Raw genomic sequence first — 115,343 nt, forward strand, 5'->3', positions numbered from 1 at the left:
TTTACGCCAATCTGGCGCTTATGTATATAACCAATTTCGATTATACAGTTTGCAAGCGCATTCAGACAAAGGGGATTTGAGGAAGAAAGGGTCCGATCATTAATAGTGTAAATAAACGATTACAAATATAGACAGAATGATTCACTGTAGTCAGGAAGCTTCTCGCTTTGTTTGTGTACTGCTTCGTTTCCATTTCCAATAGTGAAAAAGGTAGTAAGCGAGCCCGGCAAGGGAGACGGAAAAATAAAGCATAGATGGATCCTTGTCTTTCCATTGTTTCAGCCAGATACCTCCGAAAAACGCAAACATCAATGCACCTGTCCGCAAGCGCCCATTAGACTGTTGGGTGAACAGAATGATGAACATGATTAACAGGAATACGAGGGTATAAAACATGATTTTCCTCCTCTCATGTGCAGTCCGTTTTTAAATTTTTGCAACAACTAGAACGAGCTCAAAGTGAAATCTTTAATCCTTCTACGGTGATTTTCACTATATATTACCAGTCGGTATGGGTAGTGTAAATAAGAGGAGGAAAGCGGATGGAAGAATCGGCAAAGTAAAAGATATTTTGTGGTCAACGGACAATGCGGTAAAATGGAAACAGAAGTAGGAAATGCATCAAGTGTGGGGGAGGTTATCGAGAGTGGAGAAGAGATACAGTGAGTACACCGTGGGAGAACTTCGGGAGGAAGTGGCAGCTTTGAAAGAAAAAGCGCAAAAAGCAGAGCAATTGGGTAACGTAAGTGAATTCGCCATCCATGAAAGAAAAATACAGATGGCGCTGGCATATATGATGAACCCGGAGGATTATGCTGCAGGGGAAACCTATGAATTGCAGCAGGATCCGGGCCATACCTTCAAAATCAGTTATATCAATGGCAGGTTTGCCTGGGGCAACCGGATCAACCTGTTAGGTGAAATGGTGGAGAAACAGGAAGCGATCCCGATTTCGATGCTCGGAAAAAAATTGGATTAAGCAGGAAAGGGACAGTCCCCGCCATATGGCAGGGACTGCTGTATGTCAGCCTTTTTTCTTGAGCACATCCATGATGATGTCCTTTTGGCTTTTACGGGTTTCACCGTTCACTTGTTGGCTGGCACGTTTCGGGTTTGCCCGTGGTGATTGAAAAGGATCCTGGTAGAGATTTTCGGCAAATGGCTTTCTGGCCATAGCTGTTTCCTCCTCAGCGGTGTGCAGAATTTTTCATGCGTTCCTGTGGTTCGGTGTTGATCGAGCCATCCGCCCGCTTCGGACTGTATCGCCCTTTGGCGCGCGGTTTGCTGTCCATGCGCATATCAGGTAAACCGTACTTTTTATTCCGCATTCGCATCCCCTCCGTCCCGTCAATCCATTGTGCGCTGTCTGAAAGCTGCGCATTCGTAGTTTTTACGTAACCAGGGAGCTTATGTGGTACAATAATTACCGGTACGGACCGCATCACCAGATGCCGGAACTTACGCGATTCTCTTTGATAAAGGGTGAGTGACATGCAAGAACGGTTTGAGCGGCTGGCAGAACGACTTGCCGAAACTAATCAACAATTGAGCCGTGACGAAGCTAGAACATGGGTAGAACTGCTTTGGGAGGACTTTGACACCACTCGGGCGAAAGCCGGAGAAAAGTATCAGGGAAAAGACGTCACCGAGCAGATCGTACTACGCTGGATCGATCAATATGGTCCGCGACTGCACGAGTTTCTGGCCAATAATCCGAAATACGCAAGGATGTTCGAGCGCAAAAACAATAGCGAAAATAAATAAAGGCTGGTACCCGATAAAGGGATTTCCAGCCTTCCGTTTTTCTTAAGCTTTTCAGGGGTAAAAGGCCCTTTCGATTTTCTTATCACGTGAAAGGGGAGGGAGAATCCTCGATCACCAGTTTGCGCTGAAGCTTTTTCTCGGAAAATATCCAGCCCGTGTAGGAAGTCATAATCCGGTGATTGTCATCGATCTGGACAACCGCGACAAAAGGATAATGCCCTTTTGAACGATAGCGCAGGTCAATAAACCGTACTTCGGTAAAGTCATCAAAGTAGTTGATTTCCCAACGGTGTACCGGTGAGAAAGACAGGAATGCAGAAATATTTTTGTCCTGCAAGGCCATATCTGTCAATTCATCTTCCGGCAGCGGCTTTTTTTCAAACTCGTCAATGAATTCAATATGGCCGTTTTCGGCCCTGCCTACATAAAAACGGTCTTTTGCCGTTACGGCAATCCGCCAAATGTTTTGTTTCATCGTAGGCGATGTGACGATTTGTTCCACGTCCGGAATATGATGCTTCACCTTCTTGACGATTTCCCGTTTGTCGAGATACCGTTTGATATAATAGAGAAAAATCACGAAATAAATGAGCAGCCATGTATAACCAGGGTCAGCTCCTAGTATCCATGCGACAATACCAATGACGTGCATTGTAAAAATGTACGGGTCGAACGTATTGATAAATCCATAGGCGACCCACCTTCGTGTGAACGGCCGATAAGCCTGGGTGCCATACGCATTAAAGACATCGACAAGAACATGAAGGATCACCGCCAGAAAGGTCCACACCCATAAATGCAGAAAACTGACGTCCGGCATAAATACGTGAATGAGGCCTGCAACGGCAACTCCCCAAAACAGGACTGCCGGAAGTGAGTGGGTAGCCCCACGATGATGTCGTATATAAACAGCATTATTTCGCAATTTTAAAATGGTATCCGAATCGGGTGCTTGTGATCCGACTAATGTGCCGATCATGACGGCACTATACAAAGCAGGATCTTGTTGAACGGCCGGATCAAGTGTAGCCAGGCCGCCGAGCGCAACCCCCATGACGATGTGGGTTCCAGTATCCATTCAGTACGGCCCTCCTTTAATCAGTTAATAGTAGTATAAAGCAGATGAACTGCTTGTGTATATCACGTTTCAAGCAGGCATTACGCCTGCACAGGTTTGAATCTTTGGTTTTATTGTAAAGATTGTTGGTATGAGATGAAAACAATTGCAGTTTTCCGCTGATACGAATCTCTTTTTCAACCACATGACCTGAGCATGCGCTAGATCGTGCTAATGATATTGTACCACGAAGGATGAAAAACAATGAAAAACGAACAAGTTGAAGAAACGATCAATCATTTCGATACGGCTGGATTTCAAGCCGATCTGATCAATTGGTTTTATCAGGAACAGCGTCAGCTTCCCTGGCGTGAAAATAAAGACCCTTACAAAGTATGGGTATCCGAAATCATGCTTCAGCAAACCAAAGTAGATACCGTTATTCCTTATTTCCAACGCTTTATGAAAAAATTCCCGACACTTGATGATCTGGCAGAAGCAGACGAGCAGGAAGTATTGAAAGCGTGGGAAGGTCTAGGTTACTATTCCCGTGCGCGGAATCTGCAAAACGCAGTCAAGGAAGTCGCTGCGTCCTATGACAGTAAAGTGCCGGAAAATGCAAAACAGCTTGGTGCCCTAAAAGGCGTCGGACCGTACACCAAAGGGGCAATCCTCAGTATTGCCTACGATCAGCCGGAGCCGGCTGTCGACGGCAATGTCATGCGCGTGTTGTCGAGGGTGCTTTTGATTGATGAAGATATCGCCAAGCCGAAAACAAGAAAAACATTTGAATCCGCCGTTAAAGCGATCATTTCGCATGAGGATCCGTCCGCTTTTAACCAGGGGCTGATGGAGCTGGGGGCGCTTGTCTGTACGCCGACCACCCCTTCCTGTATGCTCTGTCCCGTTCAGAGCCACTGCCGGGCGTTCGCCGAAGGTATCCAGCAGGACCTCCCGGTGAAAACCAAAGCCAAAAAACAAAAACAGGTTGGTTACTTTGCGTTCCTTGTAAAGGACAAACAGGGTAATTATTTGATCGAACAAAGACCGGAAACCGGTTTGCTCGCAAGCCTTTGGCAGTTTCCGATGGCACCGTTAGCTGAAACAGATGAAGAGCATGCCGCCCAATGGTTCCGCCAGGTGTACGGTGTCGACATCGAAATTAGCGGGCAGGTTGACGAGATCAAGCATGTGTTTTCCCACTTAATTTGGGATGTCCAAGTCATGGAAGCGGAGGTCACAGGAGGAAACCTGGTCCGCGATTCAAGCCGGTTTGTTGCAGCGGAAGCGCTGGAGCAGTATCCGTTTCCGGTTTCCCACCAAAAAATGCTGAAACACACAGAATGAGCGCTCTCCACTTATTTTAGGACGTCTAGGACGTTTTTATTCCTGCTTGGAAATTACTGGTCCAATTGGATAAGTTTCTTGCCGGATTCCTCCGGATAACATCCCGCCTGTTGGAGAAATTAATGGGTGCGGAGGTGATATGAGATGGCTAAAAACAATAACCCAAGCCAAACTAACGCTCAACAAGTTAGAAAACAAAACCAAAAAGCTGCACAAGGTCAACAGTTTGGTACAGAATTTGCTTCTGAGACTGACGCTCAGCAAGTAAGAAAGCAAAACCAAAAAGCTGCCCGCGGCCAAGCAGGACAAGCAGGAGCTCAAGCAGGCCAAGCTGGCCAGTTTGGTACAGAGTTTGCTTCTGAAACTGACGCTCAGCAAGTAAGAAAGCAAAACCAACAATCTCAAGCAAAAAAGAAGTAACTTTTTAACCCCCGAATAATTCAGACAAAAAGGAGCTCTCTCACCGTGAGAGCTCCTTTTGTTTGTGCTCGAAGGGGAGTTGCGGACAAACTTCATTACTGCCTGCAGTCTATCATTTCCATTTAGATTTTTTTATCGTTATAATTGAATTAGTAAACAAAAAATACTTTTTAAAAAAAGAAAGGAAGATAGGATGGCTGGCCCGCAACCTGGTTCGAAAATGCAAATCCAAAGCTATAAGCACAATGGCCAGCTCCATCGCGTTTGGGAAAGCAGTACGGTGTTAAAGGGCACGCGAAACGTTGTGATAGGAGCTAATGATCGAACCCTGGTCAAGGAAAGCGACGGACGGACATGGATAACAAGGGAACCGGCAATTTGTTATTTTCATTCCAAGTATTGGTTCAATGTGATAGGCATGCTGCGCAATGATGGTATTTATTATTACTGCAACATCAGCTCTCCATTTGTTTTTGATGAAGAAGCGTTGAAGTACATCGATTATGACTTGGATATCAAAGTGTTCCCCGATATGACGTTTAATTTGCTGGATGAAGACGAATACGAGCAGCATAGACGGGAAATGAATTACCCAAAGGTAGTCGACCGGATTTTATGGAATCACGTAGAATATCTCATTCATTGGATCAGACAGCGCAAGGGACCGTTCGCGCCCGAATTCGTCGATCAATGGTATGAACGGTATTTAACCTACCGGTAGGCTTTCTTTTTTCTGAAAAACAGGAATAGGATCGAAAATCCTTGTCTCCAATACGGGCGGCAAGGTTTTTCTTGCGTTTTATGCTTTTACTTTTTTAGAGTTAGTCGCTCATGTTCCTGGGAGTTGATCATCTTTCGGGAAAAGTCGCTCTACTTAGTGCCGAAATCGCTCAACTGTCCAGTAAAGTCGCTCATGTTCCTGAGAGTTGATCATCTTTCGGGAAAAGTCGCTCTACTTAGTGCCGAAGTCGCTCAACTTTAAAGTAAAATCGCTCATGTTCCTGAGAGTTGATCATCTTTCGGGAAAAGTCGCTCTACTTAGTGCCGAAGTCGCTCAACTTTCCAGTAAAATCGCTCATGTTCCTGGGAGTTGATCATCTTTCGGGAAAAGTCGCTCTACTTAGTGCCGAAATCGCTCAACTTTAAAGTAAAATCGCTCATGTTCCTGAGAGTTGATCACCTTTCCGGTAAAGTCGCTCTACTTAGTGCCGAAGTCGCTCAACTTTCCAGTAAAGTCACTCATGTTCCTAGGAAGTTGATTATCCTTCAGAGAAAATTGCGCGCTTCCTAAGGCGATGTTAGCTGTGCTTCTTATATGTGTAAGCGGCACATAATAGAACCGTGCCGGCGGCCATCTGGATAAAAAGCGTTTGATTATGCCAGGGCAGGTTAAAGATAAACAAGATACAGCAACAGAGAGAGAGGTGGACACCTTGGATAGTATAAAAAGGTACATGGCGTTTGTCTGGCCTTATAAATGGAGGATTCTTTGGACGGTGCTGATCGGGATTGTCAAATTCGGCATTCCATTATTAATGCCGTTGATAGTTAAGTATGTAATCGATAATATTATTGGCGCCGACGACTTGACGAATTCGGAGAAGCTGTCCGAATTATTCTGGCTCATGGGCGGAGCCTTTGTCGTCTTTCTGGTGGCCCGGCCGCCGATTGAGTATATCCGGCAGTATCTGGCCCAGTGGACAGGAAATAAGATTTTATACGATATCAGAGATAAGCTGTTTGACCACATACAGAAATTGAGTTTGCGTTTCTATTCACAGACGAAGACAGGGGAAATTATTTCTCGCGTCATTCATGACGTCGAACAGACCAAAAACTTCGTCATGACTGGTCTGATGAATATTTGGCTGGATATGATCACGATTTTGATCGCGATTGCGATCATGCTGACGATGAATGTTTGGCTCACCCTTGTGGCAGTGGCGTTGTTCCCGTTTTATGGATTTGCCGTCAAGTTGTTTTACGGGAGACTGCGCAGCCTGACCAGAGACCGCTCCCAAGCACTTGCCCAGGTACAGGGCCACTTGCATGAACGCGTGCAGGGGATGCCGGTGACACGAAGCTTTGCGCTTGAAGATTATGAACAAGAACAGTTCGACCAGCAAAACTCGAACTTCCTGGACAAAGCACTCCAGCATACCTCGTGGAACGCAAAAACCTTCGCAGTGACCAATACGATCACCGATTTGGCACCACTTCTCGTTATTGGGTTTGCAGGATATTTTGCGATCACAGGCGGACTTACCGTAGGAACGATGGCTGCTTTCGTCGGTTACATGGACAGGGTGTACAGTCCGCTCAGGCGTTTGATCAGTTCCTCGACCGTGCTGGTACAGTCGATTGCGTCGATGGACCGCGTGTTTGAATTCTTAGATGAAGATTATGATATCATCGACAAACCGGATGCCAAGCAGTTAAAAGAAGTGCACGGCGATGTAAAATTCGATCAAGTCCAGTTTAAATACACCGACGAGGAAGCGCTCGTTCTTCACGATGTGTCCCTAGATGTGAAAAAAGGTGAAACAATAGCGTTTGTCGGAATGAGCGGCGGCGGAAAGTCGACGCTGATCAGCTTGATTCCGCGATTTTACGATGTCACCGGAGGAAGCATCAAAATAGATGGGACCGATATCCGTGATGTTGAAGCACGTTCCCTGAGGGACAAAATCGGCATGGTGCTGCAGGACAATATTTTGTTCAGCGAATCGATTTCCATGAATATTCGGATGGGCAACCCGTATGCCAGCGATGAAGAAGTCATCCGGGCAGCCAAAGCGGCCAACGCCCATGAATTCATCATGGGGCTTTCCGACGGCTATGACACCATGGTCGGGGAACGCGGGGTCAAGCTTTCCGGCGGACAAAAACAGCGGATTGCCATCGCCCGGGTATTTTTGAAAAACCCGCCGATCCTTATATTGGATGAAGCGACTTCCGCGCTCGATTTGGAAAGTGAGCATTTGATCCAGGAGGCGCTCGAAAAACTGGCATCCAACCGGACGACCTTTATCGTCGCCCACCGGCTGTCGACCATCACCCACGCCGATAGAATCGTGCTAATCGAAAACGGAGAAATCAAGGAAGAAGGATCACACCATGAGCTGATGAACCTGAAAGGTAACTACTACAATCTTTATCAGGTACAGCAGCTTGATGACTCGACGACAACCGAATATTTGGGAACATAAAAACAGAGGCCTGGACAAAAGCATGGCCACCAAAGCAAAAACCGAGCGAATTCTAACTGTCAATCAAATTCGTTCGGTTTTTATTTGGATGTTCGATAAACTTCCTTTTACCCTGTTGTTTGATGCGTGCTTCGAATCGCTACGGCAAGATACTACGCGTTCCACGGGCACGGCTTCAACTTCCTCAGAAAGCACCAACCGCTTTCTTGCGGGATTTTCAGCTCGTGCTGTTCCCGTTGGAGTCTCCGTATCTTGCCTCCGCTACGTTCCTGGGCTGATGTCCACATGAAAAAGACAAGATGGACCGTATTCTTCTATTGGTTGATAGGTATCTAAACAGTGATGAAGACGAAAAATCAGCATGGCGGTCCTTTATTCTTTAGAAATTGGACAATGGCATAAAAAAACGGTTTCCATGCAGCTCAGCTTTCTACCTGTAACGGTAATAGGCAACACGGAAATCACACAAGAAGAAAAGTAACTCATCTAACGGAGGCAAGGTACGCAGACTCCAGCGGGATGAGCGCGAGCTGAAGATCCACTTGGCAAAGCGGTATACTTTGCCAAGTTAGCTGAAGCCGTGCCCGCGGAAAGCGAAGTACCTTGCCGGAGTGGAAAGTTGCACTTTTCATAGGGTGGAACGTTTTGCTTTTTGCTCATCAAAAAAACCGAACGAATGGTGAATCGTTCGGTTTTCACTTTGGTCACGATGCTTTTGTCCCAAGCTCTATTTTTTGTATTCAGGCGTCACGTTGAATTTTTCATCCTGGTGGTATTGCTGGTAGCTTTTCAGTAGGCGCCGTAAATGTTTCAGTTCGTGATGGTATTCCATCAGCTGGGACGCGAGCGGCAAAAAGATCAGTCGTTCTTCTTCCTCCTCTTGATACACGTGGATCAATGCCTCGACAAGCCGCAGCAAATCAGGCTCGCTGATCAGCCGCAATGTTTCTTTGTGGTCCTTTCGAATACGCCCCATCGAACTTAATATCAATTTTTCATGGGAATGAATAACCTTATCAAGCTCTTGGACGAGCGCATCCTGAAAGTTCTTCGGGATGCTCTCGATTTTTTCGCCGAGACGGTTGAAGGCTTGAAGGACATCGAACGATTTCTTCGTACACGCGATCAACTGGCGGAACACAATCAGTTTACGTGCCTTGCTGTATTGGTTCTTTTTTAGATAGGTCCGTTCCTCGGTATAAAGAATGTATGTTTGATCAATGTAGCGAATTTCATCTTGGATACGTTCGATTTCCCCTTTGAGCGCCGGCTCGTCTGATAAATGCCTGGTTGTGACACGGAGCCACTGCAAAATGTCGGAAGTGGTGCGGTCAATTTTTTGAAACAGCTTTGTTTCATATTTGGGCGGCAGAAAAAACAGATTGACGACAAACGCTGCCAGAATCCCTAGCGTCAAAGAGGAAAAACGCATGAAGGCGAAAGTGATGAATTCCATTTCCGTTGATTCCATGATGGCGATTACCGCGACAACGGCTAGCATCATCGTCGTTTGGTTCATGTTCAGTTTGATGCACATCCCGATGACTAGGATGGTGGTAAAGCCAATCACGAACGGATCGTTGCCAAGGGTAAGGACGATGAGGATCGCGGTTGCTGCTCCGATGATATTGGCTTGGATTTGTTCGACAATTGATTGAAACGAGCGGTAAATCGACGGCTGTACCGCGAATACAGCGGCAATTCCGGCAAAAATCGGAGTAGGCAGGCCGGCCAGGGTGGCGATGTATAGAGAGATAGCGACTGCCAGACCTGTTTTCAGCATTCGTGCTCCGAGTTTCATATGTAGGTACCCCCTCCAATTGCTCTGTCTAGTTAAAGTATAGCGCAGCTGTTGTTTTTTTGTTATGAAAACGGCCAAAAATATACTGCTACCACCATTGTATTCTGTCACACAAGAAATATTAAGCATTGTCCCATGCCAGGGCAAACTACATAAAAAAGGAGTCTCCGCCAGTATGGCAGAGACCCAAGACTTTCATGCTTTGGAAGGGAAGTCAAACAAACTGACAAAAAGCACGAATGATTGAAAATTATAAAAATTTTCATCTTTTATTTTAGCACAAGCAAGCATTCAATTCAATTAAATATTCAAAATATTGCATAAAAATAAGTTGTGTCTGCATCGAGCACAATTTATGTTGCGTAATAGGGAAAGAAGGAAAAGGGAACCCGAATGTTACCATTGTATTTGGGTTCCCGCTGATTGTATAGCAAAAATGAACAGGCAGTTTTCCCCAGGCATCGCTTTAGTGTCTCTGGATCCTGAGATGCATGCCTAACGTTTTTCCCGTGGAGCGTTTCCGTGTTCTGTTTTCATATAATGAATCGGCAGTAATGGAAAAGCTCCCGGAAATCCGGAAGCTTTTCCATTTATTCCTCGCTCATTTGGGCAAAGGCGTTTTTCACTGCATCGAGTGTTTGATCAATATCTTCTTCGGTATGCTCGGTCGTCAGGAACCAGGCTTCATACTTGGATGGCGCCAGGTTGATTCCCTGCTCCAGCATCAGCTTGAAAAACCTGGAAAACTTGTCGCCATCGGTGTTTTCCGCGTCCACATAGTTTTCTACCTTCCTGTCGGTAAAGAAGACGGTCATGGCGCCGATCAACCGGTTGATGGTTATTTGGATATTGTATTGACGGGCGTATTCCAGGATCCCTTGCTCCAGTTTTTCGCCAAGCTTGTCCATTTTCTCATAGACACCGGGCTGGTTGAGCACTTCCAGACAGGCGATGCCCGCAGACATGGATGCCGGGTTTCCGGCCATCGTTCCGGCCTGGTAGGCGGGTCCGAGCGGGGCAACCTGTTCCATGATGTCCTTGCGTCCGCCATAAGCGCCAATCGGCAGACCGCCGCCGATGATTTTACCCATCGCCGTCATGTCCGGTTCCACATTCAACAGCTGTTGGGCACTGCCGTAGGTAAATCGGAACGCAGTGATGACTTCATCATAAATCACTAGCGCACCAGCATTATGGGTGACTTCGTTGACTTCCTCCAGGAAGCCAGGCTTCGGCTCGACAATGCCGAAGTTGCCGACAATCGGCTCGACCAGGACAGCTGCGACCTCATCGCCCCAATGGCGGATCGCTTCTTTATAGGCATCGATGTCATTGAAAGGAACTGTGATCACATCTTGGGCAATCGCCTTAGGCACTCCGGCAGAGTCCGGTGTTCCCAGTGTGGATGGTCCAGAACCGGCCTGGACAAGCACCGGATCGGAGTGGCCGTGATAACTTCCGGCAAACTTGACGATTTTGTTGCGGTTCGTATAAGCACGGGCGACACGGATCGTTGTCATGACCGCTTCCGTCCCGGAATTGACGAAGCGGACTTTTTCGAGGGAAGGAATCGCTTCTTTGAGCATTTTGGCGAATTTGTTTTCTAACGCTGTCGGTGTTCCGTATAACACGCCGTTTTCAGCTGCATGGGTGATCGCTTCGGTGATATGCGGATGGGCATGTCCGGTGATGATCGGCCCATATGCTGCCAGGTAATCGATGTACTTATTGCCGTCGACATCCCAGAAATAAGCGCCCTGTCCGCGTTCCATATAGACCGGTGTACCGCCGCCTACTCCTTTATAGGCACGGGAAGGGGAATTGACCCCCCCGACAATATGGTCCTGTGCCTCTGTATGTAATTGTTTCGACTTTTCGATATTCATTACGAAACCTCCATATGTAGATAGAATCCTCTCCATTATAGCAACAAACGAAAACAACCCCCAAACCGGAGAGTCTCTCCGCGGACAGGAGGAAGGGAGCTTGTCATAAACAACTGGCCAGAAGAATAAACAAATAAGACAGAAGCTGTACGGACGGAATCACTCATAGTCTGTGAAAAGACAGGAGGCCGAATCATGACCTGGATCATTGCCGCATTGATCGTCTGGCTGCTTGCCGGCAGTCTTTATTCCTTTATATTCCATAAGTCATATCAGCGCAGCTATTTTTCACTGGAAATTTTCTATACACTGATCGTGCTGTACTTGGCTGTCATGCTCGGTTTTGCCTTGTTGTATTTTATTTTATCGTTCAACGGTGTCGTCCTGATCGAAGGAGATTCCCTGTCCAAGGTCGCTCCATTGGAGGCATTGGCACATGCCCTCTATTTCAGCGGGGTCACGTTGATGACCGTCGGCTACGGCGATATCATCCCGATCGGAATAGGAAGGGTGCTTGCGTTAACTGAGGCCTTGATCGGGTATGTTCTGCCGGCCGCTTTTTTTCTCAAAGTTTGGCAGTCGTCGGTTGAGGACAAAGCGCAGCAGGATAAAGAAGCTTCCTTTAAAAAGCACCATCCCTTTACGTAACAGTGATCTTTCCCTTAACAGGCATAACTCCTTTTCGTGCCGGGTATAGAACCCTTATGGACGAAAGAAGGAGTTGATGCTTTGCTTTCTCAAGTCATTCTTGCGTTGATCATCATTTTTATCGTAGGAAATCTTTATTATTTCTTCACCAATAAATCATTTAAAAAAAGTTATTTCAACAGATCATTGTTTTTTAAATTGTTTTTTGTACTGACCGGAATCACTTTCGGTTTTGCGTTGTTGTATTATGTACTTTCCCTGAACGGTCCCGTGCTTGTATACTCTGATCCTGCCGGTAGCAAGCCGGCAGACCATTCGTTCCTTACGTATCTCTATTACAGCGGCGAAACAATCCTTTCCGTTGGTTACGGAGATATCGTACCGCTCGGTGTCGCCCGGCCGCTCTCCCTTATTGAAGCTGCGATTGGTGTCTTGCTGCCGACCGCTTATTTTATGAGAGCTTTTGGAAGCAACAAGCATGAAGACGATAATGACGATTAGTTGTATCTTGCCCCAAGGTAGGCTATGCTGATGGTAGACACGGATAGCCGGGGCTGTGTGCTTCCGGCTCCGCAATATCTTGGAAAAAGGGGAGATACATACATGACCACGGAAATTGGCAAACTGGCACCAGATTTTGCCTTGAAAGCAAACACGGGTGAAACGGTTAAACTGTCGGATTTTCAAGGCAAAAACGTCGTGCTCTATTTTTATCCGAAGGACAATACGCCTGGCTGTACGACAGAAGCATGTGACTTCCGCGACAATCATCAACGCTTTGCCGACCTCGATGCCGTCATTCTCGGTGTCAGTCCGGACTCCGAAGCAAGTCATCAGAAGTTCCAGGAAAAATACGACCTTCCGTTCCAGCTGCTGGTTGACGAAGACCATAAAGTGGCCGAGTCATACGGCGTTTGGAAGCTGAAAAAGAATTTTGGCAAAGAGTATATGGGCATCGAACGCTCAACCTTCATCATCGACAAGCAGGGGACGTTGCAAAAAGAATTCCGCAAAGTCAAAGTGCAGGGACATGTGGAAGAGGCATTGGAATATATCAAAGAAAACTTGAGCTGATATGTTGGGCACTCGTCTGTGGGCGGGTGCTTTTTTACATAATTTATGTAGACGGCACCCTTTCACTCCGACCTGCGACGGAAAATGCGTCCGACTGTTGGCTGTTTGTCGGATCAAAAACAGGAATATAGATTTATATGACGAATAATGCATAGACAGCTAAACAGAAGGGAAGCGAGAACATGAAAGATTCCAGACTAACTGAGCTTGCAGAAGTATTGCTGAAGCATTCGTTGACGATTCAAGCAGGAGAAAAGGTATTGATTACCGGAAACACGAACGCAAAGCCGTTGATCAAGGAGTTGGTCAAAAAGGCATATCAATTACAGGCACTTCCATACACGGAATTGGTCGATGATGAAATCCGGCGACTGGAAATAGAAGAAGTGAAAGAGGAGCAATTGGCTTTGCAAAATAAATGGGATTTGGCACGCTTCAAAGATATCGATGCGTTTATCCAAATCGTCGGGGAAGAAAACGACGCGGAATTCAGCACGGTGCCGGCTGAAAAGTGGGAATTGGCTGGACGGGTGTTGAAGCCTGCCAACGATTACCTGATCGACAACAAAAAATGGGTGCTGCTGAACTATCCGACACCTGGGGCAGCGCAGAAAGCCAGCAAAACATTTGATGATTACTTTGATTACTTGCTGGATGTCTGCACGGTCGACTACAAACAAATGGAAGAGGCACAGCGCCCATTGAAAGAGCTGATGGATAAAACCGATAAAGTGCGAATCACCGCTGAAGGCACCGATTTAACCTTTTCTATCAAGGATATTCCTTCGGTGATGTGCTTTGGGGAACGGAACATACCAGACGGAGAAGTGTACACCGCGCCAGTAAAGGACAGCGTCAACGGGACGATCACGTATAACACGCCATGTCCATACCGAGGAGTCACGTTTCACAACGTGTCGCTGAGATTTAAAGACGGCAAAATCGTCGAAGCGACTGCCGATAAAACCGAGGAATTGAACAAGATCCTCGATACCGACGAAGGAGCACGCTTCATTGGCGAATTCGCCCTTGGGTTGAACCCGCAAATCACCGAACCGATGGGCGATATTCTGTTTGATGAAAAAATTGCCGGCAGTCTGCACTTCACCCCGGGCGAAGCGTATGATGATGCACCGAACGGCAATGAATCCTCAGTCCACTGGGACATGGTACTGATCCAGCGGCCGGAATACGGTGGAGGAGAGATTTACTTTGACGATGTGTTGATCCGGAAGGACGGCGAGTTTGTCCTCGATGCGTTGAAAGGGCTGAACCCCGAAAATCTGTCCTGATTTCCGCACTTTTTTTCAAAAAGTAGGCAAAGCCTCTATACAAGGGGAGGGGCGGCGGCATATCGTGTAATATATTCTGAAACCTCCCCTATAATATAGATGATCTTAAAAGCGCAGGGACTCGCCTTGCGCTGATTTTTTTTGTTGTCGGCACGCTTCTTTTCCCTTTCTTCCTGGATACGGAAAGGTTTATCATAGAGGTAAAACTGCTGCCAGGAGGGGACGCAATGAATATCGTATCATCCGCAGAAATTCCACAAAACATGCAAGACCACTTTACCGCTACCTATCCATCCCATCAATTCCAATTTTGCAGTGGGATGGAAGAAGCAGAGACGTACATCCAATCGGCTGATATCCTGCTTACCTATGGGGAGGATTTGACCGATGAATTGATCGAACAGGCGGCCGAGTTGAAATGGATTATGGTGCTGTCAGCCGGTATCGATGAACTACCGTTTGAAGCGATCAAGAAAAAGGGGATTATCGTCACCAATTCCAGGGGAATTCACAAAATACCGATGGCTGAATATGCAATCGGCATGCTGCTGCAGGTATGCCGTAACGCAGAGCTGTTCATCGATAGCCAGCGCAGCCATCAATGGGCACGTGGTGAACGGGCCGGCCTTCGGGAAATCTCCAACAAAACGATGGTCATCGTCGGTGCTGGCGCGATCGGACAGGAACTGGCCCGGCTCGCCAAGGCCTTCCGGATGAAAACAATCGGAGTATCGCACAGCGGAACCGAAAAAAGCTACTTTGACGAGATGTACACGCAAAAGGATTTGGCATCCGTCCTGCCTAACGCCGATTTCGTCGTATCAATCTTGCCGAGTACCAAGGAAACAAGAGGCTTTTTTCGCAAGGAGCATTTCGAAAAAATGCCGCCATCGGCCATTTTCCTGAACATGGGACGCGGCGATGCGGTGGCCAGTGAGACGATCCTTGATGCGCTTGACCGAGGCGAAATTGCCCACGCCATCCTCGATGTATTTGAACAAGAGCCGCTGCCGGCGGACCATCCACTATGGGATCATGAAAAAGTGACGATGACACCGCATGTCTCCGGTGCTTCTCCCGAATATTTGCCAAGGGCGATGGATATATTTGAAGAGAACCTGGAAAAATACGTGAGCGGTGACCAACAACTCGTCAACACCATTCAATTGGACAGGGGGTATTGAGATGCGGATTTACACACGATCGGGGGATAAAGGAAAAACGTCTTTGATTTACGGGAAACGCGTACTGAAAAATGATATCCGGGTGGAAGCATATGGCACGTGCGATGAAGCCAATTCGATGATCGGACTTGCCGTCAGTCATCTTGCAGAAGAAAGTTGGTCCGGAAAAGATGACTTTCTCAGAGTCCTCCATCGTATCCAAACGATTTTGTTCCATGTCGGAGCGGAACTTGCGACTCCACAAGGAAAAGAAGTGACCTGGAAGCTGAAGGAAAGCCATATCGATGAACTGGAAAAACAAATCGATGAATGGGATCAGCGCTTGGAACCGCTGAAGAACTTCATCCTTCCATCCGGAAAGCCCGGAGCTGCTGCTCTGCACACCGCAAGGACAGTGGTGAGACGGGCAGAAAGGCTGGCGGTCGCTCTGGAAGACGAGCTGGAAAGGCCGCTTGTCCTGTCATACCTGAACCGGCTGTCCGACTTTTTATTCGTGGCTGCCCGCTATGCTAACCAGCAGTCAGGGGGAGAAGAGCTGCCGCTGCAGGCGGACGTGTAGTATACTTTAGCTTGCTTCCTAATATACTTTTATTGACAGAACGTTTCTTATCCGGTTACACTAATTATAAGAATTATAAACTAATAATATTGATAGAATGAATCAACCATACAATCAAGCAAAGCATCTACCAGTAATGATTGACTTTACGGAAGCCATCATAAAAGAATTTAGCTTAGCGAAAGTGAGGTGCATGACGGTGTCTGAAGCACAACTTCAAGAAGCTGTCGGCCGGCTGAAAAATTCAGGCGTAAGAATCACACCACAGCGTCATGCGGTATTAGAATATTTATTGAATGCAGAGATCCATCCGACCGCTGATGACATATACAAGGCACTGGAAGGGAAATTCCCGAACATGAGTGTCGCGACTGTCTACAACAACCTTCGGGTATTCCGCGAAATCGGATTGGTTAGGGAATTAACCTACGGGGATTCCTCCAGCAGGTTCGACTGCAATACATCCGATCATTACCATGTTATTTGTGATTCCTGCGGTAAAATCGTCGACTTCCATTATCCACGTCTTGATGAAGTAGAGTCGCTTGCACAGAAAGTGACAGGATTTGACGTAAGCCACCATCGAATGGAACTCTACGGAACATGCGAAAATTGCAAAAAAGCCACCCAGCACTAATACTGCAATGCCCTTACCATGCCGGTAGGGGTTTTCCTGTGAAAAGCTGAAAAAAGAGGCTGCCCCTCCGGACAGCCTCTTTTTTTATGCGTGATTATTTGGAGTCGTTTGTTTGATGCTGGTTCTTTATCTGCTTACGATACTCTTTCGAATTGTATTTTTCGTCGAATTCTTTGCCTTCGAGATTCTTGTCGATGGTCAACGGCTGTTTGCAATGCATGCAGGCGTCGACGCGTCCAAGTATTTTAGTCGGTTTGTTGCAGGTAGGGCAGATAATCTGGCGTGCTCGTGTGGACAGCATGCCGATCCAGAAGTAGACGACCGTACTAAATACGATACATAATAAACCGAGTATGAAAAAGATCGCCATCAGCCATTCGATTTTTTTCGTCAAAATGCCGAGGTACATGACACCGAATCCGATAAAAACCAGACTTAAGGCAAACGTACGGATTTTATTGATTTTGCTGCTATAGTTTAAAGCCAACGCTTTCCCTCCTTAACTCTACAAAGGGTAGTATAGCATAAAATTCCATGGAAAACTTGTCTCCCGAAAAAGGATTTTTCGCGTATTTATCGAATAAGTTTCTATTCTCATTAATGGAGGAATATCATGAAAGACATTTTACGGCCTATATACCAGGAACGAGCAAGCCAAGCGAACACATTAGGTGTTTTGATCATAGAAAAGAATAAACCGGTCAGCCCGGTAACCGATAATTTCGATGTCATATTGCTGGTGATTGCCAGCGAAGCGGACCAACCATGGTATGTGAAACATTATGAATTTGATGATAAAAAAGCGGCGATGCATATCGTCGACGAGCAGCTGCTTACCTATTGGATCGACACGAGCACCTACAGGCGTGCCGTCGAATGGGTAATCAATGGAAGAATCGTTTTCGACCGCAACGAATATGTCGCAAGATTAAAGGAAGAACTAAGCAGCTTCCCGCAGGAAAAGCGGGAACTGAAGATGGCGATGGAATTCGCCAAGCTAACGCGCAGCTACAGTGAATCGAAGGATCTTTACCAAACCGATCAGTACTTGGACGCCTATAGCAGGGTGATCCGGTCGCTGCATTATCTGGCGCGTCTGGCGATCATCGAAAAAGGTTATCATCCGGAAGTGGTGGTTTGGAACCAAGTAAAGCGGATCGACATAGAAGTATATAAGTTATATGAAGAATTGATCAATAGTAATGAAGAAATCAAAAAGCGGGTGGAGCTGATGCTGTTGGCGCTTGAGTTCGCTATGAGCACTAGGGCGAAGAAGTGTGCAGCCCATCTGTTGGAGATTATGAACAGCAAACAGGAAGCCTGGACTTTCGGTGAATTGAAAATCCATCCGGAAATCGAACCGTATGCGCTCGATTTAAGTTCCATGCTGGAATACTTAACAGAGAAAGGTATAATTGAACCGGTGCGGGAAGAAACTAAAGGAAAAATGATTTACCATCGGAAGTATCGGGCGGTGTCTGTTTAAACGTTCGCTGTCTTTAAGGGTGAATGGTGCAGGAAGAAATAGAACGTGCAGGGCGTATAGAGCGGCGTGAGGGTTTTCTAGAAAAAGTTAAATATTTTTTGAAAAAATGTATTGACGCTCTCTCGCCTGCATGGTATATTATTAATCGTCGCTTCGACAGCGGCGCAAAACAACATAACAAGCCGAAAAAAGATATTGACTTCTTCAAAACGGCATGTTATAGTAATTAAGTCGCTGTTTTCGACCGCGACAAAACAAATTGATCTTTGAAAACTGAACAAAACAACCAGTATGTCAAGCAAGATATACAAGCTAGTTTTTTGAACGAGCAAGCAAGCTCATCATTTATGGAGAGTTTGATCTTGGCTCAGGACGAACGCTGGCGGCGTGCCTAATACATGCAAGTCGAGCGCGGGAAGCAGGCAGATCCCTTCGGGGTGAAGCCTGTGGAACGAGCGGCGGACGGGTGAGTAACACGTGGGCAACCTGCCTGTAAGATCGGGATAACTCCGGGAAACCGGGGCTAATACCGGGTAATCCCTTCCTCCGCATGGAGGAAGGTTGAAAGGCGGCCTTTTGGCTGTCACTTACAGATGGGCCCGCGGCGCATTAGCTAGTTGGTAGGGTAATGGCCTACCAAGGCAACGATGCGTAGCCGACCTGAGAGGGTGATCGGCCACACTGGGACTGAGACACGGCCCAGACTCCTACGGGAGGCAGCAGTAGGGAATCTTCCGCAATGGACGAAAGTCTGACGGAGCAACGCCGCGTGAACGATGAAGGTCTTCGGATCGTAAAGTTCTGTTGTCAGGGAAGAACAAGTACCGTTTGAACAAGGCGGTACCTTGACGGTACCTGACGAGGAAGCCCCGGCTAACTACGTGCCAGCAGCCGCGGTAATACGTAGGGGGCAAGCGTTGTCCGGAATTATTGGGCGTAAAGCGCGCGCAGGCGGTTCCTTAAGTCTGATGTGAAAGCCCACGGCTTAACCGTGGAGGGTCATTGGAAACTGGGGAACTTGAGTACAGAAGAGGAGAGCGGAATTCCACGTGTAGCGGTGAAATGCGTAGATATGTGGAGGAACACCAGTGGCGAAGGCGGCTCTCTGGTCTGTAACTGACGCTGAGGCGCGAAAGCGTGGGGAGCGAACAGGATTAGATACCCTGGTAGTCCACGCCGTAAACGATGAGTGCTAGGTGTTAGGGGGTTTCCGCCCCTTAGTGCTGAAGTTAACGCATTAAGCACTCCGCCTGGGGAGTACGGCCGCAAGGCTGAAACTCAAAAGAATTGACGGGGGCCCGCACAAGCGGTGGAGCATGTGGTTTAATTCGAAGCAACGCGAAGAACCTTACCAGGTCTTGACATCCTCTGATCCCTCTAGAGATAGAGGTTTCCCTTCGGGGACAGAGTGACAGGTGGTGCATGGTTGTCGTCAGCTCGTGTCGTGAGATGTTGGGTTAAGTCCCGCAACGAGCGCAACCCTTGACCTTAGTTGCCAGCATTCAGTTGGGCACTCTAGGGTGACTGCCGGTGACAAACCGGAGGAAGGTGGGGATGACGTCAAATCATCATGCCCCTTATGACCTGGGCTACACACGTGCTACAATGGATGGTACAAAGGGAAGCGAAACCGCGAGGTGAAGCAAATCCCATAAAACCATTCTCAGTTCGGATTGCAGGCTGCAACTCGCCTGCATGAAGCCGGAATCGCTAGTAATCGCGGATCAGCATGCCGCGGTGAATACGTTCCCGGGCCTTGTACACACCGCCCGTCACACCACGAGAGTTGGCAACACCCGAAGTCGGTGAGGTAACCTTTTGGAGCCAGCCGCCGAAGGTGGGGCCAATGATTGGGGTGAAGTCGTAACAAGGTAGCCGTATCGGAAGGTGCGGCTGGATCACCTCCTTTCTAAGGATAAATCACTCTTATGAGTGAACACAGGGCATACCTGGTTGTTTGGTTCAGTTTTGAGGGATCAATTCCCTTAATTACTACTTGTACCTTGAAAACTAGATAAGATATGCAAGACATTCAACGACATTGAAGTAACACGTCATTCACGAACGATAAGTTAAGTGAAGAAGGGCGCACGGTGGATGCCTTGGCACTAGGAGCCGATGAAGGACGGGACAAACACCGATATGTCCCGGGGAGCCGTACGTAGGCATTGATCCGGGAATTTCCGAATGGGGGAACCCCCTGCCCGTAATGGGGCAGGACGCTTATCTGAATTCATAGGATAGGTGAGGCAGACCCGGGGAACTGAAACATCTCAGTACCCGGAGGAAGAGAAAGCAAATGCGATTTCCCAAGTAGCGGCGAGCGAAACGGAAACAGCCCAAACCAGAGAGCTTGCTCTCTGGGGTTGTAGGACACTCCATCGGAGTTACCAAGAAACAGTTTAAGCGAATCGATCTGGAACGATCAGCCAAAGAAGGTAAGAGCCCTGTAGTTGAAAGATTGTTTCCTCCGGAGTGGATCCTGAGTACGGCGGAACACGAGGAATTCCGTCGGAATCCGGGAGGACCATCTCCCAAGGCTAAATACTCCCTAGTGACCGATAGTGAACCAGTACCGTGAGGGAAAGGTGAAAAGCACCCCGGAAGGGGAGTGAAAGAGAACCTGAAACCGTGTGCCTACAAGTAGTCGAAGCCCGTTAATGGGTGACGGCGTGCCTTTTGTAGAATGAACCGGCGAGTTACGATCTCCTGCAAGGTTAAGTCGGATAGACGGAGCCGCAGCGAAAGCGAGTCTGAACAGGGCGAATCGAGTAGGGGGTCGTAGACCCGAAACCGTGTGATCTACCCATGTCCAGGGTGAAGGTCAGGTAACACTGACTGGAGGCCCGAACCCACGCGTGTTGAAAAACGCGGGGATGAGGTGTGGGTAGGGGTGAAATGCCAATCGAACACGGAGATAGCTGGTTCTCTCCGAAATAGCTTTAGGGCTAGCCTCAAGAGTTGAGTACTGGAGGTAGAGCACTGATTGGACTAGGGGCCCTCATCGGGTTACCGAATTCAGTCAAACTCCGAATGCCAGCCACTCGATCTTGGGAGTCAGACTATGGGTGATAAGGTTCATAGTCGAAAGGGAAACAGCCCAGACCGCCAGCTAAGGTCCCAAAGTATACGTTAAGTGGAAAAGGATGTGGAGTTGCTTAGACAACCAGGATGTTGGCTTAGAAGCAGCCATCATTTAAAGAGTGCGTAATAGCTCACTGGTCGAGTGACTCTGCGCCGAAAATATACCGGGGCTAAACGTATCACCGAAGCTGCGGATTGTTCTTGCGAACAATGGTAGGAGAGCGTTCTAAGTGCAGCGAAGTCAGACCGTGAGGACTGGTGGAGCGCTTAGAAGTGAGAATGCCGGTATGAGTAGCGAAAAAAGAGTGAGAATCTCTTTCACCGAAAGCCTAAGGTTTCCTGAGGAAGGCTCGTCCGCTCAGGGTTAGTCGGGACCTAAGCCGAGGCCGAAAGGCGTAGGCGATGGACAACAGGTGGATATTCCTGTACCACCTCCTTTCCGTTTGAACGACGGGGGGACGCAGAAGGATAAGGAAAGCGCACTGCTGGTCATGTGCGCCCAAGCAGTAAGAGAGTCGGATAGGCAAATCCGTCCGGCAATCTCAAGCTGTGATGGGGAGGGAAATAAAGTACCGAAGTTCCTGATTTCACACTGCCAAGAAAAGCCTCTAGTGAGGAAAGAGGTGCCCGTACCGCAAACCGACACAGGTAGGCGAGGAGAGAATCCTAAGGTGATCGGGAGAACTCTCGTTAAGGAACTCGGCAAAATGACCCCGTAACTTCGGGAGAAGGGGTGCTTCTTTTGCGAGAAGCCGCAGTGAATAGGCCCAAGCGACTGTTTAGCAAAAACACAGGTCTCTGCGAAGCCGTAAGGCGAAGTATAGGGGCTGACACCTGCCCGGTGCTGGAAGGTTAAGGGGACGCGTTAGCCGCAAGGCGAAGCGTTGAACCGAAGCCCCAGTAAACGGCGGCCGTAACTATAACGGTCCTAAGGTAGCGAAATTCCTTGTCGGGTAAGTTCCGACCCGCACGAAAGGTGCAACGACTTGGGCACTGTCTCAACGAGAGACCCGGTGAAATTATACTATGCGTGAAGATGCGCATTACCCGCGACAGGACGGAAAGACCCCGTGGAGCTTTACTGTAGCCTGATATTGAATGTTGGTACAGCTTGTACAGGATAGGTGGGAGCCTTAGAAACCGGAGCGCTAGCTTCGGTGGAGGCGCCGGTGGGATACCACCCTGGCTGTACGGACCTTCTAACCCAGGACCGTGATCCGGTCCGGAGACAGTGTCAGGTGGGCAGTTTGACTGGGGCGGTCGCCTCCCAAAGAGTAACGGAGGCGCCCAAAGGTTCCCTCAGAATGGTTGGAAATCATTCGCAGAGTGTAAAGGCAGAAGGGAGCTTGACTGCGAGACCTACAAGTCGAGCAGGGACGAAAGTCGGGCTTAGTGATCCGGCGGTGCCGTATGGAAGGGCCGTCGCTCAACGGATAAAAGCTACCCCGGGGATAACAGGCTTATCTCCCCCAAGAGTCCACATCGACGGGGAGGTTTGGCACCTCGATGTCGGCTCATCGCATCCTGGGGCTGTAGTCGGTCCCAAGGGTTGGGCTGTTCGCCCATTAAAGCGGTACGCGAGCTGGGTTCAGAACGTCGTGAGACAGTTCGGTCCCTATCCGTCGTGGGCGTTGGAAGTTTGAGAGGAGCTGTCCTTAGTACGAGAGGACCGGGATGGACACACCGCTGGTGTACCAGTTGTTCCGCCAGGAGCATAGCTGGGTAGCTACGTGTGGAAGGGATAAGTGCTGAAAGCATCTAAGCATGAAGCCCACCTCTAGATGAGACTTCCCATCATTTTAAATGAGTAAGATCCCTCAGAGACGATGAGGTTGATAGGTCCGAGGTGGAAGCGTGGTGACACGTGCAGCTGACGGATACTAATCGATCGAGGACTTAACTTAAAACAAAAAGTGAAGGCGACTGGTCAACAGCGTATGGATAGATCAGCCAGATGGTAGTACGCCGCTTTGAGCGTACGAAAAGCTGGATGAACTATACACTAGCTGTTAGGAGCCGTAACTGGATTAAAACAAAAAGCGTCGCGGGCTCCGGTCCGCAGATCATCATTCAAACGTGTGAAGTTCGTTGATGTCTTCCTTCTTATCTAGTTTTGAAGGTGTAAAAGAAATTTTTAAATTTACCCTTGATTTTTCGTGAAAAACAGCTATAATAGTTGTTGTCACAAAAAAAGTACACTTGGATGTACGCTAAAATGAGTCTGGTGGCAATAGCGGAGAGGTCACACCTGTTCCCATGCCGAACACAGAAGTTAAGCTCTCCAGCGCCCATGGTAGTTGGGGCTTTGCCCCTGCGAGAGTAGGACGCCGCCAGGCATATCCGTTCCACCGTAGCTCAGTGGTAGAGCAATCGGCTGTTAACCGATCGGTCGTAGGTTCGAATCCTACCGGTGGAGCCATGGAGAGCTGTCCGAGTGGCCGAAGGAGCACGATTGGAAATCGTGTAGACCGCTACCGCGGTCTCGAGGGTTCGAATCCCTCGCTCTCCGCCATTTCTTAAATGGCCCGTTGGTCAAGTGGTTAAGACACCGCCCTTTCACGGCGGTAACACGGGTTCGAATCCCGTACGGGTCACCACTTAATTGGAGGATTAGCTCAGCTGGGAGAGCACCTGCCTTACAAGCAGGGGGTCGCAGGTTCGAGCCCTGCATCCTCCACCATTAGAAAATCTGATAGGAATACATCTCCTACATTATCGCGGGATGGAGCAGTCTGGTAGCTCGTCGGGCTCATAACCCGAAGGTCGCAGGTTCAAATCCTGCTCCCGCAACCAAATTATTTCCTTAATATGGTCCGGTAGTTCAGTTGGTTAGAATGCCTGCCTGTCACGCAGGAGGTCGCGGGTTCGAGTCCCGTCCGGACCGCCACTTACATAGCTTCATATCATTTATTGGCTCGGTAGCTCAGTCGGTAGAGCAACGGACTGAAAATCCGTGTGTCGGCGGTTCGATTCCGTCCCGAGCCACCTTTTCTTATGGAGGGATAGCGAAGTTGGCCAAACGCGGCGGACTGTAAATCCGCTCCCATCGGGTTCGTAGGTTCGAGTCCTACTCCCTCCACCATTACATAGGGGTATAGTTTAACGGTAGAACAGAGGTCTCCAAAACCTCCGGTGTGGGTTCGATTCCTACTACCCCTGCCATTATTAATATGTTGGCGGTCGTGGCGAAGTGGTTAACGCACCGGATTGTGGCTCCGGCACTCGTGGGTTCGATTCCCACCGGTCGCCCCATTTTCCAGTGTGTGGTATAGTTGGGCTATAGCCAAGCGGTAAGGCATCGGGTTTTGATCCCGTGATTCGCTGGTTCGAATCCAGCTAGCCCAGCCAAAAAATGCGGAAGTAGTTCAGTGGTAGAACACCACCTTGCCAAGGTGGGGGTCGCGGGTTCGAATCCCGTCTTCCGCTCCATTTTAAGGCGGCATAGCCAAGTGGTAAGGCAGAGGTCTGCAAAACCTTTATCACCGGTTCAAATCCGGTTGCCGCCTCCATATGAATAACGTGCCGGTGTGGCGGAATTGGCAGACGCGCACGACTCAAAATCGTGTTCCTTCGGGAGTGTCGGTTCGACCCCGACCACCGGTATCATAAAAAAAGACTTCAACCTTTTAGGTTGGAGTCTTTTTTTATCATCGTTCAGTAGTATTAGTTGTAGTCGAATAAAGAATTTAATTAAGAGTTTTAAAGTGAAATGGATAGTCAAATGGACATTATTAATTCAAAAATAATAGTGTTATTAGAAAGCTTCAAAATGATTGTTTCAGGACGATTTGATCGGTAGACCAAAGCATTTAAACAAAATTCCCTTTCGATTGTTGCTTCAGCTAAGTTTAACGTAGGCAAACTATAACTCCATCAGATGCACAAATCGCCGTAAAGGACTCCACTTAATGAGGGCTCCTTTCCTATAGATAATAATCAAGAAATACTTACCAAATAATATAAATATAGTATAATATTCATAGAGTATGAAAGGGGGATCAGATATGGTTGCTACAATTATGAAAAATGGACGAGTTGTACGAGGTGTAAAGACGGGCTTAAATATAAAGGGAAGTCGCATAGAGAAAAATATAACTTTAAAATTATCGAATTATTTTGGTGTTACCTTTTCAAGAAATGAGAGATTTAAAAACACTGATTACAATTTTTCGTTCTTACAGCCTGGAGAAGCATATATTGAGAGATTTAATATGTATAATGAAATATTGCTTTTATTTTCACCTTTTGCAGATTTTGATAGACGAGCTTTTGACTTTGTAGATAAAACATTAAGTCAATATGACAACAGATTAGATAAAGTTTGCATATTTTTAGTAAGTAGAGACGAAAGAATAGAACAAAAAATTTCGGACTTAAATAATGAAAATAAGGATTCGAAGTTAATTATTCCATTCACTTATAAAGAATTTGAAACTGGAAACGTAAATGAAATAGTAATTGAAAATAAGTTGAGAAAATATTTCTATAGTCGTGATTTATTCGCTCTTGAATCTCCAATTAACAATGACTCATATTTTTATGGAAGGAAAAAAATTGTTCAGGAGTTTTATTCTAAGTATATTAGTGGCGAACATGGAGGTTTATTCGGCCTTCGAAAAGTAGGTAAAACTTCTGTACTCTACGCTTGGACAGAACTATTCAATCCAAAAAAGGGAATAGTTTGTATATAGATTGCCAAAATCCTTCAGTTCATAGTCTGAGATGGTTTAAATTATTAGGAGATATAGCTTCCAAAGTAATTGATAAGTATAATCTGAACATTGACGTTGATAAATACCAATTTGATGAACGATATGCTTCCAAAAGTTTTGAAGAGATATTCATGAGAATTTATGAAGAACTAAATGGTGGAAGAGTGTTGTTGATTTTTGATGAAATAGAATTAATTTCTGTTGAAACCTCTAGCTCTGATCATTGGAAACACGGAAATGATTTCATTTCATTTTGGCAAACTATACGGGCTTTTTGTCAAGAACATCAACAACAGTTATCGTTTTTGGTAGCTGGTGTAAATCCGCATTGTATAGAGAAGGTTTCTATTAACGGAGTAGATAACCCGATTTTTTCAATGTTAAATCCTATGTATTTAAACTTATTTGATATAGAAGATGTTCGAAATATGGTTGAAAACATTGGGAAGTATATGGGCTTGGTATTTGATGAAGAGATTTTCACAAAATTGGTTGAAGATTACGGCGGGCACCCTTTCCTTGTTAGACACATATGTAGTTTGATTAATGAGAGTATTCCGTTAGAAAGACCTCAAAGAATAAGCAAGTATGATTATGAAAAGGAAAAAAGCAATTACGACATTAAGATTTCAAAATACATAGAACAAATCATACATGTACTCAAGCGATGGTATCCTGCTGAGTATGAACTGTTAGAAATATTAGCTGTTAGAGGGAACGATAGCTTTATTAGTAACCTCGGGAGGAATGATTATAATACTGTTGATCATCTGATGGGTTATGGAATATTAAAAAAGCATAAAGATACGTATTTTATTACGATTAAAGCTTTAGAGTTGTTCTTAAAGGATAACAGTGAGCAATATTTAACAGATACCATTGAACAAAAAAGGTCAGCGGTTAGCTTTAGAAGAAATAGGTTGGAAGAAACGCTTCGAGATTTAATTAAAACTATATTATATGCTAACTTCGGGAAATCTGACGCTAGAAGCAAATTGTTAGAAGTCAAGAAAACGACGGATAGACCTAAGTATGACGGTATTGATATAGGTGATTTTATGGAGAATAGCCTCTATTTTTCGGAATTAAAGATTTTGGTAGATAAAAATTGGCGATTATTTGAAAAGATATTTCAGGATAAGCGTAAATTTAACACTTATATGGAAATCGTCAATGATTATAGAATAGACGCACATGCTAAAGGGATAAGTGAAGATGAGTATACCATGTTTCATGTAGCTATTAAGTGGATTGAAGAAAAGCTTTAAACGGAAATGACACTATTTTAATCTCAAGGGAGGTACTCAGCCAAAATTAGTTACGGCATGACGGGTAAGTAGGTCAACTCGTTTCCCTGAGAGCGTTTCTATGTATAGGCCTTGTGTTGGCGCGACTAATGCCCTACAATAGGACGTAAGGAAACGAGGTTAACAGGTCGTACGCCTTAGATTGACTTATTTACGGATAAATGCACGTCAGTACCTACCCGTAGGAGCCTGCGTCGGACTAACCACCACGGCAACGACTCAAAATCGTGTTCATTCGGGAGTGCTGGTTCGAACCCGGCCACCGGTATCCTAAAAAGACTCCAACTTTACAGTGGAGTCTTTTTTTACGTTGAATCAAATTGGTTAAATGATAAAAGACATATGGTCTAACAACAAAGAATAGTGTATAGTATATTATATAAACATAATGTATGACGTACAGTATTAGAAAAGAGGACAAAAAATGGAGTTATCGATTCACTCATTCCTGACAGAGTTAAAAAGAGGGAACTTAACGCTGGCGGTTTTAAGTCAGTTAAGAACACCGCAGTACGGGTACTCACTTGTTCAGCTGCTTGAGAACCTGGGGATAGGCATTGAACAAAGCACGCTATACCCCTTGCTAAGGAGGCTGGAAAAACAAGAGCTTCTTAACAGCTTTTGGGATACTTCTGAAAAAAGGCCTCGAAAATATTATGAATTGAGTGAGTATGGGGAAAAGGTTTTTCAGCAATTGAGGGAGGAATGGATGAAAAATACCAAAAGGCTGTTTGATGTCCTTAACGAGGAGGATAAGGAAAATGAATCTAATTGAGGTGTATGTTCAAGAAGTGACCCGATGGTTGCCAAAGAAGAAAAAGGAGGATATCGCTTTAGAGTTAGAATCGACCATCCATGATATGTTGCCCGATGATTATGATGAAAAGGATGTGTACCAGGCTCTTGAGGAGTTGGGAGATCCTAAAGTTTTGGCGAATAAGTACAGTGAAAAACAAACCCATTTAATCGGCCCCAAATATTACGATTTGCACCTTTCCATTCTAAAATGGATTATTCCTTTTGCGGTTATTTATTCACTTTTCACCCTACTGGGGGTAAAGCTTTTAAATCTGATCAATCTAGGAGAGAGATTCGACGTATCGATCTCCAATATTGAAGAGGTGCTGATAAATGCAATCACCTGGTCGATTACGGCATATGTTTTTGTGACAGTGATTTTTGCCATTATGGAACAAGTGGATGGAAAAAATGAAGATATGCCTAAATGGATGGGGTTTACTTCGTGGGATCCAAAAAAATTATGGAAAGAATATAGTGTTCCAAAGAAAAAATCGATTCCATTATCTGAGATTAACGCAGGCTTAATATGGACAGTGGTTTGGGGAGTAGGTTATTTTTATGCCGACCGTTTCCTTGGAATATATGAAAGTGGGCAGGATGGGCTTAGAATGGTAACTCCGGCGTTTAATCAGGAAGTACTATTATCATTCTGGCCGATAGTCCTTTTGCTACTTGGAGCAGAAATTGCCTTAGCTATCTACAAATTAATCAAAAGGAAATGGTCAAGAAACATGGCTGCGTTTTTTATGATTTATAAAATAGTCTCGGTTGCTGCATTTGTGGTTATTTTAATGCAACCGAAGCTTTTCGCCGCAGAGTTCCTCATGACGTTAAGTGCCTGGTTTGACGCTGCTCCTGCTATTATGAAGGATTACATGGTGTGGGGAACGTTAACGTTAATGGTGGTTTTTGGAGCTATCGCGATTTACGAGGCTTTTAAGAAAGCTAATATGAATAACAGATCCGTGCTGTGAGAGAGCAGTTAGAAATGGCTGCGTTTTTCGGCTCATGCAGTGACAGATACAGTAGAATCCCCGGATGCGCATGAGTCTTCATCTTGTTTTTTTCCGTGTTATCCCCCATAGGTTAGATTTTCTCGTATCATAAAGCAATATCAGCTACTGTCCCAATAATTCCTCTAGTGGCGGATTTAGCAATCCGCCACCTTTTGCCAACGAAAGAGGCCTGGTTCAGTCCATCAATTCATTCAAGAAATCGGGGTTGGCAGTGATATCGACGACTTCCTCGCTAGAAAGATCTACTGCATATCGTCCGTTGGTAGAAGAATGCCCCGACACTAAGGTGGAATATCTTACGATGATATATCCCTTTATCTCCCCATCATATAGAAGAAAGTCGTTTTCACTTTCTGTCCATTCATTTCTGTCCCGCAAAAAGTCGGTGACGATAGAAATCGCCTTTTCTTGATCCTTTTCATCGGTGTCTGTTTGAATTTGGTTGTTCTCGTTGTCGTTTTGAGTGTCAGTGTCTTCTACTTCCATTTGTGCGTCTCTTTCATCCAACTCGGTTTCTTTCCCGGAATTTTCTTTTTCCCCCTCCTGTTGCGCACCACTTTGCTCGGAACTATCACTATCGGTAGACATATTGCTATCGTTTTGAGTGTTTTCTGAAGAAGTGTCTTCTGCCTCTTCCTGAGTGGATGGCTTTGCATCTCCGTTAGAGTCTGTACCAGAAACGGATTGATCCTCTGATGTGTTTGTATCTACTTCTTTACTTTTATCCTCTGCACAGCCAACCAGCAAAAGAACGAGCGAAAGCAAGGCGACAGTGCAGTAAAGCAGCTTGATTGGTTTCTTCATTCTATCTTCCCTTCCCCTTTCCACCCCACCAAGTACGTGTTATGAAAAAAACACAATAAATTCATTATAAGCCATGTTATTCCTATATAAAAGATGGAAATCGGAAAGTCCAAAGGATTTCATTTTATGGAGAAGAAAAAAGTCGGACACCGGATTACAGCGCCTCTTTAAATAATGAATCCAGGTCGCCTCTCTCTCGTTTTATGTAAACCCTAGCTCAGCTGCATCTCTATAAAAAGCCTCTGACTTTTGAAATAACAAATGCAACATCAGCAATAGCCTATTGTCTAATTGTAAAACATAATCACCAAAAAAAACCAAAATTAGTATAACATAATTAATTAATTATGTTATACTAATTTTAAAATGAAGCTGGAGGAGATGTAGATGGCAGAGAAGCGGTACATTCGCTGGTTCAAGGAGATCCGTAAAGGAGATATTCCGCTGGTGGGCGGGAAAGGGGCTAACTTAGGCGAACTCACCAATGGAGGAATCAAGGTTCCGCCTGGTTTTTGTGTAACCGCGGAAGCATATAGTGATTTTGTTAAGGAACGTAACCTGGATAAACAAATACTCGAAGAGGTAAAGCAGCTGGATATGGAGAATAACGCCCAGCTTCAAAGCGCAAGTGCTCTGATCCGGGAGTTGATCCTTCAAACGGATATCCTGAAAGCGATTGAAGAGGAAATTCGTGAAGCGTACGCAACATTTCAATCAAACCTTCAAGTGGATGACTTGTTTGTAGCGGTTAGAAGTTCCGCAACAGCGGAGGACTTGCCTGAAGCATCCTTTGCTGGACAACAGGATACGTACTTAGAAATTAAAGGGATTTCGGAAGTGATCCGGCACGTTAAAAAGTGTTGGGCATCCCTGTGGACGGCACGTGCCATTTATTATCGGGAAAAACAGCATTTCGACCACTTCGATGTATCTCTTTGCGCTGTCGTCCAGAAAATGGTGAACAGTAAAAAAGCCGGTGTGCTGTTTACTTCCAATCCTGTCACAGAAAATCATAACCAGATGATGATCAACGCCAGCTGGGGGCTGGGTGAATCCGTCGTTTCCGGCATGGTCTCCCCTGACGAATATATCGTTGATAAAAAAAATAATAGGGTCTTGGAAAAGCATATCGCCACGAAAAACTTCCTTGTCGTCAAAAACGAGAAAGCAGTCGGAACGTCAAAAGTCGCCGTCAAAGAATTTTTGGGGGAAGACCTGGTAACGCAACAATGCCTGACAGCAACAGAAATCAGCCGACTCTCTGCTGATGCACTGCGAATCGAAAAAATGTATCACTCTCCACAGGATATTGAGTGGGCGATCGATTGTGACACCAATGAATTATATATTTTACAGGCTCGGCCGATTACCACGTTAAAAAAGGAGGAAACGGTTGTGAAGGAACAAGTGGAAATAAAACGAGTGGCGCTTTTGCGGGGGCTTGCTGCATCCCCTGGAACAGGAAGTGGGAAGGTAAGGAAAATCAAAGATATCACCGAAATTTCGAAAGTGGAGGAAGGGGATATCCTGGTAACCATCATGACCAACCCGGATATGATGCCGGCCATGAAAAAAGCTGCAGCCGTTGTGACCGATGAAGGTGGCCGGACTTGCCACGCTGCCATTGTTTCCAGAGAGTTCGGCATCCCCTGTATTGTGGGGTCCAACAATGCAACCGAAGTGTTGAAGGAAGGAATGGAAGTCACCGTGGATGCCACACGAGGTGTCGTCTATCAAGGCATTTTAGAGGAACCAGCCGAAAAAAATAGAGAAAGAAACCAGACACCATCCGTTATAGACCAAATGAATCTTCATCAGCTGGCTCCGATTACCGGGACGAAGGTTTACATGAACCTTGGCGAGCCGGATTTGATCGGAAAATACAAAGACCTGCCGTTCGATGGAATAGGGCTGATGCGTACAGAATTCATTTTCACCCACCTTGTCGGCGCCCATCCTATGTATCTATTGCGAAATGGCGAAGAAAAGCAATTTATCGATAAAATGGCCGAGGGCATCACAAAGGTGGCGCAAGACGTTTACCCTAAGCCTGTCGTAGTAAGGTTGAGCGACTTCCGTTCCAACGAATTTAGAGGATTGAAAGGCGGGGAAGAAGTAGAACCGATCGAAGCCAATCCGATGATCGGGTGGAGAGGGGTTTCCCGTTATATATCTCCGGAATACGAGGAAGGTTTCCGTCTGGAATGCCGCGCCATAAAAAAAGTGCGGGAAGACTATGGACTGATAAATGTGTGGACCATGCTTCCTTTCGTCCGAACTACTTGGGAAGTAAAGAGAGTCAAAGAAATCATGGCAGAGGAAGGTCTCATACAAGATCAGCAATTCAAAATTTGGATTATGGCCGAAGTGCCGTCCGTCATATTCGAAGCGGAAGAATTCGCGAAAATGGTTGACGGATTTAGTATCGGGAGTAATGATTTGACCCAGTTAGTGCTTGGTTCCGACCGGGATTCGGGAATTCTGAACACCATGGGTTACTTTGATGAACGCAATCCTGCTGTGAAAAAAGCGATCAAAATGCTAATACAAGGTGCCCATAAACATAATAAGAGCGTCTCAATCTGTGGGCAAGGGCCATCCTTGTATCCCGAATTCACAGAATTCCTTATCCAGGAAGGAATCGACAGTGTGAGCGTGAACCCGGATACGGTAGCCGGCACAAGGAGATTGGTTGCATCCGTCGAGCAGCGGATGATTATGAACAAAATAAGAGAATTATAAATTCTTTAGCAAAGTAACCAATGAGGCGCTTCATCAGAGCTTCATTGGTTTTCTATAGATTTCATTCAAGGGTGATGTGTTACCTAGTACGGCATCTCGCAGCACTTTACACATTTAAAAAGAGAGACTCAACTAAATAAACGAGATGAAATCAAGCAAATTTAAAATCAGTCCTTTTGTGACGCGGGAAATGGGAAACACATTCTATGTGACTGTCGTTTCTTGAATGAATAGAGGGTTATGCGATCAGTGGTGAGTGGTTTGTTGAATCCGAAAGAGCTTTTCCTGTATTTACACATATATCCTAGTCTTGAAAAAAGACCTATGTTATACTTAATGAAAATCACATATGTTTACACTGGGGGTGCCTTATAAGGCTGAGACAGATAGTATTCTGGACCCTTTGAACCTGATCTGGGAAATACCAGCGTAGGGAAGTGGGATTGAAACTTTTATATTATGACTGTTTATAATATATTGACTAAAAGGCCACCCCTATATCCGGGTGGCCTTTTTGCGTCCCGCGAAGCGATGAAAATAGCACGAATATGAAGAAGGCGGCCGCAGTTCATTAAAGACAGCGCTATCCAAGAGGGGGGGAGGATTATGGGGAAGGGAGAACTGCATATCGTTTCAACCGGAAATCAACGACCAGAAAAATTAGCCGAAATCGCAGGGGACATACATCCCTACATAACGGCCCTTCATATACGTGAGAAGCATAAAACGGCTAAGGAAATCTATCAACTGATTGAATTGTTACTAGACAGTCAAGTACCCGCTTCTAAAATCATCGTAAATGACCGGTTAGACGTTGCCCATGTGATGAAGCTCTGCGGTGTTCATTTAGCGTATCATTCTTTACCGATCGGCCCAGTGAAGGAAAATTTCCCTGATTTACGCGTTGGTTGTTCCGTTCATTCCCTAGAGGAAGCAATTTCTGCTCAAAAGCAAGGTGCTGATTATGCATTCTTTGGCCATGTTTTTCCCACCCAGTCCAAACCAGGATCAGCACCACGAGGAGTGGAACAATTACGGTCAGTTTCATCGTCTGTCTCTATGCCGGTGATAGCGATAGGAGGAATCAAACCTGGCAATGTAAACGAGGTGATGGAAGCTGGTGCGAAAGGGGTAGCTGTGATGTCGGGTGTTTTGGAGGCGAACCAGCCTCTGGGGAAAGTGAAAGAATATGTTTCCCGACTTTCTATCTCAAACAAGTTTAGATAGGAAGTGCTAAGCGGAAAGGAGGACTTTGTAATGCCTGATAAGTACGATTGTATTGTGATTGGCGGAGGGGTCAATGGGGGTTCTGTAGCGTATAACCTTGCAAAAAGGGGCAAAAAAGTCCTTTTGCTGGAAAAGGACCGTCTGGCAAGCAAAGCTTCTGGAGCGGCAGCAGGGATGCTGGCGGCGCAGGCTGAACTGGAGGAAGATGGGCCCTTATTCCACTTGGCAAAGAAAAGCAGGTCGAAGTTTCCTATGCTTGCAAAGGAAATAAAAGAGTTAACTGGAATAGACATTGAATTAAGCAATAAAGGGATGTACAAAGTGGCCTTAACAGAAGAGGAGGAATATCGTTTTAAGCAAATAATCGAGAGCCAAACCAGGGCGGGAGAGCAAGCGGAATGGATGAGTCAAAAGGAAGTAAGCAGAAGAGAGCCAGGCTTATCAACAGCCATCCGGGGGGCGATGTATATAGCAAAAGATGGGCAGGTGTCAGCACCGCAAGTAACACTTGGTTTTTTGAAAGCAGCTGCAGTCCTGGGGGTGGAAATAAGGGAGTTTACGGAAGTTTCCTCTTTTCTTTTTGATAATGGAAAAATAGCAGGAGTAAGGACAAGTGAAGGGAACTTTGAGAGTGACAAGGTGATTCTGACGGGAGGGGCATGGAGTGAATCCCTATTGCCTGATTCGGAAATTCCCTTTAACACTTATCCTGTAAAAGGGGAGTGCTTTTCCGTAGTCACCCATCGACCATTACTGACTGGAACGATTTTTTCTCATAGCTGTTATCTGGTACCCAAAAAAGGCGGTCGCCTTCTGGTAGGGGCTACAGTCCAACCAAATACCTTTGATCAAACCGTAACAGTGGGTGGGATTTCTTATCTGATGGAAAAGGCGAAGAAACTGGTTCCGGACATCGTACATGCAGAGTGGGAAAAAGCCTGGGCTGGAATTCGGCCGCAAACTTCAGATGGCCTTCCCTATTTAGGGGAGCATCCAGCGTACGAAGGATTGTTTGTGGCAACAGGGCATTTCCGTAATGGCATTTTGCTTTCTCCTATTACTGGCGAACTGATCGCTAGATTAGTAGATCGAGAACCGCTGTCAGCAGACTTACGTGCTTTCCGGATTGATCGCCACCTTGAGAAAACGCTTTAACGAGGAGGATTATGGATGGAGTTAATTATCAATGGTGACATGGTAGAAGTTCCGGATACTATTGCCACTGTTTCATCATTATTAGAGTACTTCGGAATTGGGGAAAAGGTTGTGATTGTGGAACTGAATCAGAACATATTAGAAAAGAATGCACATGCAGATACGAGGCTCTCTGACCGGGACAAAATTGAAATTGTAAACTTTGTAGGAGGCGGATGATGATGCTCAAAATAGGTGATTACGAATTTTCTTCAAGACTTTTGTTAGGGACAGGTAAATACCCGGACTTTGATGTGCAAAAGAAAGCAGTAGAAGTTTCAGATGCAGATATCCTGACTTTTTCTGTCCGCAGAATGAATATTTTTGAGGCTGGCCAGCCCAATTTTCTTGAAAAAATTGATGTGGAAAAATATACACTGCTTCCAAACACCGCAGGGGCCAAGACAGCGGAAGAAGCCGTCCGTACTGCGAAACTGGCAAAGGCTTCTGGATTATGTGACATGATTAAAGTAGAAGTGATCGGTGATCAAAAAACACTCCTGCCGGATCCGATAGAAACGCTAAAAGCAGCGGAAATGTTATTAGATGAAGGCTTTATTGTACTTCCGTATACTTCGGATGATGTTCTGTTAGCGAAACGGTTAGAAGAATTAGGCTGTCATGCCATTATGCCCGGGGCATCTCCGATCGGGTCCGGGCAAGGTATTGTGAATCCATTGAATCTTCGTTTTATCATCGAACAATCCAATGTACCTGTAATTGTTGATGCTGGTATTGGGACACCTTCAGATGCGGCGATCGCAATGGAGATGGGGGCGGATGGAGTACTGTTGAATACTGCTGTTTCTGGTGCCGGAGATCCTGTGAAGATGGCAGAGGCAATGAAAATGGCGATTGAAGCTGGGAGATTGGGATATGAAGCAGGACGTATTCCGAAAAAACGATACGCCACAGCAAGCAGTCCAATGGAAGGATTGAGTGTACTTGAGTGAGCGTTATTCTCGCCAGGAATTGTTCACACCAATCGGGAAAGAAGGACAGGATAAAATTAGCAGCAAGCATGTGTTAATAATTGGTGCAGGAGCCCTGGGTACGGGAGCCGCCGAAGCACTTGTCCGCGCAGGAGTTGGAAAGCTGACGATTGCTGATCGGGATTACGTGGAATGGAGCAATCTCCAGAGACAGCAGTTATATGCGGAAGAAGACGCACAGCAACGGTTGCCAAAAGCTGTGGCAGCAGAAAAACGTCTTCAATCGATTAATTCTTCGGTTACAATTGAAGCCATGGTGCTGGATGTGTCAGTCGAGGAGATAGAGCAATTGATTGAAAAGGTTGATTTAATAATCGATGCCACTGATAATTTTGATATTCGTCTGATTGTAAACGACATAGCCCAAAAATATCGTATTCCATGGATATACGGAGCATGTGTAGGAAGCTATGGAATTAGCTATACGATTTTGCCGGGAGAGACACCTTGTTTGCACTGTCTGCTGGAGACTGTGCCAATGGGAGGGGTAACCTGCGATACGGCAGGCATCATTAGTCCGGCTGTCCAAATGGTTGTCGCGTATCAAACGACAGAGGCGTTAAAGATATTAGTAGAAGACAAGCAATCGTTGCGGAAAAAACTTGTCTCCTTTGATTTATGGAAAAACCAGCATACAGCCATTCAAGTCGATAAGTTGAAGAAGGAAGATTGTCCATCTTGCGGTCAAACGCCTTCCTATCCTTTTCTGTCGTATTCCAACCAGACGAAAACAGCTGTTTTGTGTGGCCGGGATACGGTGCAAATTCGTCCTTCAAAGCAGAAGAACAGAGACTTGAATGAGTTGGCGGAGCGATTATCAAGACAAGAAGGCAAGGTTTCACAAAATCCCTATTTACTTTCTTTTTCAATTGGAGGTTTCCGGCTTGTCATCTTTCAGGATGGACGGGTGCTGGTCCATGGTACAAAGGATATATCAGAGGCAAAGACGTTGTATCATCGATACTTGGGATAGAGGTTCAGGTACGTTACTTCAATAAAAATTTGTAAACAAAACAACAATCCCTCTATTTCCGTTATAATAAAGGAAAAATAATTTAGGATGGGGATACCTGATGAAACGTACATTAATTTTGTTTATGGTGTTACCTTTCATGATGATAGTAGGATGCCAAGAGGGGAAAAATGATGCAAATAATGCAATAGAGGGAAGAGCACTAAAAGAAGTAACTGTTTATGAAGGTAATCTTGAAACTTTTGAAGATGAAAACATTATTACAACATTAAGAAGTGGTCAAGGCGTCCAAGATTTTGCAAATATCATACAAAATGGTACAAGGGTTAAGGAAGAAAATCAGGATAGAGGAATAGTATCTAATTATACAATAGAACTTATCTATACCAATAATGAAGCTGATTCAATGAGACTGCAAATAGGTAATGAAGAAGAACAAAGTTATATTTCTTACGGAAAAGATTCCAATAGTAAAATAAAAGTATTTAAATTATCAGAAGAACAAACTTCTAAGTTAAGTGATATGATTAATAAATAATATAAAAACCGTATATAAATTGACTGATTTACTGAACGAGGAATATCCTTTGCCTTATTTTTTTGACCTTGTCCATTATGATTCTGTCTCTAACAGGAATCTAAGAAAGCTATTGATAAAGAAGGCAAAATGATTTACAAAGCTGACTGACTGGCAGTGCCTGCGACTCTTGTATGTCGAGTGCGACGTATTCAAGGAGTGGCAGGCATCTTTAAAAGATAAAATAGTATAAAATTACGATAAGGAAAACTTACTTTTGAAAAGGATTATGACCACGCCGCTTTGGGGAGATACTCGTATTCCGCGGGGGTCTTTGCAAATTATCCCTAACAAAAACATTGCAGCACACCCCTATAGCGGAGGCCGACCACGGAGACTTCTAGGGAACAGGGCGAGCTGAAGATCCACTTGATGAAGGGAGCTTCTTAATCAAGTTAGCTGGAGCAATCCCCATCAAAAGCGCAGTGGTCGACCGTAGCGATTACTTTAGCACTGCCATTAGGCTGAACCAGACTCAAAGAACTGGGAGGGCTTTCCTGGTTTTCTTAATGGGATTGACTTATTCCTTTATATCCATTAATAATTCTTCAAACCATTTAACATTCACGATATGATGGGAACGTGAATTCTCCAGTAACTTCTTGAAATGGTTCTTTTCATCGAAAGTTGTTAGCGATTGCTCTATCAAGGAGATTTTCTTTTTCGTTTGCTCGATTTGTATTTCAATAAGTTTTGCCAGTTCTTTGCTATCATACTCATCTGCAAACAACATGGCGGCATAAAATGATAAATTTATATAATCTGTCTTTGATCCATACTTGACCATCAATCTATCAAATTCTTCATCCCCTAGTTCCGTGATGATATAATTGCGTTTCTCTCGCGTGTTGTCTAATTGATCGACTTTTTCAATATAATGTTTTTCTTCCAGCTGTTGAAGATTGTAGTAGAAGGAACCCTTCGTGAAATTCACTACATATTGATAGTGTCTCTCTTTCATCAAGGCAAGCAATTCGTATCCGTATGAACCGGGATTTTGTTTCAATAAGCCTAAAATCAGTAACGGTATCAAAAAAATACCTCCTTTAAATTCCTCAGAACAATCACCATGGAATCAACGATTGTTGATTTGTGCCAAGGATGACTCGAATTCCTCATAGGATATTCTTCCCATTGCCAAATCCATACTTTTAATATATATCTTTTCCGCTTTTGTATGGGCTCTTGGCTTACGATTGATTAATCCGTTCTCATTATTTAATGGTTTTAAGACATGTTGCTCATTGCGAAAGGCTTCAAAATATCGCAGACCAAATTTTCTTTGTGAAGCTGCATCAAGATGAATACCATCGGGATTAGAAGTTAAACCGGAAGCTGTGACAAAGTAACAATTAGCTTGTTCAAAAGCAAATCGTTGCAGCTCTTCGTTGACAAGTTGATGCTCCGTGCAGTGCTTTCCAAATCCTTTTTTGCCTAAGAAATCTCCTAAGCCACCAATGATAAGGGGAATTTCCGGAGCATCCAGCTCTTTTCTAAGCGTCTCGACAATCAAAAGCAATTTATCGTAGTAGACCTTATAGTTGCCGTTTATACTATCACTTTCTCCTTGATGCCATAGAATGCCTGTTAATTCACTAGTCTCCATGGCAAATTTTGCTTCGCTTAGTGCGTGTCTGAAAAGAGTTTCATCCACAGCCCATTCATCCAGTGAGCTTCCTCCTTCGGCACAAGGTATTAAGCCGATGGCATCTTCTGGATTTTGCCGGCACCAGGCTTCTGCAAATGATCCTGCCAGACTTATGCCGGCCACAGGTCGGTCATAATTGACCGGTTCGGTCATCATCTGCCACCTTCCATTACGCAGCATACTTATTCTTTCATTATAAATGGGAGTTGTATCATGAATGAATCCTCGACCAGCCATATTGGACTGGCCTAGCATTAAAAATGATTTCATTGTTTTCAACCTTTCTTAGGATAGTTAAGATGAGATGGTTCCGCTTCTCGCTAAATAATGTCTATTTTTTAGCCCTTATATGCATGGATGTGGCAAAGAAATATTCGTGCGATGGAAAGAGTCTAATTAGACTATTATCACTTCTTCATTATAGTCTAATTAGACTCTTTGTCAAATAGATTCGTTAAAAGGATACATTAGCCCATCTATAATCAAGAGTCGTAAAAGACTACTGAATGAAAACATGCGTGTCGATAGAGAAGGAAATGTGGCTGACTGCCTGCCGCTCTTTTAGGTTGAACTCGACCTATTCAAGGAGTGGCAGGCTTTTTTGTGTGCAAAAATCTTCTTTAAATTATCCCCAGAGCATTCGCTCATATTGACTATTCCGTTCATCAACACATCCGAACATAATATACGCCCAAACGCTCATACTACCAATAGTGACTTTGCAGGAGGAATGGTATGTGAACATTGCAAACATTTTTACGGTCATCGGATTTATCGCCTGTACGTTATTTATTATTGTGCTCCTGGTTCTTGGAATCTTTTTATACAGAGTGGATAAGAGGCAAAAACAACATCCTATTCTTCGTAACTATCCATTAATCGGGAGAGTCCGATATTTTTTGGAAAGCATCGGACCCGAGCTGCGGCAATATTTATTCAATAACAACCGGGAGGGGAAGCCTTTTTCGCGGAACGACTATCAGAATGTCGTGAAAAAGGCGAAGTACAAGCGGGATGTGATCGGATTTGGATCGCAGCGTGATTTTGATGAGCCTGGCTACTATATCCGGAATTCGATGTTCCCTTACCTGACAGAAGAATTAAAGATGGATAAAGAAACGAAAGTCACGACTGAGCGTTATCTGTTGATTAACGAACCTTTGTTTGCCCAAAGGGAAGAACGATTAGAAAGAGATGAATCTCCTGTTTATTTATTGGAAGAAAATGATGCGATTGTGATCGGAGAAAATACGAGGCATCCGTTCAGGGTGAGAGGTCAGATTGGTATGTCTGCAATGAGTTATGGTTCTTTAGGCGAGCGGGCCATTACCGCCCTGTCGGAAGGATTGGGAATCGCAAAAGGTACCTGGATGAATACAGGGGAAGGCGGGATTTCTGACTATCATCTAAAGGGTGGTGTAGATATTATCATGCAAATCGGCCCCGGATTATTTGGAGTCAGGGATAGAGAAGGGAAATTCAGCTGGGATGCATTGCTGGAAAAAAGCAACATTCCGGAAGTGAAAGCGTTCGAATTGAAATTGGCCCAAGGTGCAAAAACACGAGGCGGACATGTCGACGGGGAGAAAGTGACCGAAGAAATTGCCAAGATAAGAATGGTAGAACCTTATAAGTCGATCGACAGTCCCAATCGTTTTCGAGAGTTCAGTGATTTTCCTTCCATGTTTGAATTTATGGAAAAGGTTCGCGAACATACCGGAAAGCCTATCGGCATGAAGGTGGTAATCGGGAGCCGGGAGGAGGCTGATGACCTTGCCAAAGCAATCAAGGAAACAGGTATGGGGCCGGATTTCATCACGGTGGATGGCGGGGAGGGCGGTACAGGAGCATCGTACCAGGAATTAGCGGACAGCGTGGGCTTGCCGATTCGGTCGGCGTTGCCGGTGGTTGATCATGCCCTTCGGAAATACGGGGTGCGGGACAGCCTGAAAATTATCGCTTCGGGAAAGATGTTTTCGCCAGACCGGGTTGCCATCGCGCTGGCCATGGGGGCAGATCTCGTCAATATCGCCAGAGCCTTCATGATCACAGTCGGGTGTATCCAGGCGTTGCAATGCCAATCGAATTCCTGTCCGGTCGGCGTCGCCACGACAGATCCAGAATTGCAGAAAGGGCTCGTAATCGAAGAGAAAAAGTGGCGGACGGCAAACTATGTCATCACCATGCGCAAAGGCCTTTTCAGATTGGCTGCGGCAGCAGGATTGGACACACCGACCAAGTTCATGAGAGAGCACATTGTTTATCGGGATGAACAAGGCAGGACATGGTCGTTGGAAGATATTTATCAATCGGCGATACATCCGAAAAGTGTGAATGATATTTCTTAAGCGGAAGAAGGGGCAGTATATGAAAGCAGCAGAACTATTGATAAGGTGTTTGGAGCAGGAAGGTGTCGAATATATTTTTGGCGTGCCAGGAGAAGAAAATATCGATGTGATGGATGCTCTCCATGATTCAACGATTCAATTTGTTTTGACAAGGCATGAAACGAGTGCAGCTTTTATGGCAGGAGCATACGGCCGGCTTACAGGGAAACCAGGCGTCTGTTTGGCCACGCTTGGTCCAGGGGCAACCAATTTGTTGACCGGTGTCGCCAATGCCAACATGGACCTGTGTCCGATCGTGGCGATTACAGGGCAGGCAGGGATTGACCGTCAGCACAAGGTTTCCCACCAATACTACGACATGGTTTCGGTGTATGAAAAAGTGACGAAATGGAATACACAGATAAAAACGCCCGACATTGTTCCGGAGGTTGTGCGGAAGGCCTTTCACGTTGCTACAAAGGAAAAAACCGGTGCAACGCATATCGAACTTCCGGAGGATGTTGCCGGAATGGAAGTAGACACCTCCCCGCTAAATGTGGTTCCGCACAACCTTACAGAAGCGGATGAACCAGTGATCAATGAGGCGGCCGACATGATAGAACAAGCGAAGCACCCACTAATTTTAGCAGGAAACGGGGTGACACGGGGAAAGGCCGCTGAAGCGTTAAGGTCTCTGGTAATGAAGGCAAATCTTCCGGTTGTACATACTTTCATGGGAAAGGGTGCAGTGCCATGGACCGATGAGCACAGCTTGCTGACCGCTGGAATCGGCGGTGATGATTATATTACCTGCGGATTGGGTGAAGCGGACTTGATTATTGCTGTCGGCTTTGACATGGCGGAGTATTCACCCAAAAGCTGGAATCCTGAAGGAAAAACTCCTGTCCTGCACATTGATACCCGGGAAGCGGAAATCGATGCTTGCTATCCTGTTCGATTACAGGTGGTCGGAAATATGCAAGAAAATATCACCAATATAAAAGCAGCACTTTCGGAAAAAGCAAGAGACTTAACGTGGGTCTCCCACGTTCGCAGCAAGGCCATCAGCGAACTGGAATCATTTCAAAACGATGAAGAATTTCCCGTCAAACCACAAAAAATAATTGCTGATTTACGCTCGGTTTTAGCTAAAGACAGTATTGTCATCTCTGATGTAGGTGCCCACAAAATGTGGATGGCCAGGATGTATCATAGCTATCAACCGAATACGTGTTTAATTTCGAATGGCCTGGCATCCATGGGAGTCGCTGTTCCGAGTGCCATTGCTGCAAAATTGGTGTACCCGGAACGTCAGGTGGTGGCTGTCTGCGGTGATGGTTCCTTTCAAATGACCAGCGCAGAGTTGGAGACCGCCAAACGGTTGAATGTACCAATAGTGGTCCTTTTATGGCGGGATGAAGGATACGGTTTGATTGAATGGCACCAAATGAAAGCTTTTAACCGTTCCTCTCATATTAAATTCGGCAACCCCGACTTTGGACAATTAGCCGCATCCTATGGTTTCGAACCAATGAAAGTTGAAAAGACAGACGAACTGCAAGCAATCCTTAAAAAAGCATTATCGTTGAATAAATCCGTACTAATCGATTGCCCGGTCGATTACCGGGAAAACATGAAGCTTACAGAAAAGCTGGGAAATATCATTTGCTGAACGGAGGGCATCTTATGATGAAAATTGGGTCGATTATCAATGGGCAAGAAAGAATAGAAGCTAACCGGCAGACAATGACAGTGTACAATCCTTTTGACAACGAAAAAGTTGCGGAGTTAAAGCTTGCTGCAAAGAAAGACCTCGAAGACGCGATAATCAGCAGCTTCGAGAAGTTTCATTCTGTGATGAAGGGTATGCCGGCGCATGAACGCGCGGATATTTTACGGAAAACGGCCGATTTGTTAGAGGGGAAAACGGAGGAATTTGCAACCACGATCAGCAAGGAAGCAGGAAAACCGATTAAGTATAGCCGTGGGGAAGTCGAGCGTTCTATCCAGGTTCTCCGTTTCGCTTCTGAGTTAGCCAAAAATATTACCGGAGAAGTGTTACCGATGGATGCCGCGATCGGCGGCCAGCATCGAATCGGGCTGGTAAAGCGTGAGCCGTTGGGAGTGGTGGGGGCTATCACACCGTTTAACTTTCCCTTAAACCTTTCGCTTCATAAACTCGCCCCGGCACTGGCAGCAGGCAACACAGTTGTGTTCAAGCCGGCGGAAAAAACGCCGGTTTCAGCCTATAAGCTTGTAAAGCTGTTCCAGGAAGCGGGATTGCCGGACGGAGTCATCAATTTACTCATCGGTACTGGTGAGGAAGTTGGTGCCCCTCTGGTAACGCATAACCATGTCCATAAAATCAGCTTTACCGGCAGTCTTGCAGTAGGTAAGAATATCAGGGAAACAGCAGGGTTTAAAAAAGTCACGTTAGAGCTCGGTTCCAATTCCCCGAACATCTTATTTGAGGACGCCGACATCGAAGATGCTGCTACAGAGCTGGTAAAAGGAGCTTTTGCCTTTTCCGGCCAGGTGTGCATTTCCGCCCAACGGATTTACGTGCATCAACAGATTTATGATACTTTCCTTACGTCCTATATCCAAAAAATTAATGCATTGCGCATTGGTGATCCGCTCGATGAAAATACGGACATTGGTCCGATGATCAATGAAGAAGAGGCTGAACGGGCCAAGCAGTGGATTGACGACGCAGTAGAAAAAGGAGCGAAAATCGAGGTCGGCGGTGAACAAAACGGAGCGGTTTTGGCCCCGACGCTCATGAGCAACGTGGACGAAAACATGAAAATCATCGCCCAGGAAGTATTCGCTCCCATTGTGTCGGTCATTCCATTTAAAACAGAGGAAGAAGTAATCCGCTACTCCAATAATTCCATCTATGGCCTGCAGGCCGGTGTTTTCACCAAAGATATCAACCGGGCGATGCGCGTTGCCGATCGACTAGAAATGGGCGGGGTCTGGATTAATGAAATTTCCACATACAGGCAGGATAATCATCCGTATGGCGGAGTGAAGCAAAGCGGTGTTGGAAGAGAAGGCGTAAAATATGCCATCGAAGACATGACCGAAATAAAATTCATCGGGATGAAGATCGATCAAAACAAGTAGTAAACGGTCAGGACCGACTGTATCATTAAGAGGCCGGGACAAAAGCATGGCCACCATAGCAAAAACCGAGCGAATGCTAACTGCCAATCAAATTCGTTCGGTTTTTCGTTGTATGCTCTCCTTTTATTCTGTTGTTTGATGCGTGCTTCGAATCGCTACGACTAGTTACTATGCGTTCCACGGGCACGGCTTCAACTTCCTCCGAAAGCACCAACCGCTTTCTTGCGGGATTTTCAGCTCGTGCTGTTCCCGTAGGATTCTCCGTATTTCCTTCGCTACGTTTTCGTTGTCTGATTTCCACACGATCAAGACAAGATGAACCGTATTCTTCTATTAGCTGATAAGTATCTAAACAGGGAAGAAGACGAAAGATCAGCATGGGGATTCCTTTATTCTTTAAAAATTGGACAATAGCATAAATAGGAAAAAGAAGTAATCCTGGTTTCCATACGGCTTCGCTTTCTATCCATAACGGCAATAGGCAAAACGAAAAACACACCAGAAGAGAAGGTATCTCTATCCAACGGAGAAAGGTACGCAGACTTCAGCGGGATGAGCGCGAGCTGAAGATCCACATGGCAAAGCGGTATTCTTTGCCAAGTTAACGGAAGCCGTGCCCGCGGAAAGCGAAGTACCTTGCCGGAGTGGGAAGTTGCACTTTTCATAGGATAGAACGTTTTGCTTTTTGTTCAAAAAACCGAAACGAAATGTGGAATCGTTCGGTTTTCATTTAGGTCGCGATGCTTTTGTCCCAGGCTCTTTTGAAATGAATCGATGCAGGTGCCAATCGCAATGTCGTCCTCACTGCAAGGCATGAAATTTAAGAATCAAAAATTTTCCGGGGATAGGGATTATAAGATTGAAAACTTATATTTTGCTCAGCCAATGTTTATTCGGAAAGAAAAGACGGGGATGAAATAATAATCAAATTAATTTGATTAAAAAGGTTGCGTTTTGAAATACTGAATAATACAATAGCTATATATCAAGAAAAATTGATGAAAGAAAGTGTACTATCATGATATGCAAAGATTATAAACCTATGGGCCAGAAATGTTCCTTACATACGAAGCGAAATGCCAGGGTTGGTTTGTCGCAATCAAATGCCAATCTAATGAAAAGAGAAAAGATCAAAACATGGAATTATCACCGTTTAACGGAAGAGGAAAGAAAGGGGGCAGCTGTCAGAAGAGTTATGTTTATTTTTCACCCTGAAAAAAATTTTTTAAGCAAAACATCAAATAATTTTGATTTATAAATCAATTTTTTTTGATATTAACAGAAGGAATGAGGAGGAGAAAATGGACCATTTTATGCAGTTTTTAAAAAACTTTCTTACGCTTTTTATTGAATTAACAGTGTTATTTATTTTGATTAGCTTCTTGGTGAGCTGGTTACAGCGAAAGGTTACAGAAGATAAAATTAAAAGGGTGCTCGACCGCCCAAATAAATGGAGTGGTTACCTATATGGAACAGGGCTGGGTGCTTTGACTCCTTTTTGTTCATGCTCCACGATACCAATTTTGGCGGGATTATTAACTTCTAAAGCACCATTTGGTCCGTCCATGTCATTCTTGATTGCTTCACCTCTCTTGAATCCAGTGATTATTATATTACTTTGGACATTACTTGGATGGGAATTAACACTTTATTACGCCGTAATCGTTGGGATGTTTTCCATTCTTATCGGAGTTGTTTGGAACGCTTTAGGTTTGAAAGAGTCAGTAAAGGAAGTAACAGTCAGAAAAATCAAGAGTGAAGGTGACAGTATTGCTGCATCTAAGTGGAAATTGGCTCTTCAAGATGCATGGTCATTCTTTTATCCACTATTGCCTTTCTTGCTGATTGGAGTTTTTATTGGAGCATTTATTCATAATTTCATTCCTCAAGATTTTATCGTTAAATATGCAGGTGGCGATAAACCATGGACGATTCCAATAGCTTCCGTTATCGGTATTCCGATGTACATTCGTGGAGAAGCGATTTTGCCTATTGCAGATGCTTTGGTTAGTAAGGGAATGGGAATTGGATCGGTTATCGCCCTATTAATCGGTGGAGCCGGAGCAAGTATTCCCGAGGTTGTTCTATTAAGCAAGCTGTTTAAAAAGAAATTAGTCGTTGCCTTTGTGGTATCTATATTAGTTGTTGCCATTAGTACAGGAGTTATCGTTCAAGTAATCCTTTGAGGGAGGTGATAATCATGGCGGAAAAAAAGTCCGGTCTAAAAAAGTTGTTCTCGAAGCCCAAAAAAGATTGCTGCAGTATAGAAATTGAGGAAGCAAAAGCCAATGAAAGTAACGGTTGTAAAACTGCAGAACAGAAAAGTGATACACAAAAGAAAGAAGCTTGAAGAATGAACCAACCACCGTTTTCCCTGCCGCCTAAACAAAGGACTTTTTCAGAGAGTCCTTTGTTTGTTTTCAACTAATCCACCTTACTTGCGGTATGGTTAAAAATAAACTGTAAGACAGTGATTACATCTTCTAAACGGAAAGGAGGTACATAATGGTCGTCAATCATGGAGGATCACTAACCCCAAATTATTTTAAATCGTATATAAAATTGGTTTTAAATGCAAACGAATGTTCATTAAAAGAAGCTAAAGCCATTGTTTTTAAACATTTTTTTGAAATGAAAGAAAGACGTTTTGGGGAAGAAACATATAAGAATTTTTTATTGGCTTATAAGGAACTGGAAAAGGATAGATACGATTAATTTTGTTTATCTCTTGGTTGAACAGTTTGAAGACTCTGCAAAGGCGATAGGTATATGGAAAGAAAGCTTTTTTAAATGCATCATTGCCCCGAATCGGGTTCATAAAATAAGTCATTCATTTTTGGGGGAGATTTAGAAGCCGGTTTGGATGAAGTTAGCCGGAAATTTAAATGAGATACATAAAGAATAAACTCCTCCATTAAGAGGAAAGGTAAGCGTGACTATACCTGAGGAGGTTTCAGTATGGAAGAAAACAAAGATAAGAATACATCGAAGGGGAAAGACGTGGAACGCGACACGTTGACCACGCGCCAGGGCCGTCCTGTGGTTGATAATCAAAACATCCGTACGATTGGCAATCGTGGTCCGGCTACCCTTGAAAATTACCACTTCATTGAAAAAATTTCCCATTTTGACCGGGAAGAGGTACCAGAGCGTGTCGTACACGCAAGAGGATCTGGAGCGTTTGGGTATTTTGAAACCTATGGAAAAGTCGGGGATGAGCCGGTTGAGAAATATACACGGGCGAAAGTGTTCTCAGGAGCTGGCAAGAAAACTCCGTTAATGGTTCGTTTTTCGACGGTAGCAGGGGCGAAAGACGCTCCGGAAACGGATCGCGATCCCCGCGGTTTTGCCGTGAAGATGTACACGGAAGACGGCAACTGGGATTTGGTAGGAAACAATTTAAAAATCTTTTTCATCCGCGACGCTATGAAGTTTCCAGATATGATTCACGCGTTTAAAGCAGATCCGGCTTCCAATATAAAAAGTCCCGAGCGGATGTTTGATTTCGTTTCCCGGACTCCGGAAGCAACCCATATGATTACCTTCCTGTTCTCTCCGTGGGGTATTCCAGCTACATACCGCCATATGCAGGGATCAGGGGTGAACACGTATAAATGGGTGAACGATAAAGGGGAAGCAGTGCTGGTAAAGTACCACTGGGAACCGAAACAAGGGATACGAAATTTGACCCAAGAAGAAGCGAACGAGATTCAATCGAAGAACGTTGGGCATGCGACCCAGGACTTGTATGAAGCGATTGAGCGCGGAGAATACCCGGAGTGGGAATTGTTTGTTCAAATCATGGAGGACGGGTACCACCCGGAGCTCGACTTCGATCCGCTTGACGATACCAAGCTTTGGCCGGAGGATAAATTTCCGTGGCTGCCGGTAGGGCGGATGGTGCTGGACCGTAATCCCGAGGATTTCCACGCGGAGATCGAGCAAGCGTCTTTCGGTACAGGGGTCCTGGTCGATGGGATGGATTTTTCGGATGATAAAATGCTCCAGGGTCGTACTTTCTCCTACTCTGATACCCAGCGTTACCGTGTAGGGGCAAACTATTTGAAGCTGCCTGTTAACGCCCCTAAGACAGGAATTCGGACGAACCAGCAGCGCGGCCAAATGGATACCCGTGATCCGCGGGAGTCGGGTGACAATCCGCATATTAACTATGAGCCTTCCATGGTCGGCGGTTTCCAAGAAGCGGACGGGTCAAAAACACCGCCGCATGAACCCGAGTATAATGCTGCGGCAATGAGCGCACCAATCGACCGTACCAATAATTACGGCCAGGCCGGGCACACCTATCGCAGCTTTGAAGACTGGGAGCGCGACGAGCTAATAAAAAATCTCTCAGACGCCCTCGCGATATGTGATAAACGAATTCAGGATGCGATGATCGAGCACTTTACCCAAGCCGATGAAGACTACGGGCGCCGGGTAAAGGAAGGCATTGCAGCGAAAATGAAAGAAATGAAGGAAATGCAGGGATCCAGCAACGTTCCCGGCCGTAAAGCAGGAGAATCCAAATATGGCCGAGGTTCTGTAGCGCAGCACGAAGCGACTGAAGATGCAGTGAAGAAAAGCCACGAAGCTGATCCTTATTAATTTCTTTGGAAGGATGCAAAAGACTGTACAGAACAGTGTAAACTGGTCTTGCAGTCTTTTTATTTGACTAAGTATACTATACGGGGGTATAGTATACACAAAAGATAAAGGGAAGTGATTGTTGTGGAAGATAAATTCTTGCATGATCACCCAAGTACTCCTAGAACACAAGATGAAATGGATAAAATCATCAACCGTTTAAAACGAATAGAAGGACAGGTGCGTGGTGTCCAGAAAATGGTGGAAGAGGATCGTTATTGCATGGATATTTTAGTTCAAATCAGTGCAATTCAATCTGCATTGAAGAATGTCGGTTTTTCGGTGACGGAACGGCATATCAACCATTGTGTCAGCGATGCCATTAAGAAGGGGGAAGGACAGGAATCGATTGAAGAGCTGATGAGTGTCCTGAAGCAATTTTCCAAGTGAGGAGGGTAGAAGATGAGTGATGAAAAGCATGCCACGATTGGTGTCACAGGGATGACGTGTGCGGCCTGTTCGAATCGGATCGAGAAAGCGTTGAACAAAATGGATGGGGTAGAAGCAAAAGTCAATTTGACGACGGAAAAAGCGACGCTGGATTATGATCCCGAGAAAACGACGATGGAAGACATTACAGAAAAGATAGAAAATATCGGTTACGGGGTCCGGACGGAAAAAGCTGATTTGGATGTCTTCGGAATGACCTGTGCAGCTTGTTCCAACAGAATTGAAAAGGTGCTGAATAAGCAGGAAGGGGTTTCACAGGCAGCTGTCAATTTGACAACAGAAAGTGCAACGGTTGAATACAACCCTGTACTAACAGACCCACAAGCCTTGATCGAAAAAATACGCAAAATCGGATATGACGCAAAACCAAAGGCAGAATCCGAGGAAAGACAAACGCATAAAGAAAAGGAACTGCAACAGAAAAAGACCAAGTTGATCATCTCTGCAGTCTTGGCTGCTCCGTTATTAGTGACGATGCTCGTTCATTTATTGAACATGAATATACCGGCTATTCTGATGAATCCTTGGTTTCAATTCGCATTGGCGACACCTGTACAGTTTGTCATTGGCTGGCAGTTTTATGTCGGTGCCTATAAAAACCTGAAAAACGGCGGGGCGAACATGGATGTGTTAGTCGCACTGGGAACGAGTGCAGCGTATTTTTACAGCTTGTTCGAAGCAGTCAGGACGATTGGCAATCCTGGGTATATGCCGCATTTATATTTTGAAACGAGCGCCATTTTGATCACCCTGATTTTATTTGGGAAGTATCTGGAAACAAGAGCCAAGAGCCAGACAACGAACGCTATTTCCGAATTGCTCAACTTACAAGCAAAAGAAGCCCGTGTTATCCGGAACGGAAACGAAACGATGATACCGGTGGAAGAAGTGATCGTGGGAGACCGTCTGGTTGTCAAACCAGGGGAAAAGATACCGGTAGACGGTATGGTCGTGAAAGGAAGGACTTCTGTCGATGAGTCGATGCTTACCGGCGAATCGATTCCGATCGAGAAGGATTCAGGAGCAAAGGTGATCGGCTCCACCATCAATAAAAATGGCTCCATTGAGATGGAAGCAACAAAAGTCGGGAAGGATACGGCGCTTGCATCGATTATAAAAGTAGTGGAAGAAGCACAAGGATCGAAAGCGCCGATTCAACGAATGGCTGATGTGATTTCCGGCTATTTTGTGCCGATTGTAGTCGGGATTGCGCTGATAACCTTTTTGATCTGGATTGCATTTGTGACACCCGGCCAATTGGAACCAGCCTTGGTGGCAGCAATTGCTGTCCTGGTCATCGCTTGTCCGTGTGCCCTCGGTTTGGCGACTCCGACTTCAATCATGGTCGGAACAGGAAAAGCGGCTGAAAGCGGAATATTGTTCAAGGGCGGGGAACATCTGGAAGGAACTCACCAGTTACAAGCAATCGTCCTGGACAAAACCGGAACCATCACCAAAGGAAAACCGGAGGTGACCGATTTTTCCGGCGACGAAGAAACATTGCAGCTGCTGGCAAGTGCGGAGAAAGGATCGGAACACCCGCTGGCGGAAGCAATCGTGTCCTATGCAGCAGAAAGAGAAGTGGATTTTGTCGAGACGGAAGATTTCACGGCCATACCGGGCCATGGTATCGAGGCGACCATTTCCGGGAAACGCATTGTGGTGGGGAACCGCCAGCTGATGGAACAACACGGAGTTGTCACAGAAGGTGCTGAAAACACCTTGGTTGATTACGAGAATAGTGGGAAAACAGCCATGCTAATCGCCATTGATGGCCATTATCGGGGAAGTATCGCGGTCGCTGACACGATGAAAGATACAGCTCCTGAAGCGATCGAGCAGTTAAAAGCGTTGGGAATCGATGTCATCATGTTGACGGGGGATAACGAAAGAACCGCCCGGGCGATCGCGAAACAGGCAGGAATCGAGCAGGTGATCGCCCAAGTATTGCCGGAAGAGAAAGCAGATAAAGTAAAAGAAATTCAACTGCAAGGTAAAAAGGTCGCGATGGTCGGTGATGGAGTCAATGACGCACCCGCACTCGTCACGGCTGACATCGGCATCGCGATTGGAACCGGTGCGGAAGTGGCGATTGAAGCTGCCGATGTGACGATTCTCGGCGGGGAGCTGCTGCTGTTGCCGAAAGCAATCAACATCAGCCATGCGACGATTCGGAATATCCGGCAAAACCTTTTCTGGGCTTTCGGTTACAATACAGCTGGCATTCCCATTGCGGCAGTCGGACTGCTCGCCCCATGGGTTGCCGGTGCGGCAATGGCGTTGAGTTCGGTAAGTGTTGTTTCGAATTCCCTTCGTTTAAAACGGACGAAACTATAGAGAGTTAAGTTTTCCTTTAAAGGAGGTGAGAATCATGGAAAAAACATTGAACGTTCAAGGCATGTCTTGTGGCCATTGCAAAATGGCGGTGGAAGGTGCCCTGAAGAACCTGGATGGCGTTTCAGCAGCTGAAGTGGATTTAGAAGCAGGCAAAGTCGATGTAACCTATGATGATGCCAAAGTTTCTTTTGAAGCGATGAAAGAAGCAGTTGAAGAACAAGGTTATGATGTCGAGGCTTAATGAGGCATTCATATACCAAAACCTATGAGGGTGTCATGCCGATCAGGCACACTCTCTAGGTTTTTAATATCCTATATTTACTTCTTCTTACCTGAAAAGCCCGCCATTAATAAGCTTATTGATGATCCCAGCCATTTCTTTGGGGGACTTATCCATGTCATTGTTCAGCCAGCTTTTTATCACATGAATGCTTCCGCTGATGATGAATGTGCTTAAATATTCCGAAGCGTCCTCTTCAAAATTTTTGCTGGTTGTCCAATGGTTCATAAACACGCCATGTGCGAACACCATCACTTTTTTCTGGAAGGTTGTATCGACTTTTTCGTTGAAAAGCGTCTTGCATACATCATGCTTGGATGCGAAGTATTCAATCAGCTTTTCGATCATCGGGAGAGATTCCTCTTCTTTCTCAAAATCGTACTGGCTTAAATACCCCTTCATGTCTTCAATAATTTCATCTTCTATTTTATCCAGCAGGTCATATTGATCAAAGTAATGGGAGTAAAAGGTGGAGCGGTTGATGTCGGCCAATCCGCAAAGCTCTTTCACGGTAATCGCCGAAATTTGTTTCTGCTTTAACAGCTGCATCAGGCTGTCTTTTAAAACCATTCGCGTGTATTTTTTTCTTCTATCCATTTTGGAAGCAGTCATGAATAATCCCCTTTCTTTTTGTCTTGCCATCTGTCTTCACCAAAAATACCTACGGAAGTTTTTTGTTGTTATCCAACAGATTCAATCATTGTGTTGCCAAAATAACATATGATAATAAACTGTTTGTTGAATAGCCAACACAGTGTCCATATAATGATAAAGTGTGCGTTGGAAAATGGCAAGAGAGGGTGAAGGAGAATAACTATTGCAGCAAAAATAATAAAACATAAAAAAGCCGTTGCCTTGACGTTCATGGTTCTTACCATCCTCTGTATCCTGGCACAGTTCACCGTATCGGTGAACTACGACATGAAGGATTACTTGCCGGAGGATGCGCCATCGACAACGGCAATGGATATTATGGACGAAGAATTTGATGGAAGTGTACCGACAAACAGGGTAATGATGCGGGATATGACCATACAGGAAGCCCTTGCTTTCAAAGAAGATCTGGAAGCTGTCGATGGGGTATCAGAGGTCACTTGGCTGGATGATGCCATCGATATCAAACAACCGCTCGAAATGGCAGATCAGGAGACGGTTGAATCTTACTATAAAGATGGGAAGGCGCTTTTCTCCTTCAGCATCGAAGAGGGCGAGGCTGTAGCCACTACCGATGCCATCTATGATTTGATCGGCGAAGACAATGCGATGGCCGGGGAGGATTTGAATACGGCGACCCAGCAAAAGATGGCTGGAAAAGAGTCCATGTATGCGGGTGCCTTGTTGGTTCCGATCATCATTCTTATTTTGGTGCTTGCCACGAGCTCTTGGGTCGAACCGGTATTGTTCTTGACGGCGATCGGCGTTTCGGTACTTATCAACATGGGGACCAATATTTTTCTAGGTGAAGTTTCCTTTGTTACACAGTCCGTCGCGCCAATTTTGCAGCTGGCCGTATCGTTGGATTACGCAATTTTTCTACTGCACAGTTTTTCCGATTACCGGAGGAAAACAGCTGATCCGCAGGAAGCGATGCAGCTTGCGATGAAGAAATCCTTTTCCGCGATTGCGGCAAGTGCCTCGACGACCTTCTTCGGGTTTATTGCCTTGACGTTCATGGATTTTGAAATCGGGGCAGATTTAGGCATCAATTTGGTGAAAGGGATTGTCTTGAGCTTTATCAGTGTGATGGTATTTTTACCTACGCTTACACTGTTGTGTTATAAATGGATCGATAAAACCCAGCATAAACCGTTCCTGCCTCGCATCAGGAACAAAGGAAATTTCGTGTTGAAAATGAGAATTCCGGTTTTGATTCTTGTGTTTCTTTTGATCGTGCCGGCGTTTCTCGCGCAAAGCCAGACAAGTTTTATTTATGGAATCGGCGATCAGCCGGAGAATACCAGGGCCGGAAGCGACGCAGCGACAATTAAAGATGAATTTGGCGAAAGCACTCCGATGGTCGTGCTTGTCCCGCGGGGAGATACGGCCAAAGAGGAAGCACTGGTGGAAGACTTAGAGAAGGTTGACAAGGTTTCCAGTGTGCTTGCTTATGTGAATACCGTGAGCGCAGCGATTCCCCCCGAGTATGTAGGATCCTCCGTAACGGAACAATTTTACTCGGATAACTACAGTCGGATCATTTTGCAAACCGATACGAAAACCGAGGGGGAAGAGGCGTTCCATTTAATTGAACAGGTACAACATACAGCGGAAGATCATTATGATGATGACGTGTATATGGCCGGCGAAAGCGTGACATTGTACGACATCAAAAATGTCGTGCAGAAAGACAACAAGCTGGTCAATCTTCTGACGATCGCCACGGTCGCTCTTGTTTTGCTGGTGACCTTTAAGTCGATCTCGATTCCGATTGTCCTGCTGTTTACCATTCAGTCGGCAGTATGGATGAATTTATCTGTTCCATACTTTACGGACTCTTCGTTGGTATATGTAGGTTACCTGCTGATCAGCATTATCCAGCTTGCTGCCACCGTAGATTATGCAATCCTTCTGATGGATGCCTATAAAGAGGATAGGAAGGAAATGTCCGCCCGTGAGGCAATAAAGAAAACGATGGACGAAAAAATCTTTGCGATCGGCATATCCGCTTCGATTTTGTCCAGCGTCGGGTTTATCTTATGGATTACGTCGTCCAACCCGATCGTTTCCTCCATCGGGATGCTGCTGGGCCGCGGAGCATTGCTATCCTTTATCATGGTCGTTTTCTTCCTGCCTGCGATGCTGCTGGTATTTGATAAATGGATTGCCAAAACAACCTGGAAAGCAAACTTTAAAAAGGAGAAATGACGATGAGGAGAATAAAGAAGCTTCTGCTTGTCTTTACGATCATCCTGTTGGCGATGCCGTCGCTGCTTGTTTCGGCTGCAAGTGACAGCAAGTCAGGGGAAGATACAACCCGGGAAAAAGGGAAAGTCTCCTCCAAGGATGAAGTTATCTATGGCAAGCTAAATGCTGCTGGGAAAAGACAAGAGCTTTACGTGGTCAACACGTTGGACGTTGAAAAAGCGGGAAAAGTCGTTGACCACGGAACGTACACCGATCTGAAAAACCTGACAGATTTATCGCCGTTGGAACAGAAGGACGGGGAAGTGACCATCGATGCACCAGAAGGAAAGTTTTATTACCAGGGGAACATGGAGGGTCAGTCCCTGCCATGGGATATTTCGATAACCTATCTGTTGGATGGGAAAGAAATCGCCCCGGCAGATCTGGCTGGAAAAGACGGTCATGTCGAAATAAAAATAGCTACATCGGCCAATGAAAAAGTCGATCCTGTATTTTTTGAAAACTATTTATTGCAAGTCTCTCTTTCTCTCAATCTGGATAACTATCGGAACATCAAGGCTACGGACGGAACACTTGCCAATGCGGGAAAAAACAAGCAAGTGAGCTTTACCGTGATGCCTGAAAAAGAGGAAGAACTAGTCGTGGAAGCGGATGTAACAGACTTTGAACTGGATGGCATCGACATCTCCGCTGTTCCTTCTTCTATGCCGATTGAATCTCCGGATATAGACGAAATGACTGGGGAGATGGACACGCTGACGGACGCCATAGCGGAAGTGAACGGTGGAGTCGCAGACCTGGAAGACGGGATTGCACAACTAAATGATGGCGCCGGGGAACTACGTGACGGTTCCATGCAATACAAAGATGGAATATCGTCACTGGCTGGTTCTTCTGCGGAGCTCGTAAACGGTTCTGGTAGCCTGAAGCAGGCACTGGAACAAATGAGCGCTTCCCTGGAAAGTGGCTCAGAAGATATGGGCCTCGGCGATTTGAAACAGCTGGAAGACGGACTTTCCCAAATGGCCGATGGAATCAATCAGTCGGCAGATGGGCTGGTTACGTTAAAAGACAACTATGCCAAAGCCTACAGCACGTTGGATGAAAAAATGGCGGCCATACCGGACTACGAGCTTTCAGAAGAGGAGTTCAAGCAGCTTTATAAAAGCGGCGCCAATCCGGAAGTTCTTGATAAATTAAAAGAAACGTACACCGCTGCGCGTACTGCCAAAGGCACTTATTCTGCTGTAAAAGAGGGATTTGATGCGGTCGGCGGAACGTTGGGGCAAGTCAGTGGTTCGCTTACTGACATGGCGGATAACCTGGAAGAGATGGCCAACCAGCTTGCCTCTTCCCGGGAAAACATGGATAGTGCCGATTCCTTTGCGCAGTTGCAAGATGGCATCCGTGAAATAGCCTCCCAGTATGCTTCCTTTCATTCCGGATTGGTGGAATATACGGATGGAGTGAACCAGTTATCCAGCTCTTATGGAGAACTTGACAACGGTATTTCCGGCCTTGCTGAAGGACTCGGAGAAACCGAAAGCGGCGTCGGTTCGCTGCATGACGGAACAGCTGAATTGCAGGAAGCTACGAGTGACCTGCCTGACGAGATGAAAAAAGAGGTCAATGAAATGATGGATGAGTATGATAAATCAGATTTTGAACCGGTATCTTTTGTTTCACCGGAAAATGAACACATCAATTCCGTCCAATTCGTGTTGAAAACGGAAAGCATCAAGCAAGAAGAACAAGAAGAGACAGAAGAATCTGTGGAAGAAGAGAAGGGGTTCTGGGACCGGTTGATGGATTTGTTTAAGTAGGAGAGTTCCATATCCTCTTTGAGCGGGGGACTGGCGACTGACTCGTCCATTTATAGACTTTTTGAAAATGTAATGAACTTTTAAGATTCAATCAGCCTTTTAAGAAAAGACTCCGGCGTTTACGTCGGAGTCTTTTTATTGCTATGCGGGTGTGTACGTTAGTTAGAAAATGCCCAGTTGTGAAGGATGTTGGTAACGATAGTATCCACCCTATATTCACAGGTAATAAGATACATGTTCTATTCTTCTTCTGTAATAGACCAGCTATGTTCAATTTTCACACTGCCTTTCAATGTCTGTGAAACAGGACAATTCCGGTCAAATACGTGAAGCGCACGTTCTGCTTTTTCGCGTGTTCCTTTGGGGATCGTTAAATCATAATGACCTGCAATCTTTGTGATTTTTAAGACGCCCTCTGGTGCCTCAATGGTACCCTTGAAAGATCCTTTTATCTTATCTGGATATGTTGGGATTTTGCGCGCTGCCAGCGCACCTGATAATGTACCAGTAAGTCAGCCGCCAGCGGCAGCAACAATGTGATCAAGTGTGGAAGGTCTCTCAACTTCTGGAACTCTTTTATAAAAGTCTTTTACACCACCATGCATCCCATAATAGATAGGTTCTTCAAAATCAGCAATATAGGCTCTTCGGTCTCCACCTTGATCTAGCTCTACGGTGATATTGGAAATTTCTATCGTTTCCACCAAAAGATTACACTCCTTTCACTATTTTGCATAACATTCTATTAGGTACCAATGGAAAAAGCAATTACCCGGTCTTAGTCCTTTTTTTAATAACGGACCGATTTCAGGAAGGGGGGGCGGTCCGTTTTCATCCACTTAACGAATTAGTCTTCTATTCCCATCGACTTTGTGTATCCTTGCAGATACGGGATTTCCGATGGACTGCCCTTTTCCAGGGAATTCATGGCGCGATGCCAGTTTGGATAGAGTGGTGCGGGACGTGAGACCGATTCAATGCGATCATGCTCCTCCTGTGTCAGCTGAATATCAAAGGAAGCGATGTCTTCCTTCAACTGCTGTTCATTACGTGCTGCTATGACGATAGGGCCGACGTTCGGACGGTCTTTGACCCAGGTGTACGCAATTTGCGGTATGGTAGCATCGTGATTGGCCGCGACTTCTTCCAGTGCATCGATTACTTGATAAAGACGTTCATGATCCTGCACCCAAGGCTCTGGCCAGCCGCCTCCCTGACGGGTGTCTTCCGGAGCAGTTTTATTGCGACCGATTTTTCCATTAAGCAGTCCTTCGCCGAGCGGACTCCAAATCATGGAGCCGATGCCAAGCTCGTTTGCTGCCGGCAGTAGTTCATATTCCGCTTCACGCGCTTCTGGCGTATAGTAAATCTGCTGGGTGATCGGCGGAATATAGCCGGACCGCTCTGCAATGGAGAAAGTCCTTGCAAGCGCCCAGCCGCTGTAGTTGGAAACACCCCAATAGCGTATTTTGCCGGACTTAACGAGATTGGTCATCGTTTCTACCGTTTCCTCGATCGGCGTTTGACCATCCCATAAGTGGACGAAATACAAGTCGAGATAGTCTGTACCCAGTCTCTCCAAAGAACGGTCGATGGAAGTTTCGATGTTGATGCGGGAAGCACCACCGTCGTTTGGGTTGTCCCCCAATTGAAAGCCAGTTTTCGATGTGAGCAGCACTTCGTCCCGGCGTCCCTGGATGGCAGCTCCGAGTACGCGTTCCGCATCTCCTTTTGAATAGAGATTTGCTGTATCAAACATGTTGATTCCTGCTTCTAAAGCGATATCGACCATTTTGCGTGCATCGTCTTCCTTTATATTGCCGGTCGCTTCAAAACCATTCGTTCCGCTGAACGGAATGGTTCCAAGTATATATTTGGGAACCCGCAGACCGGAATTCCCCAGGTTGATGTATTCCATGATATCCCTCCAATAAATTACATTATTTTATTTTGATACCCGGAACATTGGATTGGTTAAACAGTTTTAAGAAATCTCGTCCTTTTATCCGCCCGATAAGTGACAAATCTCACATAGTCACGAAAACGCCCCTGCTATAATGAAACCACATCAGCAGGGAAGGGTGTTGAATGACGATGAATAAAAGATATATAAAAGTGTTGGGACTATACACATTATCTACTTTGATACCAGCGGTGATTTTTTCCGAAGAAGAGAGCGCCACGAACTGGGCTGCAAAGACGGCGGCTGGATATGGGATATTTGCTTATGGTTTGAAGGTGATGACTAAGAGAAAAAACGCTTAATTAAATTGGTGACATTCACAGGGCTGGATGGAGAAAGATGGCTTCATGTTTTTTCACCATCACAGCCTTTTGTTTTTTTGCTTTAGAACTATACACATGTTCGACAATGATAAAGTACAACTCATACATAAAACCCTCCTCTATGGAAAATATAAGCACGAATCCATAAAGCAGGAGGTCATCGTATGGCTAAAAATCAAAATCAAATGCAGGGCGGTACGCAAATGCCGCAAAATATGGCGAACCAGGCCATGAATCACGGAGCGCATGAAATGCTGGACTCCCATGAATTGATCGGCTGTTTGATCGGTGTGTTGGAGCAATATCAATTGTACGACCAACATATCCAGGATCCGGAATTGAAGGGGATTCTGCAGCGCCAGTCCGCCTTCTTGACGCAGACGTATAATACCGTGGTTGACAGCTTTCAAACAGGGCAGGACCCGAACGTGCCGACTCAACAGTATAAAATGGAGCAAAGCAACGAAATAACTTATGGGTTGAACGCAGGGCAACCGAAGAAACCGAAACAGTCTGTGGGGGAGCTTACGGACGAATGTTATTCTTCATTCATGCTGAGCCAGACAAAAGCTGCCGCCTCCACATTCACCATGGCCGCGGCCGAAATGAACAATCCGGTTCTTCGCCGTGTTGTTGCTGACAGTGTGCCGAACATGATTGAAATGGGCTACGAGCTATTTCTTTATCAAAACAAGCATGGTTACTATCAGGTGCCGCAGCTGAAAGAACAGGATATGAACACGATGCTGCAGGCTTATACGATAGCCCCGCAACAAGGTATGCATTAAACAGTGAATGCAGGAACAAGAGTACTTCTCTTTTTCCTGCATTTTTCCTTGCCACTATTAAAAAGGAACTCTGTTACGGTAAAATATACACATACATAGCAAAACGGATGGCAGGTGTTAATTGGTGGCAACAAAACAGGAAATACGAGAAAAGAAATGGGACTATTTAACGGAACATAAACTGGGCAGGTTCCCTTTTCCTTTGCAAAATCGCATCCCGAATTTTAAAGGAGCCGAACAGGCAGCTCAATTCGTCACGACCATTCCTGCCTACCAGGAAGCGAAGGTCATTAAAGTAAACCCGGACGCGCCTCAGTTACCGATCCGAGCACAAGTGTTACGTGATGGAAAGGTGTTGCTTGTACCGACTCCAAGGCTTAAGGCGGGTTTTATCATGGTGAAACCGGAGTGGGTTCCGGATGGCGAAGAAAGGAAGGGGGCAAGCCTGTCCCATATAAAATCCTATGGCAAAGAAATTCCGCTTGCAGAGATTCCGGTTATCGGTCTGTTTTTCGTCGGTTCTGTGGCATTGCATCGAGACGGCAGAAGAGTAGGCAAAGGAGCAGGGTATGCGGACAGGGAATATGCCATTATCCGGGAACTGGGAAATCCGGATGTCCCAATCGTCGGTACGATTCATAGTGCGCAGCTTACCGATGAAGACATACCCAGGGACCCCTTCGATTTGACGGTTGACTGGATTGCGACGGAAACAGAATTGATCAAGATTAATTCCGAGTATGAAAAGCCAGGCGGGATACAGTGGGACCTTGTGACAGAGGAAGAATTGGAAGACATGCCGGTGCTCAGGGAGCTGCTTGAACGAAAAAAGTAAAGGAATGTTCTCAAGAAAAGGTGAGTGCAGGTACGTAAAGGGTAATATAGCCGTTCCTACCGCGTATCAAGTTATTTTGACATAGACACTATACGAACAAGGACAGACTGGAGTGAAACGATGTTACTCAGATTTGGCTACGTCTCCATTGCGCTTTCTTTATGGGAAGCTTCTCCTTCCCATACCCTAACGTTCACCAATTGGAAAAAGATGGACAAGGATAGCAGGAAGGAAAAGCTTCACCATCTGACCGAGCAGAATTTAACCAATACGCTCCGAGCCCTTCATTATAACATTGCTCACGGCATCGACATTTACCGGATGTCGTCTTCTCTCGTACCGCTTGCCACCCATCCGGAGGTGAAATGGGATTTTGTCACTCCTTTTCGATGTCTTTTTGAAGAAATTGGGGATTTGGTTAAAAAGCATAAACTGCGCGTCAGCTTTCATCCGAATCAATTCACCTTGTTTACTAGCCCACAGGATCATGTTACAGCTAATGCGATCCTTGATATGACCTACCACTATGAGATGCTGGAAGCAATGGGCTTACATAAGGAAGCAACGATGAATATCCATGTTGGCGGAGCTTACGGCAATAAGCAGGAAGCAATCGAACGGTTTAACCAAAACTTTATCAAGCTTGAGGAAGATATCCGCCGGCAAACCACACTTGAAAATGATGATAAGACCTACACGGCAGAAGAAACTTTGCAAATTTGTGAAACGCACAGCGTTCCCTTTGTTTTCGATTATCACCACCACTGGGCGAACCCGGGAGAGGGAGATTACCGAGAGCTGCTGCCCAGAATCTTTGCCACATGGGAAGGAACTGGTAAGCCGCCTAAGTTTCACTTGTCTTCTCCTAAGTCAAAAAAGTTGTTCCGGGCACATGCTGATTATGTGGAAAAAGATTTTGCGATGGAATTTATCAACGCGTTAAAGAATCACGGAGATTCAGCAGATATTATGATTGAAGCTAAAGCGAAGGATAAAGCAGCTTTGAAGCTGGTGGAAGAGTTGGCCAAAGTCCGTGGATTTAAGCGGGTGAAGGGAGCGGCGTTAGAGATATAAACAAGGTGATGAAATGTTACAGAGTGCAATCCTTGGATCACACTCTCGTTTCCGGGGATGAATAGGAGTGGGATTCGGCTTTTTTGTCAAAGGAGATAACTGTCCAGTTAATTTTCATCCTCGTTCAAATCGATTGTTATCGTATTTGTATCTTCTTCAGGCGTAATGTTGATTGTTTTTAGCAGCGTCGTCGCATTCTTTGCAGCTCCGTTCACCCTATTCAAGGCCGGTTCATCTGTGTCATTGAACTCGGTTCCCGTTACGTTAATTGTATAGTCGGTTAGGGTATGTAGAACTTCTTTTACTTCGTCTTTCTCGTCCATCACGAAGGATTTAGCTTGTGGAAACACAGCGAAATTCCCATGTTGACTCCCGGCAGTTAAAATCTTGATTAAATAATCCTGCCCTTCCTTCCTACCCTCGATTTTCAGCGTTACTACCAGTGCTTTCGATTTAACGGTTTGGTTGGAATGACTTTCTACAGAACCGCTAAGCGAAAATACTATCAGACAACAAATAAATAAGCAGACAAAGCGTTTGATGACCTGACTCTCCCTACTGTTTTTTTTACTATTAATCCATTACTAGATAGAACGTGCATTTTCCTCTATTCAAAGGGAAAAGCAGAACTTTTTTGTTTTGTTCCGCTTATAATCTGCGCTATTGACATCGCTTCTTTTTCCGTGAATGATAAGGGTAGAAATGGACGGGGTGAAAAAAATGGAGGATTCAACCAACATATTAGTCATAGAAGATGATGAAGATATCAATCGACTGCTTTGTGGCATTATCCAAAATAGCGGATATACAGCGAAATCTGCTTATTCCGGAACGGAGGCAGTCATTTATCTGGATAGCGAAGAATGGGACTTGATCCTGCTGGACTTGATGCTGCCCGGCAAGTCAGGGGAAGAAATACTGGATAAAGTATCGCAGGAAAGCGATGTTCCGGTAATCATTATTTCCGCAAAGCTGGAGAAGCAAGTGAAGATTGACGCGTTGCGAACCGGAGCGGACGATTACATAGCAAAACCATTTGATAATGAGGAGGTGTCCGCCCGGATTGATTCGTGCCTGAGAAGGTATCGGCGAATGGCGGATAAACCGGCTGTGCCTGAGCTCCGCCACAAAGACCTTGTACTCAACACGGAAGCAAAAACAGCGTCCGTGAGCGGACACGTGTTAAAGTTGACTGCAAGGGAGTACCAGATATTGTATCTTTTGCTATCCTCTCCGCAAAAGGTCTTCACCAAAGCGAACCTATTTGAGAGCGTATGGAACGAGGAATACTATGGAGATGATAATACCATCAACGTCCATATGAGCAATATAAGAAGCAAGCTGTCCCAGGCGAATCCGGCTGAAGACTATATCGAAACCATTTGGGGGATGGGGTATCGGCTGAAAAATTAAGCTTTTCTTAAGATTTATCTTAAGCCTTTCTTATGTTTTCCTCCTTATAGTAAAAGTGTGTTCATGAACAGGAAAAGATAGGGAGGCAAACCGGATGAGTGACTATATATTGAAAACCAATCATTTATCAAAAAAATACCACGGCAAAATGGCGCTCGACAAAGTGGATATGGCTATTGCTAAAGGATCGATTTACGGCTTTATCGGGCAAAACGGAGCCGGGAAATCAACGTTTATTCGCTTGATAACCGGTCTCGCCAGTCCGACGGCGGGATCGTTCGAACTGTTCGGACAGAATAGTGAACAAGGTTTGATAGAAGCGAGGAAGCGTATCGGAACGATCATTGAAGGTCCTGCTTTATATTCGCACATGACAGCGGCTGAAAATCTCGAAGCGCACAGACTGTTAAAGGGTATTCCTGGCAAAGAATGCATCGGCAAAACCCTGTCGCTGGTAGGCTTACAGGACACCGGCAGAAAAAAAGCCAAAAACTTCTCGTTAGGGATGAAGCAGCGTCTCGGACTTGCCATTGCTTTATTGGGAGATCCCGAATTTTTGATCCTCGACGAACCGATTAACGGACTCGACCCGATGGGCGTCATCGAAATTAGGGAACTGTTGAAAAAACTCAACCAGGAGCATGACATCACCATGCTGATTTCCAGTCATATTTTGAGCGAACTTCATTTGTTGGCTACCCATTATGGCATCATCCACGAAGGGAAATTGCTGGAGCAGTTATCGGCAAAAGAATTGAATGAAAAATGTCAGCAATACCTGCACATAAAGGTCGATCGACCAAATAAAGCGGCAACCGTGTTGGAGAGACAACTGGAAACAAGCGAATTTGAAGTCATGGCGGACGGCTCCATCAAGCTGTTTGCCTATACAGCTACACCAGGCAAAGTATCCAAAACACTGACAGACGAAGGGTTGATTTTGGAACAATTCATGCCAATGGGAGAAGAATTGGAAGCATACTTTACCCATCGCATCGGGGGTGTGCAGCATGGGTAACTTGATGAAGACTGAGTGGTTCAAGTTGAGAAATGATCGTTCCTTATGGGTGCTTACTGGGATAATCTTTGCGTATGCTGTTCTCCAGACAATGCTGGACCGCTTAGATGGAGGAGAACTCACTCCGCTTAATGATTATTATCAGTATTATGCACTAAGCTTCAATGAGCAAATCGTTTCCTACATCCCTTGTATTCTAGCCGGATTTTTTATTACAAGTGAATATTCACGGGGAACGATGAAGTCTCTCGCTTCTTCGGGGAATAGCCGGATCAGGATTTACCTTGCCAAGCTGATCATGTTCTCGACAGGAGCAATTATCATCTCGCTCACGATGCCGGTATCTATGACTGTCATCAGTGCAATCGTTGGTTTTCCCGGCAGTTTAGACTGGCCTTATTATCTCCAGACAATAGGACTCACGATCCTTTATGCGGCAGTTTTTGCCTCGATCATGGCGGTGTTTTCGATCATGTTTACTGACAGCGGAAAAACGATTGGGTTTTTATTGCTGTTCTTCATGCTGATAGATACCATGTTGGGGATGATCAGTTCCAAGCTGACGTTTTTGAAACCTGTCCATGACAATTCTGTTTTTCAATTGTCAAAAAAAATCATTGAGATCAACCAAGTGGGCGGTACGGAAATGATCAAGCTGATCGTGATTCCCATCGTGACCTTCCTGGTATTCGGGATGGCGGGCAGTCTAATTTTTAAAAAGAAAGAAATCAAGTAGGAAAGGTGGCGGGTGAGTATATGTTATATGGTGCGATCATCTTAACGGGATTGCTTGTTGTTTACCTGCTCGCCCGTCAGTACTTATTAAAAAAGGAAATCAAACGCATAGCCGGCCAGTTGCGTGATGTCAATGAACAGGTTACGGAAAAGAAAGTGGACATTCGTTTTTTTGATAACGATGTAGAAAAACTGGCAAAGGAAATCAATAACCAAATCGACCGGACAAAACATGCCAAAGCGGATAAGCGAAAGACGGAAAATGAGTTGAAGCAGGCGGTATCCTATATCTCACACGACATCCGCACCCCGATGACGACAATATCAGGATATCTTCAGTTTTTGGAATCCGATCAATTAAGCGCCGAGGAAAAAAAGGAATACATCGAGACCATAAAGAAAGGTGTAAAAAGATTGAAGGTCCTGCTGGAAGACTTCTTCGAGCTTTCTATCATCGAACAAGCTGATTATCCGATAAAACCGGATAGAGTAAAATTGAATCCGCTTCTTACCGAAGTATTGGTAGGTTTTTATGAAGAATTTAGTAAAAGAAAGATAGAGCCGAAAATGGACAGGACGGAAGAAGAAGTCATGGTAATGGCAGATCCGTCTGCTATTAAACGGGTGCTGGAAAACTTGGTGATCAATGCAATCAGGCATTCGAGCGGGGAGGTGGCTGTCCAACTTGAACAGACCTCTTCATCCGTCCGTTTGACTGTCAGCAATTCGGTCGACCGTTTAAGCGAAGCGGATTTGGCCCATTTATTCGACCGTTTTTATAAAGCGGATCAGACAAGAACGGGAAAAGGTACAGGGCTGGGACTGCCGATTGCCAAGAGCCTGATGGAAAAGATGAATGGCAGCCTCACCGCCGAGTTTGTTGGAGACCAATTGATGATGAAGTGCCAATGGAAAAGGTCAAAGTGAAAATATCATAAGTTTTTCTTGTGATGAAAAAATCCCCTCCGATTAAAAAGGAAGGGGATTTTTCTAATACCAGTAAACAGGTTTAACTTTCTGCCAATTCTTCTTCCGGCGCCTGTTTGACACGCTTTATCCAAAAGGATAGTACAAGACTGATTACCCCGAAGAGAAGCATAACGAAATAAGCGTCACTGATTCCCTGGATAGAAGCTTCCATGGTCATGTGTGCCCGTGTTTCACCGTTTGCTGCACCTTGGGCCGCGATATCCTGCAGATGGGTTTTCGTTCTGCTAGTCATAATCGTGACGATCAAGGAAGTGCCAATCGCACCGGCTACTTGCCGTGCCGTATTGGAAATAGCCGTTCCGTGTGCGTTCAGGCTGGACGGCAGCTGGTTCAGCCCGGCCGTTTGCAGCGGCATCAAGAATAATGCCATTCCGATGCGGCGTCCTGTGTACATCATTATAAGGAACGTATAGCTTGTCGCATCGCTCAGGTTTGCGAAGCTGTAGGTGGTTGCGAGAATGATGGTAATCCCGATAATGGCCAGCCATTTCACACCGTAGCGGTCGAATAGTTTTCCGACAACCGGACTCAATAATCCCATCAAAAGCGCGCCTGGAAACATGAGAACGCCAGCTTCCAAAGCGGTAAAGCCTCGGGCGTTTTGCAAATAGAGCGGCAGTAAAATCATATCGGCATACATCACAACCGTAATCACACAGTTGATGATTGTCGTCAAGGAAAACATGTTGTAGCGGAATGCCTTCAAGTCAAGAAATGGCTTGCCGGAAGTCAATTGGCGCCAGGTAAACAGCCCGATCGTCAGTACCCCTATGCTGAGAGCAATCACCACTTCGGTATTGGACCAACCCTCATTTCCAGCTTCACTAAAGCCGTACAAGAGGGCGCCGAATCCGATGGTGGAAAGAATCAGACTGACCAGGTCAAGCTTACTTTTAGTGGTTTCTGAGACGTTTTTCAAAAAGATGAAGCCACAAATAATGATCACGACCACAAACGGCACCATGCCATAAAACAAGACTTGCCATGGAAAAGCATCTAGAATATACCCCGTAAGCGTCGGCCCGATGGCAGGGGCGAAAATAATCGCAAGCCCGACCGTACCCATTGCGGCTCCGCGCCTTTCCGGAGGAAAAAGCGACAGAACGACGTTCATCAACAGCGGCATCATAATCCCGGTGGATGCTGCCTGGATGAGCCGCCCGGTGAGCAGGACAGGGAAGTTCATGGCCATGGCGGAGACAAGCGTCCCGATCAGGAAAATGATCATCGCGGTTTGGAACAGCTGGCGGGTCGAAAAGCGCAGCATCAAAAATCCCGTGACCGGAATCAGTACACCGTTCACCAACATATATCCTGTCGTCAGCCATTGTCCGGTAGCTGCTTCAATGTTGAATTCCTCCATCAATGTCGGAAGGGCAACCGTCATGGTAGTTTGGTTGAAAATAGCAAAGAAAGCGCCCAAAATCATGATCGTCAAGACCGGACCCTTTCTGATCGCACTGCTGTCTGTTGTCTCGTTGGAAGCCAATGATTGTCATCCTTTCCTCGGTGTTTCAGTAATTTTATAAATTGTAGTATAATTTACAACATATAAATTAAATTATAGATAGGAAAATAGAAGGGTTCAACATACAATTTTTCTTGATGTGTCTATTAATTTACAAGTGTGGAGGTATTGTAGCTTAAAGATGGGGAACTCAGCAGATTCTTGAAAAATTGTTGTATAGAAAGAAAGGGGAAAGGGAGATGGAGGAAAAGAAAAAAACGGATCCACGGATTGTTCGGACACGTCGATTATTGAAGGATGCGTTTGTCGAACTGATTCAGGAAATCGATATCCAAAAACTGTCGGTAAACCGTCTTGCAGAACGGGCGACGATCAACCGGGTCACCTTTTACCTGCACTACCGGGACATACCGGATATGCTGGAAAAGATGGCGGATGAAATGATGAGCGATCTCACGGAAGTATGGAAGGAAGCGAGAGCAGAACGAAACGCAACAGCAGAAACCGAAAAATGGCATGTGATGGATAGGGTACTGCATCATATCGCCGACAATGCAGCTTTTTACAAAGTCGTTTTCACCTCTAAGCGGATGCCGATTTTTCGAGACCGGCTGTTGGCATTTTTGACAGAGCGGATCATTTCGAGGGTGGAACGGAAAGGAGAAGAGTCCAGCGTACATAAAGACATTGTGATTTGGTACGATTCCGCAGCCTACATGGGCACAATCGTGGCCTGGCTGCAAAATGGTATGCCTTACACGCCGTCTTATATGGCGAAGCAAATTTATCAGCTTCGCCACCGAGAGATGGGGGAGAGGTAGATGGATTAGATGTTTTTTGGTGAAAAAGACGATTTCCTTTTATTTAGGAATCGTCTTTTTAATGGCTTGATCAATTATCTATTCGAAAATCCTATTGGTTCTTCTGCAGGTTCTTTCACTTTTCTATAACGAGATGGCGTACAGCTTTTAAATCGTTTAAACGTCCGGATGAAATAACTTTGATTGTCAAAACCGACGTCCAATGCAATGGTGAGTATTTTTCGATCGGTTTCCCGCAGTAATTTCGCTGCATGATTGATACGGATGGTATTGATATATTCTACCGGTGTCATCCGTACGATCGACTTGAAGAAACGGTTGAAATGCCCCTCACTCATTTGGACAAGGCAGGCTAAATCTTTAATTCTGATTTTTTCCTGGAAATGGTCCTCGATATATAAGAGGACTTTTTTGATTTGGTCTGTTTTTTCATTATGGACCGCTTTGTCGGGAATCGGATAGTTCCCCAGCCATTCCGCCATCACTTCGAACAACAATCCCTTGATCGCCAGTTCATAGGCTGGCGGTCTGTTTTGTTCATAGTGGATGATGCGGGAAAGGGAGTATAAAATCGATTGCTCCCAGTCGGTGTTTGGTTTGATGATGAGAGGCTGGGACGTTTCAAGCTGTTCCAAACGATCTACATAATGGGACTCTATTTGGTCATATGCAAAGCTGCGGAGGAAATTAAGATGAAAGACGATAGCGGTTATCTGAAAATCGTTTTGTTGTAAAGGATACGCTGCATGCAGCTGGCCGCTCGGAATCAGGACCGCTTCACCTGGTTCTAGGATGACACTGGAGGAACCAATCTGAAAAATGGCCGGTCCTTTTTCCAGCAGGGTAAATTCCATTTCGTAATGCCAGTGCAAGCCAAAAATAACCCCATTGGAATCGAGTTTATTTTCTGTGTATGTTCTCAAAGGAAACATCGGATCTCCATGATTTCTGTCTTCCATCAAACGGTTTTTATCCACTTGTCATTCCCCCTTATCTTTCAATATATCAGAATTGTGTTATAAATTGCGAGAATTAATAAAGAAAACGCTTACTAATATCACTATTATTTTAATTAAGCATTTCCCTCTCCCTTATTAGGCATCTCGACAAAGCAAAAACGATCAAACTGCGAATTTAAATGGACAGGGTCTTTATTTTTTATCAAATAGTGAAAGCGGTTAACAAAGCGTTGCCGCCAGACAAAAATGGGAGAATGCGATTTTACAAGAAAAGAAGGGGTGTTGTTGTTGAAGAAAGGATGGCTGTTGTCTTTTACTAGTTTGTTGCTTACCTTCATGCTGACAGCTTGCGGCGGTGGTTCGAGTATTACGGAAGAATCCGGTACGGACACGGAAACCGCAGATGGGAAGCAGGAAATTCTCTTGTGGCACTATTATACCGGATCGGAAGAATTCTTGACAGAACTGTTGGACAAATTTAATCAGTCACAGGATGAAGTGCATGTGAAAAGTGAATACGTGCCGTTCAGCGATATCAAAAAGCAATTATCCATCGGATCTGCCGGCGGCAATCTTCCTGATATTATTATCTCCGACACCGTCGATAACGCTTCTTTGGCATCAATGGGTGTACTGGCCGACATTACCGATAAAGTGGAGGGTTGGGAACAAACAGAGAACTTTTTGGATTCTCCGCTGCAATCGACTGTCTATGAAGGCAAACATTACGGCATGCCTCTGACGAGTAACGCGTTAGGTCTGTTTTACAACAAAGGCATGTTCGAAGAGGCAGGAATGGAACCGCCTAAAACATGGGAGGAGCTGAAGAAAGCTGCTGCAGAATTGACGACTGAGGATCGCAAAGGACTGGGCGTATCCGCGGTTAAGTCAGAAGAAGCCACCTTTCAATTTTATCCGTTCCTTTATTCAGCGGGCGGAGATTATCAGCATTTAGACTCGGAAGAAGCGAACGATGCTTTATCGCTTATCAAAGACATGCTGGATAACGATTATATGAGCGAGGATATACTCAGCTCAACTCAGGATGACTTGGCGACGAAATTTTCCTCCGAGCAATTGGCGATGATGGTCAATGGCCCCTGGATGATCGAACGCCTGCAGGAAGCCAACCCGGACATGGAATTCGGCATCGTGCCAATTCCGAAAGATAAACAAGTCTCCTCCGTGCTTGGCGGTGACAATATTGAAATCACCAAGGAAGCCAATGTGGATGCGGCCTGGGAGTTTCTGACGTGGCTGCTGGCTCCTGAGCAAATCGAAGGCTTTACCAAGAATACAGGGTATTTTCCACCAAGACAGGATGTTCTGAATGATTCGGATTATTGGAAGAACGATGACTATTTACAAGCGTTTATCCCGATTATGGAAGTGGCAGAAGCACGCGGGCCATCACCGGATTGGCCGAAAATTTCGGAAGCGATTCAAATCGCCATCCAGGAATCTCTGACAGATTCGAAACCAGTGGATGAAGCATTATCCGATGCGGCCGCGAAGGTAGAGGAAGTAGAATAACGGATTACTGCTAAGTTGGAGGGTGCAGGAGATATGAACGATGTTTTCAGAAAACAGGGCAACCGACTGATACGAGAATATGATAGTGAAAAGCTTTGGATAGAACCGTGGGGAGAAAACAGCTTGCGTGTCCGCTCGACGTTCCATGCAGAAATGGAGCCGCAGGACTGGGCTCTGCTTGAAACGGAAGAGAGGACAGCCGAGATTACGATCGGAGAGGAGAAAGCCGTCGTTCAAAATGGCAAAATCAGGGCCGAGCTGACAAGTGCCGGCAAACTTACTTTCTATAACCAAAAGAATGAAATTTTGCTGGAAGAATATGTCCGCAACCGCAAGAACATCAAAGCGTTTTGCAGTGCGTTGAAAATCGATGCCCGTGAGTTTCAGCCCCACTTGGGCGGGGATTACCAACTGACGTTAAGATTTGAATCCAATCCGGAAGAAAAACTTTATGGGATGGGGCAATACCAGCAGCCGATATTGGATCTGAAAAATTGCACGCTCGAACTAGCCCAGCGAAATTCACAGGCGACCGTTCCATTTGCGTTATCCAGTCTCGGCTACGGGTTTCTCTGGAACAATCCTGCAGTGGGGCAAGTGACGTTTGGCAAAAACATCACCGAGTGGAAAGCCGAGTCGACCAAGCAATTGGACTATTGGATTACGGCCGGAGACACTCCCGCAGAAATTGAAGAAGCATATGCCAAGGCAACCGGGACGGTGCCGATGATGCCGGATTACGGAATGGGCTTTTGGCAGTGCAAGCTGCGCTACCAGACACAGGAGGAATTGCTGGAAGTAGCACGGGAGTATAAACGTCGCGGTTTGCCGATTTCGGTGATTGTCATCGATTATTTTCATTGGCCAAAGCAGGGGGATTGGCGGTTTGATAAGGATTATTGGCCAGACCCGGAAGCGATGGTCAAGGAACTGAAAGACATGGGAATCGAGCTGATGGTGTCGATTTGGCCGACAGTCGATAAGGAAAGCGAAAACTATGAAGAAATGCTGCAAAAAGGCTATTTGACGCGGACAGATCGCGGCATCCGTATTAACCACGACTTTCTGGGCAACACGCTCTATTTTGACACCACCCATCCAGGGGCCAGAGAGTATGTCTGGAACAAAGCGAAACAAAACTATTATGACTACGGGATCAAAACCTTCTGGCTTGATGAAGCGGAGCCGGAATACAACGTCTATGATTTTGATAATTACCGTTATCACATTGGACCGAATGTCCAGGTCGGAAATATTTATCCGACCATGTACTCGAAAGCGTTTTACGATGGGATGACCGCCGAAGGCCAGGAGAACGTGGTCAATCTTGTCCGCTGTGCCTGGGCCGGAAGCCAGCGGTATGGTGCGCTCGTATGGTCGGGAGATATCGACTCCAGTTTTGCTTCACTGCGCAATCAGTTTGCCATTGGCTTGAACATGGGACTTGCCGGCATACCATGGTGGACGACGGATATCGGCGGTTTTCATGGCGGCAATCCGGATGACCCGGCGTTTCGAGAATGCATGGTCCGCTGGTTCCAATATGGTGCATTTTGTCCCGTTTTCCGTCTGCATGGCGACCGTGAACCGCACCAGGAACCGTTGGGAACCAGCGGTGGCGGTTTATGCCCGAGCGGCGCAGACAATGAAGTGTGGAGCTACGGCGAGGAAGCTTATGAGATTTTCAAAAAATATATGGGAATACGTGAACGGCTTCGTCCATATATAGCCGAATTGATGGAAGCGGCACACGAAAAAGGGACTCCACCGATGCGACCATTGTTTTACGACTTCCCGGAAGATCAGGAGGCGTGGAATGTAGAGGATGCTTATATGTTCGGACCCGACCTGCTGGTGGCTCCTGTGTTACAGGGAGGCACGGAAAGCCGTTCGGTTTACCTGCCTCAAGGGGAAACATGGAAGGATGCGAACAGCGGCGAACTTCACGAAGGCGGTCAGCGGGTGACCTGCGAAACGCCGCTTGAAACCATTCCGCTGTTTGTTAGAGGAGACGCGGAACTGCCTCTATAGGTCTGTCTATTTATCTTCTATCCGTGTAAAGTTGATGATGTTCTAACAAAAAATGCGTTTATATTAGGAGAGTGAAAAAGTTGAAAAGGATTAGTGGTTTGTTATTGGCAATTGTTTCATTCGTACTGGTTTTATCCGCGTGCAGCGGCGGTACTTCCATTACCGATGACGAGCAATCGGGTGGTGAGGGAGAAGCAGCGGAAGCTTCCAAGGATGTTACTATCTGGTTCCATTACACAGGAAAACAGCAGGAAGAGTTTTTAAGTCTGATAGATGCGTACAACGAGTCGCAGGATCAGTATGAGGTGGAAGGAGAATACGTTCCGTTTGCCGATGTAAAAAAGCAGCTTTCTGTCGGTGTGGCCGGCGGTACGCTGCCTGACATGGCTTTGATGGATGTGGTCGACAATGCAGCCTTTGCCGAACAGGGGGTTTTGGAGGATATTACCTCGAAGGTCGAAGAGTGGGGGGAAATCGATAACTTTTACGAAGGTCCTGTGGAATCGGCTACGTATGATGGCAAGTACTATGGATTGCCTGTCGGCAGTAATGCGCTTGGACTGTTTTACAACGAAGATTTACTGAAGGAAGCTGGCATCGAAGAGCCGCCAACTACCTGGGACGAATTGAAGGAAGATGCAAAGGCACTGACAAACGATGATACGAAAGGTTTTGCTGTTTCGGCTGTTAAATCGGAAGAAGGTGCTTTCCAATTCTATCCTTTCCTTCGTTCTGCAGGAGCCGATTATGATTCGCTTGATTCGGAAGGTGCTGTGGAGGCGATGACGTTACTTACAGATATGATTGAGGAAGGATCGATGGGCAGCGATGTGGTCAATGCTACACAGGATGACTTAGCAAGACAATTTGCCGCAGGAAAACTGGCTATGATGGTCAACGGTCCTTGGAATATCGAGCGCCTGAAAGAAGAAAGCCCGGACATGAATTTCTCCATCAGCCAGATTCCTAAGGATGAACAATATGCTTCCGTCTTAGGCGGGGAGAACTTAACCATCATCAAAGACGGAAACGTCGATGGCGCTTTTGATTTCTTAACCTGGTTCCTGGAGCCGGACCGTCACGAGACATTTACGTACGAAACGGGTGTCTTCCCGGCAAGAAAAGATGTGTTGGAAAACTCGGATCATTGGACAGAGGATCCGTATTTGAGCGGTTTTGTGCCGATCATGGATGGAGCTGTACCGAGAGGACCTTCTCCGCAATGGCCGGAAATTTCCGAATCGATCCAAATCGCAATCCAGGAATCGTTGACCGGAACAAAATCACCGGAAGAAGCATTGAACAAGGCCTCAGAGTCCGTCAGCGAAACGGTTGACCAGTAATGAACAAAGCCCCTTGTCATGAGGGGCTTTGCCCTTAAAGCGCAATCAAGAATACAGGGAAAAAGGAGACAAATCGGTATGAAAAAAGGCAGATGGGGAGAATATTTGTTTATTTACCCGGCAGTGATTTTCATGCTGCTGTTAATCGGCTATCCCCTGATTTATAACATCATTTTAAGTTTCCAAGACGTAGACCTTAACAGCCTGGCGACCGGTGATAAACATTTTGTCTGGTTCGACAATTATAAAGCATTGGCCGATCAGGACGGTTTCGGGATTTCGGTCTGGAACACGATTGTATACACACTCGGAAGTGTCGTATTCCAGGTCGTGATCGGGTTTCTGCTTGCGCTGTTTTTCAGCATGAAATTCAAGCTGGCTTCATTCTTGCGCGGTGTCGTGATGATTAGCTGGCTGATTCCACTGACGATCACGGCGCTGCTGTATAAGTTTATGATGGGATCCGGCGAAGGGATTTTCAATCAGATGCTGATGGGCATCGGCTTTATCGATGATCCAATTCAATGGTTGTCGAATCCGGATATTGCGCTTTGGAGTGTCATCATCGCCAACATCTGGGTCGGAATTCCATTCAACATGCTGTTGTTGTCGACTGGCTTGAGCAACCTGCCGGAGGATGTCTACGAAAGTGCGAGTCTGGATGGCGCAAATTGGTTTCAGAAACTATTCAAAATAACGATTCCGTTATTGCGTCCGGTACTCCTCGTCGTATTGATGCTTGGATTTATTTATACATTCAAAGTATTTGATCTGGTGTTTGTCATGACAGGCGGCGGACCGATCAATTCGACCGAAGTGTTGTCCACCATTGCTTACCGGCTTTCGTTTAATGAGTTCCAATTCAGCCTTGGCGCCGCGGCTGCGAACATTTTGTTTTTAATCTTGCTGGTAGTCAGTGTCATCTACCTGTACATGATTAACAAGGATGAGGAGGCTTAAGCATGCAAAAGAGAAAAGAATGGATCTTGAATATATTAGGAATCCTTTTCGTATTGATCTTTTTATTTCCCGTCTATTGGATGATCATTACGGCTTTTAAGAGCCAATCCGAAATCTTTCAATCTACGCCGACGTTTTGGCCAAAAGATTTTCAGTTCACCAGTTTCATCGATATTTTCAAAGACAACGTCGGGCAGTATTTCCTGAACAGTTTTATGATCGCCGGTTTGGCTACCATTCTAGTATTGGTGCTGGCTGTGCCTTCTGCGTATGGGTTGGCAAGATTCAAAGTAAAAGGGAAGAATCCCATGATTTTGTTATTCCTCGTCACGCAAATGCTGCCGGCGACCGTCATTTTGACGCCGTTGTTCATCGTTTTTAACAACCTAAGTCTCCTAAACACGTATTGGGGGCCGGTGCTGACATGTGCCACATTAGGTGTGCCGTTTTCCGTATTGATTTTGCGGACCTTTTTCCTCGGGATTCCGAAAGAATTGGAGGAAGCGGCAAGCATCGATGGCTGCGGTCGGTTCAGAACCTTTATTCGTGTAATTGTGCCGATATCATATCCGAGTATCGTGGTATGTGCTGCTATATCTTTCTTCTTTTCCTGGGGGGATTTGATCTTCAGCATGACATTTAACCGGAACCAGGACTTATGGCCGTTGACGGCAGGGATATACAATGCGATCGGGCGTTATGGAATCGAGTGGAATGACTTGATGGCTTTTGCTACCGTATCGGTACTGCCGGTCATCGTGATCTTTGTCATCCTGCAGAAACAACTTGTGAAAGGCTTGGTCAGCGGCTCGATCAAATAGAGCAATCAATGCAGTTAGGAGTGTAGAAACAGATGAAGTTTACCAATGGATTTTGGCTTACCAGAGAAGGATATGACATCAACTTTCCCAGAATGGTCCGTGACGTGAAAATCGAGGATAAAACAGTGACCCTTTTTGCCCCTTGCAAGGAAATCAACCACCGTGGGGATACATTGAATATCCCTTCGCTGACAATCCAGTTGACTGCGCCAGTAGAAAATGTCATCCGCGTAAAAGCCTGGCACCATAAAGGAGAAGTGCACCGGGGACCCGACTTTGACATAATCCCTGAAGAAATATCCTTGAGAACAGAAACCACCCAGGAGGAGGTGCTCGTTTCCAATGGATCTCTGCAAGTGAGGATTCAACGCAATCCATTTCGTATTCAATTTTTACACGGTCAAACCATGCTGACGCATATGGAGCCGAACGGGCTTGCCTGGATCCAAGGGCCGGAAAAGGAAAGCTATATGCGCGCCCAGTTAAATCTCGGTGTCGGGGAAAGCTTGTATGGGCTGGGGGAGCGGTTTACGCCGTTTGTGAAAAATGGGCAGGTTGTCGAAACGTGGAACAAGGATGGGGGAACCAGCTCGGAGCAGTCCTACAAAAACGTCCCTTTTTACCTAAGTAACCGCGGTTATGGTGTGTTTGTCAATCACCCGGAAAAAGTCAGCTTCGAACTTGGCTCCGAAGCGGTGTCCAAAACCCAATTCAGTGTGGAAGGAGAGCTGATGGATTACTACATGATCAACGGCCCAACTACGAAAGAAGCACTGGGCCGTTACACCGAACTGACTGGAAAACCGGCACTGCCCCCAGCCTGGTCGTTCGGCTTATGGCTGACCACCTCGTTTACGACCGATTATAACGAGGAAACGGTCAATCATTTTGTAGACGGGATGGCAGAACGTGATATTCCATTAAGCGTGTTCCACTTCGACTGTTTTTGGATGAAAGAATTCGAATGGTGCAATTTTGAATGGGATCGGGATTGTTTCCCAGAACCCGGAGCCATGCTGCAGCGCTTGAAGGCAAAAGGACTTAAAATATGTGTTTGGATCAATCCGTATATCGCGGAAAAGTCTCCCTTATTCGATGAAGCGGCCGCCAATGGCTTTTTGTTGAAAAAGGAGAATGGCGATGTCTGGCAATGGGATTTATGGCAGGCGGGGATGGGGATTGTCGATTTCACCAACCCGGACGCTTGTCAATGGTATGCCGGTAAATTAAAAGCATTACTCGATATGGGAGTCGACACCTTCAAGACAGACTTCGGCGAGCGCATACCGACCGATGTGGTGTATTTTGACGGTTCGGATCCAAAGCGCATGCACAATTACTACGCGTACAAGTTCAACAAAGTGGTGTTCGACTTATTGAAACAGGAAAGAGGGGAAGGCGAGGCAGTTGTTTTTGCACGAGCAGCCACAGCCGGAGGCCAGCAGTTCCCGGTCCACTGGGGCGGTGACTGTGATGCGACGTATGAATCGATGGCAGAAAGCCTGCGCGGTGGACTTTCCCTTACCCTTTCCGGTTTCGGGTATTGGAGCCACGATATCGGCGGCTTTGAAAACACGGCGACACCGGATTTGTTTAAACGCTGGACGGCATTTGGACTGTTATCAAGCCACAGCCGCCTGCACGGCAGTAAGTCCTATCGGGTGCCATGGCTTTTTGATGAAGAAGCGGTGGAAGTGACCAGGTATTTTTCTCAGTTGAAAAACCGCCTGATGCCGTATTTGTTTGCGAAAGCAGTAGAAAATCATCAGTCTGGTGTTCCGGTGATGCGGCCGATGCTGCTGGAATTCCCCGACGACCGCAACAGTCATGTGCTCGATCAGCAATACATGCTGGGGGATTCCCTGCTTGTGGCTCCGATTTTTAATGAAGAAGGAATCGCTTCCTATTACTTACCGCATGGCAAATGGACCCATTTGCTGACGAACGAAGTAGTCGAGGGTGGTTCCTGGCACCAGGAACACTATAACTATATGAGTCTGCCGCTGTTCGTAAAGGAAAACACCATCCTGCCGATGGGAAAAACCAACGACCGTCCGGATTATGACTATTCGGAGGATGTATCCTTTGTCATTTACCAGTTGAATGATGGAGAAACGACAAGTGCTGTCGTGACCGATTCAACTGGCAGAAGCAAAGGGAAAATCGAGGCAACCCGTAAAGAGAGCCAAATAACCATCACAACAGACATGGAGTCACTTTCCTATTCCGTTGTCTTGAAAGGAATTGACTCTTTAACATCCGTTTCTTCTGGTGATTTGGAAAAACTAGCGGACGGTATGTGCATCCGCCTGAAAGATTCAAAGGAGGTGGTGCTCACTCTCTAATGAATGCTGAACGATCTTTATCTGACAAGAGCTAGACAACAAGAATAGCTGGCCACCGTTTTCAACGAATAAAAGACCCCCTCTTTTAGAAAATTGGAAACGGTGGTTTCTTTATTACTTGGCTTTCATTCTATTCATTTAGAGAAACAGAATGTTCTCCCAGATAGAAGGAGGTGGTCCGAGAATAAAACATATAAATGAAAGCGATTTCTAGTAGGTTTGTCTATTAATCCAGAAGAGGAGGCTTTATATGAATTGGAAGAAATGCTGGAAAGTCGGTCTTAGTCTATTGCTTATCCTGGTGGTTGTTGTGCAAGGATTTTCCGCAGATAAAACGGACACCGTTCATGCGGCAAATCCAGTCTATGAATATCCTTTTCACAATCCTAACCTGTCATTGGAAGAAAGGGTGGACGACCTACTAACCAAGTTGACATTGGATGAAAAAGTTTCTTTGCTGCACCAATACCAACCCGCCATCCCAAGGTTAGGAATAAAATCGTTCCGAACGGGTACAGAAGCGCTGCACGGGGTATCCTGGCTTGGCGAAGCGACAGTATTCCCCCAGGCAACTGGTTTGGCCAATACATGGGACAAATCATTAATAGAGGAAGTTGGATCTGCGGTTGGCGATGAAGTCCGTGCCTTTCACAAAAAGTATCCGGAAGATGTAGGCTTATCGGTTTGGGCGCCTGTTGTCGACTTACAGCGTGATCCGAGAGCCGGAAGAAATGAAGAAGGGTACGGGGAGGATCCGTATCTAGCTGGACAAATATCAACTGCCTATTCCAATGGACTGAAAGGCTCGGATTCGTTTTATGTGAAAACCATTCCGACCTTAAAACATTTTCTTGGTTATAACAATGAGGAAAACCGGGGAGCGAGTTCTTCCAGTCTGGATCCGAGAAATTTATATGAATACCAGATGAAGTCGTTTGAATATGCGATTGAATCAGGGGCAGCATTGTCCATGATGCCTGCTTATAACGCGATTAATGGAAAGCCGGCCAACTTAAGCCCCCTAATTAATGATGTTGTAAAAGACGAATGGGCAGATGATTTCTTTGTCGTAAGTGATGCAGGAGATATCTCTGGTCTGGTCAATGATCATCAGTATGTCGACACGTATGCAGAAGCGGCGGCTTTGTCGATAAAGGCGGGTGTAGACAGTTTTACCGACCAGGATGACAATTCGGAGATTGTCACAGGATGGATTCATGATGCATTAGATCAAGGCCTGTTGGCCGAATCCGATATCGACAAAGCTGTCCGAAATATTTTGACGGTGCGGTTCCGGACAGGCGAATTTGACGGTCCTGAGCTTGATCCATACGCATCCATCGATGAAGATGTAATCAACAGTGAAGCACATCAACAGCTGGCATTGGAAACCGCCCGCGAACAATTGGTGCTGTTGAAAAATGACCAGCAAGCACTCCCGCTGAACAAGGATGGGGGAGAAAAAGTCGCCGTGATCGGTCCGTTGGCCGACCAGGTTTTTAATGATTTTTACAGCGGTACGCTCCCTTACACCGTATCGACCCTTGACGGGGTAAAAGAAAAAGTCGGGAACGACCGAGTAAACTTTTCGCGCGGGATTGATCAAATTGCGCTTCAATCGAAGGCAACTGGCCAATACGTAACCGCATCACCTAATGGAGATGTGAACCTGGCAGCAAATGCGGACGAGATTGGCAAAAATGAAACCTTTTCCCTGTATGATTTCGGATGGGATCAATATTTGCTCCGTTCCCATGCAAATGATAAATATGTGGCCAATAAAAATGGTTCTCCCGATGTCGTGAATAATGAAACATCGCCGGGACGACAGGAAAAACGGCCAGGAACACAGGACTGGTTCACCTATCAAAATTATAACTATGAAAAACAGGAAGATGGAAGCTTCGCGCTTTACAACTACCAGACAGGTCACTGGGATACCGGGCTTGAAGGCGGCAGGTATGTCACAGTTGGAGAAGAAGCACCCCATGCATTGACAGCAGCCAAGCAATCCGTGACAGGAGATACGGAAAAGTTTGAGCAAACGGTCGTGGTGGATGGTGAAACAGAGGCACAACATGCGGCGGAGGATGCCGAAGCGGCGATTGTCGTAGTCGGGGATCAGCCGATGTTGAATGCCCGTGAAACGATCGACCGTGAAGACATTATCCTCCCGCCGTCCCAAAAAGAATTAATTGAAAAAGTGGCTGCGGTGAACGAAAATACGATCGTTGTACTGGTTTCCAGTTATCCGATGGCGATGCCGGAAATTGAAAACAATCCAAATGTAAAAGCTATCCTTTACTCTGCGCATGGCGGACAGGAAGAAGGAAGTGCGATAGCGGATGCGCTGTATGGCGATTACGCACCTGCCGGCAGGTTGAACCAGACTTGGTATGAAAGCGTAGACCAGCTTCCGGATATTATGGAGTACGATATTATCAAAGGAGAAAGAACATATCAATATTTTGAAGGGGAACCACTTTACTCATTTGGGCATGGTCTTACGTATACAGACTTCGAGTATAGTAACTTGCGTCTGAGCTCCCATCACATCAAAGATGATGGCGACGTTACCATTCGGGCCGATATTACAAACACGGGATCAATTGCAAGCGATGAAGTTGCTCAGTTATATGTACATGACAAAAAGGCGAGCGTTAAACGGCCAATAGAAGAGCTGAAAGGTTTTGAACGCATTCACCTGGAACCGGGGGAGACAAAAACCGTCACATTTACATTGCCAGCCAGCGAATTGGCATTCTGGGATGTATCTCAGGATAAATATGTCGTGGAATCCGGTACCTTCGATATCATGGTCGGCAGATCTTCCGCAAACATCCAATTGACAGAAACCTTGAAAGTTGATGGGGAAAAGATCGCGCCGAGAGATTTGACTGAGGTAACTAATGCGGAAAACTACGATGACTACAGCGGCGTCAAGATTGTTGAGGAATCAAAATCAGGATATGAAGCTGTCGGTGAAATAGATAACGGAGATTGGATTGCCTTTCAAAATGTTAAGTTTTCTAAAGGAATTTCCCAGTTGGAGGTGCGTGTTGCAAGCAAGAAAGCCGGCGGTACCATTGAACTGCGTCTCGATGATCCGGAGAGCGGAAAGCTGGCAGGTACAATCGTTATGCCTAAAACCGGTGGATTGCAGAATTGGGAAACGATCACAACAGATGTGAGGAAATTGGCTGGAAAACATGATGTTTATCTAACCTTTAACGGGAATTTCCGTCTTGATACGCTCCAGTTGAAATAAGCTTATGAGAAAGCCTGATCTGTTTAAAGATCAGGCTTTTTCAAGGTCTTTCATTTTAATTTGCTTTAGAACCTGTTTCAACAGATGGGAATTTTTTCAAAGCCGAACTTTCCTTTTTGCCATGCATGAAATAGTAAATCGCCGTCGTCACTATCACCAACAATCCCATCATAATATACAGGTTGCGGTAGCCGGATAACGGGATGATCAAACCAAGTACATACGGTCCGAAACCGAGCCCTGCATCGAGGGCGATATAGTAGGTGGAAGTCGCTAATCCGATCCGGTGTGTCGGTGTTACTTTTACTGCGATGGCTTGGGTCGTCGATTGCATGTTACCAAAGCCAAGACCGATCAGAACACCGGCCAGTAGCAAAATAAAACTGTTACCTGCTGTGCTTAACAGAAGCAATCCTGCTGCAAATAAAGCAAACGTCGGGTACATCACCCAGTTGGCACCTTTCACGTCCATCAAACGACCGGTGAAAGGACGGGATACGAGGATAGCCACAGCATAGACAACAAAAAACAGGCTGGCTACTTGCACCAGATCGATTTCAATCGCATAGAAATTGATGAAGGACAGCACGCTGGAATAGCCAAGTGATAACAACAGCACAACCAGTGCGATCGGCAAGGCTTTTGGCTCGATGAAATGCGACAGTTTGAAGCCTGTTTTTTCTGCTGCTTTCTCCGGTTTTTTCACTACCGGCACACGGACAAACAGGGCGATCAGGAAGCTGATGACGCCCAGCGCCAGGCAAAAAACGAATATCGTTTGGAAGCTCGTATGTTCGCTCATATACAGCCCGATGAAAGGCCCGATTGCCGTTGCCAGGGTGATACTCATGCTGTAAAAACCGATTCCTTCGCCTTTTCGCTCTTCCGGAATGACTTCCGCGACAATCGTGCCGGTAGCGGTACTCGCCATTCCCAAGGCAACCCCGTGCAATAAGCGCGTAATAAGCAGAAAGGTAATGCCGGTATTAATAAAATACAAGGCAGAGGTCAAAATAAAAAAGATCAGGCCTGCATACAACATCCTTTTGTTGCCTATTTTGGTGATCATTCTTCCTAAAAACAGCCGGCCGATTAGCGTTCCGATGATAAATACGCCAGTCACAAGCCCTGCCTGGCTTTCCGAAACGCCAAACTGTTCGACCGCATAAACGGCCATGGTCACCAACAATAAATAAAAGACTAGATATAAGAAAAAGTTTGCTGAAGATACAATGGTAAAATCTTTCGTCCATAATTTTGCTTTTGAGTTCACGATTTTTTCTCCTTACTTTATTATGTTATTTCGTATTTGTTCCATAATACGAATTGTCTCCTGCTGTTCTTCTTCGGAAATGCCGTCTAGAATCTCCTGTTCGAATTGATCAATGGTGCCCCGGACTTCCTCGTAAACAGTGGTACCGAGCTCTGTTAGCTGCATGGGCTTTTCGCGTTTATCCTTGCCGGCCACCTGTTCCACATATCCGGATTCCTCCAAGCGTGCGATTGTCCTGGTCACCGTAGGTTTCTCGACGCCTTGATAGTGGGAAATCTCGACAGCAGTTGAAGCGCCGTGATTATATAAGTAGTACAAAATCGTCCACTGGGAGCGATGCAGCTGATGTTTGCTGAGCTGCACGTTCAAATGATTTTCAAAAGGGCGGTACAATAAAATCAGTTGATGAAAAAACTTTTGGGCAGATTTTATGGGAAACACCTCTCTCCAAATGGTTATCAAGGGTAATGATTACTAAGAGTAACTATATAAGGTTACCAAATATCACAAGTGCTGTCCAGTGGCTGAAGGAGGACGGGGAGCGAGATGTCAGCCATAGAGGAAAGAAAAAAAGTAAGAAGAATCTGATCATTCTTCTCCTATGCGAACCATGCTAATTGATTTTCCTTGTTTCTTCGGGTAATTCTGTGAACATCAGCCCGCCCATGCTAATAATAAGCTTATCCATTGCCTGATTCCGTATTGTGAAAAGGGCTTTATCATTATAGCCAATTTCCATGGCGGATTTATTAATCGACCAATTGTTAAAATAACGGTATTTTATGAATTCCTTTTCAACGGGGGACAACTCCGCAACAGCCCGCTCTATCGATTCCATTAAAACTTCCACTTCCGCTAATTCATTCTCCAATTTTTTAAAGCTGTCAGTGGGGTAATCCATTTTTGTGCTTTCCGTACTTCTTTGTGTGGGCAACAGACGCTCTATCTGTTCTTTTATGTTAATGGCCGCCACCTTATAATTGTTGTAGTTCTTCAGGTGTTTTTCGATGATTTTGATTAGTTTTTTTCTTTCTTGTTTGTCTAAATTAATGAAAAACATATAAAATCCCCTTTCTTTCATCCAGTTTTTGGTGTATATAAATTAGAGAAGCGATTTGTTTAATTTTGTAAACTACTTTTCGGATTTTTTACGTTACTTCTGGAAATGATGAAATAAATTGTTATGGGTTAAACGAAATGAGAAGTGACCCAAACGGAAGCCCTTCAATCCCTTTCTCCATCTAAATGGTAATTTAAGTAATTCTGCTTATAGCTTTCTTACCTACTTAATTGTTAAACTAAAGATATAGTAAAAATCGACCTATTCTGCATGTAATAGAAAATTCACGACTTGCGAATAGATAGAATGCCTTGGTTTATTAGACTAAGGGACATAGAACGGGAGGAAAAATACATAATGAAGAAAATGAAGTTCTTTTTTGGAGTTATGATGGCGGCACTATTGCTGATTTCACTAGGAGCTTGTTCCAAAGCAAATGACGAAACGTCTTCAACCACTGATACATCAACGAAGGAAGAAACTGTGGACTCCTCCAGCTCAACCGATAAGGACTCAGGTGATTCGGAAAGCAACAAACAAGAAGAAGCTGGAGACGAACCGGGAAACGAGGATGAAAAAGAGCAGAACACTTCAGAAGCTGATCATGAGTCAGACACTGAAACAGCAGATGAACAAACGAATACAAATACGGATGGGTCTGATGGGAAAAAAGAAGACCTTGATGTGGAAGAGTACTTAAATGAAAATTATGCGATCAAAAACACGCATTATGAAACAGAAACCTGGGAAAATGAAGACACCGGAGAAACAGAATGTATGGTCAAAATACTTCCCGATACCAAGGAAAGTGACGAAGAGATCACTGGTGCCCTTAAAAATGGAGAGAACAATGAAAGAATTGACACGATGATGAATCTGGCAGAAAAGATAATGGATGATTTGACCGAAAAAAATAACAACATTCATGTCGATTCTGTTAATTATGTATCTTACGATGGAGACTATGGTTTGACTTTAATCCAAGATTATAGATGAAGAATGAGAAACAAGGACAAGATGCGCTATGTTCTTGTTTCTTTTTCATGATAGCAGAGAGATAGTCGGCGAAATTCATCAATTCATCTTTTGTTTTTTGAGTATCAAAATTCGGACCAATTGTGGGTAGTTCGAGGATTTTTTTGCGATTTTTTCAGGATAAATTTGTTAGTTTATTGCGATTTTTTCCATTAATTCCCCATGTAAGATGGATTTGTAAAAGCTTTTACAAAACTATTTTACAAGGAGTGTTATGGAATATGGTAAGTATCACCAGACAGATTTCGCAATACAATTTTTCCAGTCGTAATGGGAGCACGGTAGATTATATTGTCGTTCACGATGTGGGAATACCAGGCCAGACAGCCAAAAATAATGCAGATTACTTTGGGGGCGGTGACAGACAATCATCGGCACACTACTTTGTCGACAGAACATCTATTTATCAAGTAGTAGAAGAAACAAATAGTGCGTGGCATTGCGGAGATGGAAATGGTGTGTACGGAATTACCAACGCAAATTCCATCGGCGTCGAAATGATTGTCGAAAGCGGAGAGTATATTCATGAAGAAACCATTAGGAATGCAATTGGTCTGATCAAAGAGCTCCAGGACAGATATAATGTATCGCTTGAAAATGTTGTTCGTCATTATGACGCAAGTCGAAAAAACTGCCCGCAATTCTTGAATAAAGATGGCGATTGGGCGGGTTGGTTTCGTTTCAGAGAACAATTGGCTGAAGGAACTGCACCCCAACCAAATGAACCTGCCTATCCTTCAAGAAATGGTTATACGGAAGAACAAATTGATAATGTGGAAATTATTACAGAGTATTTTAAGGAGAAGGGTTGGACAATTGCAGCAATTTCCGGTCTTCTTGGAAATATGGAACAAGAATCATACATCATGCCGGATATTTCTGAAATATCCAATGGCCGTGGATATGGATTGGTTCAATGGACAAGTAGCGAGGACCGTTCTGAATTAGGAGTTGACTATATTCAGCGATTGCTTCAAGATGCTGGCATAGAAGGCGACTATCGCAGTATTTATACGCAATTGGAGCTGCTTAATTGGCAAATGTATAGTGGCACCCAATATTATGAAAAACCGGAATATCCGTATTCACCTGAGGAATTCACACAATTGCAAGATCCTGCTTTAGCGGCAAGAGCATTTGAAAGAAATTTTGAACGGCCTAGAGATCTCCACCCGGAGCGTGCTGATATGGCTATAGGTTGGTATAACTATTTAACTGGTAATGGAAATGAAGATGGTAATTCCGGTGGCTCCGACGGTGGTGGGGCCAGCACTTATACCGTGCAATCCGGGGACAACTTAAGTTCGATCGCCGTGAGATTTGGAGTGACCGTTGCACAATTGCAGGAATGGAATAATATCAGTGATCCAGATTCGATTCAAATCGGCCAGGTATTACGGGTGAAAGCCCCAACAGATGGTGGCGGAAGCGGAGCGAGCACCTATACGGTACAATCCGGAGACAACTTGAGTTCGATCGCCGTGAAATTCGGGGTGACCGTTGCACAGTTACAGGAGTGGAATAATATCAGTGATCCAGACGCGATTCAGATTGGCCAGGTATTGCAGGTGAAAGCCCCGGCAGACGGAGGCGGAAGCGGAGCAAGCACCTATACGGTACAGTCCGGAGACAACCTAAGTTCCATCGCCGTAAAGTTCGGAGTAACCGTTGCACAGTTGCAGGAGTGGAATAATATTAGTGATCCAGATTCGATTCAAATCGGCCAAGTATTGCAAGTAAAAGCGCCGGCAGATGGAGGTGGAAGCGGAGCGAGCACCTATACGGTACAGTCGGGAGATAACCTAAGTTCCATCGCCGTAAAGTTCGGAGTAACCGTTGCCCAGTTACAGGAGTGGAATAACATTAGTGATCCAGATTCGATTCAAATCGGCCAAGTATTGCAAGTAAAAGCGCCGGCAGATGGAGGCGGAAGCGGAGCGAGCACCTATACGGTACAGTCAGGAGACAACTTGAGTTCGATCGCCGTGAAATTCGGGGTGACCGTTGCCCAGTTACAGGAGTGGAATAACATAAGCGACCCGGATTCTATCCAGATTGGCCAGGTATTAAAAGTAAAAGCCCCGGCAGACGGGGGAGGAAGCGGAGCGAGCACTTATACGGTACAGTCGGGAGATAACCTAAGTTCCATCGCCGTGAAATTCGGAGTGACCGTTGCACAGTTACAGGAGTGGAATAATATTAGTGATCCAAATTCAATTCAAATCGGCCAAGTATTGCAAGTGAAAGCTCCAACAGATGGAGGCGGAAGCGGAGCAAGCACCTATACGGTACAGTCTGGAGATAACCTAAGTTCCATCGCCGTGAAATTCGGGGTGACCGTTGCACAGTTACAGGAATGGAATAACATTAGTGATCCAAATTCAATTCAAATCGGCCAAGTATTGCAAGTGAAAGCCCCGACAGACGGTGGCGGAAGCGGAGCGAGCACCTATACGGTGCAGTCGGGAGACAACTTGAGTTCGATTGCCGTGAAATTTGGTGTGACGGTCGCGCAATTACAGGAATGGAATAACATTAGTGATCCAAATTCAATTCAAATCGGCCAAGTATTACAAGTGAAAGCTCCAACAGACGGAGGCGGAAGTGGAGCAAGCACCTATACGGTACAGTCAGGAGACAACTTGAGTTCGATCGCCGTAAAATTCGGGGTGACCGTTGCACAGTTACAGGAGTGGAATAACATTAGTGATCCAAATTCAATTCAAATCGGCCAAGTATTACAAGTGAAAGCTCCAACAGATGGTGGCGGAAGCGGAGCGAGCACTTATACGGTACAGTCCGGAGACAACTTGAGTTCGATCGCCGTAAAATTCGGGGTGACCGTTGCACAGTTACAGGAGTGGAATAACATTAGCGATCCCAATGCAATCCAGATTGGCCAAGTATTAATAGTAGGTTAAAGTATAGAACAAGAAAAAAGTTTATAGAAACGAGTTAAGGCATCTCTTGTAGGTGCCTTTTTTCTATCTGTCCAGGGACTGCTGCTATTTTTCTATATTTAAGCTTCTCCAATCTTGTACTAATGAAATTCATGATGAATGGGTCTCATAGATATTGACACCATTTAGGAGATGTGATATTTATTTGTTAGGCATTAGCACTCTGAAGCGTCGAGTGCTAAAATAAATGAATGCATACTAAAAACTTCATCTAAAAGGGGCTGTAAAAATGGGAAAAAGAAAATTCAAGGCAGAATCCAAACGGTTGCTAGACTTAATGATTAACTCTATCTACTCACAGCGTGAAGTGTTTTTGCGGGAGTTGATTTCCAACGCTAGCGATGCCATCGATAAAATTTATTACAGAGCACTGACCGATGAAAATCTCACCTTTAACCAAAGTGATTACTACATAAAGATTGAGGCGGATAAGGAAGCTCGTACGCTGACACTCCTCGATACCGGAATCGGCATGACCCAGGAAGAACTTGAGAAAAACCTGGGAACCATCGCAAAGAGCGGATCGTTGAACTTCAAAAATGAAAACGAAGTAAAAGACGGGCACGATATTATCGGCCAGTTCGGAGTAGGATTTTATGCGGCATTCATGGTTGCCGATGTGGTGACTGTAACGAGTAAGGCACTTGGCAGTGACGAAGCCTTCAAATGGGAGTCAAAAGGCTCCGACGGTTATACCATTGAACCGGTGGATAAAGAATCAACCGGTACGGTGATTACCTTGAAGCTCAAAGAGAACACAGAAGATGAAAACTATGATGAATTCCTGGAAGAGTATCGCTTAAAAGAAATCGTCAAAAAGTATTCAGACTTTATCCGCTATCCGATCAAAATGGATGTAACCAAGAGCAAGAAAGAAGAAGACGGCGACGAGTATGTTGAATATAAAGAAGAAGAAACCATCAATAGCATGGTGCCGATCTGGAAAAAGAATAAAAACGAGCTAAGCGATGAAGATTACGAGAATTTCTATCGGGAAAAGCGTTATGGGTTTGACAAGCCGCTGAAGCACATTCATTTGAGTGTGGACGGTACGATCCGTTACAACGCGATGCTGTTCATTCCGGAAAGCCGTCCGTTTGATTACTATACACAAGAGTATCAAAAAGGGCTGGAGTTGTATTCCAATGGCGTTCTGATCATGGAAAAATGTGCCGACCTGATTCCGGATCACTTCAGTTTCGTAAAAGGACTGGTAGATTCCGAAGATCTTTCTTTGAACATCTCCCGGGAAATGTTGCAGCATGACAGACAACTGAAGCTGATCGCCAAAAACATTAACAAAAAAATCAAGTCGCAGCTTCTCAGCCTGCAAAAGGACGACCGGGAGCAGTACGAGAAGTTTTATAACGCCTTCGGCAGACAGATTAAGTTTGGCGTTTATAACGAATTCGGCGCCAATAAAGATGTGCTGAAAGACCTGCTATTGTTCTATTCTTCGAAAGAGAAGAAGCTCGTCACTTTGGCTGAATATGTATCGAGAATGCCGGAGGACCAAAAGTATATTTATTATGCGACAGGAGAATCGATCGACCGAATCGACAAGCTGCCGCAAACAGAGCTCGTAGCCGATAAAGGATACGAAATCCTTTATTTCACGGAAGAAATCGACGAATTCGCCATCCGCATGCTGGCAAGCTATGAAGAAAAAGAATTCAAGTCTGTTTCCAGCAATGATCTGGGATTAGGGGACGAAGAAGAGAAGACAGAAGGCGATGAAAAAGAACATCAAGAACTGTTTGATTATATGAAAGAGCAGCTGAACGGGAAAATTAAACAAGTGCGGGTATCCAAGCGCTTGAAAACCCACCCGGTTTGCTTGACGGCAGACGGCGAGATTTCCATCGAAATGGAAAAAGTCATCAATGCCATGCCGGACAATCAGCATATTTCTGCGGACAAAGTGTTGGAAATCAATCCAACCCACGAGGTTTTTGGGATTTTGAAGGATGCTTTTGAAAAGGATAAAGATAAACTAAATCTTTATACAAACATTCTGTATAACCAAGCCCTGTTAATCGAAGGACTGCCGGTTGATGATCCGGTTGAGTTTTCCAATAACATGTGCAAGGTGATGGTGACGGCTTAAGTCAATTGGCTTTAGCGGTCATCTGGAAACGGAACCAAGCTGCGACTGTAAGTGACCGTCTGGTCCTTGCTTCGCAGCTTTTTTTATTGTATAGGAAATTATAAATTTAACTGTCTGTGGATCATTATTGGCTGAACCAGCCACGTCCAGCTCCAGCGCCTACCCCCTCGAGGTCTTAAGCCCACCCTCTGTGTGGCAAAAAGCGCCACGCCGAGGCTGTTCTTAAGCTTGTCGGGGGTGAGCAAGGCGCTTGCGCTTTTGTCCTTGTCCAGTGTTAAAAACTAGGTAATAAGAAGTAGTTGACAGAAAATTGTAAAAAAACATTGAAAAGAGAAAGAAATAGCTCTATAATAACTACCATATTAGTATAATTAATCTGCAAGAGAGGGGGGAGGGTTATAACACCAAAAACCGAAATAAAAGGTTCTGTAAGGGACTATGTTTATCAAAGCATCAAACAGCAAATCGTCAATTTAGAGCTCGAGCCGGGCAGGAAAGTTTCCGAAAAAGAAATGGCTGAAAGGCTGCAAGTCAGCAAGACACCTGTAAGAGAAGCGTTTCTGCGGCTGGCCCAGGAGGAACTGATCGGTGTCATCCCACAGAGTGGGACCACGATTATGAAGATTGACTTATCGCTTGTGGAAGAAGGTCGTTTCGTACGCGAAAATATTGAAAAAGCCGTCGTGAAAGAAGCCTGCAGGAACTTCGATGCAGAGCAATTATTCCAAGTGGAGAGCAATATTGCATTACAGCTTTTATGTTTGGAAAAAGGATCTTACCAACGGCTGTTCGAGCTTGACGAAGCGTTCCACCGGTTGTTGTTCGAAGGTTGCCGTAAACTCCGTACATGGAATCTGATCCGGCAAATGAATACCCACTTCGACCGGCTTAGAGTACTGCGCCTTGCTGCCAACCCGGAATGGGAGGTGGTCGTTTCCCAGCATAAAGCGGTTTTCGATTGCATTGCCAATCATGATGAAGAAGGGGCTGAGGAGAAGATGTCCATCCATTTGAAACTGGTCAACTTCGAAAAAGAAGAATTGAAGGCGGCATACCCGGGATTTTTTCAATGAAGGGCATGATTTCTTTTCCTTATTGAAATAAGGAAAAGAATGCTGATTGAAGGGGATTTGGCTTGATTTATTTTGTATAACCGCTTGATTGACTAATTAAAAGGAGGAATAAACCCAAACTAATATACTAATTATAATAGTCGATTAATAAGCAAGATACTATTTTTTTAATCCATAATGAAAGCGTTAACATATTTTGCGGGAGGTGGTATGGGACGATTGCCTGGGACAGGTAAAGGGATGGGCTGGTCAGAAGTTCGCTAGGAGCGTGGCGTTTGGATTTTTATCAAATAGGAGGGTGAATATGAACAGGATTAAAAAGCAATACCTTATTTTTGTCTCGGTGATTATGTCGCTCGGATTAATATTGGCGGGATGCAGCAACAGTTCATCGGAGGCATCAGGAGATGAAGCCGTCAATATAAAATTTTCCTGGTGGAGTAACCCGCATCGAACGGAAATAACAAAGCAAGCCATCGAAATGTTTGAAGAGAAGTATCCGGACATAGATGTAACGATGGAATACTACTCCTGGGATAGTTACTGGCAAAAGCTTGCAACAGAAGCAGCGGGGGGAGGAGCACCGGATGTCATGCAAATGGATGGTTCACGGTTGAAGGAATATGTGAGCAAAGAACAATTAATGGATTTGGCCGAGACGGATATTGATATCTCGGGAATACCAGATAATACAGTAGAGTTGGGGAAGGTAGATGGAAAGTTATACGGCCTGACTACTTCAGTCAATGCACAACTCCTGATTTCCAATCCGGATATTCTCAAAAAGGCTGGTGTTAGCTTTCCGGAGGAAAATTATACGTGGGAAGATTTCGCCGATTTATGTGTGAAAATCTATGAAGAAACAGGAGTACACGGAACGCCAAATGAAATGGAACAGCCTGCGTTTCTGGATTACTTTGCAAGAACCAAGGAGGAAAACCTCTATGCACCCAATGGCTCATCCGTAGGCCTTTCCAAAGAGACATTGACTGCCTGGTTCCAATATTGGCTGGATTTGCAAGAGAAGGGCGGTGTCCCGAGTGCTGAGGATAATGCGGCATATCAGCATAATGATCACTCAGCTAGTCCGTTTATTGAAGAAAAGACAGCGTTCAACTGGTTATTCCTTGGGACTGGCGGCGAGTTTGAAAAGAATCTGGGGAAACCGATTGAAAGGGTTTTACTTCCGGAATGGGGAAATGAAAATAAACCATATCCTTTACATGCGGCTATGTTTTGGACGATGTCTTCTAAAACAGAACATCCGGAGGCTGCGGCCAAGCTGATTAACTTCCTGGAAAACGATCCGGAAGTAGCCAAGATTTTTGAAAATGACCGTGGTATTCCGGCAAATTCGGAAAATATGAAGTTAGTGGCAGAAAATACAAATGATGATACCGTTCAAAGGCAAAATGAATTCATGGAAAAAGTAGAAGAAGTTGCAACTCCGAACGATTTAGCCCCTATTAATTCCAGCAGTACTGGAGACATCTTGAAAAACATTGCCCATGAAGTGACATTTAAGAAGCTGACCCCGAGTGAAGCGGCAGATAAGTTTATCAACGAGGTAAACGAGGCATTATCAGCAGGCTAATCTTACTACTTATAGTTGACATGATGCCATCTGTTGGGTGGCATCATGTCAAAAGGAGGTTTTTTGGATGGAGGCACCCGTTCAGGTAATAGAGACAAAGCGGAAGCAAAACCAGAACAAGGATCCTAAAAAAAGACGTTCTCGTTTGGAGACGCCTTTACAACGGAATTTGACTGCTTATGGTTTTTTAGCACCATGGCTTATCGGCATGCTGTTTCTCACGGTCGGTTCCATGATGTTCACGTTTTATTTGGCTTTTACAGACTACGACTTGTTGACGTCCCCAACTTGGACTGGAATGGATAATTTTTCGAATATATGGAGTGATGCCAATTTTTGGGACTCCATTCGGGCGACATTGGTTTATGTGGTCCTATCCGTTCCTGCAAGATTGATAGCATCTTTGTTGATTGCCTTACTTCTTTTCAAAGAAGTAAGGGGAATAGGGCTTTACCGCGCTTTAATTTATTTGCCTTCTTTAATCGGCGGAAGCGTAGGGGTATCGATAGGATGGAAGAAGCTGTTTGCGACGGATGGGCCCATTAACTCCTTCGTCGGGATTTTTGGAGTCGAAGGTCCGAATTGGATTGGAAATCCGTCAACGGCCATCATGGTATTAATCCTGTTAAGTGTATGGCAGTTTGGATCGGAGATGGTTATTTTCCTGGCTGGTTTAAAGCAGATTCCGACTTATTTATATGAAGCTGCAACGATCGACGGAGCTTCCAGGATTAAAAGCTTTTTCAGTGTGACACTGCCAATGTTGTCGCCGATTGTATTTTTTAATTTGCTGATGGGGACTATTTCTTCCTTCATGGTCTTCACACAGGTTTACATTATTACTGGCGGCGGTCCGATGAATTCTACACTTTTTTATGTCTACTATCTCTATCAGCAGGCTTTTACCTATTACAACATGGGATATGCTGCTGCGTTATCTATCATTTTGCTCGTGATTATCGCTGCTTTTTCGGGATTCATTTTTTTGACGTCCAAATACTGGGTTAACTACGATGTATAGGGTGGTGTGCAAGAATCATGAATAAAAAATCTTCGAGAAAAGTGTTGCGGCATCTCTTGCTGATCATTGTATCTTTTATCATGCTCTATCCAATTTTGTGGATGTTTTTTTCCTCTTTTAAGCCGGACACTGAAATATTTTCAACTTCCAGTTTATGGCCGGAAACCTGGACGTTGGAGCATTATCTTTCTGGCTTCGGCAATGATGCGCCGATGAACTTTGGACCCATGTTTTTTTATTCCTTTTTGGTATCGGTCGTTGTGGTAATCGGAACAGTCCTCAGTTCAACGCTGACCGGTTTTGCTTTTGCAAGGCTCCATTTTACACCGCGGCGATTCTTTATTGGCTTTATGTTTGCAACCATGATGCTGCCAGCACAGGTTGTCATGATTCCTCAATACATCATTTTTCATAAGGTCGGCTGGGTGAATACATTTATTCCCCTGATGCTGCCAAGTTTTCTCGGCACCGTGCCGTTCTTTATCTACTTAATGGTACAATTCGTTCGCGGAATTCCGAAAGAGCTGGACGAAGCAGCCTTGATTGATGGCTGCAGTAAGTGGCGTCTGTACCGCTCTGTTATTTTACCGCTTTCCCAACCGGCGATTGTCACCATGTCAATTTTTGCTTTTTATTGGACGTGGAATGACTTCTTCGGTCAACTAATCTACTTATCCAATCCGGAACTTTATACGGTATCCCTTGGGTTGAGCATGTTCATGACAAACATGGGCGAAACCCAGTGGGGGAATTTATTTGCCATGTCAATTTTGTCTGTAATTCCCGTATTTATTATCTTCTTGGTTTTCCAGCGCTACTTGGTGGAGGGAATTGCGACCCATGGGTTAAAAGGATGACGGTGGTCATCTTGTAAAAAGGAGGTGATCAGGATGACGGTAACCGTCCAACATGTCATCAATCAGCTAAGCGAACTAGCAGAACCAATGGAAGATACGGTAGACAGACTTGAATTCGGCAATCCGAAGACGGAGGTCACTGGTATCGTGACGGCGTTTATGGCGACGTACCGGATCATACAAGCCACGGTCGAGTCAGGGGCCAACCTGCTTCTCACGCATGAGGGCACCTTTTACAGTCACAAAGGCAGCACCAGTATGTTGGAAAACGATCCGATTTACCAGCAAAAAAGGCAATTGGTTGAACAATCCGGCCTGGCTATTTACCGGCTTCACGACACGATTCACCGGTACAGCCCGGATGGGATTACAAAAGCCTTAGTGCGCCTGCTGGATTGGGAGGAGGCGGTGGCTGAGTATCTGACCGCAAGCGCCGTCGTTGATCTTCCTCCCGTCCGGCTTAAAGATGTAGCTGGATATTTAAAGGAAAAGTTGCGGCTGCCATTTGTACGCATCATGGGCGACCCGTCGACGCGTTGCAGCCGGGCGGGGGTTTTTGTTGGCTATCGTGGAGGCGGTGACTCTGTCATTCCCGTTATGCAAGCGAAAGATTTGGACGTGGCAATCATCGGGGAAGGACCGGAATGGGAGACGCCGGAATATATCAGGGATGCCATCTGCCAGGGGAAAAACAAGGCGCTGATCGTCATCGGACATGCAGAAAGCGAAAAACCAGGAATGGAACTCCTTGCCGGAAATCTGCAAGCCAGTTTTCCGACGGTACCCGTTCAGTTTTTCGACGAGGAAGCGCTCTACCATCTAGTTTGATGATGTTTTTCTGATGAATGAAACGAAACGATGAGGCAAAGAGAGGATGACTCTTGCTTCGCTGTTTCGTTTTTTTTCGTGCAGGAATATGCCTGATTCCAATCCTAAAAAATCCGCTTTCTTATTGGAAACCCTTCCATCCATGCTGTTCTCTATTGTATAGTGATTTTAATGTAAAGGTTTTCTTTTAAGGAGGAGGAGAAGGATGATTCAAGACTTTGTGGCAGATGCCAGCATGGATATAAACAAGCAGGAATGGCTGAAAGTTGAAAAATGGATGACGGGATCCCCCGCCTATATAACGAAAGAAAGAACGTTAAAAGAAGCAGGCGAAAAGATGCTGGATAACCATATCGATTTTTTGCCGGTGTTAGACGAAAGCAGGAGACCGATGGGAGTGGTGACCCTGTATGAGGTTTTCCGGCATCTTGCAGTTGGAAGAGCGGGTGCATCCCTTTTGGAGGACTGTCTGGCAGAACAGCCGATCATTCTCCCTGCTGACAGTCTGATTGATATAAGTTCCCAACGGGGCCGTTACTTTTTAGTTGTCAATGAGAAAGGACAACTGACCGGAACATTGACCCGCCATGACATGGAAAAAGCCTTCAGGCATTATATCGAAACATCGAATCAGAAAAGGCATGCGGCTGAAGCGCTTGCGGTGATTCTCGAAACGGCGTACGAGGGAATAGCTGTCGTAGATGAACAGGCCAAAATCCTTGAGTTCAATGAGGCGTACAGTCGCTTTACCGGTATTCCCAGGGAAGAGGCAATTGGAAAGCAGGTCCAGGAAGTAATCGATAATACCAATTTGCACAATACGGTCCGGACAGGAATGACGGAGCGAGGGGTCGTCCAGTACATCCAAGGGGAAGCAATGATTGTCCACCGGATACCGATTTGGAAAGAGGATCGTCTCGTCGGCGCCATCGGCATGTTGATTTTCGAAGGGGTCGGGGAGGTATATCGCATCTATGAAAAACTGCGGAGAAATGTTCACGAACCTCAATCGGTACAGAAGAGCGTATCGGCTTCTCCGCAAGGCGGCCGTCTGACTTCACTGGACCAGATTATAGGCAAAAGTACCAGCATCTCTATCATCAAGCAATTGGTACGGAGAGTATCCAAAACAGACGCCACCATTTTGATTTCCGGCGAAAGCGGAACTGGTAAAGAACTGTTTGCCCAGAGCGTCCATCAATTGAGCGGCCGGTCGCAAGGTCCGTTTATTAGTTTGAATTGCGGGGCTGTGCCCGAGCAATTGTTTGAGTCGGAGTTATTCGGCTATGAAGCGGGAGCTTTCACCGGAGCGAACCGGGAAGGGAAGCCGGGAAAATTTGAGTTGGCTCAAAACGGCACATTGTTTTTGGATGAAATAGGCGAAATGCCTTTGCTTATGCAGACAAAATTGCTCCGGGTCCTCCAGGAAAAAGAGGTAGAACGTGTCGGCGGTACGAAAAAATATAAAATAAATACACGGATTATTGCCGCCACCAACCGGGACTTAAAAGCCATGGTAGAGGCGGGGAAATTCCGTAAAGACCTTTATTACCGGATTCAGGTCATTGAACTAACCGTCCCTCCCCTAAGAGAGCGGCCGGAGGACATCCCGTTATTGCTTTCTCATTATATGAATGAGATTTGCAACAAATATCGCCTCCCCCCGAAAACGATGACAAAGGATGTCATGGCTGTCCTGTCCCGTCGTCATTGGGAAGGAAATGTGAGAGAGCTGATCAATGTGCTGGAAAAACTGCTTATTTTGGTAGAAGGGGATACGATTGAAGTGAAGCACCTCGCCTTTCTGGGTGAAGACAAAGAAAAAACACCGACAGCATCCCATGAGAACAATCAAGCCAGGCTGATGGATAATGTGAAGGCGCAGGAAAAACATTTAATAGAAAAAGTGCTGGCAGAATCCGGCGGAAATAAGACGAGAGCAGCAAAGGAACTTGGCATTCACCGGACAACCTTATATCAAAAAATGAAAAAATATCACATCGACGATTAGTGTAGTGTCTTCCCTACAATAACAAGTGACAGTGTAGCATTATCGCTACATTGTATTTTTTTGAAGCCCTTTCAAAACGGTTTTCAAAGTTGGCATGATTTTTGCGTGTAAAAGGGTGAAGACATGATAGGGGGTGCAAGCAATTGGAAAAATATGCAGGGTTTCAAGTGCCACAAACCATAAATTATGGGAGAGGTGCTTTTGAAAAACTAGGCAAGGAAGCAGCAGATAGAGGATCGAAGGCGCTGATCATTAGCGACAAAGTGATGGATAGTCTTGGATACGTGCGTGATGGGCAGGAATATCTGTCGGCCGAGCATGTAAGGTCTGTCGTTTACCTTGGAGTGGAGTCAGAACCAACAGATGTGTATGTGGAAGAAGCTTTAATCTTATTTAAAAAAGAACAATGTGATGTGGTGATTTCGCTTGGCGGAGGAAGCTGTATCGATACAGCAAAAGCGGTAGCCGTATTAGCGACAAACGAAGGCTATATCGGGGATTACATGGGCAATAAAAAAATTGCCAGACGCACACCGATTCCTCATATTGCGATTCCGACGACGGCTGGAACAGGATCCGAGGCCACGGATGTAACCGTTATCACGAATACGGGCAACGAAGTCAAAATGATGATTAAACAGCCACCATTTATGCCGACGGTCGCGATTGTCGATCCGATGCTGACGATATCATCACCTCCCCACGTCACAGCGGCAACGGGAGTGGATGCCTTAAGCCACGCCATTGAAGCGTTTATATCAAAACGATCACATCCGATGACCGATTTGATCGCCAAGAATGCGATGAAATTGATCATCGATAACATCCGGACAGCTTATTCGAGTCCGAAAGACATCGATGCCCGTGAAGCCATGTCCATAGGGGCGCTGCAAGGAGGAATCGCGTTTACCAATTCTTCCGTTTGTCTGGTCCATGGCATGTCACGGCCGATTGGCGCCTTGTTCCATGTGCCGCATGGGTATTCGAATGCCATGCTCTTGCCAGCCGTTTTGGAGTTCAGCCAAGATTATGCGTTGAAGCGGCTGGCGGTAGTCGGGAGGATTTTCTCTCCTGAAGCGGAGAATCTTCCGGACAGTGAGGCCGCCGAGCTGGCAGTGTTGTCGGTGAAAAAATTATGTGGGGATTTAGGCATCCCGAATTTAAAGGGATGGGGAATTAACGAGCAGGAATTTGAAATCGCTATCAACAAAATGGCTGAGGATGCGTTGGCAAGCGGAAGTCCGGCCAACAATCCAAGAGTGCCTGAGAAACAAGAAATAGAATCGCTTTACCATGTTTGTTTTGATTACGACTTTTCTTCGGTAAGCAAAGTCAGGTAAGAGGATACGGAGGGGTATGATGGAGTTTCTGGGGATAGTTGGGTTAATTCTCTCACTGGTTCTGTTGATTTACTTGACGATGAAGGGCATTAACATCATCATCGGAGCCATTTTAAGTTCGGTTCTTATCGCACTGACGGGAGGACTGAACTTAGAAACAGCCATGCTGGACAATTACATGACCGGTTTTACCGATTATTTTTCCTCATGGTTTTTAGTTTTCCTGCTTGGGGCGATTTTTGGAAAGGTGATGCAGGAAACGAAATCGGCAGAAAGCATTGCACAATGGATTAAAAAGACATTGGGGGAAAAAAGAGCAGTATTTGCGGTTGTAGCGGCGGCAGCGATCATGACTTATGGCGGCGTCAGCCTGTTCGTCGTTGGTTTTGCTGTCTATCCTATCGCCGTATCGCTTTTCCGAGCAGCGGACCTGCCGCACCGGTTCATCCCTGCGGCTTTGGTGTTTGGATCGATTTCTTTTACCATGACGGCGCCGGGTTCTCCCGAAATTCAAAACATCATTCCGACCGAACACTTCGGAACGTCACCGACGGCCGGCGGATTTATCGGATTGATTAGTGCGCTAATGGTCATGGTCGCCGGAGGGCTTTGGCTTGGCCGGATGGTGAAAAAGGCATCGGACAACGGAGAAAGGTTTTCGCTGCCTAACAGCACGCTTGCGGCAGAAGAAGAAACAGCAGCGGCTTTGCTAAAAGAGGAAGTGGAAGCCGGGCCAGAAAAGAAATCACTGCCGCATATTGTCATGGCTGTCCTGCCGCTGATCGTCGTTATTGGTTTGTTGAATATTTTGGGTCAATTCATGAATCCGACCGTGGCCTTGTTGATTGCATTGACGACAGGTATTTTCCTGACGTGTACAATGATGTATAAGTACTTGAATGAATTTTGGGGTTCTCTTTCGGAAGGGACACAAAATGCTTTGGTCGCTCTCGCCAATACGTGTGCGGTGGTCGGATTTGGGAGCGTGGCTGCTCAAGTAGCTGCCTTCGACAGTATCGTCGATGGGCTGGTTAACATGCCTGGGCCGCCGCTCATCGGGCTGGCGATTGGCGTCACCGTCGTTTGCGGCATAACAGGATCGGCTTCTGGCGGGCTTGGCATCGCGTTGCCAATCTTAGCGCCGATTTATATGACACAAGGACTGGATCCCGGTGCCATGCACAGAGTGTCGGCTTTAGCCTCCGGAGGGATTGATTCCCTGCCGCATAATGGCTATGTCGTCACGACAGTCCGCGCTATTTGCGGAGAGTCCCACAGGCGGGCTTACAAACCGATTTTCATGATCAGTGTGATTGTTCCATTGATCGTCATGTTCATTGCAGCGATCTTATTTTCGATTCTTTAATTAATGAGGAGGATGTACGATGACACAAGTAAAACAAAAGGTACTGAAGAATTATATTGGCGGCGAATGGGTGGAAGCCAAAACCGATCAGTCGGAAACAGTGTATAACCCGGCAACAGGCGAAGCGCTAGCGGAGGTCCCGATTTCATCGACAAAAGACGTGGATGACGCTGTCCGTGTGGCGGCTGAAGCATTTCAAACGTGGAAAGAAGTGCCTGTACCTAAGCGGGCTCGTATCCTGTTTAAATACCAACAGCTGCTCGTCGACCATTGGGATGAGCTTGCAGAGATCGTGACAAAAGAAAACGGAAAAAACCTGGCAGAAGCAAAAGGGGAAGTGCAGCGAGGCATAGAAAACGTAGAATTTGCAGCCGGGGCGCCTTCTTTAATGATGGGTGAGCAGCTCCCTTCCATTGCGACCGGGCTGGAATCAGGCGTTTACCGCTATCCGATTGGCGTCGTCGGCGGCATTACGCCATTCAACTTCCCAATGATGGTTCCTGCGTGGATGTTCCCGATGGCGATTGTCACGGGCAACACCTTTGTTCTTAAACCGTCCGAGCGCACGCCTTTGCTTGCCATCCGTTTAGCGGAACTGCTGGAAGAGGCCGGCTTGCCGAAAGGTGTCTTCAACATTGTTCACGGCGCGCATGATGTAGTCAACGGCTTGTTGGATCACAAAGATGTCGCGGCGATTTCCTTTGTCGGTTCTCAGCCGGTAGCCGAATATGTCTATAAGCGTGGAACAGAAAACCTTAAACGCGTGCAAGCATTAGCCGGCGCGAAAAACCATTCCATTGTATTGGGCGATGCCAACCTGGATAATGCGACGACTCAAATCATGAACGCAGCGTTCGGTTCCGCTGGAGAACGTTGTATGGCGGCATCCGTCGTTGCAGTCGAAGAGTCGGTTGCAGATAGTTTTATTGAACAGCTAGTAACAAAGGCGAATGAAATCAAAATCGGAAATGGACTCGATGAAGGAGTATTCCTCGGGCCGGTTATCCGGGATGCGCACAAGGAACGGACCTTGCAGTATATATCCAAGGGAGTAGAAGAAGGAGCGACACTCGTCCGTGACGGTCGAAATGATGAGGATGCACAAAGAGAAGGGTACTTTGTCGGCCCTACCATCTTTGATCATGTCACTTCGGAAATGAAAATATGGCAGGATGAAATTTTTGCACCGGTACTGTCAATTGTCCGGGTAAAAGATCTTGATGAAGCGATTGATCTTACCAATCAATCAAGGTTTGCTAATGGCGCTTGTATTTTCACTAAGAGCGGAGGAAGCGTCCGCCAATTCAGGGAAACGATTGATGCAGGTATGCTCGGTGTCAACATCGGCGTTCCGGCACCTATGGCCTTCTTCCCGTTCTCCGGCTGGAAGGATTCCTTCTACGGCGATCTCCATGCCAACGGAAAAGATGGCCTGGCGTTCTATACCCGTCAAAAAGTCGTCACTGCCCGCTGGGTATAATAAACACGCAAAAAGAGCTGTCAGCAATCTGGCAGCTCTTTTTGTGTCTGAATAAATGCTGTTTTTCTAGCAACTGCATGGTGAATATGACTGCTGCCACTATATCTGGATTATGATCATCTTTAGAGCTTAATTGATCCTCTTTTCCTGGCTTTTGATCTTCTTTTCTGGAAGAGTGATCTTCTTTGGAGTGGAAATGATCCTCATAGCCAGAATTTTGATCTTCTTTGGGTCAAAAATGATCTTCTTTTCTAGTTTCGTAGCAAAAAATTCTTCCCCTTCACAGAAAAAAGCACCATGCCGGAATCCGACAAGGTGCTTCCACATTTCTAAATCATCTTATTCACTTATTGGATACTGTTTTTTACTTTTTCGCCTGGTTGTGGACGGGATGTGAAGCTGTTCACGATATTTGGCGACGGTACGTCTCGACAGGAGGATGCCTTCCTTGTTTAAGAGGGCTGTTATTTTTTGATCAGACAACGGCTTAGTGGGATTTTCCTCTTGAATAATCGCTTTTATTTTTTGCTTAATGAAGTGGGCGGAAACCGCATTCCCATCCTGTAGCTGAATGCCGGAACTGAAAAAATACTTCAGCTCGAAAATGCCATGCGGTGTATGCACATACTTGTCTTTGGTAGCCCTGCTGACAGTGGATTCATGGACAACACACCGGCTGGCTATCTCTTTGATGGTCAGGGGGAGCAAAGGGCTCCCCGTTTTAAAAAACGCCTGCTGTTTTTCGATGATCGCCTGCATGATCTTTTGCAGGGTATGCCGGCGTTGGTCTATGCTTTTGGAAAGCCATAATGCTTTTTTATACTTTTCCATTACATACGATTTAACCTCTGTGTCTCCCGCTTGCAGGAGATCATTATAATCGTCGGAAATTCGTATCGTGGGCAACAGCCAGTCGTTAGTTTGCATGAATAACTGGCCCTGTTCCATTTTTACATATAAATCCGGCATAATGGCAGGGGTGTTAATTCGTTGGTCAAAGCTGGCGCCTGGTTTTGGGTTTAACGATTTTATAATTTCAACTAAGTCGATAACATCTTGTTCAGATAGTTGAAGCGCATCGGCAATGGCCGGCCAGTTCCTTTGTGCGACGTCTTCTAAATGGTCGGTTACGATTACTTTGGCGTTTGTTTCATTCGGAAAACGGCGATCCAACTGAAGTGCAAGACACTCGCCAAGGCTGGTGGCGGCTACACCTGCAGGCTCCAATCCTTGAACGAGGGCAAGCAAGTGTTGAAAAGCAGACAAAGAAACATCCAGTCGGCTTGCTGTCTCCACAGGATCCTCTCTAAAGTAACCGCTTTCATTCAGCGAAAAAATAATATAATGAACGACCTTTTCTTCCTCCGCTGATAAGGAATGGAGGGACAGCTGATCCAACAGATAATCTGACAACGTTTCTGAACGATCGTGCAAGAAATCCAGCGGGTTTTTGGCCTGTTCTTTATTGTGTTTTCCCGCAATTGCCATTTTCGGCGGTTCTAACTCAATCAGTGGATTTTCCAGGGCTTCCTTTTGGATGTATTCGGCCAAGTCCGCAGTCGAATAACGCAACACCGTGATCGCCTGTTTCATTTCAGGTGTCATGGCCACCTTTTGTTTTTGCTGTTGATAAAGTCCCAACTTCATGGAAAGACCCTCCAAAGGTAGACTTAATGGTGAAAGATTGATGATGGCTATTACAAAAATTATAGCACATTGCTTTCGTGAGGTGATAACGGTTTAAGGAAATTCATACTTGGAATGGCCATCGGGTGGTTATTCCCATGAAAAATTCATGGAGATCACCTGTGTCATCAACCGCCGAGAGGAAAGCAAGCATAATGAAATTGACATCACTGCCTTTGTCGAAGTATATGATATGGTAGAAGTGAAGGGCGTAAATTTCAATAAGAGTGATAAGCCATATGTAATGAAATTACCCTTTAAAAAGAAGTTAAAAGGTAATTTTCTTTTTATAAAGAATAGTAAAGTGGGTGGAGCTGTCCCGGCGTTTCATCTGGTACGGACAAAAAGATAAATCGGCGGAGTTGAATCGAATGATAGACTTTAGCAACAAACCAACGTTTACAGGAGAAAAAATCACCCTGAGACCGTTTCACGTTGAAGAGGACTTTTCCTATTTGGAAGAATGCTTGGAAGACCCGGAGGTTTTGAAACTGACGGGAAGTGATCCCGGTTTTGACCGGGAAGAGGTGCTGAAATGGTATCAAAGCCGGAACGAGCAATCCGACCGGCTGGACCTTGCCATTGTCGATAAAGAGCAAAATATCCTGGTCGGAGAAGTGGTGGTCAATTTATATGAGGGAACCGATCACAGCATGAACTTCAGGATTTTAATCGGTCCAAGAGGGAGGAACCGCGGATTTGGCACCGAAGCGACCCGGTTAATGGTCGACTATGTTTTCACCCATACCGATCTTAACCAGCTGACATTGAGTGTGTTTGCCTTTAATCCGAGAGCCAGGAAGGTTTATGAAAAAATCGGCTTTGTTTTTGACAGTGTCGACAAAGATGATTTGCAATTTGAAGGAGAATGGATTGATTCGATCAATATGAAATTGAGCAGGGAAGACTGGGAGAAGCAAAGGGAGTGACGGCAATATGAGAAAGCTCGTACCAGCCATTCTTCTTCTTGGAGTTGTGGCTGGCGTTTGGATTTTCCTGAGCAGAGAAGAGCCCGTTTCACTTGGCGAATTAATGGAGAATGATCAAGTAACGGAAATTTTTATCGAAGACGTATCGACTGACAAAACCGTTCGAATAAAAGATGAAAAACTAATCGATAAAATGGTGGAAGAAAGTTCTCCCATGATACTGAAAAAGACAGAGGATCCTCCTGAAGATATTCACTACTCACTAGTTTTCCATCGAAAAGATTATAAGCAAACCTCCATCCTTTTAGGAGAAAAGCACTTGGATATTTGGCATTTAGGTCAAGGAAAGGAAGGTGGTTATTTCGAAAATAAAGGGGATAATATCCTATTTGAATTGATAGAGCATGAACTTCTTGATTGAAGCGCGCCATAAACGAAGAAAATCAACTTCCAATTAGGAAGTTGATTACATTTTCACGGACAAAGTCAATATGACAACCAAATTATTTGTCCTCTTCTTCAAATGGAACGGCACAGCTGTCATCCGTACAAACAGCTCCGTTTCCACCATCGAGGGAAAGATCCTGGAACTTTGGTTTCGGATTCTCTTCTTGCCAAATCTTTTCAAGTGCCCCTTTAAAGGTTTCTAAAGGCTGGGCACCAGAAATGGAATATTTCTGACTCACCACAAAGAAAGGAACTCCAGTCGCTCCGATTTGCTGAGCCGTTCTCTCTTCGGTTCGCACTTCATCCGCGAATGCCGTTTCATCGTTTAGTACTTCCAGTGCCTTGTTTCTGTCTATTTCCGTGGATTCTGCGATATCCGCAAGGGTCTCTGTATCTCCGACGTTTTTCGAGTCGGTAAAGTAAGCGTGCAGCAAGTTTTCGGTAAGTTCTTTTTCCTTGCCCAGTGTCCGGGCGAATTTTGCCAAACGGTGCGCATCGAAGGTATTAGTCGGTTTCATGTCATCGTAATTATAGGTCAGCCCGATCTCAGCAGCCTGTTCAATGAGCCCTTTGTTCATTTCACGTACTTGCGCTTCGCTCGACTGGAATTTCGCAGCCAATGCTTCGTAAATGCTTTGATCGGTATATTTAGGAGCGGTTGGATCAAGTTCAAAGCTCCTATATTCCACCTCTACTTCATCTTTATGCGGAAATTGTTCAAGCGCCATCTCTAAGCGCCGCTTGCCAATATAGCAAAACGGACAGACAAAGTCGGACCACACTTCTATTTTCAAAAGAAACACCTCTGTTCGGTTAGTTTAACGTCATTGTAGCACAGGGACTGTAAAAAACTTGATTATCCTGCTCACGGGCCGCTCATTCTGAAATTTATTGCGAAAAAACGGAGTAGGCGCAATAAATTTTGGAAAAGCTAACAGGTAGAAAATACAGAGGGGGTCAACGAATGCCTATTCAAAATGATTATGAAATTCAGCAATTAGTGGAAGTGTCCCAGAGATTGGAACAGGCCGCCAACCAGGCGAAAAACAGAGCGGACCTGGAAGCGATTGAACAGCTTCAAAATCAACTCCATGAAATTCAGGGAAAAATCCAGGATGCACGGGGAAGAGCGATCAACGGAAGCGGAACATCAAGCGAGCCATTGTTTGAAGCCCAGCTACGCGTTGAAGAGACGCAGCATCAGATGGCGAGGGCGATGAGTAATTTGAGTGCTGTGGATGATGAGGTGCAGCCATAGTGAAGGGGCCAATTACTTATCTGAGTAATTGGCTTGTTTTTATAAAGCTCATTTAACTCCTCTAAAACTAAGTAAATCATGTCACTGTAAGGGCTATATTCAAGTTAAATATCCACCTATAAAAGGTATTTAATCTAATAACTTTATAGTGGACCCTATCTGATATCCACCCCTAATAACCAAATGGGTACTTTTAATATATTACTATATTTATCTATTATTTCCTCGGCCTTATAATAATTCACAGTACCATCACTAATTTCTTGATTCAATTCACCAGAAGCAGTTACATAAATTAACAAGTCCAAATCTACTAAGTTATCTAAATGTAAAACCTTTAATAAATCATAAGATAATAAGCCCCAATTACCGAATTGCACTTCCCCGATTATCGTGGGCTTATATTTAGGATGCGTGATGTCCTCCCCTTTTTGATTATTATTAAGAAGGTTTAGTCTATTTGCTATATCGGCCCATTCTTCTCGTTTAAGTAATTCATTATCCCAAACTTCCTGTCCGTTATATACAGCTCTTCTACCGAAACAATAGTTTCTGAAGTTAACTAAATTATGTTCTTCATCGTATAACGCAAAATCAAATCCCCCAGTTTTTGGAGAATCAAGTAGAGTTCCTTCTTTATATTCGACTTCGAATTTTATATCACTTATTCTACTTAAATTATTCTTAATTGATTTATTCAAAGAATCTGCCTTAATTCTTTTGAAAAACTTGTTATTTTTTTTAGTTACATAATACTTAATGTTTTCAACCTCTTTAGTTAAAGAGAGGCTTACTTGATTTTTTAAATCAGGAAAATTTGATAAAAAGAGTTCTGCGTTTCTATGGAATTTTTCATTGGATATAAAGAGTTTTCCATTTTTCCTAGACTTCCAATCATTAATTTTATTTGAAGGTATCTCAATCAAGTAAATTCTCCTTTAATGTTCCCAGCTATGTTTCACCTTTAATAGGTATTCACATAATAGATTATAGTGTTAAAAACAAAACAGCTATCCTTTATTTTAAATAATTGCTAAGTTATTATCAACTTTTCCAAAAAATATTGTAGAATATAAATAAAAGAATATATTAGAATTGGAGGGGTTAAGGTGAAGATTCACTGCAAAATCTGCAGAAAAATTTTCCGGGATACTGACAAAGTAATGTTAGATGAATTTAATACGATAACACATCTTTATTGCAATAAAGATGTGCGATTTCCTATAAAAGACTATGGACTTTATGGTGAATTGGTTGAGGATTATGAGATGTTTAAGGAAAAATATTAAATTTAGACTGAGTTTTTATAAGTACAGATAAAGGTTCTCTTAAAAGAGAGAGAACCTTGGATTCATAGCCTTTTAATAATATCTCCAATATATGCCCTATCCAACCAAAAAGCCTGTTTTGTTATATAGCGTCCATCTGGGAGTGGAACTTTATCTTTGCCGTCCCTAGCTTTGGGCCTTATATGGCATATTCCATTATGGCCTGGTTTGGGTAGGTTATTTTCTACAATTCTACGATTTTTTTGTTCGACAGGGTTTAGCTCTATACCTTTTATGATTTTATCTTGAACAGTTTTCCAAAATTCCTGCAAAGATTCATTGATGTCCTGAAATGGCATATTCCAAAGTGTGATACCGTTAAAGTAAAGTTGTCGAGTTGGGTTTTCAGCTTTTGTTTCTTTGTAATGAAACACTACAAATAAGAATTTTGTTTCCTCGAAGTAATTTTTCAACCAGCTGTTTTCCCAATCCTGAGTGGCCCAATCATAGAAATCAATGTTTCTGAAGGACATATGCTCTTTAGGTAAGCCGTCAGGTTCTAAACGAATAGTCTTGATTTCAATATTCGCTTTTGCAAATTCTTCAATTTGATTAAGCTTAGTTCCTCTTATTCCTAAAAGTTCACTAACGAAAGATTGTAAGAAATTTTTTGATTTGCTATTGATTCGCAAACCTTTTTCCTTCGCAATTTCTTCAAGCGTATTTCCGATATAGGGATTAAATCTTTCTGAAAGCAATTCAAACAAGGATTTTTTTCTTAACTCATCAGGTTTAGCAAAACGGACTAAATCCTCTTGTTTGATTTCTTTCCGAACCAATGCTGTCATATAGCTTTGTTTAAGGGAATAGGCTCTTTGCATTGCTTCAATATCGCTATATGGTTGAGATCTAAGCGAATTTTTATTGGCTCCTTTGGTACAGGCGGCCAAGTAATTTGTATCGGCTTCTGATAACTCGTGGGCCCGCCCTTCTTTAATTTTACCAACAATGATTTCCCAATCCTGTTTAATGATTTCCAGGTCTTCTTCGGGATATTGAAGTAAGTGGGCCTTAATCAACTTGTAATCTGCTCTATGCGATTTAGGAATCCACTCATAAAAAAGAATCAAAGGTTTTTTGTTTTTTTTCCAAAAACTAGACGTTTCAAATGTGGTCAATACTTCTTTTTGATAGTTGATTATGTTCAGTACTAATCTTTCCTTAGCCGACAAAGTGCCATTTTTATTCTTTTTAATAGGGGTGACTTTTAGTTCAATTTCCAAATTGGCAAAGTCTGCTTCGCTTTTAGAATTTATTTGATAATTGAAGAAGCTTTCCTCTATTATTTGACCGAGTTGCCCCTTTGCTTTTTTGTTTTTGATACGACCACTTTTGTCTATTTCCCCGAAGGTTTTCCCTTCTGCTTGTTTGGCTTTATATAATAATTCCTCTTCGGTTTTGTATAGCATTTATTCGGTGGATACTCCTCTCGAAAAATGATGTTTTGCTATATTTTAACATAAATAATATAAAAAGCTGATACTTTTGTATCAGCTTATACTGGCAATTCTATTTGTATTTCTTCCTGAGATGAATTTATGGACTCGATTTCTTCTATCCTTTTTCCCATGATTTCAATGAGTCCTACTACGAGAGCATTTCCCATACAAAAATATCTCATTCTGTCTGTCATGCCGGCAGTCCAATTGTCGCTAAAGCCATTCAACCTTTCGCACTCAATAGGGGTCAAGAATCTCTTTCTTCCATCGACATCGATGATATGCGTGCTTCGGTTTTTCGTGCCTTCACTGGTCAACATAGTCCTGCCCGGCTTGTCCAAATCATCTGTGGGAGACATGCCGCCTTCGGAAAAAGTATAAGTATGTCCATCAGCGGAAGTACGAGGAATCTTTTTGGGCCCTCTTAGATATTCGAATTTCTTTTCGTCTTCTGGAGTGAGATAGTATCTTTCTTCCACTTCATTTTCCGGGATTAAAATATTTTTCAACGGTGTAGCCGCCATTTCTACTGGTTCGACATGAGCTGTGTAGATTTCCCCATTTCGCATAATGCCGCCATTATGGAATTCGAGAGAAAAATTATCTGAAATTTCTACCCTATCAACTGCAATCTCACCATCATTCTCTCTGTTTTTATAGGGATTTTCTTTTACCGGAAATGGTTTGGCAAAAAAACCTTGTTTGAAAACAATTTCTTTCGGTTCTAGCTCTTGTTGTTCTAAATCAAAAGCAACCCCATTTTTATAAGCAAAGATGAACACGCGTCTTCTTCGTTGAGCGAATCCGTATTCAGCTGCGTTTATTACGCGCCATTCAACAGTGTAACCTAAATTTCTGAAGGTCCCCAGCATGACACCGAAGTCTCTTCCCCTTTGTTTAGAAGGGGACTTGAGTAACCGGTCCACGTTCTCTAAGAGAACATACTTGGGTTGTGTCTTTTCTATAACCCTTTCAATTTGCCAAAAGAGCACCCCTTTTTTTCCCTGAATCCCTTTCTCCCCTGAAAGGGATCTAGCGACCGAATAGTCTTGACAAGGAAAACCTCCAACAATTAAATCGGCTGTCAAACGTTGAAATTCTTCATCCGGGACTGTTGCAATATCTTTGTTAACATGTTCGCCATCTTGGAAATTTCTTGTATAACATTCAAAAGCCTCTTGAGCTTTTTTAGATGGTTCCCATTGATTTGCCCAACCAACCTTAAAAAGATTCCGATTAGCTCGCTCTAAGCCGACCCGAAACCCTCCGACACCTGCAAATAGTTCTATAACATTGAGAGTATCATTATTCATCGTCATGCGAACATCCTTTCGCCTTCTTTTTATCATTATAACGCATTTTGATAAAAAGATCAAGATCTTAGATGAAAAAAACAGTAAGTTTTTTGATATATCTAAGAATCCATTTTAACAAAAAAACTTGCTTCTTTCTATTGATATTTTTTCTTCCCTTTTTAAAAGCAATTGATGGGTGAAGTGTATGTCTGAACGTGACAAGCGGATGCCCAAGGTAACTATCGGGATGTGTTATTGCCTTAGTTTTCTAGTTTGCTCTCTTGTATAAAATGGAGTAATTTATTCATAGTACCCCAAAAGTCGTCTTTTATTTCATGCTCCCATATTCTTAAGATATTCCAATTCATATGGCGGTAATAAGCATTTACTCTTTTATCCCTAGCTTTGTTCATAGAAAATTTATTTTCCCAAAACTCCACATTACTCTTAGGAATTTTACCGTGAATAGGGCATGCATGCCAATAACATGAATCGATGAAAATAACAACTTTATACTTTTTAATGGAGATATCGGGAGTTCCGAAGAGAGATCGATCGTTTTTTCTGAATCTATACCCTTTATGCCATAAAGCTTTGCTTACTTTATTTTCGAGTTTGGAAGTGGCTTTGATTTTGCCCATCATTTCACTTCTTTTTTCTTTAGAAACAGTATCGACCATATGGAATCACTCCAAGTATAGTGAGTCTTTCAATTAATTTATCCTAAAATGATATAAAACAAACTCTATTGTTCCTATCATAAATGTAAATTATCGGATGGTTAATCCTTGATATGAGTAGAAGAGACTTAAGGACAATTAGTTGTTGAATAGCGATATATCTGTTCAAAGGATGCTGTGTTTGGACAATGTAAATTTCACTGAAAAAGGACTATCAGCACTAGTTGAAATAGTTAAAAGGCGCGGAATAAACAAATCTAGTATGCAAGAGTTTTCCCTTTTATCCCCATCCATTTAGTGGAATAATAACTATATATACTCTAAAAAGGTGGGAATTAAATGAAATCCGTAAAACTAAAAAACGAAACGTTACCTCCAATTGCTCTGGGTACATGGTCCTGGGGAAATGGAGTAAATGGCGGAGACACCGTTTTTGGCAACAATCTTTCTGATGAAGATTTGAAGCCTGTTTTTGATGCGGCCATGGATGCCGGCTTTAATCTATGGGACACTGCAGCAGTTTATGGAATGGGTGCCTCGGAAACCATTTTAGGAAACTTTATCAAGGATCGTGAAGATGTGTTGGTTTCCACCAAATTCACCCCTGGTGCCCATGAAGTAATGGAAGACACGTTGCAAGATAGTTTCGAGCGTCTGAGTGTGGATCATGCGGATATCTACTGGATTCACAATCCAAACGATGTCGAAAAGTGGACAGCGGAACTGATACCACTAATGAAAAACGGTAAGATTAAGCACGCAGGAGTCTCCAATCATAATTTGGAAGAAGTAAAAAAAGCTGCTTCGATTTTGGAAAAGGAAGGACTGGAGCTTTCCGCTGTGCAAAATCATTACAGCCTGCTTTACCGTGCTTCAGAAGACGCGGGGATTATCGACTGGTGCAACCAGCATGATGTTTTGTTCTTTTCCTACATGGTATTGGAGCAGGGGGCGCTGACAGGCAAGTACACTGCTCAGAACCCTTTTAAAGCAGATACGAGAAGAGGAAAAGCGTTCAGTCCCGAAGTACTTGAAAAATTAAAGCCACTGTTGGAGAAAATGAAGAACATAGCTGAGAAGCACCAGGTTGATACAGCGCAAATTGCCATGGCTTGGGCAATCGCGAAAGGAACGGTGCCGATCATCGGTGTAACAAAGTCCAGCCATGTCGATGGGGCTATTGCTGCAGCGGATGTAAAACTGTCCGATCAGGAAGTGAAGGATTTGGAAACAGCCGCTAAAGAAACCGGAGTGGAAGTCAAAGCCGAATGGGAACAGGAAATGTAATAGAGAACGATTATAAGAAGAGGATCTTTCGAAGTGTTTGTGGAAGGTCCTTTTTTTATTTTCTTCAGGACCAATTGTTGACGAAACGACAAACAAACGTACAAAGCCTGCCGGAGCAGAAATACTTAATTACGACGGAAAAACATTATTAGGAGATAGAGGTTTTGGTGGAAATGGTTTTGATCTATTTATAAGAAAACTAATATCCCGGTTGGAATCGAAGCAAAAAATCTAAGACAGTGGTTATAAGGTGACAGAAAAGAAACCTGGCAAGCTATTGCTTGAGCTTCGCATTAGATTGTTTGCCAGTTATTGTAGTTACAAAATTCTCATATGCTACTTATTATCGCTTATTTAAAGAAACAGGGATAACAGGTTTTCAAACACAATGCCAACACTTTTCCCCTCTGTTTTAAAGGTGTATCCTGATTTTCAAAAGCATTTTATGGATAAAAACACATTGGGATTTGCCGATATAAATTAGTTGATGAAGCTCCTTGTACCATTTATAAAATTCTTAGATGAAAATTTATACAAAAAAGATATTAATCCAACAACAAGAAAATATCATTCATTACTTGATGAAATAGGTATGGAGGAAAATGAAGCCCCTTTTGCAGATTGAATATTTTTCTGTTTAGGGTTCTTTTTTTTTAGGATTTAGGTGGCAATTATCCTAAATGCTTATGTACGTGGATTATTGTATAATTTGGGACAAAATGCTGAAAGGAGTTCTTTATGATGAATAACAAGACAAGAATCAGCTTAGGTATAGCTCTGTATTTTTTGCTTTGTATATTTGATTACATCTTAACAGACAAAATTGAATGGGAGTGGAATATCCTAGAGGCTGTAGTTGGAATTGTAATTGCATGGTTTGTAATCGAATTTTTGTCAAATAAGAAAAAGTAACGTTATGTTAGGTTTAAAGATATGATTTAATTACATTTAAACCATGCAATCGTAAGTTGTGTAGCTATCCCGACCATTTTAAATGCGACTCTTTCACAACCTTCCTTTAACGCCTGCTTTAGCCAATTTCTTAGCTGCATTCCAATATTCTCCATCATATAAATAACCGTAGATAGTAGAAATTACAGTAGAAGGTATGAATCCGTTTACCCAAGAACTCATTTCCCTCTGAACGCATTTTTGTTCTTCTAGTAGTATTGGTGGCAAAATGACTGCGGTTTGTGTATAGCAGTGATATAGGAACGTTGACTGGTTTTCAGTAGAGAGTAAGAATGTTGTGATACAGGCTTTTTCCGTTAGGATATGGAATTTGTCAAAGAGAAAAGGTATATTGAAACTGTACATAACGACTTACTAGAATCTGACGATGAGGAAAAAATAGAAACGAAAACGGAAAGAGGGTTTTGAATCCTTTCAGACATTGTGGAAGAAATGGAAATACAAACGAATGAGGGTCACTCCTACCTAAATATTGAAACAGGAGAACTTGTATATGTGTCAGACAGAGCGTTGAGAAGGGCGGAAGATGAGGAAGAATATGGTCATTTACCTGACTGGCAGCAAGATGAAATGAAAATTGCGGAAGACATGGTGGAGTCGGAAGACAAGTATGTTTCGGTTCCTGACCGGTTTGACTTTGATGAATACAGTATCATGGAAGATTTTTGTTACCGTCAACCTGAGAATACCCGGGACAAGTTGCTTTCCGTCATAAGAGGAAGGGGAGCGTTCCGTCGGTTTAAAGATACCATCATTGATTTAGACATTGAGGACCACTGGTTTGCATTCCGTGATCAGGCCTTCAAGCAAATCGCGAAAGAATTCTGTGAAGATAACAATATTGAATACATAGACTGAGTATCCCAAAGTTCTAACAACATAAACGTACATCAACTGTGAAAAACTTGGGTAGCTGACTTTCCTAAATCCGTACTTCTTACCTATTTTAACAGGAACGGCAAGGTGGCATCCTCCTCCATCCTTAAACGCCTGTGTATATGGTAAGAGTAGTTGTGTTTAAATCCGGGTAAAAATAAATAGAAGGATGAAAACCACAGCTCTCTTGATTTACTTAAAAGGAGAAGGAGGAAAGCGAAATGGCAGAACATGCATCAGAAAACCAAGAAACCATTAAGAAGATAAAAGACCTGATTAAGGATGAAAAGGTGGCGATGCTGACAACAGTTTCGCCGGATGGCAAACTGATGTCCCGACCAATGCAGACGCAAGAGGTTCAATTTGATGAAGAAGAGATTTGGTTCCTTACCGAAAAAGATACGGATAAATACCGCGACATCAGCCAAGATGGTGAAGTTAACCTGGCTTATGCAAACGGCTCTTACGTATCGATCAGTGGTACTGCTGAATTTGTCCAGGACGAGGAGAAGAAAAAAGACTTTTGGAATCCAATCGTCGGGAAAGTGTTAAACACCTCTGCCGAAGATCCCAACGTTGTCCTGGTTAAAGTTACACCTCATATTGCTGAGTATTGGGAGTCTGGAAAAAGTATGAAGACGGTAAAGGAATTTGTGAAAAAGATGACCAACAAAGATTCCATGGAAGAAGGCAATGATTTGAAAGAAACCATACACTTTGAGGATAATACGCGATAGTAGATAAAAGCCATGGGTTATTCCTGTGGCTTTTTTAAAATGGTTTTGTAGAAAAAAACGTGGTATCCTCTGCTTCTCCTAAAGATAATTTTGCGAAGATAGAAATCCTTGTTTACGTGACAATTTATTTATATAAATATCTAAAAAAGGAAGGGATAAATTTCTCATTAATAGAATTTAACAATTAAGTACTTAAAAGGAGTTGTACCTAAATGTTTGAGAGGATAGACACTGTTTGCTTAACAGTTAGCAATGTGGAAGAATCGAGTATGTGGTATCAAAAGTTAGGGTTTAAAGTAGCATATAAAGGTGAAGGGTATCAAGTGTTCACGATTGGAAATAGTGGAATTCCTTTGACTATCGAAGAAGGCAATGTAGCTTCCCAAAATTCAACTTATCCTATTTTTTTCACTAATG

General features: G+C 44.8%; 99 protein-coding genes, 14 tRNA genes, 3 rRNA genes, 2 pseudogenes and 1 riboswitch (1 of these 119 only partly in view). Of the genes and pseudogenes, 92 read left to right on the forward strand and 26 right to left on the reverse strand.

The genetic code is table 11. The features are described 5' to 3' along the window. Nucleotides 1-150: 150 nt before the first annotated feature. On the reverse strand, nt 151-396 hold the full coding sequence (locus tag ERJ70_RS03040) for a hypothetical protein (protein WP_209367106.1): 246 nt from the start codon (nt 394-396) through the stop codon (nt 151-153). 250 nt (nt 397-646) lie between these two features. Here ERJ70_RS03040 and ERJ70_RS03045 point away from each other — a divergent pair, with 250 nt between their 5' ends. Beyond that, nucleotides 647-979: a YfhH family protein gene (locus ERJ70_RS03045; protein WP_209367107.1), complete on the forward strand. Its 333-nt coding sequence runs from the start codon at nt 647-649 to the stop codon at nt 977-979. Between the two features lie 45 nt (nt 980-1,024). Here the strand turns inward: ERJ70_RS03045 and ERJ70_RS03050 are convergent, their stop codons facing one another. Next, nucleotides 1,025-1,174, reverse strand: a complete 150-nt coding sequence (locus tag ERJ70_RS03050) for a YpzG family protein (protein ID WP_074600353.1) — start codon at nt 1,172-1,174, stop codon at nt 1,025-1,027. A gap of 13 nt (nt 1,175-1,187) precedes the next feature. Beyond that, nucleotides 1,188-1,334 carry a small acid-soluble spore protein K gene (gene sspK, locus ERJ70_RS03055; protein ID WP_374099746.1) on the reverse strand — a complete coding sequence of 49 codons (147 nt, stop codon included), beginning with the start codon at nt 1,332-1,334 and terminating at the stop codon, nt 1,188-1,190. A 157-nt stretch (nt 1,335-1,491) separates the two neighbouring features. Here sspK and ERJ70_RS03060 point away from each other — a divergent pair, with 157 nt between their 5' ends. After that, entirely contained in the window at nt 1,492-1,764 is a 273-nt protein-coding gene (locus ERJ70_RS03060; RefSeq protein WP_209367109.1) for a YfhJ family protein, read from the forward strand. A gap of 82 nt (nt 1,765-1,846) precedes the next feature. On the opposite strand, the gene ERJ70_RS03065 is transcribed toward ERJ70_RS03060, so the two are convergent. Then, the gene (locus tag ERJ70_RS03065) at nt 1,847-2,842 is read right to left on the reverse strand and encodes a metal-dependent hydrolase (RefSeq protein ID WP_209367111.1); all 996 of its coding nucleotides are present in this window, start codon (nt 2,840-2,842) and stop codon (nt 1,847-1,849) included. Nucleotides 2,843-3,085: 243 nt separating this feature from the next. Between ERJ70_RS03065 and mutY the strand changes: the two genes are divergently transcribed. The 4 genes from mutY to ERJ70_RS03085 all read left to right on the forward strand — a co-directional run bounded on the left by mutY (nt 3,086) and on the right by ERJ70_RS03085 (nt 7,797). Beyond that, nucleotides 3,086-4,168 carry an A/G-specific adenine glycosylase gene (gene mutY, locus ERJ70_RS03070; RefSeq protein WP_209367113.1) on the forward strand — a complete coding sequence of 361 codons (1,083 nt, stop codon included), beginning with the start codon at nt 3,086-3,088 and terminating at the stop codon, nt 4,166-4,168. Between the two features lie 144 nt (nt 4,169-4,312). Next, entirely contained in the window at nt 4,313-4,588 is a 276-nt protein-coding gene (locus tag ERJ70_RS03075) for a gamma-type small acid-soluble spore protein (RefSeq protein WP_209367114.1), read from the forward strand. A gap of 193 nt (nt 4,589-4,781) precedes the next feature. Continuing rightward, nucleotides 4,782-5,309 (forward strand): nucleoside tri-diphosphate phosphatase, encoded by a 528-nt coding sequence (gene ntdP / locus ERJ70_RS03080; RefSeq protein WP_209367115.1) that lies wholly within the window; start codon nt 4,782-4,784, stop codon nt 5,307-5,309. Nucleotides 5,310-6,021: 712 nt separating this feature from the next. Then, complete coding sequence (locus ERJ70_RS03085; protein WP_309507273.1) at nt 6,022-7,797, forward strand: ABC transporter ATP-binding protein; 1,776 nt, start codon at nt 6,022-6,024, stop codon at nt 7,795-7,797. A gap of 727 nt (nt 7,798-8,524) precedes the next feature. On the opposite strand, the gene ERJ70_RS03090 is transcribed toward ERJ70_RS03085, so the two are convergent. Next, on the reverse strand, nt 8,525-9,598 hold the full coding sequence (locus ERJ70_RS03090) for an FUSC family protein (RefSeq protein WP_209367117.1): 1,074 nt from the start codon (nt 9,596-9,598) through the stop codon (nt 8,525-8,527). A gap of 590 nt (nt 9,599-10,188) precedes the next feature. Next, the gene (locus tag ERJ70_RS03095) at nt 10,189-11,484 is read right to left on the reverse strand and encodes a glutamate-1-semialdehyde 2,1-aminomutase (RefSeq protein WP_209367118.1); all 1,296 of its coding nucleotides are present in this window, start codon (nt 11,482-11,484) and stop codon (nt 10,189-10,191) included. A gap of 195 nt (nt 11,485-11,679) precedes the next feature. Between ERJ70_RS03095 and ERJ70_RS03100 the strand changes: the two genes are divergently transcribed. The 7 genes from ERJ70_RS03100 to perR all read left to right on the forward strand — a co-directional run bounded on the left by ERJ70_RS03100 (nt 11,680) and on the right by perR (nt 16,878). After that, the gene (locus ERJ70_RS03100; RefSeq protein ID WP_209367119.1) at nt 11,680-12,132 is read left to right on the forward strand and encodes a potassium channel family protein; all 453 of its coding nucleotides are present in this window, start codon (nt 11,680-11,682) and stop codon (nt 12,130-12,132) included. Nucleotides 12,133-12,213: 81 nt separating this feature from the next. Next, nucleotides 12,214-12,633, forward strand: coding sequence for a potassium channel family protein (locus tag ERJ70_RS03105; RefSeq protein WP_209367120.1), 420 nt, complete (start codon nt 12,214-12,216; stop codon nt 12,631-12,633). 102 nt (nt 12,634-12,735) lie between these two features. Continuing rightward, nucleotides 12,736-13,206, forward strand: a complete 471-nt coding sequence (gene bcp, locus ERJ70_RS03110) for a thioredoxin-dependent thiol peroxidase (protein WP_209367121.1) — start codon at nt 12,736-12,738, stop codon at nt 13,204-13,206. Nucleotides 13,207-13,388: 182 nt separating this feature from the next. Further along, nucleotides 13,389-14,498 (forward strand): aminopeptidase, encoded by a 1,110-nt coding sequence (locus ERJ70_RS03115; RefSeq protein ID WP_209367123.1) that lies wholly within the window; start codon nt 13,389-13,391, stop codon nt 14,496-14,498. A gap of 227 nt (nt 14,499-14,725) precedes the next feature. Continuing rightward, entirely contained in the window at nt 14,726-15,682 is a 957-nt protein-coding gene (locus tag ERJ70_RS03120) for a D-2-hydroxyacid dehydrogenase (protein WP_209367125.1), read from the forward strand. Nucleotide 15,683: 1 nt separating this feature from the next. Further along, the gene (locus tag ERJ70_RS03125) at nt 15,684-16,241 is read left to right on the forward strand and encodes a cob(I)yrinic acid a,c-diamide adenosyltransferase (RefSeq protein ID WP_209367127.1); all 558 of its coding nucleotides are present in this window, start codon (nt 15,684-15,686) and stop codon (nt 16,239-16,241) included. Nucleotides 16,242-16,434: 193 nt separating this feature from the next. Next, the gene (perR, locus tag ERJ70_RS03130) at nt 16,435-16,878 is read left to right on the forward strand and encodes a peroxide-responsive transcriptional repressor PerR (RefSeq protein WP_074600368.1); all 444 of its coding nucleotides are present in this window, start codon (nt 16,435-16,437) and stop codon (nt 16,876-16,878) included. A gap of 94 nt (nt 16,879-16,972) precedes the next feature. Here the strand turns inward: perR and ERJ70_RS03135 are convergent, their stop codons facing one another. Continuing rightward, nucleotides 16,973-17,365 carry a YgzB family protein gene (locus tag ERJ70_RS03135; RefSeq protein ID WP_209367128.1) on the reverse strand — a complete coding sequence of 131 codons (393 nt, stop codon included), beginning with the start codon at nt 17,363-17,365 and terminating at the stop codon, nt 16,973-16,975. A 126-nt stretch (nt 17,366-17,491) separates the two neighbouring features. Here ERJ70_RS03135 and ERJ70_RS03140 point away from each other — a divergent pair, with 126 nt between their 5' ends. From ERJ70_RS03140 to ERJ70_RS03250, 23 genes are all read left to right on the forward strand, one after another. Next, nucleotides 17,492-18,364 carry a nucleotidyltransferase-like protein gene (locus ERJ70_RS03140; protein ID WP_209367129.1) on the forward strand — a complete coding sequence of 291 codons (873 nt, stop codon included), beginning with the start codon at nt 17,492-17,494 and terminating at the stop codon, nt 18,362-18,364. Between the two features lie 23 nt (nt 18,365-18,387). After that, nucleotides 18,388-18,594, forward strand: a complete 207-nt coding sequence (locus tag ERJ70_RS03145) for a hypothetical protein (protein ID WP_209367130.1) — start codon at nt 18,388-18,390, stop codon at nt 18,592-18,594. A 114-nt stretch (nt 18,595-18,708) separates the two neighbouring features. Continuing rightward, nucleotides 18,709-20,273: ribosomal RNA gene (locus ERJ70_RS03150) — 16S ribosomal RNA — on the forward strand. A 161-nt stretch (nt 20,274-20,434) separates the two neighbouring features. After that, nucleotides 20,435-23,352, forward strand: a 23S ribosomal RNA gene (locus ERJ70_RS03155). Between the two features lie 316 nt (nt 23,353-23,668). Next, nucleotides 23,669-23,784 (forward strand): 5S ribosomal RNA (gene rrf / locus ERJ70_RS03160). Together the 16S, 23S and 5S rRNA genes with 14 tRNA genes alongside form the textbook arrangement of a ribosomal RNA operon. An 8-nt stretch (nt 23,785-23,792) precedes the next feature. After that, nucleotides 23,793-23,867, forward strand: a tRNA-Asn gene (locus ERJ70_RS03165). 1 nt (nt 23,868) lies between these two features. Continuing rightward, nucleotides 23,869-23,960, forward strand: a tRNA-Ser gene (locus ERJ70_RS03170). A gap of 10 nt (nt 23,961-23,970) precedes the next feature. Beyond that, nucleotides 23,971-24,045: transfer RNA gene (locus ERJ70_RS03175), tRNA-Glu, on the forward strand. A 7-nt stretch (nt 24,046-24,052) separates the two neighbouring features. Continuing rightward, nucleotides 24,053-24,128 (forward strand) — tRNA-Val (locus tag ERJ70_RS03180). A 36-nt stretch (nt 24,129-24,164) separates the two neighbouring features. Next, nucleotides 24,165-24,241 (forward strand) — tRNA-Met (locus ERJ70_RS03185). A 17-nt stretch (nt 24,242-24,258) separates the two neighbouring features. After that, nucleotides 24,259-24,335 (forward strand) — tRNA-Asp (locus ERJ70_RS03190). Nucleotides 24,336-24,360: 25 nt separating this feature from the next. Beyond that, a tRNA-Phe gene (locus ERJ70_RS03195) sits at nt 24,361-24,433 on the forward strand. 11 nt (nt 24,434-24,444) lie between these two features. Further along, a tRNA-Tyr gene (locus tag ERJ70_RS03200) sits at nt 24,445-24,530 on the forward strand. A 6-nt stretch (nt 24,531-24,536) separates the two neighbouring features. Then, nucleotides 24,537-24,610 (forward strand) — tRNA-Trp (locus ERJ70_RS03205). A 14-nt stretch (nt 24,611-24,624) separates the two neighbouring features. After that, nucleotides 24,625-24,700, forward strand: a tRNA-His gene (locus tag ERJ70_RS03210). Nucleotides 24,701-24,721: 21 nt separating this feature from the next. After that, a tRNA-Gln gene (locus ERJ70_RS03215) sits at nt 24,722-24,796 on the forward strand. A gap of 6 nt (nt 24,797-24,802) precedes the next feature. Further along, nucleotides 24,803-24,877 (forward strand) — tRNA-Gly (locus tag ERJ70_RS03220). Nucleotides 24,878-24,883: 6 nt separating this feature from the next. Then, nucleotides 24,884-24,957 (forward strand) — tRNA-Cys (locus tag ERJ70_RS03225). 12 nt (nt 24,958-24,969) lie between these two features. Continuing rightward, nucleotides 24,970-25,051 (forward strand) — tRNA-Leu (locus tag ERJ70_RS03230). A gap of 401 nt (nt 25,052-25,452) precedes the next feature. After that, nucleotides 25,453-26,139 (forward strand): hypothetical protein, encoded by a 687-nt coding sequence (locus tag ERJ70_RS03235; protein ID WP_209367131.1) that lies wholly within the window; start codon nt 25,453-25,455, stop codon nt 26,137-26,139. A gap of 152 nt (nt 26,140-26,291) precedes the next feature. Further along, the gene (locus ERJ70_RS03240; RefSeq protein ID WP_209367132.1) at nt 26,292-27,428 is read left to right on the forward strand and encodes a hypothetical protein; all 1,137 of its coding nucleotides are present in this window, start codon (nt 26,292-26,294) and stop codon (nt 27,426-27,428) included. Nucleotides 27,429-27,891: 463 nt separating this feature from the next. After that, nucleotides 27,892-28,242, forward strand: a complete 351-nt coding sequence (locus ERJ70_RS03245; protein WP_153465368.1) for a PadR family transcriptional regulator — start codon at nt 27,892-27,894, stop codon at nt 28,240-28,242. A 1-nt stretch (nt 28,243) separates the two neighbouring features. After that, complete coding sequence (locus tag ERJ70_RS03250; RefSeq protein ID WP_209367133.1) at nt 28,244-29,242, forward strand: HAAS signaling domain-containing protein; 999 nt, start codon at nt 28,244-28,246, stop codon at nt 29,240-29,242. Between the two features lie 216 nt (nt 29,243-29,458). Here the strand turns inward: ERJ70_RS03250 and ERJ70_RS03255 are convergent, their stop codons facing one another. Continuing rightward, on the reverse strand, nt 29,459-30,088 hold the full coding sequence (locus ERJ70_RS03255; protein WP_209367134.1) for a hypothetical protein: 630 nt from the start codon (nt 30,086-30,088) through the stop codon (nt 29,459-29,461). A gap of 387 nt (nt 30,089-30,475) precedes the next feature. Between ERJ70_RS03255 and ppsA the strand changes: the two genes are divergently transcribed. The 7 genes from ppsA (at nt 30,476) to ERJ70_RS03290 (ending at nt 37,754) form a co-directional block, all read left to right on the forward strand. Beyond that, complete coding sequence (ppsA, locus tag ERJ70_RS03260) at nt 30,476-32,830, forward strand: phosphoenolpyruvate synthase (RefSeq protein ID WP_209367135.1); 2,355 nt, start codon at nt 30,476-30,478, stop codon at nt 32,828-32,830. A 350-nt stretch (nt 32,831-33,180) separates the two neighbouring features. Then, a riboswitch (TPP riboswitch) is annotated at nt 33,181-33,283 on the forward strand. Nucleotides 33,284-33,436: 153 nt separating this feature from the next. Further along, entirely contained in the window at nt 33,437-34,057 is a 621-nt protein-coding gene (tenI, locus tag ERJ70_RS03265; protein WP_209367136.1) for a thiazole tautomerase TenI, read from the forward strand. A gap of 30 nt (nt 34,058-34,087) precedes the next feature. Next, nucleotides 34,088-35,212 carry a glycine oxidase ThiO gene (thiO, locus tag ERJ70_RS03270; protein WP_209367137.1) on the forward strand — a complete coding sequence of 375 codons (1,125 nt, stop codon included), beginning with the start codon at nt 34,088-34,090 and terminating at the stop codon, nt 35,210-35,212. Nucleotides 35,213-35,227: 15 nt separating this feature from the next. Next, on the forward strand, nt 35,228-35,431 hold the full coding sequence (gene thiS / locus ERJ70_RS03275; RefSeq protein ID WP_209367138.1) for a sulfur carrier protein ThiS: 204 nt from the start codon (nt 35,228-35,230) through the stop codon (nt 35,429-35,431). Nucleotides 35,432-35,433: 2 nt separating this feature from the next. After that, a complete protein-coding gene (locus ERJ70_RS03280) occupies nt 35,434-36,204 on the forward strand; it encodes a thiazole synthase (protein WP_209369102.1) in 771 nt (256 codons plus the stop codon). Further along, complete coding sequence (locus tag ERJ70_RS03285) at nt 36,197-37,216, forward strand: thiazole biosynthesis adenylyltransferase ThiF (RefSeq protein ID WP_209367139.1); 1,020 nt, start codon at nt 36,197-36,199, stop codon at nt 37,214-37,216. Before ERJ70_RS03280 ends, ERJ70_RS03285 begins: the two co-directional genes overlap by 8 nt. A gap of 100 nt (nt 37,217-37,316) precedes the next feature. After that, nucleotides 37,317-37,754 (forward strand): hypothetical protein, encoded by a 438-nt coding sequence (locus ERJ70_RS03290; protein ID WP_209367140.1) that lies wholly within the window; start codon nt 37,317-37,319, stop codon nt 37,752-37,754. 559 nt (nt 37,755-38,313) lie between these two features. Here the strand turns inward: ERJ70_RS03290 and ERJ70_RS03295 are convergent. Further along, nucleotides 38,314-38,826 (reverse strand): PadR family transcriptional regulator, encoded by a 513-nt coding sequence (locus ERJ70_RS03295; RefSeq protein ID WP_209367141.1) that lies wholly within the window; start codon nt 38,824-38,826, stop codon nt 38,314-38,316. Between the two features lie 42 nt (nt 38,827-38,868). Further along, nucleotides 38,869-39,711 (reverse strand): sialate O-acetylesterase, encoded by an 843-nt coding sequence (locus ERJ70_RS03300; protein WP_209367142.1) that lies wholly within the window; start codon nt 39,709-39,711, stop codon nt 38,869-38,871. 467 nt (nt 39,712-40,178) lie between these two features. Between ERJ70_RS03300 and ERJ70_RS03305 the strand changes: the two genes are divergently transcribed. The 11 genes from ERJ70_RS03305 (at nt 40,179) to copZ (ending at nt 52,572) form a co-directional block, all read left to right on the forward strand. Then, complete coding sequence (locus ERJ70_RS03305; RefSeq protein ID WP_209367143.1) at nt 40,179-41,789, forward strand: FMN-binding glutamate synthase family protein; 1,611 nt, start codon at nt 40,179-40,181, stop codon at nt 41,787-41,789. A gap of 19 nt (nt 41,790-41,808) precedes the next feature. After that, nucleotides 41,809-43,440, forward strand: coding sequence for an acetolactate synthase large subunit (locus ERJ70_RS03310; protein ID WP_209367145.1), 1,632 nt, complete (start codon nt 41,809-41,811; stop codon nt 43,438-43,440). A gap of 14 nt (nt 43,441-43,454) precedes the next feature. Then, complete coding sequence (locus ERJ70_RS03315; RefSeq protein ID WP_209367147.1) at nt 43,455-44,897, forward strand: aldehyde dehydrogenase family protein; 1,443 nt, start codon at nt 43,455-43,457, stop codon at nt 44,895-44,897. A gap of 1,018 nt (nt 44,898-45,915) precedes the next feature. Beyond that, entirely contained in the window at nt 45,916-46,155 is a 240-nt protein-coding gene (locus ERJ70_RS03320; protein WP_209367149.1) for a hypothetical protein, read from the forward strand. A 43-nt stretch (nt 46,156-46,198) separates the two neighbouring features. Further along, entirely contained in the window at nt 46,199-47,083 is an 885-nt protein-coding gene (locus tag ERJ70_RS03325) for a permease (RefSeq protein WP_209367151.1), read from the forward strand. 14 nt (nt 47,084-47,097) lie between these two features. After that, nucleotides 47,098-47,247: a hypothetical protein gene (locus ERJ70_RS03330; RefSeq protein ID WP_209367153.1), complete on the forward strand. Its 150-nt coding sequence runs from the start codon at nt 47,098-47,100 to the stop codon at nt 47,245-47,247. A 155-nt stretch (nt 47,248-47,402) separates the two neighbouring features. Then, nucleotides 47,403-47,612 (forward strand): hypothetical protein, encoded by a 210-nt coding sequence (locus ERJ70_RS03335; RefSeq protein ID WP_209367154.1) that lies wholly within the window; start codon nt 47,403-47,405, stop codon nt 47,610-47,612. A 243-nt stretch (nt 47,613-47,855) separates the two neighbouring features. Continuing rightward, nucleotides 47,856-49,505 carry a catalase gene (locus tag ERJ70_RS03340; RefSeq protein ID WP_209367156.1) on the forward strand — a complete coding sequence of 550 codons (1,650 nt, stop codon included), beginning with the start codon at nt 47,856-47,858 and terminating at the stop codon, nt 49,503-49,505. Nucleotides 49,506-49,682: 177 nt separating this feature from the next. Next, nucleotides 49,683-49,934, forward strand: a complete 252-nt coding sequence (locus tag ERJ70_RS03345) for a metal-sensing transcriptional repressor (RefSeq protein WP_209369103.1) — start codon at nt 49,683-49,685, stop codon at nt 49,932-49,934. A gap of 12 nt (nt 49,935-49,946) precedes the next feature. After that, nucleotides 49,947-52,331, forward strand: a complete 2,385-nt coding sequence (locus tag ERJ70_RS03350) for a heavy metal translocating P-type ATPase (protein ID WP_209367158.1) — start codon at nt 49,947-49,949, stop codon at nt 52,329-52,331. Between the two features lie 34 nt (nt 52,332-52,365). Beyond that, nucleotides 52,366-52,572: a copper chaperone CopZ gene (gene copZ / locus ERJ70_RS03355; RefSeq protein WP_209367160.1), complete on the forward strand. Its 207-nt coding sequence runs from the start codon at nt 52,366-52,368 to the stop codon at nt 52,570-52,572. 87 nt (nt 52,573-52,659) lie between these two features. On the opposite strand, the gene ERJ70_RS03360 is transcribed toward copZ, so the two are convergent. Continuing rightward, nucleotides 52,660-53,253, reverse strand: coding sequence for a TetR/AcrR family transcriptional regulator (locus ERJ70_RS03360; protein ID WP_245208104.1), 594 nt, complete (start codon nt 53,251-53,253; stop codon nt 52,660-52,662). 279 nt (nt 53,254-53,532) lie between these two features. On the opposite strand from ERJ70_RS03360, the gene ERJ70_RS03365 reads away from it, so the two are divergent. Further along, nucleotides 53,533-55,476, forward strand: a complete 1,944-nt coding sequence (locus ERJ70_RS03365) for an efflux RND transporter permease subunit (protein WP_245208105.1) — start codon at nt 53,533-53,535, stop codon at nt 55,474-55,476. A gap of 2 nt (nt 55,477-55,478) precedes the next feature. Beyond that, nucleotides 55,479-57,299 carry a coiled-coil domain-containing protein gene (locus tag ERJ70_RS03370; RefSeq protein WP_209367161.1) on the forward strand — a complete coding sequence of 607 codons (1,821 nt, stop codon included), beginning with the start codon at nt 55,479-55,481 and terminating at the stop codon, nt 57,297-57,299. A gap of 239 nt (nt 57,300-57,538) precedes the next feature. Here ERJ70_RS03370 and ERJ70_RS20200 read toward each other — a convergent pair. From ERJ70_RS20200 to ERJ70_RS03385, 3 genes and pseudogenes are all read right to left on the reverse strand, one after another. Continuing rightward, nucleotides 57,539-57,790, reverse strand: a pseudogene (locus ERJ70_RS20200) (OsmC family protein); the annotation flags it as partial. A 21-nt stretch (nt 57,791-57,811) separates the two neighbouring features. Further along, the gene (locus tag ERJ70_RS03380; RefSeq protein WP_245208178.1) at nt 57,812-58,003 is read right to left on the reverse strand and encodes a hypothetical protein; all 192 of its coding nucleotides are present in this window, start codon (nt 58,001-58,003) and stop codon (nt 57,812-57,814) included. A 143-nt stretch (nt 58,004-58,146) separates the two neighbouring features. Beyond that, nucleotides 58,147-59,217 (reverse strand): aldo/keto reductase, encoded by a 1,071-nt coding sequence (locus ERJ70_RS03385; protein ID WP_209367163.1) that lies wholly within the window; start codon nt 59,215-59,217, stop codon nt 58,147-58,149. Nucleotides 59,218-59,387: 170 nt separating this feature from the next. Between ERJ70_RS03385 and ERJ70_RS03390 the strand changes: the two genes are divergently transcribed. The 4 genes from ERJ70_RS03390 (at nt 59,388) to uvsE (ending at nt 62,282) form a co-directional block, all read left to right on the forward strand. Next, the gene (locus tag ERJ70_RS03390; protein ID WP_209369592.1) at nt 59,388-59,564 is read left to right on the forward strand and encodes a hypothetical protein; all 177 of its coding nucleotides are present in this window, start codon (nt 59,388-59,390) and stop codon (nt 59,562-59,564) included. Between the two features lie 185 nt (nt 59,565-59,749). Further along, nucleotides 59,750-60,373 (forward strand): spore coat protein, encoded by a 624-nt coding sequence (locus tag ERJ70_RS03395; RefSeq protein ID WP_209367164.1) that lies wholly within the window; start codon nt 59,750-59,752, stop codon nt 60,371-60,373. A 124-nt stretch (nt 60,374-60,497) separates the two neighbouring features. Next, the gene (locus tag ERJ70_RS03400) at nt 60,498-61,208 is read left to right on the forward strand and encodes a 5-formyltetrahydrofolate cyclo-ligase (RefSeq protein ID WP_209367165.1); all 711 of its coding nucleotides are present in this window, start codon (nt 60,498-60,500) and stop codon (nt 61,206-61,208) included. Nucleotides 61,209-61,328: 120 nt separating this feature from the next. Further along, nucleotides 61,329-62,282: a UV DNA damage repair endonuclease UvsE gene (gene uvsE / locus ERJ70_RS03405; protein ID WP_209367166.1), complete on the forward strand. Its 954-nt coding sequence runs from the start codon at nt 61,329-61,331 to the stop codon at nt 62,280-62,282. Between the two features lie 107 nt (nt 62,283-62,389). Here the strand turns inward: uvsE and ERJ70_RS03410 are convergent, their stop codons facing one another. Further along, nucleotides 62,390-62,632, reverse strand: a complete 243-nt coding sequence (locus ERJ70_RS03410) for a hypothetical protein (RefSeq protein ID WP_209367167.1) — start codon at nt 62,630-62,632, stop codon at nt 62,390-62,392. Nucleotides 62,633-63,002: 370 nt separating this feature from the next. On the opposite strand from ERJ70_RS03410, the gene ERJ70_RS03415 reads away from it, so the two are divergent. The 4 genes from ERJ70_RS03415 (at nt 63,003) to ERJ70_RS03430 (ending at nt 66,375) form a co-directional block, all read left to right on the forward strand. Then, complete coding sequence (locus ERJ70_RS03415; protein ID WP_209367168.1) at nt 63,003-63,695, forward strand: response regulator transcription factor; 693 nt, start codon at nt 63,003-63,005, stop codon at nt 63,693-63,695. Between the two features lie 94 nt (nt 63,696-63,789). Beyond that, nucleotides 63,790-64,713: an ATP-binding cassette domain-containing protein gene (locus ERJ70_RS03420; protein WP_209367170.1), complete on the forward strand. Its 924-nt coding sequence runs from the start codon at nt 63,790-63,792 to the stop codon at nt 64,711-64,713. After that, nucleotides 64,706-65,449, forward strand: coding sequence for an ABC transporter permease (locus ERJ70_RS03425; RefSeq protein ID WP_209367171.1), 744 nt, complete (start codon nt 64,706-64,708; stop codon nt 65,447-65,449). The genes ERJ70_RS03420 and ERJ70_RS03425 overlap by 8 nt, the downstream gene beginning before the upstream one ends. Before the next feature lie 20 nt (nt 65,450-65,469). Further along, nucleotides 65,470-66,375 (forward strand): sensor histidine kinase, encoded by a 906-nt coding sequence (locus ERJ70_RS03430; RefSeq protein ID WP_209367172.1) that lies wholly within the window; start codon nt 65,470-65,472, stop codon nt 66,373-66,375. Nucleotides 66,376-66,457: 82 nt separating this feature from the next. On the opposite strand, the gene ERJ70_RS03435 is transcribed toward ERJ70_RS03430, so the two are convergent. Beyond that, nucleotides 66,458-67,867: a DHA2 family efflux MFS transporter permease subunit gene (locus ERJ70_RS03435; RefSeq protein ID WP_209369108.1), complete on the reverse strand. Its 1,410-nt coding sequence runs from the start codon at nt 67,865-67,867 to the stop codon at nt 66,458-66,460. 278 nt (nt 67,868-68,145) lie between these two features. Between ERJ70_RS03435 and ERJ70_RS03440 the strand changes: the two genes are divergently transcribed. Continuing rightward, nucleotides 68,146-68,727 (forward strand): TetR/AcrR family transcriptional regulator, encoded by a 582-nt coding sequence (locus ERJ70_RS03440; RefSeq protein WP_209367173.1) that lies wholly within the window; start codon nt 68,146-68,148, stop codon nt 68,725-68,727. A gap of 74 nt (nt 68,728-68,801) precedes the next feature. On the opposite strand, the gene ERJ70_RS03445 is transcribed toward ERJ70_RS03440, so the two are convergent. Further along, nucleotides 68,802-69,704 (reverse strand): helix-turn-helix transcriptional regulator, encoded by a 903-nt coding sequence (locus ERJ70_RS03445; RefSeq protein ID WP_209367174.1) that lies wholly within the window; start codon nt 69,702-69,704, stop codon nt 68,802-68,804. 270 nt (nt 69,705-69,974) lie between these two features. Between ERJ70_RS03445 and ERJ70_RS03450 the strand changes: the two genes are divergently transcribed. The 7 genes from ERJ70_RS03450 (at nt 69,975) to ERJ70_RS03480 (ending at nt 81,987) form a co-directional block, all read left to right on the forward strand. Then, entirely contained in the window at nt 69,975-71,219 is a 1,245-nt protein-coding gene (locus ERJ70_RS03450) for an ABC transporter substrate-binding protein (RefSeq protein ID WP_245208106.1), read from the forward strand. 33 nt (nt 71,220-71,252) lie between these two features. Continuing rightward, nucleotides 71,253-73,250 carry a glycoside hydrolase family 31 protein gene (locus ERJ70_RS03455; RefSeq protein WP_209367175.1) on the forward strand — a complete coding sequence of 666 codons (1,998 nt, stop codon included), beginning with the start codon at nt 71,253-71,255 and terminating at the stop codon, nt 73,248-73,250. Between the two features lie 71 nt (nt 73,251-73,321). Next, on the forward strand, nt 73,322-74,593 hold the full coding sequence (locus tag ERJ70_RS03460) for an ABC transporter substrate-binding protein (RefSeq protein ID WP_374099747.1): 1,272 nt from the start codon (nt 73,322-73,324) through the stop codon (nt 74,591-74,593). Nucleotides 74,594-74,671: 78 nt separating this feature from the next. Next, nucleotides 74,672-75,553 (forward strand): carbohydrate ABC transporter permease, encoded by an 882-nt coding sequence (locus ERJ70_RS03465; RefSeq protein ID WP_209367177.1) that lies wholly within the window; start codon nt 74,672-74,674, stop codon nt 75,551-75,553. A gap of 2 nt (nt 75,554-75,555) precedes the next feature. Next, entirely contained in the window at nt 75,556-76,374 is an 819-nt protein-coding gene (locus ERJ70_RS03470; protein WP_209367178.1) for a carbohydrate ABC transporter permease, read from the forward strand. A 32-nt stretch (nt 76,375-76,406) separates the two neighbouring features. Further along, nucleotides 76,407-78,719 (forward strand): alpha-xylosidase, encoded by a 2,313-nt coding sequence (gene yicI / locus ERJ70_RS03475; protein WP_209367179.1) that lies wholly within the window; start codon nt 76,407-76,409, stop codon nt 78,717-78,719. Nucleotides 78,720-78,969: 250 nt separating this feature from the next. Then, on the forward strand, nt 78,970-81,987 hold the full coding sequence (locus tag ERJ70_RS03480) for a glycoside hydrolase family 3 protein (protein ID WP_209367181.1): 3,018 nt from the start codon (nt 78,970-78,972) through the stop codon (nt 81,985-81,987). A 55-nt stretch (nt 81,988-82,042) separates the two neighbouring features. On the opposite strand, the gene ERJ70_RS03485 is transcribed toward ERJ70_RS03480, so the two are convergent. The 3 genes from ERJ70_RS03485 to ERJ70_RS03495 form a co-directional block, all read right to left on the reverse strand. Further along, nucleotides 82,043-83,263 (reverse strand): MFS transporter, encoded by a 1,221-nt coding sequence (locus ERJ70_RS03485; RefSeq protein ID WP_209369110.1) that lies wholly within the window; start codon nt 83,261-83,263, stop codon nt 82,043-82,045. Nucleotides 83,264-83,272: 9 nt separating this feature from the next. Beyond that, nucleotides 83,273-83,701 (reverse strand): MarR family winged helix-turn-helix transcriptional regulator, encoded by a 429-nt coding sequence (locus ERJ70_RS03490; RefSeq protein ID WP_245208107.1) that lies wholly within the window; start codon nt 83,699-83,701, stop codon nt 83,273-83,275. Nucleotides 83,702-83,873: 172 nt separating this feature from the next. Next, nucleotides 83,874-84,320 (reverse strand): transcriptional regulator, encoded by a 447-nt coding sequence (locus tag ERJ70_RS03495; RefSeq protein WP_209367183.1) that lies wholly within the window; start codon nt 84,318-84,320, stop codon nt 83,874-83,876. Nucleotides 84,321-84,677: 357 nt separating this feature from the next. On the opposite strand from ERJ70_RS03495, the gene ERJ70_RS03500 reads away from it, so the two are divergent. From ERJ70_RS03500 to ERJ70_RS03555, 12 genes are all read left to right on the forward strand, one after another. Continuing rightward, the gene (locus tag ERJ70_RS03500; RefSeq protein WP_209367185.1) at nt 84,678-85,316 is read left to right on the forward strand and encodes a hypothetical protein; all 639 of its coding nucleotides are present in this window, start codon (nt 84,678-84,680) and stop codon (nt 85,314-85,316) included. A 260-nt stretch (nt 85,317-85,576) separates the two neighbouring features. After that, nucleotides 85,577-88,276: a phage tail tip lysozyme gene (locus ERJ70_RS03505; RefSeq protein WP_209367187.1), complete on the forward strand. Its 2,700-nt coding sequence runs from the start codon at nt 85,577-85,579 to the stop codon at nt 88,274-88,276. Between the two features lie 268 nt (nt 88,277-88,544). Continuing rightward, nucleotides 88,545-90,422 carry a molecular chaperone HtpG gene (gene htpG, locus ERJ70_RS03510; RefSeq protein ID WP_209367189.1) on the forward strand — a complete coding sequence of 626 codons (1,878 nt, stop codon included), beginning with the start codon at nt 88,545-88,547 and terminating at the stop codon, nt 90,420-90,422. Between the two features lie 398 nt (nt 90,423-90,820). After that, nucleotides 90,821-91,495 (forward strand): GntR family transcriptional regulator, encoded by a 675-nt coding sequence (locus ERJ70_RS03515; protein ID WP_209369112.1) that lies wholly within the window; start codon nt 90,821-90,823, stop codon nt 91,493-91,495. A gap of 304 nt (nt 91,496-91,799) precedes the next feature. Then, nucleotides 91,800-93,089, forward strand: a complete 1,290-nt coding sequence (locus ERJ70_RS03520) for an ABC transporter substrate-binding protein (protein WP_209367191.1) — start codon at nt 91,800-91,802, stop codon at nt 93,087-93,089. A 67-nt stretch (nt 93,090-93,156) separates the two neighbouring features. Then, nucleotides 93,157-94,110 (forward strand): carbohydrate ABC transporter permease, encoded by a 954-nt coding sequence (locus ERJ70_RS03525; RefSeq protein ID WP_209367192.1) that lies wholly within the window; start codon nt 93,157-93,159, stop codon nt 94,108-94,110. A 17-nt stretch (nt 94,111-94,127) separates the two neighbouring features. Beyond that, nucleotides 94,128-94,967, forward strand: coding sequence for a carbohydrate ABC transporter permease (locus tag ERJ70_RS03530; protein WP_209367194.1), 840 nt, complete (start codon nt 94,128-94,130; stop codon nt 94,965-94,967). Nucleotides 94,968-95,000: 33 nt separating this feature from the next. Further along, nucleotides 95,001-95,795 (forward strand): Nif3-like dinuclear metal center hexameric protein, encoded by a 795-nt coding sequence (locus ERJ70_RS03535; RefSeq protein WP_209367196.1) that lies wholly within the window; start codon nt 95,001-95,003, stop codon nt 95,793-95,795. 205 nt (nt 95,796-96,000) lie between these two features. Beyond that, entirely contained in the window at nt 96,001-97,806 is a 1,806-nt protein-coding gene (locus ERJ70_RS03540) for a sigma 54-interacting transcriptional regulator (RefSeq protein ID WP_209367197.1), read from the forward strand. Nucleotides 97,807-97,949: 143 nt separating this feature from the next. Further along, nucleotides 97,950-99,146, forward strand: a complete 1,197-nt coding sequence (locus ERJ70_RS03545) for an iron-containing alcohol dehydrogenase (RefSeq protein WP_209367199.1) — start codon at nt 97,950-97,952, stop codon at nt 99,144-99,146. Nucleotides 99,147-99,165: 19 nt separating this feature from the next. Continuing rightward, the gene (locus ERJ70_RS03550; RefSeq protein WP_209369113.1) at nt 99,166-100,512 is read left to right on the forward strand and encodes a GntP family permease; all 1,347 of its coding nucleotides are present in this window, start codon (nt 99,166-99,168) and stop codon (nt 100,510-100,512) included. Nucleotides 100,513-100,531: 19 nt separating this feature from the next. After that, on the forward strand, nt 100,532-101,992 hold the full coding sequence (locus ERJ70_RS03555) for a CoA-acylating methylmalonate-semialdehyde dehydrogenase (RefSeq protein WP_209367201.1): 1,461 nt from the start codon (nt 100,532-100,534) through the stop codon (nt 101,990-101,992). 339 nt (nt 101,993-102,331) lie between these two features. Here the strand turns inward: ERJ70_RS03555 and rpoN are convergent, their stop codons facing one another. Then, complete coding sequence (gene rpoN / locus ERJ70_RS03560; RefSeq protein ID WP_209367202.1) at nt 102,332-103,639, reverse strand: RNA polymerase factor sigma-54; 1,308 nt, start codon at nt 103,637-103,639, stop codon at nt 102,332-102,334. 124 nt (nt 103,640-103,763) lie between these two features. On the opposite strand from rpoN, the pseudogene ERJ70_RS19965 reads away from it, so the two are divergent. The 3 genes and pseudogenes from ERJ70_RS19965 to ERJ70_RS03575 form a co-directional block, all read left to right on the forward strand. Beyond that, nucleotides 103,764-103,910, forward strand: a pseudogene (locus tag ERJ70_RS19965) (DUF2179 domain-containing protein); the annotation flags it as partial. 139 nt (nt 103,911-104,049) lie between these two features. Further along, nucleotides 104,050-104,607 carry a GNAT family N-acetyltransferase gene (locus ERJ70_RS03570; protein WP_209367203.1) on the forward strand — a complete coding sequence of 186 codons (558 nt, stop codon included), beginning with the start codon at nt 104,050-104,052 and terminating at the stop codon, nt 104,605-104,607. A gap of 7 nt (nt 104,608-104,614) precedes the next feature. Further along, nucleotides 104,615-105,028 carry a hypothetical protein gene (locus ERJ70_RS03575; RefSeq protein ID WP_209367204.1) on the forward strand — a complete coding sequence of 138 codons (414 nt, stop codon included), beginning with the start codon at nt 104,615-104,617 and terminating at the stop codon, nt 105,026-105,028. An 82-nt stretch (nt 105,029-105,110) separates the two neighbouring features. Here ERJ70_RS03575 and ERJ70_RS03580 read toward each other — a convergent pair whose 3' ends face one another. Beyond that, nucleotides 105,111-105,848 (reverse strand): DsbA family oxidoreductase, encoded by a 738-nt coding sequence (locus ERJ70_RS03580; RefSeq protein WP_209367205.1) that lies wholly within the window; start codon nt 105,846-105,848, stop codon nt 105,111-105,113. Nucleotides 105,849-106,018: 170 nt separating this feature from the next. On the opposite strand from ERJ70_RS03580, the gene ERJ70_RS03585 reads away from it, so the two are divergent. Further along, nucleotides 106,019-106,312 (forward strand): hypothetical protein, encoded by a 294-nt coding sequence (locus ERJ70_RS03585; RefSeq protein ID WP_209367206.1) that lies wholly within the window; start codon nt 106,019-106,021, stop codon nt 106,310-106,312. 155 nt (nt 106,313-106,467) lie between these two features. Here ERJ70_RS03585 and ERJ70_RS03590 read toward each other — a convergent pair whose 3' ends face one another. From ERJ70_RS03590 to ERJ70_RS03605, 4 genes are all read right to left on the reverse strand, one after another. Next, a complete protein-coding gene (locus tag ERJ70_RS03590) occupies nt 106,468-107,238 on the reverse strand; it encodes a BglII/BstYI family type II restriction endonuclease (protein ID WP_209367207.1) in 771 nt (256 codons plus the stop codon). A 425-nt stretch (nt 107,239-107,663) separates the two neighbouring features. Further along, nucleotides 107,664-109,049 carry a Sau3AI family type II restriction endonuclease gene (locus tag ERJ70_RS03595; RefSeq protein ID WP_209367208.1) on the reverse strand — a complete coding sequence of 462 codons (1,386 nt, stop codon included), beginning with the start codon at nt 109,047-109,049 and terminating at the stop codon, nt 107,664-107,666. Between the two features lie 86 nt (nt 109,050-109,135). After that, nucleotides 109,136-110,392 carry a DNA (cytosine-5-)-methyltransferase gene (gene dcm, locus ERJ70_RS03600; protein ID WP_209369115.1) on the reverse strand — a complete coding sequence of 419 codons (1,257 nt, stop codon included), beginning with the start codon at nt 110,390-110,392 and terminating at the stop codon, nt 109,136-109,138. 242 nt (nt 110,393-110,634) lie between these two features. Further along, nucleotides 110,635-111,054: a very short patch repair endonuclease gene (locus ERJ70_RS03605; protein WP_209367209.1), complete on the reverse strand. Its 420-nt coding sequence runs from the start codon at nt 111,052-111,054 to the stop codon at nt 110,635-110,637. 339 nt (nt 111,055-111,393) lie between these two features. Between ERJ70_RS03605 and ERJ70_RS03610 the strand changes: the two genes are divergently transcribed. The 4 genes from ERJ70_RS03610 to ERJ70_RS03625 form a co-directional block, all read left to right on the forward strand. Next, nucleotides 111,394-112,341, forward strand: a complete 948-nt coding sequence (locus ERJ70_RS03610) for an aldo/keto reductase (protein WP_209367210.1) — start codon at nt 111,394-111,396, stop codon at nt 112,339-112,341. Nucleotides 112,342-113,808: 1,467 nt separating this feature from the next. Further along, nucleotides 113,809-114,171, forward strand: a complete 363-nt coding sequence (locus tag ERJ70_RS03615) for a UPF0158 family protein (RefSeq protein ID WP_245208108.1) — start codon at nt 113,809-113,811, stop codon at nt 114,169-114,171. Between the two features lie 239 nt (nt 114,172-114,410). After that, nucleotides 114,411-114,926, forward strand: coding sequence for a pyridoxamine 5'-phosphate oxidase family protein (locus ERJ70_RS03620; protein WP_209367213.1), 516 nt, complete (start codon nt 114,411-114,413; stop codon nt 114,924-114,926). Nucleotides 114,927-115,138: 212 nt separating this feature from the next. Next, nucleotides 115,139-115,343: the 5' portion of a VOC family protein gene (locus ERJ70_RS03625; protein ID WP_209367215.1), read on the forward strand. The gene runs 134 nt beyond the window's last position; only the first 205 of its 339 coding nucleotides appear in the window; its start codon is at nt 115,139-115,141; its stop codon lies off the right edge, out of view.

The sequence above is a fragment of the Sediminibacillus dalangtanensis genome, assembly GCF_017792025.1.
GTDB classification, from domain to species: Bacteria; Bacillota; Bacilli; order Bacillales; family Amphibacillaceae; genus Sediminibacillus; species Sediminibacillus dalangtanensis.

Excerpts from the sequence above, each read along its gene's own strand:
- ERJ70_RS03040 (WP_209367106.1), bottom strand. The coding sequence starts at position 396 with ATGTTTTATACCCTCGTATTCCTGTTAATCATGTTCATCATTCTGTTC.
- ERJ70_RS03050 (WP_074600353.1), bottom strand. The coding sequence starts at position 1,174 with ATGGCCAGAAAGCCATTTGCCGAAAATCTCTACCAGGATCCTTTTCAA.
- sspK (WP_374099746.1), bottom strand. The coding sequence starts at position 1,334 with ATGCGAATGCGGAATAAAAAGTACGGTTTACCTGATATGCGCATGGAC.
- ERJ70_RS03060 (WP_209367109.1), top strand. The coding sequence starts at position 1,492 with ATGCAAGAACGGTTTGAGCGGCTGGCAGAACGACTTGCCGAAACTAAT.
- ERJ70_RS03065 (WP_209367111.1), bottom strand. The coding sequence starts at position 2,842 with ATGGATACTGGAACCCACATCGTCATGGGGGTTGCGCTCGGCGGCCTG.
- mutY (WP_209367113.1), top strand. The coding sequence starts at position 3,086 with ATGAAAAACGAACAAGTTGAAGAAACGATCAATCATTTCGATACGGCT.
- ERJ70_RS03075 (WP_209367114.1), top strand. The coding sequence starts at position 4,313 with ATGGCTAAAAACAATAACCCAAGCCAAACTAACGCTCAACAAGTTAGA.
- ntdP (WP_209367115.1), top strand. The coding sequence starts at position 4,782 with ATGGCTGGCCCGCAACCTGGTTCGAAAATGCAAATCCAAAGCTATAAG.
- ERJ70_RS03090 (WP_209367117.1), bottom strand. The coding sequence starts at position 9,598 with ATGAAACTCGGAGCACGAATGCTGAAAACAGGTCTGGCAGTCGCTATC.
- ERJ70_RS03095 (WP_209367118.1), bottom strand. The coding sequence starts at position 11,484 with ATGAATATCGAAAAGTCGAAACAATTACATACAGAGGCACAGGACCAT.
- ERJ70_RS03100 (WP_209367119.1), top strand. The coding sequence starts at position 11,680 with ATGACCTGGATCATTGCCGCATTGATCGTCTGGCTGCTTGCCGGCAGT.
- bcp (WP_209367121.1), top strand. The coding sequence starts at position 12,736 with ATGACCACGGAAATTGGCAAACTGGCACCAGATTTTGCCTTGAAAGCA.
- ERJ70_RS03115 (WP_209367123.1), top strand. The coding sequence starts at position 13,389 with ATGAAAGATTCCAGACTAACTGAGCTTGCAGAAGTATTGCTGAAGCAT.
- ERJ70_RS03120 (WP_209367125.1), top strand. The coding sequence starts at position 14,726 with ATGAATATCGTATCATCCGCAGAAATTCCACAAAACATGCAAGACCAC.
- ERJ70_RS03125 (WP_209367127.1), top strand. The coding sequence starts at position 15,684 with ATGCGGATTTACACACGATCGGGGGATAAAGGAAAAACGTCTTTGATT.
- perR (WP_074600368.1), top strand. The coding sequence starts at position 16,435 with ATGACGGTGTCTGAAGCACAACTTCAAGAAGCTGTCGGCCGGCTGAAA.
- ERJ70_RS03140 (WP_209367129.1), top strand. The coding sequence starts at position 17,492 with ATGAAAGACATTTTACGGCCTATATACCAGGAACGAGCAAGCCAAGCG.
- ERJ70_RS03145 (WP_209367130.1), top strand. The coding sequence starts at position 18,388 with ATGGTGCAGGAAGAAATAGAACGTGCAGGGCGTATAGAGCGGCGTGAG.
- ERJ70_RS03235 (WP_209367131.1), top strand. The coding sequence starts at position 25,453 with ATGGTTGCTACAATTATGAAAAATGGACGAGTTGTACGAGGTGTAAAG.
- ERJ70_RS03240 (WP_209367132.1), top strand. The coding sequence starts at position 26,292 with ATGAGAATTTATGAAGAACTAAATGGTGGAAGAGTGTTGTTGATTTTT.
- ERJ70_RS03245 (WP_153465368.1), top strand. The coding sequence starts at position 27,892 with ATGGAGTTATCGATTCACTCATTCCTGACAGAGTTAAAAAGAGGGAAC.
- ERJ70_RS03255 (WP_209367134.1), bottom strand. The coding sequence starts at position 30,088 with ATGAAGAAACCAATCAAGCTGCTTTACTGCACTGTCGCCTTGCTTTCG.
- ppsA (WP_209367135.1), top strand. The coding sequence starts at position 30,476 with ATGGCAGAGAAGCGGTACATTCGCTGGTTCAAGGAGATCCGTAAAGGA.
- tenI (WP_209367136.1), top strand. The coding sequence starts at position 33,437 with ATGGGGAAGGGAGAACTGCATATCGTTTCAACCGGAAATCAACGACCA.
- thiO (WP_209367137.1), top strand. The coding sequence starts at position 34,088 with ATGCCTGATAAGTACGATTGTATTGTGATTGGCGGAGGGGTCAATGGG.
- thiS (WP_209367138.1), top strand. The coding sequence starts at position 35,228 with ATGGAGTTAATTATCAATGGTGACATGGTAGAAGTTCCGGATACTATT.
- ERJ70_RS03280 (WP_209369102.1), top strand. The coding sequence starts at position 35,434 with ATGCTCAAAATAGGTGATTACGAATTTTCTTCAAGACTTTTGTTAGGG.
- ERJ70_RS03290 (WP_209367140.1), top strand. The coding sequence starts at position 37,317 with ATGAAACGTACATTAATTTTGTTTATGGTGTTACCTTTCATGATGATA.
- ERJ70_RS03300 (WP_209367142.1), bottom strand. The coding sequence starts at position 39,711 with ATGAAATCATTTTTAATGCTAGGCCAGTCCAATATGGCTGGTCGAGGA.
- ERJ70_RS03310 (WP_209367145.1), top strand. The coding sequence starts at position 41,809 with ATGAAAGCAGCAGAACTATTGATAAGGTGTTTGGAGCAGGAAGGTGTC.
- ERJ70_RS03315 (WP_209367147.1), top strand. The coding sequence starts at position 43,455 with ATGATGAAAATTGGGTCGATTATCAATGGGCAAGAAAGAATAGAAGCT.
- ERJ70_RS03320 (WP_209367149.1), top strand. The coding sequence starts at position 45,916 with ATGATATGCAAAGATTATAAACCTATGGGCCAGAAATGTTCCTTACAT.
- ERJ70_RS03325 (WP_209367151.1), top strand. The coding sequence starts at position 46,199 with ATGGACCATTTTATGCAGTTTTTAAAAAACTTTCTTACGCTTTTTATT.
- ERJ70_RS03330 (WP_209367153.1), top strand. The coding sequence starts at position 47,098 with ATGGCGGAAAAAAAGTCCGGTCTAAAAAAGTTGTTCTCGAAGCCCAAA.
- ERJ70_RS03335 (WP_209367154.1), top strand. The coding sequence starts at position 47,403 with ATGGTCGTCAATCATGGAGGATCACTAACCCCAAATTATTTTAAATCG.
- ERJ70_RS03340 (WP_209367156.1), top strand. The coding sequence starts at position 47,856 with ATGGAAGAAAACAAAGATAAGAATACATCGAAGGGGAAAGACGTGGAA.
- ERJ70_RS03345 (WP_209369103.1), top strand. The coding sequence starts at position 49,683 with ATGGATAAAATCATCAACCGTTTAAAACGAATAGAAGGACAGGTGCGT.
- ERJ70_RS03350 (WP_209367158.1), top strand. The coding sequence starts at position 49,947 with ATGAGTGATGAAAAGCATGCCACGATTGGTGTCACAGGGATGACGTGT.
- copZ (WP_209367160.1), top strand. The coding sequence starts at position 52,366 with ATGGAAAAAACATTGAACGTTCAAGGCATGTCTTGTGGCCATTGCAAA.
- ERJ70_RS03360 (WP_245208104.1), bottom strand. The coding sequence starts at position 53,253 with ATGGCAAGACAAAAAGAAAGGGGATTATTCATGACTGCTTCCAAAATG.
- ERJ70_RS03365 (WP_245208105.1), top strand. The coding sequence starts at position 53,533 with ATGAAGGATTACTTGCCGGAGGATGCGCCATCGACAACGGCAATGGAT.
- ERJ70_RS03370 (WP_209367161.1), top strand. The coding sequence starts at position 55,479 with ATGAGGAGAATAAAGAAGCTTCTGCTTGTCTTTACGATCATCCTGTTG.
- ERJ70_RS03385 (WP_209367163.1), bottom strand. The coding sequence starts at position 59,217 with ATGGAATACATCAACCTGGGGAATTCCGGTCTGCGGGTTCCCAAATAT.
- ERJ70_RS03390 (WP_209369592.1), top strand. The coding sequence starts at position 59,388 with ATGACGATGAATAAAAGATATATAAAAGTGTTGGGACTATACACATTA.
- ERJ70_RS03395 (WP_209367164.1), top strand. The coding sequence starts at position 59,750 with ATGGCTAAAAATCAAAATCAAATGCAGGGCGGTACGCAAATGCCGCAA.
- uvsE (WP_209367166.1), top strand. The coding sequence starts at position 61,329 with ATGTTACTCAGATTTGGCTACGTCTCCATTGCGCTTTCTTTATGGGAA.
- ERJ70_RS03415 (WP_209367168.1), top strand. The coding sequence starts at position 63,003 with ATGGAGGATTCAACCAACATATTAGTCATAGAAGATGATGAAGATATC.
- ERJ70_RS03420 (WP_209367170.1), top strand. The coding sequence starts at position 63,790 with ATGAGTGACTATATATTGAAAACCAATCATTTATCAAAAAAATACCAC.
- ERJ70_RS03425 (WP_209367171.1), top strand. The coding sequence starts at position 64,706 with ATGGGTAACTTGATGAAGACTGAGTGGTTCAAGTTGAGAAATGATCGT.
- ERJ70_RS03430 (WP_209367172.1), top strand. The coding sequence starts at position 65,470 with ATGTTATATGGTGCGATCATCTTAACGGGATTGCTTGTTGTTTACCTG.
- ERJ70_RS03435 (WP_209369108.1), bottom strand. The coding sequence starts at position 67,867 with ATGATTTTGGGCGCTTTCTTTGCTATTTTCAACCAAACTACCATGACG.
- ERJ70_RS03440 (WP_209367173.1), top strand. The coding sequence starts at position 68,146 with ATGGAGGAAAAGAAAAAAACGGATCCACGGATTGTTCGGACACGTCGA.
- ERJ70_RS03455 (WP_209367175.1), top strand. The coding sequence starts at position 71,253 with ATGAACGATGTTTTCAGAAAACAGGGCAACCGACTGATACGAGAATAT.
- ERJ70_RS03465 (WP_209367177.1), top strand. The coding sequence starts at position 74,672 with ATGAAAAAAGGCAGATGGGGAGAATATTTGTTTATTTACCCGGCAGTG.
- ERJ70_RS03470 (WP_209367178.1), top strand. The coding sequence starts at position 75,556 with ATGCAAAAGAGAAAAGAATGGATCTTGAATATATTAGGAATCCTTTTC.
- yicI (WP_209367179.1), top strand. The coding sequence starts at position 76,407 with ATGAAGTTTACCAATGGATTTTGGCTTACCAGAGAAGGATATGACATC.
- ERJ70_RS03480 (WP_209367181.1), top strand. The coding sequence starts at position 78,970 with ATGAATTGGAAGAAATGCTGGAAAGTCGGTCTTAGTCTATTGCTTATC.
- ERJ70_RS03495 (WP_209367183.1), bottom strand. The coding sequence starts at position 84,320 with ATGTTTTTCATTAATTTAGACAAACAAGAAAGAAAAAAACTAATCAAA.
- ERJ70_RS03500 (WP_209367185.1), top strand. The coding sequence starts at position 84,678 with ATGAAGAAAATGAAGTTCTTTTTTGGAGTTATGATGGCGGCACTATTG.
- ERJ70_RS03505 (WP_209367187.1), top strand. The coding sequence starts at position 85,577 with ATGGTAAGTATCACCAGACAGATTTCGCAATACAATTTTTCCAGTCGT.
- htpG (WP_209367189.1), top strand. The coding sequence starts at position 88,545 with ATGGGAAAAAGAAAATTCAAGGCAGAATCCAAACGGTTGCTAGACTTA.
- ERJ70_RS03520 (WP_209367191.1), top strand. The coding sequence starts at position 91,800 with ATGAACAGGATTAAAAAGCAATACCTTATTTTTGTCTCGGTGATTATG.
- ERJ70_RS03525 (WP_209367192.1), top strand. The coding sequence starts at position 93,157 with ATGGAGGCACCCGTTCAGGTAATAGAGACAAAGCGGAAGCAAAACCAG.
- ERJ70_RS03530 (WP_209367194.1), top strand. The coding sequence starts at position 94,128 with ATGAATAAAAAATCTTCGAGAAAAGTGTTGCGGCATCTCTTGCTGATC.
- ERJ70_RS03535 (WP_209367196.1), top strand. The coding sequence starts at position 95,001 with ATGACGGTAACCGTCCAACATGTCATCAATCAGCTAAGCGAACTAGCA.
- ERJ70_RS03540 (WP_209367197.1), top strand. The coding sequence starts at position 96,001 with ATGATTCAAGACTTTGTGGCAGATGCCAGCATGGATATAAACAAGCAG.
- ERJ70_RS03550 (WP_209369113.1), top strand. The coding sequence starts at position 99,166 with ATGGAGTTTCTGGGGATAGTTGGGTTAATTCTCTCACTGGTTCTGTTG.
- ERJ70_RS03555 (WP_209367201.1), top strand. The coding sequence starts at position 100,532 with ATGACACAAGTAAAACAAAAGGTACTGAAGAATTATATTGGCGGCGAA.
- rpoN (WP_209367202.1), bottom strand. The coding sequence starts at position 103,639 with ATGAAGTTGGGACTTTATCAACAGCAAAAACAAAAGGTGGCCATGACA.
- ERJ70_RS03570 (WP_209367203.1), top strand. The coding sequence starts at position 104,050 with ATGATAGACTTTAGCAACAAACCAACGTTTACAGGAGAAAAAATCACC.
- ERJ70_RS03575 (WP_209367204.1), top strand. The coding sequence starts at position 104,615 with ATGAGAAAGCTCGTACCAGCCATTCTTCTTCTTGGAGTTGTGGCTGGC.
- ERJ70_RS03585 (WP_209367206.1), top strand. The coding sequence starts at position 106,019 with ATGCCTATTCAAAATGATTATGAAATTCAGCAATTAGTGGAAGTGTCC.
- ERJ70_RS03595 (WP_209367208.1), bottom strand. The coding sequence starts at position 109,049 with ATGCTATACAAAACCGAAGAGGAATTATTATATAAAGCCAAACAAGCA.
- dcm (WP_209369115.1), bottom strand. The coding sequence starts at position 110,392 with ATGAATAATGATACTCTCAATGTTATAGAACTATTTGCAGGTGTCGGA.
- ERJ70_RS03605 (WP_209367209.1), bottom strand. The coding sequence starts at position 111,054 with ATGGTCGATACTGTTTCTAAAGAAAAAAGAAGTGAAATGATGGGCAAA.
- ERJ70_RS03610 (WP_209367210.1), top strand. The coding sequence starts at position 111,394 with ATGAAATCCGTAAAACTAAAAAACGAAACGTTACCTCCAATTGCTCTG.
- ERJ70_RS03620 (WP_209367213.1), top strand. The coding sequence starts at position 114,411 with ATGGCAGAACATGCATCAGAAAACCAAGAAACCATTAAGAAGATAAAA.